General features: G+C 70.7%; 101 protein-coding genes, 3 tRNA genes, 1 other RNA gene and 2 pseudogenes (2 of these 107 only partly in view). 56 read left to right on the plus strand and 51 right to left on the minus strand.

The window, feature by feature from the left end; all coding sequences use genetic code 11:
• Window positions 1-124: the 5' portion of a TetR/AcrR family transcriptional regulator gene (locus LPA41_RS01125; protein ID WP_229067622.1), read on the minus strand. 434 nt of this gene lie to the left of the window's left edge; the window shows 124 of its 558 coding nt (coding positions 1-124); the start codon lies at window positions 122-124; its stop codon lies off the left edge, out of view.
• An 89-nt stretch (window positions 125-213) separates the two neighbouring features.
• Here LPA41_RS01125 and LPA41_RS01130 point away from each other — a divergent pair, with 89 nt between their 5' ends.
• Window positions 214-969: a dienelactone hydrolase family protein gene (locus LPA41_RS01130; protein ID WP_229067623.1), complete on the plus strand. Its 756-nt coding sequence runs from the start codon at window positions 214-216 to the stop codon at window positions 967-969.
• Here the strand turns inward: LPA41_RS01130 and LPA41_RS01135 are convergent.
• The 3 genes from LPA41_RS01135 to wecB all read right to left on the minus strand — a co-directional run bounded on the left by LPA41_RS01135 (window position 962) and on the right by wecB (window position 3,166).
• Entirely contained in the window at window positions 962-1,390 is a 429-nt protein-coding gene (locus LPA41_RS01135; RefSeq protein WP_229067625.1) for a VOC family protein, read from the minus strand. The two genes, LPA41_RS01130 and LPA41_RS01135, sit on opposite strands and share 8 nt — an antisense overlap.
• Window positions 1,391-1,428: 38 nt before the next feature.
• Window positions 1,429-1,788, minus strand: coding sequence for a hypothetical protein (locus tag LPA41_RS01140; protein WP_229067629.1), 360 nt, complete (start codon window positions 1,786-1,788; stop codon window positions 1,429-1,431).
• Between the two features lie 70 nt (window positions 1,789-1,858).
• A complete protein-coding gene (gene wecB, locus LPA41_RS01145) occupies window positions 1,859-3,166 on the minus strand; it encodes a non-hydrolyzing UDP-N-acetylglucosamine 2-epimerase (protein WP_229067637.1) in 1,308 nt (435 codons plus the stop codon).
• Window positions 3,167-3,732: 566 nt separating this feature from the next.
• Here wecB and LPA41_RS01150 point away from each other — a divergent pair.
• Window positions 3,733-4,431: a hypothetical protein gene (locus LPA41_RS01150; RefSeq protein WP_229067643.1), complete on the plus strand. Its 699-nt coding sequence runs from the start codon at window positions 3,733-3,735 to the stop codon at window positions 4,429-4,431.
• Between the two features lie 38 nt (window positions 4,432-4,469).
• Here LPA41_RS01150 and LPA41_RS01155 read toward each other — a convergent pair whose 3' ends face one another.
• From LPA41_RS01155 to LPA41_RS01190, 8 genes are all read right to left on the minus strand, one after another.
• Window positions 4,470-5,426 carry a hypothetical protein gene (locus tag LPA41_RS01155; protein ID WP_229067645.1) on the minus strand — a complete coding sequence of 319 codons (957 nt, stop codon included), beginning with the start codon at window positions 5,424-5,426 and terminating at the stop codon, window positions 4,470-4,472.
• 95 nt (window positions 5,427-5,521) lie between these two features.
• On the minus strand, window positions 5,522-6,058 hold the full coding sequence (locus LPA41_RS01160; RefSeq protein WP_374238102.1) for an ATP/GTP-binding protein: 537 nt from the start codon (window positions 6,056-6,058) through the stop codon (window positions 5,522-5,524).
• Window positions 6,059-6,128: 70 nt separating this feature from the next.
• Window positions 6,129-6,590, minus strand: coding sequence for a DUF742 domain-containing protein (locus tag LPA41_RS01165; RefSeq protein WP_229067649.1), 462 nt, complete (start codon window positions 6,588-6,590; stop codon window positions 6,129-6,131).
• On the minus strand, window positions 6,587-7,033 hold the full coding sequence (locus LPA41_RS01170; protein WP_189332222.1) for a roadblock/LC7 domain-containing protein: 447 nt from the start codon (window positions 7,031-7,033) through the stop codon (window positions 6,587-6,589). The genes LPA41_RS01165 and LPA41_RS01170 overlap by 4 nt, the downstream gene beginning before the upstream one ends.
• Complete coding sequence (locus LPA41_RS01175; RefSeq protein WP_229067651.1) at window positions 7,030-10,233, minus strand: nitrate- and nitrite sensing domain-containing protein; 3,204 nt, start codon at window positions 10,231-10,233, stop codon at window positions 7,030-7,032. The genes LPA41_RS01170 and LPA41_RS01175 overlap by 4 nt, the downstream gene beginning before the upstream one ends.
• Entirely contained in the window at window positions 10,220-11,308 is a 1,089-nt protein-coding gene (locus LPA41_RS01180; RefSeq protein ID WP_229067654.1) for a hypothetical protein, read from the minus strand. The genes LPA41_RS01175 and LPA41_RS01180 overlap by 14 nt, the downstream gene beginning before the upstream one ends.
• A gap of 497 nt (window positions 11,309-11,805) precedes the next feature.
• The gene (locus tag LPA41_RS01185) at window positions 11,806-13,476 is read right to left on the minus strand and encodes a DUF885 domain-containing protein (protein WP_229067655.1); all 1,671 of its coding nucleotides are present in this window, start codon (window positions 13,474-13,476) and stop codon (window positions 11,806-11,808) included.
• Window positions 13,477-13,486: 10 nt separating this feature from the next.
• Complete coding sequence (locus LPA41_RS01190) at window positions 13,487-14,554, minus strand: PHP domain-containing protein (RefSeq protein WP_229067657.1); 1,068 nt, start codon at window positions 14,552-14,554, stop codon at window positions 13,487-13,489.
• A gap of 122 nt (window positions 14,555-14,676) precedes the next feature.
• On the opposite strand from LPA41_RS01190, the gene mtnA reads away from it, so the two are divergent.
• Window positions 14,677-15,642: an S-methyl-5-thioribose-1-phosphate isomerase gene (mtnA, locus tag LPA41_RS01195; protein WP_229067660.1), complete on the plus strand. Its 966-nt coding sequence runs from the start codon at window positions 14,677-14,679 to the stop codon at window positions 15,640-15,642.
• Between the two features lie 36 nt (window positions 15,643-15,678).
• On the opposite strand, the gene LPA41_RS01200 is transcribed toward mtnA, so the two are convergent.
• Window positions 15,679-16,659: a prephenate dehydrogenase/arogenate dehydrogenase family protein gene (locus LPA41_RS01200; protein ID WP_229067662.1), complete on the minus strand. Its 981-nt coding sequence runs from the start codon at window positions 16,657-16,659 to the stop codon at window positions 15,679-15,681.
• Window positions 16,656-17,162 (minus strand): M23 family metallopeptidase, encoded by a 507-nt coding sequence (locus tag LPA41_RS01205; RefSeq protein WP_374238103.1) that lies wholly within the window; start codon window positions 17,160-17,162, stop codon window positions 16,656-16,658. The genes LPA41_RS01200 and LPA41_RS01205 overlap by 4 nt, the downstream gene beginning before the upstream one ends.
• 366 nt (window positions 17,163-17,528) lie before the next feature.
• On the opposite strand from LPA41_RS01205, the gene LPA41_RS01210 reads away from it, so the two are divergent.
• The 4 genes from LPA41_RS01210 to tadA all read left to right on the plus strand — a co-directional run bounded on the left by LPA41_RS01210 (window position 17,529) and on the right by tadA (window position 19,412).
• Window positions 17,529-17,912, plus strand: a complete 384-nt coding sequence (locus LPA41_RS01210) for a hypothetical protein (RefSeq protein ID WP_229067664.1) — start codon at window positions 17,529-17,531, stop codon at window positions 17,910-17,912.
• An 88-nt stretch (window positions 17,913-18,000) separates the two neighbouring features.
• Window positions 18,001-18,204 carry a hypothetical protein gene (locus tag LPA41_RS01215; protein ID WP_229067665.1) on the plus strand — a complete coding sequence of 68 codons (204 nt, stop codon included), beginning with the start codon at window positions 18,001-18,003 and terminating at the stop codon, window positions 18,202-18,204.
• A 222-nt stretch (window positions 18,205-18,426) separates the two neighbouring features.
• The gene (locus LPA41_RS01220; protein WP_229067666.1) at window positions 18,427-18,936 is read left to right on the plus strand and encodes a tRNA adenosine deaminase-associated protein; all 510 of its coding nucleotides are present in this window, start codon (window positions 18,427-18,429) and stop codon (window positions 18,934-18,936) included.
• Complete coding sequence (tadA, locus tag LPA41_RS01225; protein WP_308036505.1) at window positions 18,933-19,412, plus strand: tRNA adenosine(34) deaminase TadA; 480 nt, start codon at window positions 18,933-18,935, stop codon at window positions 19,410-19,412. Before LPA41_RS01220 ends, tadA begins: the two co-directional genes overlap by 4 nt.
• A 343-nt stretch (window positions 19,413-19,755) precedes the next feature.
• Here the strand turns inward: tadA and deoD are convergent, their stop codons facing one another.
• Window positions 19,756-20,472, minus strand: a complete 717-nt coding sequence (gene deoD / locus LPA41_RS01230) for a purine-nucleoside phosphorylase (protein WP_229067668.1) — start codon at window positions 20,470-20,472, stop codon at window positions 19,756-19,758.
• A gap of 115 nt (window positions 20,473-20,587) precedes the next feature.
• Between deoD and LPA41_RS01235 the strand changes: the two genes are divergently transcribed.
• From LPA41_RS01235 to LPA41_RS01245, 3 genes are all read left to right on the plus strand, one after another.
• A tRNA-Ser gene (locus tag LPA41_RS01235) sits at window positions 20,588-20,677 on the plus strand.
• Between the two features lie 344 nt (window positions 20,678-21,021).
• On the plus strand, window positions 21,022-21,231 hold the full coding sequence (locus tag LPA41_RS01240) for a hypothetical protein (RefSeq protein WP_229067669.1): 210 nt from the start codon (window positions 21,022-21,024) through the stop codon (window positions 21,229-21,231).
• A gap of 165 nt (window positions 21,232-21,396) precedes the next feature.
• Complete coding sequence (locus tag LPA41_RS01245; RefSeq protein WP_229067671.1) at window positions 21,397-21,738, plus strand: STAS domain-containing protein; 342 nt, start codon at window positions 21,397-21,399, stop codon at window positions 21,736-21,738.
• 95 nt (window positions 21,739-21,833) lie between these two features.
• Here the strand turns inward: LPA41_RS01245 and LPA41_RS01250 are convergent, their stop codons facing one another.
• Window positions 21,834-22,157 (minus strand): hypothetical protein, encoded by a 324-nt coding sequence (locus LPA41_RS01250; RefSeq protein ID WP_229067673.1) that lies wholly within the window; start codon window positions 22,155-22,157, stop codon window positions 21,834-21,836.
• A 154-nt stretch (window positions 22,158-22,311) separates the two neighbouring features.
• Between LPA41_RS01250 and LPA41_RS01255 the strand changes: the two genes are divergently transcribed.
• On the plus strand, window positions 22,312-25,911 hold the full coding sequence (locus tag LPA41_RS01255; RefSeq protein WP_229067675.1) for a hypothetical protein: 3,600 nt from the start codon (window positions 22,312-22,314) through the stop codon (window positions 25,909-25,911).
• A gap of 229 nt (window positions 25,912-26,140) precedes the next feature.
• Here LPA41_RS01255 and LPA41_RS01260 read toward each other — a convergent pair whose 3' ends face one another.
• The 3 genes from LPA41_RS01260 to LPA41_RS01270 all read right to left on the minus strand — a co-directional run bounded on the left by LPA41_RS01260 (window position 26,141) and on the right by LPA41_RS01270 (window position 27,003).
• A complete protein-coding gene (locus LPA41_RS01260) occupies window positions 26,141-26,494 on the minus strand; it encodes a type II toxin-antitoxin system PemK/MazF family toxin (protein WP_308036506.1) in 354 nt (117 codons plus the stop codon).
• Between the two features lie 14 nt (window positions 26,495-26,508).
• On the minus strand, window positions 26,509-26,715 hold the full coding sequence (locus LPA41_RS01265) for a hypothetical protein (protein ID WP_229067678.1): 207 nt from the start codon (window positions 26,713-26,715) through the stop codon (window positions 26,509-26,511).
• Between the two features lie 200 nt (window positions 26,716-26,915).
• Window positions 26,916-27,003, minus strand: a tRNA-Ser gene (locus LPA41_RS01270).
• 81 nt (window positions 27,004-27,084) lie between these two features.
• Here LPA41_RS01270 and ffs point away from each other — a divergent pair.
• From ffs to LPA41_RS01315, 9 genes and pseudogenes are all read left to right on the plus strand, one after another.
• Window positions 27,085-27,181: signal recognition particle sRNA small type (gene ffs, locus LPA41_RS01275), an RNA gene on the plus strand.
• A gap of 74 nt (window positions 27,182-27,255) precedes the next feature.
• A pseudogene (locus tag LPA41_RS43175) lies at window positions 27,256-28,812 on the plus strand (DNA polymerase III subunit gamma and tau); the annotation flags it as partial.
• A gap of 2,701 nt (window positions 28,813-31,513) precedes the next feature.
• Window positions 31,514-31,837: a YbaB/EbfC family nucleoid-associated protein gene (locus LPA41_RS01285; RefSeq protein ID WP_229067679.1), complete on the plus strand. Its 324-nt coding sequence runs from the start codon at window positions 31,514-31,516 to the stop codon at window positions 31,835-31,837.
• A gap of 4 nt (window positions 31,838-31,841) precedes the next feature.
• Complete coding sequence (recR, locus tag LPA41_RS01290) at window positions 31,842-32,435, plus strand: recombination mediator RecR (protein WP_229067681.1); 594 nt, start codon at window positions 31,842-31,844, stop codon at window positions 32,433-32,435.
• Between the two features lie 403 nt (window positions 32,436-32,838).
• The gene (locus LPA41_RS01295) at window positions 32,839-33,846 is read left to right on the plus strand and encodes an ABC transporter permease (protein ID WP_229067683.1); all 1,008 of its coding nucleotides are present in this window, start codon (window positions 32,839-32,841) and stop codon (window positions 33,844-33,846) included.
• A gap of 73 nt (window positions 33,847-33,919) precedes the next feature.
• Entirely contained in the window at window positions 33,920-35,704 is a 1,785-nt protein-coding gene (locus LPA41_RS01300) for an ABC transporter substrate-binding protein (RefSeq protein ID WP_229067685.1), read from the plus strand.
• Between the two features lie 76 nt (window positions 35,705-35,780).
• The gene (locus tag LPA41_RS01305) at window positions 35,781-36,782 is read left to right on the plus strand and encodes an ABC transporter permease (RefSeq protein WP_229067686.1); all 1,002 of its coding nucleotides are present in this window, start codon (window positions 35,781-35,783) and stop codon (window positions 36,780-36,782) included.
• Window positions 36,783-36,793: 11 nt separating this feature from the next.
• The gene (locus LPA41_RS01310) at window positions 36,794-37,834 is read left to right on the plus strand and encodes an ABC transporter ATP-binding protein (protein WP_229067687.1); all 1,041 of its coding nucleotides are present in this window, start codon (window positions 36,794-36,796) and stop codon (window positions 37,832-37,834) included.
• 18 nt (window positions 37,835-37,852) lie between these two features.
• A complete protein-coding gene (locus LPA41_RS01315; protein WP_229067689.1) occupies window positions 37,853-38,890 on the plus strand; it encodes an ABC transporter ATP-binding protein in 1,038 nt (345 codons plus the stop codon).
• A 198-nt stretch (window positions 38,891-39,088) separates the two neighbouring features.
• Here the strand turns inward: LPA41_RS01315 and LPA41_RS01320 are convergent, their stop codons facing one another.
• From LPA41_RS01320 to LPA41_RS01345, 7 genes and pseudogenes are all read right to left on the minus strand, one after another.
• On the minus strand, window positions 39,089-40,927 hold the full coding sequence (locus tag LPA41_RS01320; RefSeq protein WP_229067691.1) for a calcium-binding protein: 1,839 nt from the start codon (window positions 40,925-40,927) through the stop codon (window positions 39,089-39,091).
• A gap of 197 nt (window positions 40,928-41,124) precedes the next feature.
• A complete protein-coding gene (locus LPA41_RS01325) occupies window positions 41,125-42,930 on the minus strand; it encodes a family 20 glycosylhydrolase (RefSeq protein ID WP_229067693.1) in 1,806 nt (601 codons plus the stop codon).
• A gap of 3 nt (window positions 42,931-42,933) precedes the next feature.
• Window positions 42,934-43,074 (minus strand): annotated as a pseudogene (locus tag LPA41_RS43180) (hypothetical protein); the annotation flags it as partial.
• Window positions 43,058-43,318 (minus strand): hypothetical protein, encoded by a 261-nt coding sequence (locus LPA41_RS01330; protein WP_374238088.1) that lies wholly within the window; start codon window positions 43,316-43,318, stop codon window positions 43,058-43,060. The pseudogene LPA41_RS43180 and the gene LPA41_RS01330, both read right to left, overlap by 17 nt.
• Window positions 43,315-43,959, minus strand: a complete 645-nt coding sequence (locus tag LPA41_RS01335) for an HNH endonuclease family protein (protein ID WP_229067695.1) — start codon at window positions 43,957-43,959, stop codon at window positions 43,315-43,317. The genes LPA41_RS01330 and LPA41_RS01335 overlap by 4 nt, the downstream gene beginning before the upstream one ends.
• A gap of 59 nt (window positions 43,960-44,018) precedes the next feature.
• On the minus strand, window positions 44,019-45,782 hold the full coding sequence (gene leuA / locus LPA41_RS01340; protein ID WP_229067698.1) for a 2-isopropylmalate synthase: 1,764 nt from the start codon (window positions 45,780-45,782) through the stop codon (window positions 44,019-44,021).
• Between the two features lie 189 nt (window positions 45,783-45,971).
• Window positions 45,972-46,745, minus strand: coding sequence for a hypothetical protein (locus tag LPA41_RS01345; protein WP_229067700.1), 774 nt, complete (start codon window positions 46,743-46,745; stop codon window positions 45,972-45,974).
• Window positions 46,746-46,895: 150 nt separating this feature from the next.
• On the opposite strand from LPA41_RS01345, the gene LPA41_RS01350 reads away from it, so the two are divergent.
• The 3 genes from LPA41_RS01350 to cutA are packed head-to-tail and all read left to right on the plus strand — an operon-like array spanning window position 46,896 to window position 49,593.
• Complete coding sequence (locus tag LPA41_RS01350; RefSeq protein WP_229067701.1) at window positions 46,896-48,161, plus strand: aspartate kinase; 1,266 nt, start codon at window positions 46,896-46,898, stop codon at window positions 48,159-48,161.
• 8 nt (window positions 48,162-48,169) lie between these two features.
• On the plus strand, window positions 48,170-49,246 hold the full coding sequence (locus tag LPA41_RS01355; protein WP_229067704.1) for an aspartate-semialdehyde dehydrogenase: 1,077 nt from the start codon (window positions 48,170-48,172) through the stop codon (window positions 49,244-49,246).
• Window positions 49,243-49,593 (plus strand): divalent-cation tolerance protein CutA, encoded by a 351-nt coding sequence (gene cutA / locus LPA41_RS01360; RefSeq protein ID WP_229067705.1) that lies wholly within the window; start codon window positions 49,243-49,245, stop codon window positions 49,591-49,593. Before LPA41_RS01355 ends, cutA begins: the two co-directional genes overlap by 4 nt.
• 156 nt (window positions 49,594-49,749) lie before the next feature.
• Here the strand turns inward: cutA and pyrE are convergent, their stop codons facing one another.
• Window positions 49,750-50,277, minus strand: a complete 528-nt coding sequence (gene pyrE / locus LPA41_RS01365) for an orotate phosphoribosyltransferase (protein ID WP_229067710.1) — start codon at window positions 50,275-50,277, stop codon at window positions 49,750-49,752.
• Between the two features lie 150 nt (window positions 50,278-50,427).
• On the opposite strand from pyrE, the gene LPA41_RS01370 reads away from it, so the two are divergent.
• Window positions 50,428-50,703: a hypothetical protein gene (locus LPA41_RS01370; protein WP_229067712.1), complete on the plus strand. Its 276-nt coding sequence runs from the start codon at window positions 50,428-50,430 to the stop codon at window positions 50,701-50,703.
• A gap of 233 nt (window positions 50,704-50,936) precedes the next feature.
• Here LPA41_RS01370 and LPA41_RS01375 read toward each other — a convergent pair.
• Together LPA41_RS01375 and LPA41_RS01380 are read right to left on the minus strand one after the other, a co-directional pair.
• A tRNA-Pro gene (locus tag LPA41_RS01375) sits at window positions 50,937-51,013 on the minus strand.
• A gap of 74 nt (window positions 51,014-51,087) precedes the next feature.
• The gene (locus LPA41_RS01380; protein WP_229067713.1) at window positions 51,088-51,984 is read right to left on the minus strand and encodes a metallophosphoesterase; all 897 of its coding nucleotides are present in this window, start codon (window positions 51,982-51,984) and stop codon (window positions 51,088-51,090) included.
• Window positions 51,985-52,008: 24 nt separating this feature from the next.
• Between LPA41_RS01380 and LPA41_RS01385 the strand changes: the two genes are divergently transcribed.
• Window positions 52,009-52,461, plus strand: coding sequence for a GatB/YqeY domain-containing protein (locus LPA41_RS01385; protein WP_229067718.1), 453 nt, complete (start codon window positions 52,009-52,011; stop codon window positions 52,459-52,461).
• Between the two features lie 128 nt (window positions 52,462-52,589).
• Here LPA41_RS01385 and LPA41_RS01390 read toward each other — a convergent pair whose 3' ends face one another.
• A complete protein-coding gene (locus LPA41_RS01390; protein ID WP_229067723.1) occupies window positions 52,590-55,025 on the minus strand; it encodes a transglycosylase domain-containing protein in 2,436 nt (811 codons plus the stop codon).
• Window positions 55,026-55,335: 310 nt separating this feature from the next.
• Here LPA41_RS01390 and LPA41_RS01395 point away from each other — a divergent pair, with 310 nt between their 5' ends.
• Complete coding sequence (locus tag LPA41_RS01395; protein ID WP_014447932.1) at window positions 55,336-55,635, plus strand: WhiB family transcriptional regulator; 300 nt, start codon at window positions 55,336-55,338, stop codon at window positions 55,633-55,635.
• Window positions 55,636-55,658: 23 nt separating this feature from the next.
• Here LPA41_RS01395 and LPA41_RS01400 read toward each other — a convergent pair whose 3' ends face one another.
• The 3 genes from LPA41_RS01400 to LPA41_RS01410 form a co-directional block, all read right to left on the minus strand.
• Window positions 55,659-56,798, minus strand: coding sequence for an ArsA family ATPase (locus tag LPA41_RS01400; protein ID WP_229068085.1), 1,140 nt, complete (start codon window positions 56,796-56,798; stop codon window positions 55,659-55,661).
• A 91-nt stretch (window positions 56,799-56,889) separates the two neighbouring features.
• Complete coding sequence (locus LPA41_RS01405) at window positions 56,890-57,840, minus strand: ArsA-related P-loop ATPase (protein WP_229067724.1); 951 nt, start codon at window positions 57,838-57,840, stop codon at window positions 56,890-56,892.
• A 23-nt stretch (window positions 57,841-57,863) separates the two neighbouring features.
• Window positions 57,864-58,676: a hypothetical protein gene (locus LPA41_RS01410; RefSeq protein WP_229067725.1), complete on the minus strand. Its 813-nt coding sequence runs from the start codon at window positions 58,674-58,676 to the stop codon at window positions 57,864-57,866.
• A 119-nt stretch (window positions 58,677-58,795) separates the two neighbouring features.
• On the opposite strand from LPA41_RS01410, the gene LPA41_RS01415 reads away from it, so the two are divergent.
• The 5 genes from LPA41_RS01415 to LPA41_RS01435 all read left to right on the plus strand — a co-directional run bounded on the left by LPA41_RS01415 (window position 58,796) and on the right by LPA41_RS01435 (window position 65,006).
• Window positions 58,796-58,951 carry a DUF4177 domain-containing protein gene (locus LPA41_RS01415; RefSeq protein WP_093619400.1) on the plus strand — a complete coding sequence of 52 codons (156 nt, stop codon included), beginning with the start codon at window positions 58,796-58,798 and terminating at the stop codon, window positions 58,949-58,951.
• Window positions 58,948-59,439, plus strand: a complete 492-nt coding sequence (locus LPA41_RS01420) for a RidA family protein (protein ID WP_229067727.1) — start codon at window positions 58,948-58,950, stop codon at window positions 59,437-59,439. The genes LPA41_RS01415 and LPA41_RS01420 overlap by 4 nt, the downstream gene beginning before the upstream one ends.
• A 95-nt stretch (window positions 59,440-59,534) precedes the next feature.
• Window positions 59,535-60,353: an MBL fold metallo-hydrolase gene (locus LPA41_RS01425; protein ID WP_229067729.1), complete on the plus strand. Its 819-nt coding sequence runs from the start codon at window positions 59,535-59,537 to the stop codon at window positions 60,351-60,353.
• Window positions 60,350-63,988 (plus strand): adenylate/guanylate cyclase domain-containing protein, encoded by a 3,639-nt coding sequence (locus tag LPA41_RS01430; RefSeq protein ID WP_229067730.1) that lies wholly within the window; start codon window positions 60,350-60,352, stop codon window positions 63,986-63,988. The genes LPA41_RS01425 and LPA41_RS01430 overlap by 4 nt, the downstream gene beginning before the upstream one ends.
• A 31-nt stretch (window positions 63,989-64,019) precedes the next feature.
• Window positions 64,020-65,006 carry a serine/threonine-protein kinase gene (locus LPA41_RS01435; RefSeq protein WP_229067735.1) on the plus strand — a complete coding sequence of 329 codons (987 nt, stop codon included), beginning with the start codon at window positions 64,020-64,022 and terminating at the stop codon, window positions 65,004-65,006.
• Between the two features lie 117 nt (window positions 65,007-65,123).
• Here LPA41_RS01435 and LPA41_RS01440 read toward each other — a convergent pair whose 3' ends face one another.
• From LPA41_RS01440 to LPA41_RS01450, 3 genes are all read right to left on the minus strand, one after another.
• Window positions 65,124-67,130, minus strand: a complete 2,007-nt coding sequence (locus LPA41_RS01440) for a biotin carboxylase N-terminal domain-containing protein (RefSeq protein ID WP_229067737.1) — start codon at window positions 67,128-67,130, stop codon at window positions 65,124-65,126.
• 11 nt (window positions 67,131-67,141) lie between these two features.
• A complete protein-coding gene (locus LPA41_RS01445; RefSeq protein ID WP_229067739.1) occupies window positions 67,142-68,527 on the minus strand; it encodes a carboxyl transferase domain-containing protein in 1,386 nt (461 codons plus the stop codon).
• A gap of 171 nt (window positions 68,528-68,698) precedes the next feature.
• Complete coding sequence (locus tag LPA41_RS01450) at window positions 68,699-69,376, minus strand: Crp/Fnr family transcriptional regulator (protein WP_014447921.1); 678 nt, start codon at window positions 69,374-69,376, stop codon at window positions 68,699-68,701.
• 206 nt (window positions 69,377-69,582) lie between these two features.
• Between LPA41_RS01450 and LPA41_RS01455 the strand changes: the two genes are divergently transcribed.
• The 5 genes from LPA41_RS01455 to LPA41_RS01475 are packed head-to-tail and all read left to right on the plus strand — an operon-like array spanning window position 69,583 to window position 74,392.
• Window positions 69,583-70,791 (plus strand): CapA family protein, encoded by a 1,209-nt coding sequence (locus LPA41_RS01455; protein ID WP_374238089.1) that lies wholly within the window; start codon window positions 69,583-69,585, stop codon window positions 70,789-70,791.
• A 35-nt stretch (window positions 70,792-70,826) separates the two neighbouring features.
• Window positions 70,827-71,627 (plus strand): endonuclease III, encoded by an 801-nt coding sequence (gene nth, locus LPA41_RS01460; RefSeq protein ID WP_308036508.1) that lies wholly within the window; start codon window positions 70,827-70,829, stop codon window positions 71,625-71,627.
• Entirely contained in the window at window positions 71,624-72,460 is an 837-nt protein-coding gene (locus tag LPA41_RS42885; RefSeq protein ID WP_229067740.1) for a TlpA disulfide reductase family protein, read from the plus strand. Before nth ends, LPA41_RS42885 begins: the two co-directional genes overlap by 4 nt.
• Complete coding sequence (locus tag LPA41_RS01470; protein ID WP_229067742.1) at window positions 72,457-73,185, plus strand: CoA pyrophosphatase; 729 nt, start codon at window positions 72,457-72,459, stop codon at window positions 73,183-73,185. Before LPA41_RS42885 ends, LPA41_RS01470 begins: the two co-directional genes overlap by 4 nt.
• 28 nt (window positions 73,186-73,213) lie before the next feature.
• Window positions 73,214-74,392: a MarP family serine protease gene (locus LPA41_RS01475; RefSeq protein WP_229067744.1), complete on the plus strand. Its 1,179-nt coding sequence runs from the start codon at window positions 73,214-73,216 to the stop codon at window positions 74,390-74,392.
• A gap of 205 nt (window positions 74,393-74,597) precedes the next feature.
• Here the strand turns inward: LPA41_RS01475 and mycP are convergent, their stop codons facing one another.
• Together mycP and eccCa are read right to left on the minus strand one after the other, a co-directional pair.
• Complete coding sequence (gene mycP / locus LPA41_RS01480; protein ID WP_229067745.1) at window positions 74,598-75,863, minus strand: type VII secretion-associated serine protease mycosin; 1,266 nt, start codon at window positions 75,861-75,863, stop codon at window positions 74,598-74,600.
• A 173-nt stretch (window positions 75,864-76,036) separates the two neighbouring features.
• Window positions 76,037-79,858: a type VII secretion protein EccCa gene (gene eccCa, locus LPA41_RS01485; RefSeq protein WP_229067747.1), complete on the minus strand. Its 3,822-nt coding sequence runs from the start codon at window positions 79,856-79,858 to the stop codon at window positions 76,037-76,039.
• 152 nt (window positions 79,859-80,010) lie between these two features.
• On the opposite strand from eccCa, the gene eccD reads away from it, so the two are divergent.
• Complete coding sequence (eccD, locus tag LPA41_RS01490) at window positions 80,011-81,408, plus strand: type VII secretion integral membrane protein EccD (protein WP_229067749.1); 1,398 nt, start codon at window positions 80,011-80,013, stop codon at window positions 81,406-81,408.
• Window positions 81,409-81,500: 92 nt separating this feature from the next.
• On the opposite strand, the gene LPA41_RS01495 is transcribed toward eccD, so the two are convergent.
• Complete coding sequence (locus LPA41_RS01495) at window positions 81,501-82,004, minus strand: inorganic diphosphatase (protein WP_229067750.1); 504 nt, start codon at window positions 82,002-82,004, stop codon at window positions 81,501-81,503.
• A 2,005-nt stretch (window positions 82,005-84,009) separates the two neighbouring features.
• Between LPA41_RS01495 and dacB the strand changes: the two genes are divergently transcribed.
• The 6 genes from dacB to folE all read left to right on the plus strand — a co-directional run bounded on the left by dacB (window position 84,010) and on the right by folE (window position 91,212).
• Entirely contained in the window at window positions 84,010-85,419 is a 1,410-nt protein-coding gene (gene dacB / locus LPA41_RS01500; RefSeq protein ID WP_229068090.1) for a D-alanyl-D-alanine carboxypeptidase/D-alanyl-D-alanine-endopeptidase, read from the plus strand.
• A gap of 83 nt (window positions 85,420-85,502) precedes the next feature.
• Window positions 85,503-86,543 carry a zinc-dependent metalloprotease gene (locus LPA41_RS01505; protein ID WP_229067752.1) on the plus strand — a complete coding sequence of 347 codons (1,041 nt, stop codon included), beginning with the start codon at window positions 85,503-85,505 and terminating at the stop codon, window positions 86,541-86,543.
• 2 nt (window positions 86,544-86,545) lie between these two features.
• The gene (gene tilS, locus LPA41_RS01510) at window positions 86,546-87,613 is read left to right on the plus strand and encodes a tRNA lysidine(34) synthetase TilS (RefSeq protein WP_229067755.1); all 1,068 of its coding nucleotides are present in this window, start codon (window positions 86,546-86,548) and stop codon (window positions 87,611-87,613) included.
• A gap of 65 nt (window positions 87,614-87,678) precedes the next feature.
• Window positions 87,679-88,254, plus strand: a complete 576-nt coding sequence (gene hpt / locus LPA41_RS01515) for a hypoxanthine phosphoribosyltransferase (RefSeq protein WP_229067757.1) — start codon at window positions 87,679-87,681, stop codon at window positions 88,252-88,254.
• A 298-nt stretch (window positions 88,255-88,552) separates the two neighbouring features.
• A complete protein-coding gene (ftsH, locus tag LPA41_RS01520; protein WP_229067758.1) occupies window positions 88,553-90,568 on the plus strand; it encodes an ATP-dependent zinc metalloprotease FtsH in 2,016 nt (671 codons plus the stop codon).
• A gap of 5 nt (window positions 90,569-90,573) precedes the next feature.
• Window positions 90,574-91,212, plus strand: coding sequence for a GTP cyclohydrolase I FolE (gene folE / locus LPA41_RS01525; protein ID WP_229067759.1), 639 nt, complete (start codon window positions 90,574-90,576; stop codon window positions 91,210-91,212).
• A 98-nt stretch (window positions 91,213-91,310) separates the two neighbouring features.
• On the opposite strand, the gene LPA41_RS01530 is transcribed toward folE, so the two are convergent.
• The 3 genes from LPA41_RS01530 to LPA41_RS01540 are packed head-to-tail and all read right to left on the minus strand — an operon-like array spanning window position 91,311 to window position 94,876.
• Window positions 91,311-91,571 carry a hypothetical protein gene (locus LPA41_RS01530; protein WP_229067760.1) on the minus strand — a complete coding sequence of 87 codons (261 nt, stop codon included), beginning with the start codon at window positions 91,569-91,571 and terminating at the stop codon, window positions 91,311-91,313.
• A 19-nt stretch (window positions 91,572-91,590) separates the two neighbouring features.
• A complete protein-coding gene (locus LPA41_RS01535) occupies window positions 91,591-92,265 on the minus strand; it encodes a hypothetical protein (RefSeq protein WP_229067761.1) in 675 nt (224 codons plus the stop codon).
• A 13-nt stretch (window positions 92,266-92,278) separates the two neighbouring features.
• Window positions 92,279-94,876 (minus strand): FtsK/SpoIIIE domain-containing protein, encoded by a 2,598-nt coding sequence (locus LPA41_RS01540; RefSeq protein WP_229067762.1) that lies wholly within the window; start codon window positions 94,874-94,876, stop codon window positions 92,279-92,281.
• 162 nt (window positions 94,877-95,038) lie between these two features.
• Here LPA41_RS01540 and LPA41_RS01545 point away from each other — a divergent pair, with 162 nt between their 5' ends.
• The 5 genes from LPA41_RS01545 to LPA41_RS01565 all read left to right on the plus strand — a co-directional run bounded on the left by LPA41_RS01545 (window position 95,039) and on the right by LPA41_RS01565 (window position 97,726).
• Window positions 95,039-95,359: a YbaB/EbfC family nucleoid-associated protein gene (locus LPA41_RS01545; RefSeq protein WP_229067763.1), complete on the plus strand. Its 321-nt coding sequence runs from the start codon at window positions 95,039-95,041 to the stop codon at window positions 95,357-95,359.
• Window positions 95,356-95,781: a hypothetical protein gene (locus tag LPA41_RS01550; protein ID WP_229067764.1), complete on the plus strand. Its 426-nt coding sequence runs from the start codon at window positions 95,356-95,358 to the stop codon at window positions 95,779-95,781. Before LPA41_RS01545 ends, LPA41_RS01550 begins: the two co-directional genes overlap by 4 nt.
• Entirely contained in the window at window positions 95,778-96,776 is a 999-nt protein-coding gene (locus LPA41_RS01555) for a hypothetical protein (protein WP_229067765.1), read from the plus strand. The genes LPA41_RS01550 and LPA41_RS01555 overlap by 4 nt, the downstream gene beginning before the upstream one ends.
• Window positions 96,777-96,781: 5 nt before the next feature.
• Complete coding sequence (locus LPA41_RS01560) at window positions 96,782-97,066, plus strand: hypothetical protein (RefSeq protein ID WP_229067766.1); 285 nt, start codon at window positions 96,782-96,784, stop codon at window positions 97,064-97,066.
• Window positions 97,067-97,195: 129 nt separating this feature from the next.
• On the plus strand, window positions 97,196-97,726 hold the full coding sequence (locus tag LPA41_RS01565; protein WP_229067767.1) for a hypothetical protein: 531 nt from the start codon (window positions 97,196-97,198) through the stop codon (window positions 97,724-97,726).
• 1 nt (window position 97,727) lies between these two features.
• Here the strand turns inward: LPA41_RS01565 and LPA41_RS01570 are convergent, their stop codons facing one another.
• From LPA41_RS01570 to LPA41_RS01600, 7 genes are all read right to left on the minus strand, one after another.
• Window positions 97,728-98,333 carry a hypothetical protein gene (locus LPA41_RS01570; protein WP_229067768.1) on the minus strand — a complete coding sequence of 202 codons (606 nt, stop codon included), beginning with the start codon at window positions 98,331-98,333 and terminating at the stop codon, window positions 97,728-97,730.
• A complete protein-coding gene (locus tag LPA41_RS01575) occupies window positions 98,330-99,445 on the minus strand; it encodes a M23 family metallopeptidase (RefSeq protein WP_229067769.1) in 1,116 nt (371 codons plus the stop codon). Before LPA41_RS01575 ends, LPA41_RS01570 begins: the two co-directional genes overlap by 4 nt.
• Window positions 99,442-99,933, minus strand: a complete 492-nt coding sequence (locus LPA41_RS01580) for a hypothetical protein (RefSeq protein ID WP_229067770.1) — start codon at window positions 99,931-99,933, stop codon at window positions 99,442-99,444. The genes LPA41_RS01575 and LPA41_RS01580 overlap by 4 nt, the downstream gene beginning before the upstream one ends.
• Before the next feature lie 61 nt (window positions 99,934-99,994).
• The gene (locus tag LPA41_RS01585) at window positions 99,995-101,956 is read right to left on the minus strand and encodes an MFS transporter (RefSeq protein ID WP_229067771.1); all 1,962 of its coding nucleotides are present in this window, start codon (window positions 101,954-101,956) and stop codon (window positions 99,995-99,997) included.
• 1 nt (window position 101,957) lies between these two features.
• Entirely contained in the window at window positions 101,958-105,563 is a 3,606-nt protein-coding gene (locus LPA41_RS01590) for an ATP-binding protein (RefSeq protein WP_255689021.1), read from the minus strand.
• A 55-nt stretch (window positions 105,564-105,618) separates the two neighbouring features.
• Window positions 105,619-105,981: a hypothetical protein gene (locus tag LPA41_RS01595; RefSeq protein WP_229067773.1), complete on the minus strand. Its 363-nt coding sequence runs from the start codon at window positions 105,979-105,981 to the stop codon at window positions 105,619-105,621.
• A 1-nt stretch (window position 105,982) separates the two neighbouring features.
• A complete protein-coding gene (locus LPA41_RS01600) occupies window positions 105,983-106,243 on the minus strand; it encodes a hypothetical protein (RefSeq protein WP_229067774.1) in 261 nt (86 codons plus the stop codon).
• A 359-nt stretch (window positions 106,244-106,602) separates the two neighbouring features.
• On the opposite strand from LPA41_RS01600, the gene folP reads away from it, so the two are divergent.
• From folP to LPA41_RS01640, 8 genes are all read left to right on the plus strand, one after another.
• A complete protein-coding gene (gene folP, locus LPA41_RS01605; RefSeq protein ID WP_229068092.1) occupies window positions 106,603-107,415 on the plus strand; it encodes a dihydropteroate synthase in 813 nt (270 codons plus the stop codon).
• Between the two features lie 97 nt (window positions 107,416-107,512).
• Window positions 107,513-107,875, plus strand: coding sequence for a dihydroneopterin aldolase (gene folB / locus LPA41_RS01610; protein ID WP_229067775.1), 363 nt, complete (start codon window positions 107,513-107,515; stop codon window positions 107,873-107,875).
• The gene (gene folK / locus LPA41_RS01615) at window positions 107,872-108,399 is read left to right on the plus strand and encodes a 2-amino-4-hydroxy-6-hydroxymethyldihydropteridine diphosphokinase (RefSeq protein ID WP_229067776.1); all 528 of its coding nucleotides are present in this window, start codon (window positions 107,872-107,874) and stop codon (window positions 108,397-108,399) included. Before folB ends, folK begins: the two co-directional genes overlap by 4 nt.
• Complete coding sequence (locus LPA41_RS01620) at window positions 108,396-108,926, plus strand: DUF3180 domain-containing protein (protein WP_229067777.1); 531 nt, start codon at window positions 108,396-108,398, stop codon at window positions 108,924-108,926. Before folK ends, LPA41_RS01620 begins: the two co-directional genes overlap by 4 nt.
• 125 nt (window positions 108,927-109,051) lie before the next feature.
• Window positions 109,052-110,290 carry an ABC transporter permease gene (locus tag LPA41_RS01625; protein ID WP_229067778.1) on the plus strand — a complete coding sequence of 413 codons (1,239 nt, stop codon included), beginning with the start codon at window positions 109,052-109,054 and terminating at the stop codon, window positions 110,288-110,290.
• Between the two features lie 16 nt (window positions 110,291-110,306).
• Complete coding sequence (locus LPA41_RS01630; protein ID WP_229067779.1) at window positions 110,307-110,588, plus strand: hypothetical protein; 282 nt, start codon at window positions 110,307-110,309, stop codon at window positions 110,586-110,588.
• A 48-nt stretch (window positions 110,589-110,636) separates the two neighbouring features.
• A complete protein-coding gene (locus LPA41_RS01635) occupies window positions 110,637-111,128 on the plus strand; it encodes a hypothetical protein (RefSeq protein WP_229067780.1) in 492 nt (163 codons plus the stop codon).
• 250 nt (window positions 111,129-111,378) lie between these two features.
• Window positions 111,379-113,289 (plus strand): hypothetical protein, encoded by a 1,911-nt coding sequence (locus LPA41_RS01640; RefSeq protein ID WP_229068134.1) that lies wholly within the window; start codon window positions 111,379-111,381, stop codon window positions 113,287-113,289.
• 12 nt (window positions 113,290-113,301) lie between these two features.
• Here the strand turns inward: LPA41_RS01640 and LPA41_RS01645 are convergent, their stop codons facing one another.
• A complete protein-coding gene (locus LPA41_RS01645) occupies window positions 113,302-114,426 on the minus strand; it encodes an NADH-quinone oxidoreductase subunit D (protein WP_229068095.1) in 1,125 nt (374 codons plus the stop codon).
• Between the two features lie 47 nt (window positions 114,427-114,473).
• Window positions 114,474-115,343 carry the 3' portion of an SAM-dependent methyltransferase gene (locus LPA41_RS01650; RefSeq protein WP_229067781.1) on the minus strand. Its footprint extends 111 nt past the window's final position, so only the last 870 of its 981 coding nucleotides appear in the window; its start codon lies beyond the right edge, outside the window; the stop codon is at window positions 114,474-114,476.

Genomic DNA, 115,343 nt, shown 5'->3' on the forward strand with positions numbered 1-115,343 from the left:
CCCCGGCGCGCCGGGCGATCTCGTCCAGCGACGCGTCCAGGCCGTGCTCGGCGAAGACTTCCCGAGCGGCGGCGAGCAGAGCGGCGCGGTTCCGTCGGGCGTCCGCGCGCAGGCGGGTGGCCATGGGCATGAGGATACGACGTCCACCGGGAAAGACGGAGATCCAATGTTACGGTCCGGACGATCATTCGTGACGGTCGTGGAGGTACTCGCATGCGGCAGCTTCAGGTGGACGTCCCGGCGGCGGACGGGACTGCCGACGCCTACCTCGTCATGCCGGACGGCGGTGGCCCGTACCCCGGTGTGCTGCTCTTCATGGACGCGTTCGGCCTGCGTCCGCAGATCCTGGGGATGGCCGCCCGGATCGCCGCGCGGGGTTACGCCGTGCTGGCCCCGAACATTCTGTACCGCAGCGCGGCCAGCCCTCTCGTCGAACCGGAGGACCTGGTCGAGGAGGATCGCCGGGGCGCCGCGTTCCGCCGGTTGATGCCGATGATGGCCGCGCTTACCGCCGACCGTCTCGTCGCGGACACCCGGCACTACCTGGACTTCCTCGCCGCCGTACCGGGTGTGGGGGACGGACCGGCGGGCATCGTCGGGTACTGCATGGGCGGCCGGAACGCGCTCGTCGCGGTGAGCGCGCTGCCGGACCGGTTCGCCGCGCTCGCCAGTTTCCACGCGGGGCGGCTCGTCACCGACAGCCCGGACAGCCCGCACCTGGCCGTCGGCAAGATCAGCGGCGAGGTCTATTTCGGACACGCCGACAACGACGGTTCGATGACGCGCGAGAACATCGCGGCGCTGGAGGCGGCGCTGGCGGCGGCGGGCGTCACCTACACCTCGGAGCTCTACGAGGGCGCGCCGCACGGCTTCACCATGGCGGACACCGCGATGCACGACGAGGCCGCCGAACAGCGGCACTGGACGGCGCTCCTCGCGTTGCTCGACCGGGCGCTGCCGGTCAGGTGAGGCAGAACTCGTTGCCCTCCGGGTCGGTCATCACGAACCACGAGAACGGTCCCTGCTGACCGGCCCGGACGAAGGTGGCCCCGCGTCCGACGAGCTTGTCGCGCACGGCCTCCCGCGCCTCGTCGCCGACCCGGACGTCGAGGTGCAGGCGGTTCTTCACCGACTTCCCCTCCGGGACGGCCTGGAACAGGATCCGCCGCCGACCGCCGCCGTCCGGGTGCACGACCGCCCCGCCGATCCGCCACACCAGCGCGCCGTTGTGCCGTTTCGTGTCCTCCACGCGGGCGTGACCCTTGGCGACCATGTCCTCGATGAACGCCTCGTCCTGCGGCTCCACCTGCCAGTCGAGGGTCTCGGCCCACCAGTCGGCGAGGGTGTGCGGATCGGCGCTGTCCACCACGATCTGGATGTCGTAAGGCATGAGCCGCACGCTACCCACGAAACCGGACAGATTACGGCCTAATTGTCGTAGAGACCGGGGAAGAAGCGGTCTACGGCCGTCACGTCGTACACGTGCCTGATCTCGTTGATCGACCCGTCCGCCACCGCGAGAAACTCGACGAGCCGGGCCGTGCCGAACGGCGCGATGAGGTCGTAGACGAGCGCCGCGCCGTCGATCGCGTCGGTCCGCGCGATCACCTCGACCCGGTCCGCGAAGGCGGCGATCCGGTGCAGCACCTGCAACAGTTCCTCGTCGTCGACGGGGGCGTCGAGGTTCCACTCGGCCTCCACGTCCGCGGTGAGCAGGCGGCGTGCGGCCGGCAGGTCGTCGCTGGTCCAGGACCGGATCCAGAAATCCACCACGTCCATCGCGCTCATCCGTTCAGCTCGGCGCCGGCAGCGGCGGCCGCACCGGGAAGTTCGCAACGGGAGATCATCGGGGCGCGCATCAGCCGAGAACTCCGGAGAAGAGGGCGGCCTGAGCCACCGGCATGGCCTCAGGGGCGGGTGCGAGACCCAGGAGAGCGGCGGTGGCCTGCGCGGTGCGCCGGGCGGCGAGCCCGTCACCGTACGGGTTCCCGCCGGCGGTCATGGCGTCGCGGCGCACCCGGCTGTCCAGCAGGGCCGACGCCTCCTCGACGATCCGCGCGGTGTCCGAGCCGACCAGTTTCGCGCAGCCCTCCACGCGCTCGGTCGCCGCACGCAGCACCAGTGCCGGCACCCCGAACGACGGCGCCTCCTCCTGGATGCCACCCGAGTCGGTGAGCACCAGGTACGCCTCGGACAGCAACCGGGACAGGTCCGGGTAGGACAGCGGGCCGGTGGCGGTGACCCGCTCCACGCCGGTCAGCGCGGCGTCCACCTGCGCGTGGAACGACAGGTCCGGGTGGCACGGCAACACCACCTCGATGTCCGGGTAGCGGGCGATCAGCTGCTTGACCGCGTCCAGGATCCGGCTCAGTGGCTCGCCCCAGGATTCGCGGCGGTCGGCGGTGACCAGGACCAGCCGCTTGTCGCTGCTCGTCCCGCGCTTTGTGACGCGGCCTGTCTCGCGGTCCGTTTCGCGCTTTGTCCCGCGGTCCGTCTCGCGCTGTGTCTCGCGGTCCGTTTCGCGCTGTGCCGCGCGCGCCGCCAGCAGCGGGTTCTCGAACGGCATCCGGCGGCCGGCCATCGCGAGGGTCGCGTCCACCACGGTGTTGCCGGTGATCAGGACGTCGGTGTGGGCGATCCTCTCGTCCAGCAGGTTCATCGCGGCCGGCGGCGTCGGCGCCAGGTGCAGCGTGGCGACCTGGGCGAGCAGGCGGCGGTTCGCCTCCTCGGGGAACAGCGGGTCCAGGTCACCGGAGCGCAGACCGGCCTCCAGGTGGACGACCGGGATGCGGCGCCAGAACGCGGCCAGGGCACCGGCCAGGCTCGTCGTGGTGTCGCCCTGCACGATCACGGCGGCCGGGGTGCGTACCGACCAGATTTCGTCGAGCTCGCGGACCATCGCGGTGAGCGGTTCGGTCTGGCTGCCTTCGACGGTCAGCGTGATGTCCGGTTCGAGGCCGAAGGCGGTGAGCACCGCAGTGACCGTCGCCGGGTGCCGACCACCGGCGAGCAGGACCGGCCGCAGCAGGCCGGCCTCCCGCATGGCCAGAGCGACGGGGGCGAGCTTGACCGCCTCGGTACGGGTGCCGCCGATGAGGTGGACCTCGGGTCGCGTGCGCATCGTGCCGGTGGTCGTGGCCGGTTCGCCGGTGTTTTCGCGCTTCATGGGGAGCCGTTCTTTCGCGAGGGGGCGGGATCGGGGCCAGGCTGCGGAGGGCTGGCGGCGTTCAGCGCCTCGCTCCTGCGCCGGCGCGCCCCGGGAAGCTCGCGGCGCATCAGGTGCAGCCGCGGGTTCGCGACGATGTCGGCTGCGGACATCCTCACCCCCCACGTTCTCGTCACGGAAAGTGATTTCCGCCAATCTGGCGATCTGTTCTCTCAGACGTAATAGGACATTAAGTTGCTACGGAGCGTGACTCAAGCGCGGTGAGAGGGTCGACGGCGAATGCTGACCGAAAGGTCTAACACAGACGCCTCGGACCGCTCTCGCTGGCGAAAAGGGGACGCAGAATGTCGGAATTAGAAGCTTATGAAGGCGCTGCTGTGTGCGTCCCCGCAATTGCGGACGGTAACTGCGGAGTGAGGTGAGGGGAGATGCTAGCAGTCACTAAGAGTGATTCAACCGCTGCGGTCCAGAGTTATCGGTTTTCAACTCTTGCTCAATCAAGTCATGATGTTGAATAGCGATCCCTGGAGGACACCATGGTCGGTCCTGCTTCCTCGAACCTCCTGATGGCCCGTCGAGACCTCCTCAAGTACTCGTCCCTCGCCGTGGGCGCGGTCGCCCTCGGCGCCTCCACCACCGGCTGCTCCCTGCTGGGCGCGACCTTCAATCCGGCGATCAACGGTTGGTTGTCCCAGATCGGCATCTCGATCGGCGCCAACCTGAGCGCCGACGGCCTGGTCAACGGATTCCAAGGCGCCTGGAAGAAGTGGGGCGACGGTGTCAAGAAGCTGATCGAAGATGCGCCGAAGGAGTACCGCTACCGCGAGACCTGGTGCCACGACGGGCCGCCCGTAATCCTCGGCGGCACCTCGGACGACTTGGACCACGGCGACCCGATGAACGACAGCCTGGTGGCCTGCGTCGAAGACGGCACGAAAGCCGTCGTCCTGGAGGCGTGGGCATGGCAGGCCGTCGCCATGTACATCAACGACCTGACCGCGGACAAGGAAGACGACGACTTGGCGCAGGCGCGACGGTTCTGCGCGCTCAGCCTGATCCCGTGCGGCACCGATCCCCAGTCCGGCGAGGCGCCGGCCGGCACGTTCGGCTACATCTCCTATCCGGCGATCAACGGGCAGGTGGAGATCGCCTGGGCCAAGAACACCGACGGCACGCGGTACGCGCACATCACCGCGACCGGCATCCCGGACAAGGACGGCCAGGCAGTCGCCAAACGTTTCGACCTGCCCACGGCTGCCGCGTAAGCGCGGTTGCCGCTGACATCGACGGGATCGGCGCCGGGTCAGTCCCGGGGTGCGTCCAGCAGGGTGGGGTCGTTGCGCAGCAGGGCGGCCAGGCGGCGGGCTGCCTGCTCGGTCTCCTCGGGGCGCTCCACCTGGAGCGGGATGGGCTTCGGCAGCGGCGGCGGGAAGCCGGGCGCCGCAGCCTGCGGTCGGGCGAAGGCATCAGCCGCGGCCTGCGGCTGGGCGAAAGCGTCCACCGTGGCCTGTGGCTGGGTGAAGGCCCCCGGCGCGGCCTGGGGCGGGAACGGCGCTGCGGGCCGCGGTGCGGAAGCCGGCTGGGGTTCGGCGTGCGCGTGCATCGGCGGGTGTTCAGGCGCCTGCGACGCCGTCGGGAACGGCGGTGCCGAGAACGGGGCCTCCGAGAACGGCGGTGCGGAGAACGGGGCCTCGGGGAACGGTGGTGCGGAGAAGGGCGCCTCGGGGTGGGGCTGCGGGGGCGCGTACGCCTGGGGTGGCACCGGGGGTGGGGGTGTCGCCGCGAAGGGGTGCTGGACCGATTCGGGATGTGCCGCATACGGGTCCGGAGTGGACGACGGGGCGACGAACGGCCGTTCCGCGGTGGGCGGCTCGTGGTAGTCGAAGTCGGCAGGGCCGAACCGGTCCTGGTCGTCGTGACTGGCCCGGGGCTGCTCGGGAGCATAGGCCGGCGCGTCGTCCACATCGATCTCGAAGTCGGCGTGCACCGGTGCGGCTTCGGCGGCCCGGGTCGCGACCGTGTTGTCCGCGCTCACCTGCACGACGCCGTCCGCGAATCCGAAGTGGAGCAGCACCGGATCGCCGGCGCCCTCGACGCCGACCGTGACACCCAGCTGGGGGTGGCGGGCGATCACGGCCGCGATCGCCTCGACCAGCTCGGTCACCGCCGGCGGTGTGCCGCCGTTCTCCCCGGCGGCGCGGCGCCTCAGCTCGTCGCGCCGGGCGAGCTTGTCGAGCGCGTCGTCCAGTCCGCCTCGCACGTCACCGTCCTCATTCCTGAAGTGGTCGCCCGGAGCCCCAACTCTGCCCCCGTTCGGGCCGATTGGGAACCGTGTCCGGGCGACCCGCGCACACCCTACGGCGTCTTCATCCGGATGGCCTTGTCGAGGGCCTGGTCCAGAACGACGAGGAGGGCGTCCCGCACCGATGCCCGGAAACGCGCGTCGAACGACACGACGGGCACGTCCTCACGGACCGCCAGGGCCCAGCGGACCTCGTCGACGCTGTAGTTCATCTGCCCGTTGAAGGTGTTGATGCCGACCACGAACGGGAGCCCGGCCCGCTCGAAGTAGTCGACGGCCGGATAGCAGTCGTCGATCCGGTTCGTGTCGACCACCACCAGGGCGCCCAGGGCACCTTTGACCAGGTCGTCCCACATGAAGGCGAACCGGGTCTGACCCGGGGTGCCGAAGATGTAGAGCTTGAGCGTCTGGTCGATGGTCAGCACACCGAAGTCCATCGCGACCGTGGTGCCGGTCTTCATGGTCGCCTGACCGGGGTCGTCGATGCCCACGGACTCCGAGGTCATCTCGGCCTCCGTGGTGAGCGGCGAGATCTCGGAGATGGCGCCGACCGTCGTGGTCTTACCGACACCGAAGCCGCCGGCCACGATGATCTTTACCGGGACCGGCGCCTTCTTGGGCGCGGGAGCACCGGGTATGCGCGCGGTTCCGACAACGCGGTTAGCTGATTGATCGAAGTCCACGGATCACTCGCATGATGGTCTCGGGGTCAGGTGTGTCGTTGTCCAGCACATGGACGTCCAGTTGGCCGGTGGCCCGCAGGTCACCGACGAGGATTCGGGTGACGCCCAAGTGCAGGCGCAGCCGAGCGGAGATCTCAGCGACCGAGATCGGACTCTCCTCGCAGAGAGACACGATCGCCCTGGTTTCCGGAGATAGCCGCGACGGTGGTGCGCCGGGCACCACCGTCACCTGGGTTTCCATACCGATGTCGGGGTCGCCTCCATCGGTCCGCCCGGACGTGATGACGAACGGGCGCAGAGCGTTGGTCGAGGTCTCGACCGGCGGGTGTTCCCCGGTGGGGGTGTAGCCGCCGGTCGAGTGCTGCGGACCGGATTGCAGGAAGGGCCGGACTCCGGGCGTTGCCTGCGGAGCAGCGTCGTCGGGGTCCGGGTAGGTCATTGCTGAACGGCGTTCTTGAGCTCAGCGATAAGGCGGGGGCTCAGGGCGCCACCGGCGCGGGTGGCGAAGAGCGTCATCTCGTACGCCAGCGTGCCGAGGTTGGCCGAACGGTCCGCGATGACACCGAGCACGGAGCCGGCGCTGATCGCGGTGACCAGCAGGTAGCCATCGGCCATGTCGATGATGACCCGGTTCAGGGCTCCGAGCCGGTACCAGCTCGCGGCACCGCCGGAGAGACTGGTCAGACCGGAGACCACAGCCGCGAGGCGCTCGGCGTTGGGCCGGTCCTTGATCGCGGACATGGCCATCAGGAGGCCGTCCGAGGAGACGGCGATGGCCTCGATCACGCCCGCTGTACCGGAGGTGAAGGAGTCCAGCAGCCAGTTGAAGGTCTTGGCTTCAGCGCTGAGCTGACTTTGCGCGGTGGGGTAGGGGGAAGTCATCGCGGTTGTCCCTCGTGTTGTGGCTGGCTTTCGTTCAGCGCGAGTGCGACGCCGTACTCGAACTGATCCATCAGAGCCCGCGCGGCTTCCGGGTCCAGCTGGGCCGGGGCCGGGGGCGGGGTCGGACGGTGCGGCTCGTCACGCGGCAAGGTGGCGCCGGGTACTCGACGAGTCAGCGGGGTGCTGCCGGCCGTGGTCGGCGGGGCCGGCGGCACCGGTTCGGCCACCGGGGTGTTCCACGACGCGCTGCTGGCGGCAGCGGGAGCCGGGGCGTCCCACGGTGCGGTGCTGGGCGCCGGCACGTTCCACTCAGGCTGGCTGGCCTGCGGTGCCGGGGTGTTCCATTCGGCCTGCGGCGCGGGGGTGTTCCATTCGGCCTGCGGCGCAGGGGTGTTCCATTCGGCCTGCGGGGCCGGGCTGTTCCACTCGGCCTGCGGGGCCGGGCTGTTCCACTCCGTCCGGCTGGGCTGCGGCACCGGCATGGAGACGCTCGTGTCACCGGCGTCGGAGTGAGCCCGGCTGACGCCGGCTTCGAACGCCTCGAACGCGGCCCGGGCGGCGAACGCGTCGTCCGCCGAGGGCGCCTTGGCGTGCTGCTGCGGAGCGGACTCGGCGGGCAGCTGGCTGCCGGGGACCCGGCGGCGCAGCGGCGCCGCGTTGCCGTTGCCGTTCTGGGCCGGCGCGCTGGGGCCGGTGGCCGCCGCGTTGCCGAAGTTGTCCGCGGTGCGCTGCTGCGGCAGTCGCGGCGCCTCCGGGGGAACGGCTGACGCCATCGGGGCCTCCACGGCGGGGACGGGCGTGTCCCAGGCCGGTTGTGCGTCGTTCCAGCTCGGCTGGACCGGGGACTCGGTGCTCCAGGACGGGCTGGCGGGCAGCTCCGGCAGCGCGGCCGGGACCCGGCCGGCGACCGGCGTTCCCATGTCGTACGACGGCACCGGGTCCGCGTGGATCGGGGCGGAGGGCTCCTGGTACGCGATGCCCGGCGAGTAGATCGGCTCGGCGTCGTAGATCGGCGCGTTGTCGTCGACGGCCGGGGAGACCGGCTGCGGCGCGAACGCGTTCCACGAGTGGGTGCTCTCCAGCGTCTGCGTGGCCCGGTTCAGGACGTTCGGGTCGAACGGCTGGGCGCTGCCCGGCACCTGCCGGACACCGGCACTGGTGATCGCCACCTCGGTGGTGTTGCCGCGCAGCGCGCCGGAGTAGGCCGGCGCCGGCTCGGGCGCCGCGAACTGCGGTGCCTGGTACGGCGACTGGTACTGCGGCGCCTGGATCTCCGGTGCGGCAGGCGGAGCGGGGAACGCCGGGGCCGGCGCCGCGCTCAGGTTCTCCACCCGGGAGATCAGGTGCGACGGGTTGAGGTCGACCCAGGCGGTCAGACCGCCGTCCGGCGTGTCGGTCAGGGTGACCTCGATGCCGTGCCGGCGGGCCAGCCGGCCGACCACGAACAGACCGAGAACCTCCGTGGGCGCCAGGTCGAGGCGCTCACGGCGGGTCAGCCGGGCGTTCTCCTCGGCCAGCCGCTCGGGCGCGAGGCCCAGGCCGTGGTCGATGATCGCGAGACGGGCGCCGCCGCGCAGTTCCTCGGCGGAGACGGTCACGGTGGTGTGCGGCGGGGAGAACGCGGTCGAGTTCTCCAGCAGCTCGGCCAGGAGCAGCGTCAGGTCGGCCAGGACGGCCGGGACCACGACGATGTCCTCCGGCACGTCGACCTCGACGCGGGTGTAGTCCTCGATCTCACCGAGGGCGAGACGGACCACGTCCGAGAGGGGCAGCGGCGCCATGTGCTCGTTCGCACCGGCGCCACCGGAGAGTACGACGAGCGCGGACGCGTTCCGGCGCAGACGGCTGGACATGTGGTCCAGCCGGTAGAGCTCGCGCAGGCGGTCGCTGTCGGTCTCCTTGCGCTCCAGCCGGTCGATCAGGGAGAGCTGACGGCCGACCAGGTTCTGCGTACGCCGGCCGACGTGACCGAACATCTGGGCGACGTTACGGCGGCCGACCACCTGCCGCTCCACCAGCCGGGCGGCGGTGGTCTGCACGCGGTCGAACGCGCGGGCCAGGTCACCGATCTCGTCCCGGGCCTCCACGTCGACCGCGTCGAGCCGGATCGGGCGGACCTGGGCCTCGGCCTCGTCGTCGGCCACCCGCTCGAGCTCGGCCTCGGCGGCACGGGCGATGCGGTCGGCGGAGACGGTGAGGCGGCGCAGCGGCCGGGCGACCGCACGCGCCATGAAGATGCTCAGCGTGATGACCAGGATGAGCAGCAGGAACGAGCCACCACCGATGAGCAGTGCCTGCCGGATGGCGCTTTCCCGGTTGTTCTGCGTGGTGATGTCCACGTCCTTCGCCACGCGCTTCTCGACGAAGCTACCGAGGACGGTGACGGACTGGAGCGAGGGGAACAGGCGCCGGGCGTCGAGACCCTGCAGAGCCTTCGCCGGGTTCTGGGCGACAGTGGTCTGGAACTCGGTGCCCACGCGGGAGGCGAACGCGTCCTGCGTGTTGATGTAGAGCTTGTACTGCGCGTCGGTGAAGTACACCCGGGACGTCGAGATGATCGACTCGATCTGGCTGAACGTCGAGCTGAACGCGCCGAGCAGCAGGCTCGCCTGCTGCTGACCGCCCCGGCCGGCGACCACGGCGGCGGCCAGGTAGCAGGACGCCTGGCCGATCAGGTCGTCGGAGCGCATGGCGCGCTCCAGGGCGTAGATCTGGCGGCCGACGCCGGTGGTCAGGTCGGCCTTGGTCTCCAGACCCAGACCGTCGATCAGCGGGGTGACGACCTCGTTGTAGTCCTCGACCACCGCGTTCGGGTCGGTGACGGCCTTGTTCAGGATGTTCTGCCGGGTGACGTTGAGCTTCGCGGCGCCGGAGATGGTGCGGCGGAGCTGCTGCGGCATGTCCTCGATGTCGGCGAGCTGCGCCAGCGACTCGATGGCCTCACCGCTCTGCACCACGTACGTGGGCCGGTCGACCACACCGAGCAGATAGCCGACCGCGAGCAGCCGCTCCTCCTGCAACTCGATGAGCGTCGAGCTGACCTCGGTGGCGAGCCGGACGGTGTCGGAGGTCTCTTGGGCGACGCGGGCTGCCTCGACGCGCTCGTAGATGACCGGGATGCTCAGGCCGACGACGCCGAGCAGCGGTACGAGCACCAGCAGGGCGAGCTTGCCCAGGATGCGGAACTTACCGAAGAGCACCGGAACGCTCCCGCCGCGCGCTGTCGGCGCCGTAGTTGGGGATCTCGCCGTAGGCCGGCACCGGGTCGTAGGGGCTGCCGCCGTCGCTCTGGACCGAGACGTCGCGGGCCGGGCCGGAGTCGGGGCCCGAACCGGTCTGGACGGCGCGGGCGCGGGTCCAGACGGTGGCGACGGCGATCAGGGCGATCGCGACGGCCAGCAGGCCCCAGGCCTCGGCGCGACGGTAGTTGACGTCGTCGATCCGGTTCTCGAGCAGCGTGGACATCTCCTTGAGCACCACACCGGAGAGCGCGTTGAGCGCGGTCTGCAGGGTGCTCTGCGCGGTCACCATGGCGGAGACGTTCGGTGAGCCGCCGAAGTTGGCGCCACGGTTGGCGTCCTCGATGCCGCGCTTGAACGAGTTCAGGTTGCTGACCAGGTTGCCGGCGAGCGTGGGGCTCTCGGTGTCGTCGACCGCGTCCTGCAGGTTGTCGGTGAGGTCGTCACCGGCGGACTGGACGGCCAGCACCTCGTAGCCGAACCGGGTGTTGAGCGCGACCTTCTGCTTGGACTTCGCCGCGGCGACCATGTTGGCGGTGTCGCCCATCCGGCTCACCGCGGTCACGGCCTCCGGCATGTTGACGGCGGCGGCCTCCTGGAGGAACCAGATGTCGCTCTCCTCGTCGCGGTTCAGCGTGGAGTTCTGCCGGACCGTGTCGTAGAGCGCGAGGGTGAGGTCGGAGACCTCGACGTGTGCCTCGTAGATCGTGGCGGAGTCACCGGTGACGCCGGGGAGGCGGCCGATCTTCTCCTTCAGGTTGGCCCAGCGCTCCGAGGTGTCGAGCGCTTCACCGATCCGCTCGTCGACCTCCTGCACGCGGGCGACGCCGGCGGTCAGCGAGGCCGGCTCCTGGGCGACGCCCTGCAGTGCCGACGACTGGGACTCCGCGAGCGCGCTGACCAGCGGCGCGAGCGCCGTCAGGTATTCGACGCCCTGCTGTTGGAGCTGCAGCCGGTCCCGCTGGTCCGTATTGTCGTTCAAGACACGCAGGAACAGGGCTGCGGCCGGCAGCAGGACGAGGACCGTCAGCACCACCGCGAGGGCGGAGCGTAAACGGGCTCGCCGGCTGTTCACCGAGACTGACATTGCTTTAGTCCTCCGCCATGCACACGCGATGGGCCATTAAAGTGGCTACAGAGAGTAGCCATGCGGGCGCACCGATCTGGGTCAATCTATCCGAGAAAACCTCAGAAAACCCCTTTCCAAGGGTCAGAGTTGTCTCGGCTGATCGGGGGATACGCGACGCCGCCGACTCGGTTGTACGGACGTCCGAGTTCGGGCCGCTTCATTGAGATCGGCCCAGTCCACGGGGCCCGGTGGGTGAGTGACGAGCGCCGCGCCAGATCGTATCCACACCTCGGGCAGCGCGTGAATATGAGTTCTACTTCGGATTTGTTACGTCTTCCTCGACCATTGTTGACTGATAGTGATGGCTCCATTGCTCTGCGTTTGGATATAGCGGAGAGTGTTCGCCCGTACACAAAATGGTGGGTCCCTCCGTCCCGATTTCGGTACGGAGAGACCCGAATGACTCAAGTTCGGGCCAGGGCCTTCCGGAGCGGATCGAGTCCCAGCGAGCCGAGGTTCAGAGCGTCCCGATGGAACGTCTTGAGGTCGAAGTCACTGCCTTTGCGGAGCTTCGCCTCATCCCGGGCCTGCATCCAGATGCGCTCGCCCACCTTGTACGACGGCGCCTGCCCCGGCCACCCCAGGTAACGCTTCCACTCGAACCGGAGGACCTCCTCGTCCATCCGGGTGTGCGCCCGCAGGAACTCCCAGCCCAGCTCCGGCGTCCAGCGGCGGCCCGGCTCGAAGCCGAACGGGTTGTCCCGCGGGATCTCCAGCTCCAGGTGCATGCCGATGTCCACGATCACCCGCGCCGCCCGGAGCGCCTGCGCGTCGAGCATGCCGAGCCGGTCGCCGGGATCGGTCAGGTAACCCAGGTCCTCCATCAGGCGCTCGGCGTAGAGCGCCCAGCCCTCGCCGTGCCCGGAACACCAGCAGAGCAGCCGCTGCCAGCGGTTCAGCGAGCCGGCCCGGAGCAGCACCTGGCTCATCTGGAGGTGATGGCCAGGGACGCCCTCGTGGTAGACGGTGGTGACCTCCCGCCAGGTGGAGAACGTCTCCTGCCCCTCCGGCACGGCCCACCACATCCGCCCGGGACGGGAGAAGTCCTCGCTCGGGCTGGTGTAGTAGATGCCGCCGTCGCTTGTCGGCGTCAGGCAGCACTCCAGTTTCTGGGCCGGCGGCTCGATGTCGAAGTGGGTGCCGTTCAGCTCGCTTATCGCCCGGTCGGAGAGGGCCTGCATCCAGTCCCGGAACTCCTCCTTGCTGCCGATGTTGCGGGCCGGGTCGGCGTCCAGCCGGACGACCGCCTCGTCCACCGTCGCGCCCGGCCCGGCGATCTCGGCGGCCACGGCCCGCATCTCCCGCTCGATGCGGTCCAGCTCGGCGAAACCCCAGAGGTACGTCTCGTCCAGGTCCACCGCGGCGCCGAGGAAGTACTGCGAGGCCAGGGCGTACCGCTCCAGCCCGGCGGCCTCCTTCTCCCGGCCTCGCGGCGCGAGCTCGTCGCGCAGGAACGCACCGAAGCCGGCGGTCGCCTCGGTCGCGGCGGCCGCTCCCCGGCGCAGCTCGGTCTCCAGGGCGCCGGAGACCCGGAGCCGGCCGGCCAGCCCGTTGAAGAAGTCGTCGCGGTCCGGGGCGGTCCAGGCCTGACACTGCTCGGCCACCGCGAGCAGCTGGGCGCGGGCGCTGATCAGGCCCTTGTCGGCGCCCTCGAGCAGGGTCCGGCGGTACTGCCGGAGCGCCTCGGGCAGCGCGGCCAGCCGGGCGGCGATGTTCGACACCGCCTCCTCACCCTCGGCCGGCATCATGTCGAAGGCCATCCGCAGCCCGTGCAGGCCGCTGGTGATCACGCTCACCTCGGTCGCGGTGTGCCCGGCGTCCAGGCGGGCCAGCTCCAGGCCGAGACGTTCCAGCATGGCGTCCTTGGCGACCTGCTCGGACTCGTGCTCCGGCTCGGTCACGTCCAGTTCGTTGACGGTACGGCGGATCAGCTCGGCCTGTGCGGCGAAGCCCTCCGGGGAGAGGTCGTCGGTCCTGTCGTCATAACCGGAGATGCCGACCGCGGTCGCCCCCGTGGGGTTGAGAGCGGCCCACTCATCGACGTAACGGTCGGCGATTTCGTCAATTCGTCCCACCTCGCCGACCCTACGGGACAGCGGCGTGCCCACGGGTCCACTCGAGGAGGCGGTCGGCCGGCCAGGTGTTGACCACCCGGTCCGCCGGCACGTCGCAGAGCGCCGCCCGCTCGCAGCCGAACTCCAGCCAGTCCAGCTGGCCGGGCGCGTGCGCATCGGTGTCGATGCTGAACAGGCAGCCGGCCTCCACCGCGACGGTCAGCATCCGCTTCGGCGGGTCGAGCCGGTCCGGCCGTGAATTGATCTCGATGGCCTTGCCGTGCTCCACCGCCGCGGCCAGGACCTTCTCCAGGTCGAACGTGCTCGGCGGGCGGGTCCGTGCGGCCCGGTGGGCGGCGTCGCCCTCACCCTTCGCGGACACCTTGCGCCCGGTCATGTGCCCGAGGATGTCCAGATGCGGGTTGGCCAGGGCGGTCACCATCCGCCGGGTCATCCGGGCGGACTCGTCACGCAGCTTGCTGTGCACCGAGCCGACCACCACGTCGAGCCGGGCCAGCAACTCGTCCTCCTGGTCCAGCGAGCCGTCGTCCAGGATGTCCACCTCGATGCCGGTGAGTATCCGGAACCCCTCGGGCAGCGCCGCGTTGAGTTGCGCCACGTGGTCGAGCTGGCGGCGCAACCGGTCGGCGGTCAGGCCACGGGCCACGGTGAGGCGCGGCGAGTGGTCGGTGAGCACGAAGTACTCGTGGCCGAGCTCGGCGGCGGCCAGCGCCATCTCCTCGATCGGGGAGCCGCCGTCCGACCAGTCGGAGTGCACGTGGCAGTCGCCGCGCAGCGCCGAGCGCAGCTGGGCGACGGCCGCCGGCAGGTCGGCGCCCTCGGTGCTCACCAGCCGGCGCAGGTAGACCGGCTCCTCGCCGGCCAGCGACTCGGCGACGCAGCGGGCGGTCACCTCGCCGACGCCGGCCAGTTTCGCCAGGGTGCCGGCCTCGGCGCGGGCGGCCAGCTCGTCCGCCGGGGTCTTCGCGACGGCCGCGGCCGCCGACCGGAAGGCCTTCACCCGGTAGGTCGCCTCGTTCGCCCGTTCCAGCAGGAACGCGATGCGCCGCAGATCGGCGACCGGGTCACGGGATGCCATCCGGACAGATTAAGCCGTGTCCAGCCGATCTCGTGGGACACGGCCGCGGGCGCCGTCAGGCGGCGGCTGGGCCACGCCGGAGCCCCGCGAAGATCGGCAGGACACGGCCTAAGGTGGTCGGAATGCGGACGATCGATTGGGTGAACGGCGCTGTCGAGATCATCGATCAGACCGCCCTGCCGGGCGAGCTGCGGGTTCTGCGGCTGCACACGGTGGGCGAACTGATCGCGGCGATCCAGTCACTGGCGGTCCGGGGCGCACCGGCCCTCGGCGTGGCCGGCGCCTTCGGGGTAGCCCTGGCGGCCCGGGTGCATCAGGACGATCCGGCGGCGCTGGCGGTGGCCGTACAGAAGATCGAAAGCGCACGCCCGACGGCGGTGAACCTGGCCCGCGGCGCGCAACGTGCCGCCCGGCTGCTGCCTCTCGGCCCGGACGCGGTGCTCGCCGAGGCCTGCGCGGTCCGCGACGACGAGGTCGCGGCGTCGCACGCGATGGCGACCCGCGGCGCCGACCTGGTGACCGAACTCTGCGGTGACCGGCCCAGGCTGCTCACCCACTGCAACACCGGTGGGCTGGCCGCTGTCGTCCTCGGCACCGCGCTGGGCGTGGTCGGTGAGCTGCACCGGCGGGACCGGCTGGCCGGGGTGATCGCCAGCGAGACCCGGCCGCTGCTCCAGGGCGCCCGGCTGACCTCCTGGGAACTGACCCGGTGGGGGATCGAGCACCGGGTCGCGGTCGACTCGGCCGGCCCGTTCCTGATGGCCCGCGGTGAGGTCGACGCGGTGATCCTGGGCGCCGACCGGATCTGTGCCAACGGCGACGTGATCAACAAGATCGGGAGCTACGCGCACGCGCTCGGCGCCCGGCGGGCCGGCATCCCGTTCCTCGTGGTGGCGCCGGAGTCGACCGTCGACCTGGACACCGCCGCCGGCACCGAGGTGGAGATCGAGGACCGGGGCGCGGCCGAGGTCACCGCGCACGGCGACGCGGTGAACCCGGCCTTCGACATCACCCCGCACGACCTGGTCACGGCGATCGTCACCGACCGGCGGGTGATCCGCCTCGATCGGGGCGAGACCACGGCTTGAGCCAGGCGGTCTCCGGCCAGCCCTCGGCGGCGGCCATCAACGGGTACGCGGTCGCGCCGTCCACGCCCTCCCGGAGTCTTTGCGGTCACTTTCCGGCCGCATCGCGACGAGCTCGGTGTCCGACACCGACGTCACCCAGCCGCCGGCGCGTCCCAGCTCCAGCAGGGCCGCAGCGTCCGCCGCTTCCACCGGAAGTTTCTCGGGAGCGCCGGAGGTGGCCGGCCACGAACGCCTGGCCTGCTCACCGGGCCGCAGGAGGGTGACCAGCCGGTCCGATTCGAGGGCGCCGGACATCTCTGCCAACTCGTCGATGAGCCGGCGCAGCTGCTCCCGGACCGGCCCGGCGTTGCCGCCGCACATCGCCGCGGTCAGTTCGGCGCGGGTGGCGGCCACCCGGGTGCCGTCCCGGAACGAGCCCGCACCCAACGCGCCGGCCAGCGGATCCGTCGCGATCTGTGCGGCCAGCACGGCGGCGAAAAGGTGCGGCACATGGCTGATCTTGGCTACCGCCGCGTCGTGCTCGTCCGCCGTCGCCGGCACCACCCGGGCGCCCAGGCCGGTGCAGAACCGGGCCAGGGTCAGCCAGTCGCCGAGGTCGGTCGCCGGTTCCAGGCAGAGCACCCACGCGCAGCCGGTGAACAGATCAGGATCGGACGCGGCGAACCCCGAGGTCTCCCGGCCGGCCATCGGGTGCCCGCCCACGAAACGGGTCACCCGGTGCGCCGACATCAGCTCACGCACCGGAGCCTTCACCGACGTCACATCGGTGACCAGGCCGCCGGCTCCGGCGAGCTGGGCGATCACTTCCGGAAGGACCGGCAAGGGTACGGCCAGAGCCGTCACCTCCGCGCCCGCCGCGGCACCGGGCACCGAGTCGGCGACCCGGAACCCCGCCGCACGAGCCGCCTCCCGGGTGGCCGGGTCGGCGTCGAAGCCGGTGACCTCGTGCCCGGCGCCGGCGAGTGCCCGCAGCAGCGAACCGCCGATCAGCCCGAGGCCGACAACCGCCGTCCTCATGCCTTGCAGTCGTTCTTCTTCTCCCAGGTCGCGACGGCCGCCACCGGGCTCTTCGAACCACCCTTGCGCCACGACTTGAGATAGGCGGCCGGCCAGATCACGCCACGCCGGACCTTCCAGTCGCCGGTCTCCGCGCACGGCGGCGAGATGCCGTAGTGGAGGTGGCAGACGTTGTTGGCGTTGCCGGTCCGGCCGAGCTTGCCGAGCAGCTGCCCGGCCTCGACCCGGACACCCGCCTCGATGCCGGACTGCACCTTGCTCAGGTGCGAACCGTAGTAGCGCACCCCGTCGTCACCGAGCAGCGACACCGACAGGCCACCGTTGTCCGGGCCGTCGGGACGACCCTTCACATACCTGTCCTCGAGGCTCACCTCCAGGATGGTCCCGCTGGTCGTGGCGACGATCCGCTCACCGCAGTCGGCGAACAGGTCGGTCGCCGGGTACTTCGAGTGGGTGGTGTGGAAGTCGACGTTCGACGCGTCCACCGGGAAGACGTACTTCATGGCGCGCGCGCTCGCCGGCGCCTGCGAGGTGGCGGCGGCGGTAGGGGCCGTGGTGGTGGCGGCGGCCGGCGGGCTCGTCGGCTGCGCGGCCGCCTCCGAGGGGCCCTGCGGCGCGGCCGGCACCGGTTCCGCGCCCGACTGCGGGGTGGCCGACGGCTGGACGAACACCGGCGTCGCCGTGGGTGACCCGGCCCCGGCGACGCCGCCGCAACCGGCCAGGCAGGCGGCGGTGAGGGTCAAGCCCGAGAGGGTACGGAGGAGACGCACCGGGCCATCCTGACAGAAGGACGCGGCCGCCGCCGAACACAGCGCCCGGTGAGCCTGGCTACGCTGAGGACCAGGGATGCGCCGAAGGGAGAGACCGGGATGGTTGATCGGCAGGGCCTCTGGGCCGCGTCCGCGCCACCGCCGGGTTACCTGCCGCCGCCCGACCGGCCGCTGGTGTCCAGCCCGCCGCGACCGGTCTACCGCGAACCGCACCCGATCCGGGCCGGTGCGGTGCTCAGCGGCCTCGCCGCCGGTGCGGCCTGGCTCATGCTCTTCGGCAGCCTGGGCAGCGGCCTCGCGTCGTACACGTGGTGGACCGTCGGTGCCGCCGTCAGCGCCTGGGTCGCCGCCGTCGTGCTCGCCCTCGTCGGCGATCGCGGGGTGGCGGTCGGCGTCTCCGTGGCGGCCGGCCTCGGCCTGTCCATCGCGACGGTCTTCGTGGTGCTCCGCTGGGCCGGTACGTACGACTGGCCGCTGTGGTGAATGTCCCGGTTCGACCGGCACCCGCCACCACCTTTCGTGCCGTTCCCGTCGCGCTCGGAAGCGGTCCGGCCGAAGTGTCCATCGACCCTTGACGAACGTCGTACGGCTGGGCACTCTCGGCTGCATGGCCCCCTCGCCGGAACGGCTCGACCCCGAGCGCTGCCGCCGCCGCCAGGAGCTGCTGGCGGCTCTCGCCCAGGCGAAATCGGTCCGCGAGTCGGACCCGTCCCAACGGATGCGTGGCCTGCGTCTGCGCGAGCTGATCGCCACCCGGCGCCGGCCCGCGAGCTGATCGCCCCCCGTCCGGCCGTGTTCCCGGCCCGGCCCGGGCCATGGGCCCCGCCCGGGTCCTGGCCTGCGCGTGGCCGCGCTCCCGGTTCGGTTCCGGTGGTCGGCTGATCTCTGGAACGGGTGCTAATGATCTCTGGAACGGGTGCTAAGGCGTGGCGCGATGCGGCTGACGCAGTACCCGCTACCGTCAGGCGCTGAAGATAAGAGTCGCGTTGGGGGAATCGTGTCGATTTTCGCTGCCGCCGTCAGCCGGAGCAAGACCGGGTGGACGGCGTCGGAGCTGGACCTTTCGGGCCTGGCCGACATCGACGAGGTGGTGGATGCGCTTCGCGACGTCGAGCCCGATGCCGACCTGGCGCTGCTGTTCGTCGAGAGCGACGACGAGTACCTGGCGATCCTGCGGCTCGACGAAGGCGAGGACCTGCGGGTCTTCGCCTCCGACTCGGCGTTTGCCGAGGAGTCGCGGATCGGGTCGGTACTGCTCGGCGAGGTGGAGACGCCGGCGCTCGGGCTGGACGACCTGGCCGCCACCGAGGACGACGAGGACCGCCCGGCCGGCGAGCCGGACGCCGACCCGATCGGGGACGCGGAACTGCTCGGCGACCTGGGCGTGAACGCGCAGCGGTTGCTCACCCTCTGCGCCATGGAGGGAATGCTGCCGTCCGACGTCACCGCGGAGATCTGCCAGAAGATCGGCTGCGGTGACGAGATGGAGGAGCTGCGCGAAGCGTGAACCGCCGGGCTCAGCACGAGGAATGGATGCGGCGGGCGCTCGCCGTCGCATCCACCTCACCCACCGACGTACCGGTGGGTGCGGTGCTGCTCGGCCCGGACGGCACCGAACTCGCTGCCGCCGGCAACGAACGCGAACTCACCGGCGACCCCACCGCGCACGCCGAGGTGCTGGCACTACGGCGGGCCGCCGCTCGCCTGGGCTCCTGGCGCCTGGAGAACTGCACCCTGGTGGTGACGCTGGAACCGTGCACGATGTGTGCAGGCGCCCTGGTCCTGGCCCGCATAGCCACCCTCGTCTTCGGAGCCTGGGAACCCAAGACAGGAGCCGCCGGCTCCCTCTGGGACGTAATCCGAGACCGCCGCCTGAACCACCGCCCCAACGTCTACCCAGGCGTCCTGGAACAAGAATGCGCCCACCACCTGAAAACCTTCTTCACCCAGCCCCCCACCCCAGAGCCCAGCCCCCGCGAGTAAGACCGCGCGGCCACACAAGCAAGCCGGCGCAAAAATGCCAGGTGACCCCACCCAACGGGCGGGCGAAGTACCGCGGTCACGCCAGTAACCCCGTGTATTTCCCCGTAACTCCCATCCACTCCAGCCCAGCCGCAAAACGCCGCCGGTGAGGAGGCAGGTGATTTCCCGCCGCCCGCGGGGTGTGCGGGCGGCGGGAAATCGCATGCGTCCTCACCGGTTAAAAGGCGTTTTGCCGCGGAGCGAAGCGAAGCCAGCCAGCTCAGCAGCCGTACTCCCCAAGCCCAGCCCCGCTCCGCCCGCCCCGCCCACCAAGCCCAGCCCCGCAGCCCCCAACTAGCCCAGCTCAGCCCAACCCAGCTACAGCCGTATCCAGCCCGATCCGAACCATGTTGCTGAACCCCTGCTCCCGCTGCGCGGCCTCCATCGCTTCCCCACGCTTGATGTGATCGCTCACGGTCAAAATGGTCAAAGCCTTGGCCCCATACCGAGCAGCGATCGTATAAATCGCAGCAGACTCCATCTCCACTGCCAGAACCCCGTATTCAGCGAGCGCGTCATACAGATCAGGCCGGTCGGTGTAGAACGCGTCGGCGGCAAGGATCGGCCCGACCCGCATCGGAACACCCTGCCCCTCAGCGATCTCCACAGCGGTCCGCAGGAGACCGAAATCAGCGACCGGCGCGTAGTCGATGAGCCCGTCGAAGCGGGACCGGTTCATGTTGGAGTCGGTGGCCGATCCGATGGCGGCGACCACGTCACCGAGGTTGAGGTCCATGGCGAGGGCGCCGCAGGAGCCGATCCGGATCAGGGATTTCACGCCGTACTCGTTGATCAGCTCGTGGGTGTAGATCGAGGCCGACGGCATGCCCATGCCGGAGCCCTGCACCGAGACGCGGTGGCCTTTCCAGGTGCCCGTGAAGCCGAGCATGCCGCGGACCTGGGTGTAGCAGACCGCGTCCTCCAGGAACGTCTCGGCGATCCACTTCGCTCGCATGGGGTCGCCGGGCAGCAGCACCCGCTCGGCGATGTCGCCCGGCTTGCCGCCGATGTGCACGCTCATGAGGTTTCTCCGCTTCGCTTGTCCATGGCGCCGATCTTGCCAGGTCAGCGCGGTGCCGCAGGGTTATGGGTGACCCGGCGGCAGGCACCTCGGGGCGGCCGGTAAAGTACTTCCCGGTGGTGTGTCCGAGTGGCCTAAGGAGCACGCCTCGAAAGCGTGTGAGGGTTTACGCCCTCCGCGGGTTCAAATCCCGCCGCCACCGCCAACGGCGAGAGCCCGGTTCTCATGGACCGGGCTCTCTGCTTTTGGCGCGTGACCTGTTACGCTCCGTGGCCTTCGGCGGCATCGGCCGTCCAAGGGAGTGGTGGCTCGTCCGTTCGGTCGTTCTCCATGATCAGCGCCTGTTGTGTAACGGCGGTGTTTCGTCGCACGTCAGAGGGCCTGACTACGCAAAGTAGTGAATCTTGGACGGCCCAGCGATGTATGGGGTAGCGCAAGGCGTGCGAGCCAAATACACCGGATCAGACAATGCGGTTCCGACCGGGCGGTGAAGAACTTTCGGAGGATCGCCCCACCCAGGTTCGTCGATGCCTGTCCTAGATTTGACACGTGAGAGTTGAGCATCACTGGTGGAATGGCGACCTCCGTCTCCAGCGTCGTGACGTCTACGTTCGTACTGACGGTCAGAGCTGGGAGGTCGAAGCCCAACTGGGCGGCCCCGAGGGGAAGTCCAAGGTGCAGCAGTGTCCCGGCCGGGCATCAGCGATGATCCTGGCCGACGCGTGGCGCGGTCCACGCTGGCGGTGGCGCGAGCTGTAAGCCGCGCCAGGAGCCCAGGCTGTGCCGCTTTGCTTGACTGTTCCGGCCAGCCTTCGCAACGGGTCGGACCCTTATGGGGTCCGGCCCGTTTGTGTTGTTACTCGTGAGAATTGCGACGCACGTGGTGTCCGATGTGTCGGAAACCTGTGGATCTAGCGTGACCGTATGCGCACCATTGTCATTGAGCACCACTCCGACGTCGCGGTACTGCAGTTGTGCGGAGAGCTGGACGCCGACACGACCCGTCAGTTGCAGGCGACGCTCGTGGAGCTGCTCGAGCGACAGGTGCCGCGGATCGTCGTCGACCTCACCGGCCTGAAGTTCTGCGACTCGGTCGGGTTGAGTTCGTTCATCACCAGCAAGCAGGTGATCGCCGCGCGCGGCGGGTGGTTGAGTTTCGCCGGCGCGAACCCGTTCCTCGGCCAGTTGATGGAGACGGTCGGGCTGGGACGGTACTTCGCGATCTTCCCCGAGGTGGACGATGCGATAGCAGCCGCTCAGTTATGACGACGGTACGGTTTCGTACTCATCGTTGACCTGCGTCTTCCCGAATAGTGAAACACATATAGGTGAGCGTTCACCGCGATGCGATGATCTCCGCGCTATGTGGACTTCCACGCGCGGGGGGACGCCGTGAGGCGATGGCTCATATCTATAGGTGCGGCACTCGCGGTCGCGGTGCCGGGGATCGCATTGCCCGCTTCGGCGGCACCGGCACCCGCGGCGGCGGCCACGCCCAGCTCGCCGCCCTTGCCGAGCTCACCGGCCACCCCAAGCTGGCCGCCCACGCCGAGCTCACCGACTGCCACCGGCTCACCGACTGCCACCGGCTCACCGACCGGGCCGAGCTCACCGACCGCTTCGACCCCGCCCGCCGTGCCCAGCGCGCCGCCGGCTCCCAGCGCGCCGGCACGGCCCACCTCCACGCCGTCGACCTCCGTACCGCCCAGTCCTGCGGCGGAGGCTCCCGCCTCCGACCCGGCCGACCCGGACCCGGTGGCCGCCTGTGGTGGCGAGCTCGCCCTCGGGGCGCCCGTCACGTGCGGGGCCATCACCGGTAAGCAGCGGCACACCTACACCGTGCGCACCACGATCGACGGCGAGCGGCTGCTCACTCAGCTGCACGCCACAGGCGATTCCGTCCAGGCTCGGCTGGACCTGGCCGGCGGCGGGTCCTGCTTCCTCGGCCCGTACTCCGACACATGTGCGGCACCGCGGGCCGGCACCCACACGATCCACGTCTTCCTCTACTACGGCACGGGTTCGGCGTCGTACGGCATCGGTGTCGAGTCGCAGGACGCCCCCTCGAAGTGCGTCACCCTCGACCCGGCCGGCTTCGCGGTGAACGGCCCCAGCTCGTCCGGGTCGCTGGCGCGGGGGGCGGCCGGTGACTGCTACCGGTTCCACGGCACCGCCGGGATGCGGCTGACCGTCGAGACGACCGGCAAGAGCGCCGGCGACAGCGGCACGGCCGACGTCCGGGGCTGGATGGAGAACGCGGCAGGCGAACGGGTCTGCTCGATCCAGTCCGGTCACGGCACCTGTGAGCTGACCGGCAACGGCGTGCACACGGTCTTTCTGGCCGACATGTACGGCGACGCTGTCACGTACACGTTCCGCCTGGTCCGGATGGATGTGGTGACCGGCTGCGACAGCCTGGCGGAGGCCGCGTTCGGTTCGTTCGGCAGCGGGCAGCTGGTCAGCGGCGACGTGATCCCGTACGGCGGCTACGACTGCTACGCGGTCACCCTGCGGTCCGGCTTCAAGGAGGTACGGACCAGCGACGGCGGCCAGCTCGACTGGGAGCTGACCGGGCCGGCCGGGACGGTCTGCGCCGAGTACACGGACAACGGCCGCTGCGAGGTGGCCGCCGGCGACTACACGCTCTGGCTGCGCAACAACGGCTACTGGGACGTCGGCTACCAGGCGGCGATCATCAACCTGAGCACGACCCAGGGCTGCGCCGCGCCGGTCGGCACCGGATGGGACCAGCCGGCGATCACGATCCCGGCCGCGCCGATGGTGGCCTACTGCCAGCCGTTCACGGCGGCGCCCGGCGAACGGGTGGTCGTCTACGGCGGCGGCACGATCACCGACGGCTCCGGGGACCGGATCTGCGACCAGGGGTACGAGCAGGACGGTTGCCTGCTGCCCGGCACCGGACCGTACCGGGTGCTCGCGTCCGGCTCCACCACCGAGGCCGGTCAGCTGTCCCTGCAGATCCGGCGGCTCTCCACGCCGGCCGGCTGCCCCGTGGTGACGCCCGGCGCGTACGGTTCCGCCCCGGCCGGCGCCCACGCCGGCAACCGGTGCCGTTCGCTGAGCGTCCCCGCCGGCGGCCGGTACCTGGTCCGGGCCGTCGACGACGAGAACTACCAGCTGTCCGGGCAGATCTACGACGCCAAGGGCGAGCGGCTCTGCACCCCCGGCTACTTCTGCGAGTTCCCGGCCGCCGGCACGTACACACTGATCAGCGGCGACTCCGGCGTGACCGACTCGCCGTACGCGACGGTGTTCACCGCACCCGGCGGTACGGGCTGCGAGCGGATCGGCGATGAGGGGCTCGCCGGGAACGCGTACCGAGGCTCGTTCACGACGGCCGGCGAGACGGACTGCCTGGAACTCGACAGCCCGGCCGGCGCCAAGATCGGTGTGCTGCTGCCGGCCCGGGCGAGCGGCCTGGTGCACCCCGGTTGGAGGCTGATCAACGGGGCCGGCGAAGACCTCTGCCAGACGTCGTCGTGCGCGCTGACCGGCCCGGGGCCGTACCGCATCGTGCTCTCCGCCCCGGAGGACTCCGCGCCCGGCACCTACCTTCTCGTCGTGCACCGCACCGACCGGATCAGCGGGTGCGCGAACCTGCCGCTCGGCGAGATCGGTGGTACCACCGGCGTGACCACGGCGTTCTCGGCGGACCGGTTCGCCGCCTGCTGGACGATCCCGGCCGGCGCGCACGCCACCTCCGAGATCGTCTCCTACGCGGCGGTCGCCGGGACCGGTGCCGCCTCGATGACGGTCCGGGACGAGGCCGGCCGCCAGGTCTGCGGCAGCGCCTGGATCTCCGCCTCCCAGCTGCTGGACTGTGACTTCGCGGCCGGTAAGGCGTACACCGTGGTGCTCGTCGCCTCACCGGGGACCGTCCAGTACCGGGTGAGCCGGCGCGACTCCAGCCCGACCGGCGCGAACTGCCGGACACCCGCGTCCACCACGCTCGGCGCCCCCGGCTCGGCGGGCACGCTCACCGCACCGGACGACATCCACTGCTTCCGGGTCGCCGCGACCGCGGACACCATCCTCTGGCTGGGCCTGCGCAGCGACGGCAGCAACGCCGCCCGGTACTGGATCATGGATGCCGCGGGCAAGGACCTGTGCGCGGGATTCCTCCACCCGTGCCGGGTGTCCGGCTCCACCAGCTACCGGGTCTTCGTCCGGCCGGCCAAGGCGGGCGCAGTGCCGTACCACTTCGACGCCTGGAACCTCGGCACGCCCGGCAAACCGGCGGCACAGTGCCGGCGGGCCTACGGCGCACCCGGCTTCGGGCCGATCACCGGCACCCTCGACGACCGGCGGACCGCGGTCTGCGTCGCCGTCCCGGTCAGCCGGCGCAGCGAGTTCAGCGCGGTGCTGACCAACACGGCCGGGCGTGCCGACCTGCCGGAGCCGTACTACTTCCGGCTCGGCGGACCCACCGACTGGACCAGCCCCTGCGGCTACAGCACCGGCGGCCGCGGCTGCCAGGTGAGCATCCTCTCCGGGCAGACCACCGACACGGCGCTCTTCGTGCTGGCACCCAAGGCGATCGGTGCGAACCTGCCGTTCCAGGCCCGGACGACCTGCTACTACAGCCCCTGCAGCATCGCGTACGTGCTCGGCTCCGTCACGCCGAACAACGCCGCCAACAGCGGACCCGTCAACCTGTCACTGCAGGGCAACGGGCTCACCGCCACCGACGTCGTGACCCTCACCCGGTCCGGCTCGGCCGCCGTCAAGGCAGCCGTGCGGAGCTTCGCCGACGGCGTCCTCACGGTCACCGCCGACCTCACCGACGCGGCACCAGGGGCCTGGGACGTCACGGTCCGGCCGGCCAAGGGTGGCGCACAGGCCACGATCAAGGGCGCGGTCACGGTACGGGCCACCGGGCTGAAACTGACGAAGGCGCCGGCGATCAGCGGGACCGTGCGGGTCGGGTCGACGGTCCGGGTGGTGACGGGGACGTGGAGCCCGGCCGCTACCGGGTACGCGTACCAGTGGACCTCCGGCGGGGTGGCGATCAAGGGGGCGACCGGGTCGTCGTACGCCATCCCCGCCGGTCAGCGCGGCAAACGCCTCGGGGTGACCGTCACCGCCAAGCGCGCCAACCGGCTGAATTCCCCGGCGGCCTCCGCCGGCGTGAGCGTGGGCTGGGGCGTCGCACCGAAGGCGACAAGGCTGCCGACGATCACCGGCACCGCGAAGGCCGGCAAGACGCTCAAGGTCACGGTGGGCGCCTGGTCGCCCTCGGCGAGCTCCTACCGGTACGAATGGCGCCTCAACGGCAAGGTCGTCAAAGGTGCCACCGGCAGCACCGTGAAGATCCAGAAGTCCTGGAAGGGCAAGAAGGTGACAGTGGTCGTGACCGCCAAACGGTCCGGGCACCACGACGGCAAGGCCACGTCGAAGGCCGTGCAGATCAAGCGCTGACCTGGCCCCGCAGCAGCCTCGCACCGCCTCGCGCCGCCTGGCAGACGACGAGAGCCGGCTCCCGGAGGAGCCGGCTCTCGCCTGCACTGTTTTCGCTTCGAACAATACGAGACCGCGCGCCGACCACGCGCAGTGGGTCGGCCCGGCCGTCATCGGCCGGGCCTTCGTCGTTCTGCCCTGGAAACCAGGAAGGCCGGACCCCTCGGGTCCGGCCTCCGACACAGTCGATCTAGGTAGATCGACTGTGTCGCAGTCCTAGATGCAGCGCCAGAGCTTCGCGGAGTGGCTCTTGCAAGGTGGTGGGAAGCCGACCTAGGTGTCGGCTGACGCGTGCCACGTCGACGGCGCGAATCTGTTCGACCTGAATCTTGGCGTCGGCGGTGAGGCCTGTCTCGGTCTGATCGGACGCGATCAGAACTTGAAACGGATAGACCTTGGCGACGTTCGATGTGATCGGCGCGACCGTTATGACGCCGCGACCGAATCGTTCTGCGGCCCTGTTGGCGCCGTCATTGCTGACGATGACCGCGGACCTGACCTTGTTCGCCTCACTCCCGGTTGCCGGGTTCAGATCGACTCGCACGATGTCGCCCCACCTCACGAGGCGAGGCCGTCGGCAGTCGTGGTGTCCCACAGAGCCGCGTCGGGAGAGTCGTTCCACTCGCTGAACGCCTCTGCATACTGGTTGGCCAGTTGTCGCTCACGGAGGAGGGTGACAGCCTCGTGAAGAGTCGCGGAACGATTCGCGCCCTGCTCGTCGAGGAACCTGACATCCTCTTCGGGGAGGCTGACACTAATCTTCATACTCGGATCCTACCAGCGGTAGGATCGTGGGTGCTACCGCCGGTAGGACGGTGATCGGCCCTGGGCAGGAGCGAGCGAGCTGGAGCGTGCCTTGCCCGGTGCGCGCTGCGGAATTCCAGCGGCTGGCAACGCCATCGAGGCGGGCAACGCAACAAGGCCGGACCCCGGGGTCCGGCCTTGCATGTTCCTGCTGGTGAAGCTGGCGGAGGATACGAGATTCGAACTCGTGAGGGGTTTCCCCCAACACGCTTTCCAAGCGTGCGCCCTAGGCCACTAGGCGAATCCTCCGTGCGCCAGAATACATAGGCGACGTCGCCCACGACGGGGGGAGGGGTCGTACGGCCGTCGGGCGGGTTCGGTAGGCTTCAGGACAGCCCCTCGTGCGGCGTGTATCTCGTGAACCTCCCCAGGGCCGGAAGGCAGCAAGGATAAGCGGGCTCTGGCGGGTGCACGGGGGGTCCTTTCATTCCCTGGGGCACGTTGTTTTGTTCTTGTCAGACCCTCGACGGACAATGGCGCGGTCGTCAGGAGGTGGCAGGAGTGGCGCTCGCCCTCTATCGGAAATACCGTCCACGGACGTTCGCCGAGGTCATCGGCCAGGAGCACGTCACCGAGCCGCTGTCGCAGGCGCTCCGCAGCGGGCGGCTCAACCACGCGTACCTCTTCTCCGGCCCCCGTGGCTGCGGCAAGACCTCCAGCGCGCGCATCCTGGCTCGGTCGCTCAACTGTGAGCAGGGCCCCACCCCCGACCCGTGCGGGGTCTGCGGCTCCTGCAAGTCCCTGGCCAACGACGGCGCCGGTTCGATCGACGTCATCGAGATCGACGCGGCCAGCCACGGCGGTGTCGACGACGCCCGTGAGCTGCGAGAAAAGGCGTTCTTCGCGCCCGCCAACAGCCGCTTCAAGATCTACGTGATCGACGAGGCGCACATGGTCTCGTCGGCCGGCTTCAACGCGCTGCTCAAGCTCGTCGAGGAGCCGCCCGAGTTCGTCAAGTTCATCTTCGCGACCACCGAGCCGGAAAAAGTCCTCGGCACCATCCGCTCGCGGACCCACCACTACCCGTTCCGGCTGATCCCGCCCGCCGTGCTGCGCCCCTACCTGCAGCAGCTCTGCGACGCCGAGGGCATCCACGTCGACCCGGCAGTCTTCCCCCTGGTCGTGCGGGCCGGCGGCGGCAGCGCCCGGGACTCCCTGTCGATCCTCGACCAGCTGATCGCCGGAGCCGGCCCCGACGGCGTCGGCTACGCGCGGGCCGTCGCCCTGCTCGGCGTCACCGACGTCGCCCTGATCGACGAGATGTGCGACGCGATCGCCGCCGGCGACGGCGCCGCCGCCTACGCGACGATCGACCGGGTCGCCGAAGCCGGCCACGACCCCCGCCGCTTCGCCTCCGACCTGCTCGAACGCCTCCGCGACCTGATCGTCCTCCATCAGGTGCCGGACGCGGTGACCAAGGGCCTGATCGACGGCCCCGCCGACCAGCTCGAAGCCATGGCCTCCCAGGTCACCCGCCTCGGCCCGGCCACCCTCTCCCGCTGCGCCGACATCGTGCACAACGGCCTCGTCGAGATGCGCGGCACCACCGCACCCCGCCTCCTGCTCGAGCTGATCACCGCCCGGATGCTGTTGCCCGCCGCCGACGACTCGTCCGGCGCGCTGCTCCAGCGACTCGAGCGGCTCGAACGCGGCGGCCTCGCCCTCGGGTCGTCCGGTTTCGCTTCGGCTCCCGCCGCGGCCTCTGCCTCTGCCTCCGTCTCGACCTCGGCGGACTCGGGCGCGGCCCCGGCCATCCCCTCGGCGCCGGCTGTGGTCGCCGCGGGTGCCGGCGGCGGGGCTGCCGGTGGCGGCGGACCTGCAGGTGGTGGTGGCAAGGCGGCTGCGATGGCCGCGGCGGCGGCCGCTCGAAAAGCCGCCGCAGGGCCGGCCGGGCGGCCGGTTTCGCCTGCCCCTGAGGGCGCCGCCGGCGCGGTCATGCCTGTCTCGGCCGCGCCTGTGTCCGCTGCCCCGGTCACGGCTGCTCCCGTGGCGGTTCCTCCCGCGTCGGCTCCTGCTTCGGGGGCCGGGGCGTCCGCCGGCGCTGACTCTCCTGCTGCGGCCGGGTCTTCCGGGGGTGCGGGACCTTCGCGTGTCGCTGAGTCCTCCGGCGCCGCCGGGTCCGCCGACGGGGTTCGGCCCTCTGACGCGGCCGGGTCGCCCGGCGGGGTTCGGCCTTCTGACGCGGCCGGGTCTTCCGGCGGCGTTCGGCCCTCTGATGGGGCTGGTTCAGCCGACGGGGTTCGACCTTCCGGTGCGGCCGCGCCTGACTGGAACGCGGTTGCCGCTGGTGGGGAGCCGCCTGCTGACGCTCCCCACGATGAGGAACCGCCGCCGTGGGACGAGGAACCGGTCGAGCTGCCGACCTCCGCACGCCCCGCTCCGCCCGCTCCGCCGGCACCCGACCCTGCGGTGCTGGCGGCTGAGCGGCTGGGCATGGTGCGGACTGCCTGGCAAGAGTTGGGCCGCGCCAACGAGACCGTGGGCCGGATGCAGAGCAGCGGCATCGTCCTCCGGTCCGTCGACGGCGACACGGTCGTCTTCGGTGCGCCGAAGCCCAACTATGCCGACCGTTTCATGACCTACCGGGAGCTGATCACCGGAGCGTTCGGGCAGGCACTCGGCGGGCAGTGGCAGATCCGGTGCGACGTGGGCGACCCCCCTGCCGTACGGGACCAGCCAGCCGCCCGGCGCCCTCCGCAAGGCGCACCGGCACGGTCGCCGGGCTCCCCGGCCGCCGCTTCGCCGCCGGTTTCGCCGTCAGTCCCGCCGTCGGTCCCGCCGTCGGTTCATGCCGCGTCGGGCGGGTCCGCCGCGCCGGAGCGGAACACCGGCCGTACCGAATCGCGCCCGTCGCGTCCCCAGCGCGGCACGCCCGCTGACGCCGACGACGACTGGCCGGCGCCGGGCAGGCCCACCGCGGCCCCTGCTTCCGGCGAGCGGCCGGCAGCGGTCCGTGCCGACGATGGCAAAGAGCGGCCTGGAGTGGCACATCCGGCCGATTCTGATCAGTCCGGGCGCGGCTCCGATCAGTCTGGACGCGACTCTGGTCGGTCTGGGCGCGGCTCTGGTCAGCCTGGGCGCGGCTTGGGAGCGACTCGGTCCGGTGCTCCGGCCGAATCCGGCCGAGGTGCGGACCGGTCCGGAGCGGGTGATGGCTCGGGGCAGTCGGACGGTGACAGCGGGGATACCGACTGGCCGGAGCCGGTTCGGCCGGGGAGCGCGGCTTTGCGGGCCTCGGGTTCCGCGGCCGGCTCGGCATCGGGGCCGGGGTCGGAGTCGGCCGAAGAGGATTGGCCAGAGCCTGCCAAACCTGGTGGCGGGATTGTCGGCGGTTCGGCTGCGGCGGCCGGTGGGTCTTCGGATGGTGCGGGCCACAGCGGGCGGCAGTCGGCTGGTGAGTCTGTTTCGACGGGGTCCGCTACGGGTGGCGGGGCTTCGGTGCCGTCCGTTGCGGCTGGTGGTGGAGAGTCGGGACGTTCCGGCTCGGCCATGCCTTCGGCCGGTGCCGGGCCTGGCGTGGGTGTCGGCTCCGGGGCCGGCGGCGACTCCATGCCAGGTGCGGGCGGGTCGTCCGGCGGCGTTTCGGCAGGATCGGCGGCGACCGGCGGCGCAATCCGGTCGGGGGCTGGACTGGCCGGTGCGGCGTCGGCGCCAGCGGCTGGAACAGTGAGTTCTGGGCCGGTTGTGTCGGCTGGAGCGGTGCCGGGTGGCGCTGTTCCGGGTGGTGTTGTCCCCGGTGCGGCTGCCGGATCACCGGGTGGCAGATCGCCGGGTGGCGGCTCGCCGGCTGCCGGTTCACCGGGTGCCGGATCGCCGACTGCCGGTTCACCGGCTGCCGGATCGCCGGCTGCCGGATCGCCGGCTGCCGGATCGCCGGCTGCCGGATCGCCGGCTGCCGGATCGCCGGGTGGCGGTTCACCGGGTGCGGCGCCTGGGCGTCCGGCTGGGGCTCCTGCTCGGTCGGCTGCGATGGAGGCGGCTCGGGCTGCGGCGCGTGGTGGTGGCGGGGCGGTTGCCGGTGGGCTGGCGGCTGCGCGGGCTGCTGCCGGTGGGCGCAATGCTGCTCCGGCCGGACCTTCGGGTGGCCCGGGGGCGCGGCAGGTGGCCGGCGCGGGTGGTGCCGCCTGGTCGGACGGGACGCCTACCGAGGAGGCGCCCTACGACCCGGAGTATGACGGTCCGCCCAGCGGCAAGGCTTTGGAGGGCTTCGACCCCGGGGATGAGCCGCTCGACGACGTGCTCGACGAGAAGACGGCCCGGCAGAGCGGTGAAGAGCTGGCGATGCAGTTGCTCCGGGAAGCCTTCGGTGCGGAGAAGATCGCCGAGCTCTGAGTAGGCCTCCCGGCTCGTGCTTGTGCCGGCTTGCGCCTGGGCGACTGCCTAGTGGCGGTTTGCTCCAGGGCGGCTTCCGGGGTGTCCCGATGGGTTTCGTCAAGGCCGCACTGGGTCCACGCGGCGATGTTGATCTGCTAGCGGTGCGAAATCGCGGTTTTGGCCCCTTGATCGCAGCAATTTCGTAGCGCTAGCTGATCAACATCTCGCCGGGGCGGCGCGTCGGTGCCACTGGGGGCGGAACGGGGGCGCGGGTGTTGCGGGGGTGGTTCGGTGTGGAGGTGGCATCGGGGGCTAGGTGCGTGGGGTGTCCGCTGGCGTGTCGGTGGGCATGGAGTCAGTGGCGGCTACGCTGGCGGCGGTAACTTGTGGCCGCCTCGTGTCATTGATGGTGGTTCACGTAATCGAACAGTTGAGGAGCGGTGCCATGCGCCCCGGTGGACAGCCGAACATGCAGCAGATCATGAAGCAGGCGCAGAAGATGCAGGAGCAGGTGGCGCGGGCGCAGGCCGAGCTGGCCGAGGCCGAGCTGACCGGCACCGCCGGCGGTGGCCTGGTGACCGTGGTGATCACCGGTCTGGGTGAGTTCAAGTCGGTGAAGATCGACCCGAAGGCGGTGGACGCCGACGACGTCGAGACGCTGGAGGACCTGGTTCTCGCGGCGATCCACAACGCGGCTGAGGCGCAGCGTGAGCTGGCCGAGCAGAAGATGGGTCCGGCGACCGGCGGCTTCTCCCTGCCGGGGTTCTGATCCCGTGTACGAAGGTGCCATCCAGGACCTGATCGATGAGCTGGGCCGGCTGCCGGGCGTGGGCCCGAAGTCGGCCCAGCGCATCGCGTTCCACATCCTTTCCGCGGACCCGGCCGACGTGAACCGGCTGTCCGGCGCCCTGCGCAAGGTGAAGGAACTGGTTCGTTTCTGTACGACCTGTTTCAACGTGGCCGAGTCCGAGCAGTGCCGGGTCTGCCGCGACACCCGCCGTACCAATGAGGTGCTGTGTGTGGTGGAGGAGCCGAAGGATGTCGTGGCGATCGAGCGGACCGGTGAGTTCCGCGGCCGGTACCACGTGCTCGGCGGGGCGATCAACCCGTTGGAGGGCATCGGGCCGGACAACCTGAAGATCCGGGAGTTGTTGATCCGGCTCGGTACCGGTGAGGTCAAGGAGCTGATCCTGGCCACCGATCCGAACACGGAGGGTGAGGCCACCGCGACCTATTTGGGGCTGCTGGTGAAGCCGATGGGTATCGCGGTGACCCGGCTGGCGAGTGGTCTGCCGGTCGGTGGCGACCTCGAGTACGCCGATGAGATCACTCTGGGTCGGGCTTTCGAGGGCCGGCGAGCGATCTAGATCTACGTCTCGTAACGTGAATGTAACGCCAAGCGACCGGTTGCATCCGATTTGCTACTTAACTGCCGTCGACGCGGTAATTTCCGTTTGGTCGGCGTTCTAGGTCACGGTGACATCACGGGGGAGACACGGAAACATCCGCGTGGGGTCAGCGAACTTGACCCAGAGCACTCACTAGGTGAATGTTCCTCTCGATGGCGGCCACACCCGCCGTCGAGTGCCTTCGTGGCGTCGCTCTGATCTCGGTCGGCGCAGCGGAGGACGGCACTCGAGGCATGCGATAACCGATCGGTTGCCGTTCGCTACGTGGGCCATCGTCACTGCTCGGGGGATTTCCGTGTCTGCCCTGAACCGTGGCCGTGGACTCCCGTCGCCCGGCGACCGGGAGAGGACCGGCGAATAGATGTCGCTTGGCCCAGAGGCACCGATCGTCGACGAGACGACGGCGCCGACAGCCGACGCGGCTGAGGTGCGAGGCCCCGCTGAGAAGGCGATCGCGGGCCGGTCACTGAAGCAGATTGCTTGGCGCCGCCTGAAGAAGGACAAGGTCGCCATCGGCGGCGCTGTCGTCGTTCTTGTCCTTGTCGTCATCGCCATCCTGGCGCCGGTGCTGACCAAGCTCTGGGGCCACCCGATCGACGAGTGGCACCCGGATCAGGTGGATCCGACGTTCGCCACCCCGATCAACCCGTGGGGCGGCATCACCAAGGACTTCATCCTGGGTGTGGAGCCGACGACCGGGCGGGACATCTTCAGCCGGATCGTCTACGGCGCGCAGACGTCGCTGACGGTGGCGTTCCTGTCGGCGTTCCTCTCGACCATCCTGGGCGTCCTGTTCGGCGCGGCGGCCGGCTTCCTCGGCGGCTGGGTCGATTCGGTGATCAGCCGGGTGATGGACTTCCTGCTCGCCTTCCCGCAGCTGCTCTTCTCGATCGCGCTGGTCTCGGTCCTTCCGCAGGAGTTCCTCGGACTGGGCGGCCGCTGGTCGCGCGTGAGCGTGCTGATCCTGGTGATCGGCTTCTTCGGCTGGCCGTACATCGGCCGGATCGTCCGCGGCCAGACGCTCTCCCTGCGTGAGCGGGAGTTCGTCGAGGCTGCTCGCAGCATGGGCGCGCGGTCGCCACGGATCCTGTTCCGGGAGTTGTTGCCGAACCTGTCGGCGCCGATCCTCGTCTACGCGACGCTGATCATCCCGACGAACATCCTCACCGAGGCCGCTCTGAGCTTCCTCGGCGTCGGCATCCCGCCGCCCTGGCCGTCCTGGGGCGGCATGCTCTCGGACGCCGTGGCCTTCTACCAGATCGATCCCATGTTCATGATCATCCCGGGCGGAATGATCTTCATTACGGTGCTGGCCTTCAACCTCTTCGGTGACGGCCTGCGCGACGCGCTCGACCCGAAGGCCCGCTGACACAGGGGTTGGCGAAGAACATCGCATGTTTGGCGGGCCGCACGGCTCCGCTGTTCGAGGAGTAGGAGAAACGGTGTCTCGAAAGACAAGGGCGATAGCGGCAGCCGGTGTTGCTGTCGTGATGGGGCTGACCACCGCCGCGTGTGGTGGCTCGAGCAGCGACGACAACAGCAGCAACGGCAACTCCGGTGGCAAGGCCGCGTACAACGCCGCGATCACGGACGTCGTCAACCCGGCGACGACCAAGGGCGGCACGCTGAACCTGTGGAGCTCGCAGGATGCGGACTCGTGGGACCCGGCGCGTGGCTACTACGCGTTCGTCTGGAACCTGAACCGCCTTTACACGCGCAAGCTGGTCGAGTACGCCGCCGTCCCGGGCAAGGCGGGTCTGGAGCTCCAGGCAGACCTCGCCGAGGCGATGCCGACCATCAGCGCCGACAAGCTGACCTACACCTTCAAGCTGCGCAGCGGCGTGAAGTTCGACGACGGATCCCCGATCACGTCGAAGGACATCAAGTACGGCATCGAGCGGGTCTGGGCTGCGGACGTCATCAACGGCGGCCCGGTCTACCTGCCCGGCCACCTGGACCAGGGGCAGAACTACCCCGGCCCCTACAAGGACACCGACCCGAACAAGCTGGGCCTGAAGTCCGTCACCACTCCGGACGACTCGACCATCGAGTTCAAGCTGCAGAAGCCCTCCTCGGACTTCATCTACCTGCTGGCGATGCCCGGCTCCGGCCCGGTTCCGCAGAAGCGGGACACCGGCGCGCAGTACGGTTCGGCGCCGGCCGCGTCCGGCCCGTACATGTTCAAGGAAGGCGGCATCCAGCCGGGCAAGAGCGTGTCGTGGGTCCGTAACCCCAACTGGGACCAGGCCACCGACCCGATCCGCAAGGCCCTGCCGGACGCGATCAACCTGACCATCACCACCAACGCCGAGGACCTCGACGCCCGCCTGATGGCCGGCACCGCTGACCTCGACGTCGGCCAGACCGGTGTGCAGGCGGCGGCGCGGACCAAGATCCTCACCGACCCGAACATGAAGGCCAACGCGGACACCCCGACCACCGGCTTCCTCCGGTACGCGGGTCTCTCCACCTCGGTCGCCCCGTTCGACCAGATCGAGTGCCGCAAGGCGGTCATCTACGCCGCCGACCCGACCACGCTGCAGTCCGCGCGTGGTGGCCCGATCGCGGGTGGCGACATCGGCACCAGCATGCTGCCGCCGAACATCGCCGGCTCGGACGCCAAGTACGACCCGTTCAACCGGCTCCAGGGCAAGGCGCAGGTCGACAAGGCCAAGGAGGCTCTCGCCGCCTGTGGCAAGCCGAACGGTTTCGACACCATCATCGCGGTCCGCAACAACCGTGAGGCCGAGGTCAAGACCTCCGAGGCCCTCCAGGCCGCTCTGAAGGCCGTCGGCATCAACGCCAAGATCGAGCAGTACGACGGTGCCCAGCAGCCGTCCATCACCGGTGCGCCCGACAACGTGAAGCGCAAGGGCTACGGCATCATCATCGGTGGTTGGGGTGCTGACTACCCGACCGGTTCCGGTTACCTGCAGCCGCTCGCCGACAGCCGGTTCATCCCGGACAACGGCAACTACAACCTTGCTGAGATCAAGGACCCGGCGATCGACAAGCTGTTCGACGACGCCGCTGCGGAGACCGACCCGGCCAAGGCCGCGGCCATCTACAGCCAGGTCAACCAGAAGGTCATGGAAGGCGCGTACTACCTGCCGTTCGTGGTCGACAAGGCGCTCAACTACCGCAACCCGCGGCTGACGAACGTCTACGTCCACGACGCGTTCGGCATGTACGACTTCCAGGCCATCGGCGTCAGCGACGGCAAGTAAGAAGTCAGCAACGCCCTTAGCGGCAACGGGTATTTCGAAGGGTTGGTGAAGGCCGCCCGTCCTTCGGCCGAACGACGTGCTGGCTTACATCATCCGGCGGTTGGTCAACGCCGTCATTACGCTTCTCGTGGTCACGCTCGTGACCTTCGGTATCTTCTTCGGCGTACCGAAGATCACCGGTTCTGATCCCGCGCTGCTCTACATCGGCAAGACCGCCGATGCGGCGTCGATCGAGGGCATCCGCACCAAGATGGGTCTCGCGGACCCGATCCTGGTGCAGTACGGCAAGTTCCTGAAGGGCCTTGTGGTCGGCCGGGACTACGCCAACGGACCGGACGTCACGCACTGTCCCGCACCGTGCCTCGGATACTCGTTCAAGACCGACCGTGAGGTCACCCCGTTGCTGCTCAGCGAGATCCCGGTGACGCTGTCGCTGGCGATCGGCGCGGCGATCCTGTGGCTGATCATGGGTATCTCCACCGGCGTCATCTCGGCGCTGCGAAGAGGGACGTTCCTGGACCGGGCGGTGATGACGGGTGCCCTGGCCGGCGTCTCGCTGCCCATCTACTTCACCGGCCTGCTCGCCTCCGCCATCTTCATCTACTGGCTGGGGTGGCTACCACCGAGCAACTACACGCCGTTCCTGGAAAGTCCGGCCGACTGGTTCGTGTCGCTGCTGCTGCCATGGATCACGCTGGCCTTCCTGTTCTCGGCCACCTACGCCCGTCTCACCCGGGCGAACATGCTCGAGACCCTGGGCGAGGACTACATCCGGACGGCCCGGGCCAAGGGCCTGCGGGAGCGTACGGTCATCGGCAAGCACGGCCTGCGCTCCGGCCTCACCCCGATCGTCACGGTCTTCGGCCTCGACCTCGGCGCGCTGCTCGGCGGCGCGGTGCTCACCGAGGCCGTCTTCAACCTGCGTGGCCTCGGTTACCAGGCGCTCGACGCGATCCGGGCCAACGACCTCCCGGTCATCCTGGGCGTCACCATGATCGCCGCGTTCTTCATCGTCTTCGCCAACCTGGTCGTCGACCTGGTCTACGGCGTCATCGACCCGCGTGTGCGGCTGAGCTGAGGGGGAGGAACATGTCCGTCAACTCGGCGACCGCCCGCCCGTTCCTCGAGGTCAAGGACCTCACCGTCCGTTTCGAGACGGACGACGGCATCGTGCAGGCCGTCTCGGGCTCGAACTTCTCGCTCCGGGCCGGGCAGACGCTCGGCATCGTGGGCGAGTCCGGCTCCGGCAAGAGCGTCACCTCGCTCGCCCTGCTGGGCCTGCACCGCACCCGCAGCAACGCGAAGGTCACCGGCGAGATCTGGCTCGACGACAAGGAACTCGTCACCGCCACGGACGAAGAGGTCCGCAAGCTGCGCGGCGGCAAGATGTCGATGATCTTCCAGGACCCGCTGAGCGCGATGCACCCGTACTTCACGGTCGGGTCGCAGATCGTCGAGGCGTACCGGGTGCACCACCCCGACGTGAGCAAGAAGGCGGCGCGGGAGCGGGCCGTCGACATGCTCGCCCGGGTCGGCATCCCGCAGCCGGAGCGGCGTTTCCACGACTACGCCCACCAGTTCTCCGGTGGTATGCGGCAACGCGCGATGATCGCGATGGCGCTCGTCAACGACCCGAAGCTGCTGATCGCCGACGAGCCCACCACGGCACTCGACGTGACGGTGCAGGCGCAGATCCTGGACCTGATCCGGGACCTGCAAGAGGAGTTCGGCTCCGCGGTCATCATGATCACGCATGACCTGGGCGTGGTGGCCGAGCTCGCCGACGAGGTCCTGGTCATGTACGGCGGAAAGGTCATCGAGAACGGCCCGGCGATCGACCTGTTCCAGCGGCCGCAGCACCCGTACACCTGGGGTCTGCTCGGTTCCATGCCGCGTCTCGACCGTGAGGTGCGCGAGCGCCTCAACCCGGTCAAGGGTTCGCCGCCCAGCCTGATCAATCTGCCTTCCGGATGTGCTTTCCACCCACGCTGCCCCTATGCGGGGCGCAACGGGGACCGCTCGTTCAACGAGGTGCCCGTGCTGTCCGGCGGAGCCCATGGGGTCGCCTGCCACCTGCCGCCCGACCTGCGAACGAAGATCTTCCAGGAAGAAGTGGCTCCGAACCTCTGAGCGGGGAGTAATAGAACGATGAGCGAGAACCTGCTCGAGGCGACCGGGGTGCAGAAGCACTTCCCGATCACGAAGGGTCTGTTCAAGCGCCAGATCGGTGCCGTGCGCGCCGTGGACGGCATCGACCTGGAGGTCCGGGCCGGCGAGACGCTGGGCCTTGTCGGCGAGTCCGGTTGTGGCAAGTCGACGCTGGGCCGGCTCTTCACCCGGATCCTGGAGCCGACCGACGGCAAGATCGTCTTCGAGGGTGAGGACATCACCCACAAGTCGGTCACCCAGATGCGCCCGCTCCGGCGGGACGTGCAGATGATCTTCCAGGACCCGTACTCGTCGCTGAACCCGCGGCACACCATCGGGTCGATCATCGCGGCGCCGCTCCAGATCCAGAAGATCCCTACCCCGCAGGGCCTCAAGACGGCCGTGCAGGAGCTGCTGGAACTGGTCGGCCTCAACCCGGAGCACTACAACCGGTACCCGCACGAGTTCTCCGGCGGTCAGCGGCAGCGCATCGGCATCGCCCGGGCGCTCGCGCTGCGACCGAAACTGATCGTGGCGGACGAGCCGGTGTCGGCGCTTGACGTGTCGATCCAGGCGCAGGTCGTGAACCTGCTCGAGGACCTGCAGAACGAGTTCGACCTGACCTACGTGTTCATCGCGCACGACCTGTCCGTGGTGCGGCACATCTCCGACCGGGTCGCCGTGATGTACCTGGGCAAGGTCGTGGAGATCGCGGAACGGGACGAGCTGTACCGGAACCCGCGTCACCCGTACACCGTGGCCCTGATGTCGGCGGTCCCGGTGCCCGACCCGGTCCGGCGTGATCGCGCGCAGCGCGAACGCGTGCTGCTCACCGGCGACGTGCCGAGCCCGATCAACCCGCCGTCCGGCTGCCGGTTCCGCACCCGCTGCTGGAAGGCGCAGGACATCTGCGCGACCGAGGAGCCGCCGCTGGTCACGCGGGCGGACGACCCGGAGTCGCACCTGACGGCGTGCCACTTCCCGGTGGTCTCGGACGAGATCGTCGCGGGCCGCCGTCCGGCGACGACGCCTGTCTGACCTGCTCTCGCACGTCCGCCGCGGGTTCCCTACGACCAGGGGACCCGCGGCGAACTGTATTCGCGCACACCCGGCCCGGCCCGTCGTGGACCGTAGGCGCCGAGTCGTGGCGAGCCCGGCGATCAGCGGCAGTGCCAACACGACGGCCGCGGTCAGACGGGTGAGACGCACCGGCCCGACCGTAGCCGCCGTGATCAATCAGTAGATGTACTCGCAGTCCCGGATGTCGTCGACATCCCGGTTCGCCTCGCAGCTGTCGCCCGAGTCCGGGTCGTTCGCGCCACCGTCGATGATCTCCGGGAGCTCGCCGTTGCGGCCGTGCAGGGTGTCGTCGCCGTCCCCGCCGTACAGTTCGTCCCGGCCGCCGTCACCGGCGAGGTCGTCGCGGCCGCCGAGGCCGCGGATCACGTCGTTCCCGCCGTCGCCCCGGATCCAGTTGTCCTCGTCGTTGCCGGTGAGGGTGTCCGCGCCGCCGGAGCCGACGATCTTCTCCACGTCGGCGCCGACCGTGTCTCCCTCGCCCGCCCGGCCGTCGTCGCCGGCTGAGCCGTCCAGGTCGACGGTGACCGGGCCGTCGACGTACCGGTAGTCGACCTCGTCGGGGCCGTCGCCACCGATGAGGACGTCCGCGAACTCCGCCGACCGGTCGTTCCGGTACGTGGAGTCGCGGTCGTTCTCGGTGCCGTACAGCACGTCGGATTCGTCACCACCGTCGAGGCGGTCCGAGCCGTAGCCGCCGTAGAGGAAGTCGAGACCACTGTTTCCGGAGATGTGGTCGTCGCCGAGACCGCCGCTGAGGATGTCGTCGCCGAGACCGCCGTCGATCACGTCCTTCCCGCCCATGCCGAACAGTTCGTCGTCAGCCTTCCGGCCGGTCAGGCGGTCGTTGCCGGCCCCGCCGGAGATCCGGCCGATGTCGGCCGAGATGGTGTCGCGCTCACCGGACCGGCCGTCGTCACCGGACACGCCGTCCGCGTCGGCGGTGATCGCCTGCGTCCCGCCGTAGACGACGGCGTCGAACTGTTCGACGAGTACGCCGTCATTGGTCGGGGAGCCGCCGCCGACGTAGAGGTCGGCATCCGGAACCCGCGGGTCGAAGGACGTCTCCTCGACGAACACCTCGACTCCCGGGCCACCGTAGAGGCGGTCGTTGCCGGTGCCGCCGGCGAGCGACACGATGCTGATCCCGCCTCGGAGCACGTCGTTGCCGCGGCCGCCGTGCAGGTACGAGCCGTAGCCGCCACCGGCGAGCGTGTCGTTGCCGTCCTCGCCGCGGATCGTGTCCTTGGCCGGCCCGCCGGTGAGCCTGTCGTTGCCGGTGCCGCCGTACAGGAGGTTCTTGCCGCTCGCGCCGGTCACCGTGTCGTTGCCCGGCCCCGCCCAGACGGAGTCGTCGCCGGCCTCGCCGGCGATCGTGTCGGCACCGTCGCCGCCGGCGAGCCGGTCGTTGCCGACGCTGCCCGCGATCCGGTCGTTGCCGGCGTCACCGGTGAGCCGGTCGTTGCCGCTTTCCCCAGCGAGGGCGTCGTCACCTGCACCGCCGTAGGCGTTGTCGTCGCCCGGGCCACCGCGCAGGGTGTCGTTGCCGGCCCGCCCGGAGACAGTGTCGTTGCCGCTGTCGGCGTTGATGCGGTCCACACCGCTGCCGCCGGTGATCTTGTCGTTGCCGGCGCCGCCGTAGACCACGCTCGGGATGGCGGTCTTGTTGACCAGGACGTCGTTGCGGTCGCCGAGCGTGACGTGCACCTGTGCCGGGTTCTTGGCGGTGGTGCACCGGACCTTGGTCTTGTCCTTCTTGACCGGCTTGCAGCCCTTGCCGGCCTTGATCGTGACGCGGTCGTCGATCGTCACCATGCGGCCGGAGCGCGTCACGACGACGTTGTTGAGGCGACCCGCGCCCGCCTTGAGAACGACCTTGGAACCGGAGACCGACGCGACACCGGTGCCCGCCGCGAAGGCCGGCGTGGCGACCACACCGACCGCGACCGTGGTGAGAAGCGTGACGCCGGCACGTGTGAGCCATTGGGCTCGTGACATGGAATCCTCCCCCGTGAAGTATCCGAGGCATGATCGCGCTCCAAGATGGACAGCGGGTGAAGGCGACGCTGACCTCGTCGGTCATCACGCCCTCTGAACGAGCTCGCAGTCGTACTCCCCATACCGGTGATCTCCTCGGCGGAGATCGATGCCTTCACCGCCGTCGAGGATGAACGACAGCGGTGATCGTTGGGTTCTCATCTCCACGGGACCTGCGGCGAGCTGTAGAACCGCACCCCCTGCCGGGCCCAGCGCGGGCCGTAGGCGCCGAGCCGCTCCCGGAACCACCCCCAGTCCTGACGCGATCGCGGCGACCAGCCCAGCTCGGCGAGCGCCACCAGCCGCGGGAATGCCAGGAACTCGATGTCGCCCAGATCCCGCAAGGTCTCCGACCAGAGCGGCGCCTCAACCCCCAGGACCATCTCTTCGGGTACGGGTGGGAGCAGCGCCCCCGGGTCCCAGGAGTACGCGTCCCGCACCTCGGTGGTGCCCGCCCAGTGCAGCCCGCCCGGCGTGAGCAGGTCGTACTGCATGTCCAGGTAGGCCCGGTCCGCCGGCGACATGACCACCCGCCCGGTGTGCTCGCCGAGTTCCTTCTCGTGGTTCCAGTACTGGACGACCGCGTCCGGCCGGGCCGCCGCGATCTCCTGCCAGCCGATCGCGGTCTTCCCGTACTTCGCCGCCATCGGGATCACCCGCCGCACGAACGCCAGGTAGTCGGCGTGCGGCGTGGAATGCGCCTCGTCACCGCCGAGGTGCAGATAGGGGCCGGGTGTCATCGCGGCCAGCTCGCGGATCACGTCCTCCGCGAACCGGTAGGTGACCTCCTTGCCGGCGCAGAGCGAGCTGTAGCCGACCCGGATGTCGATGCGCGGCTTCGGCGCGACACCGTCGCAGGTCAACTCGGGGTAGGCGACCTGGGCCGCGTTGACGTGACCCGGCATGTCGATCTCCGGGACGATCGTGACGTGCCGTTCGGCGGCGTAGCCGACCAGGTCCCGGTAGTCGTCCTTGGTGAGGTGGCCGCCGCCGATCCCGCGGACGCCGGTGCCGGTCGCGCCGCCGACCGCGGTGAGCCGGGGCCAGCTGTCGATCTGGATGCGCCAGCCCTGGTCGTCGGTGAGATGCAGGTGCAAATAATTGATCTTGAAGCGGCTGATCTGGTCGATGTAGCGCTTCACCTCGTCCGGCGTGTGGAAGTGCCTGGCCAGGTCGAGCATCGCGCCCCGGTAGGCGAAACGGGGCCGGTCCTCGATCCGCCCACCCGGGATGATCCACTCCCGGTCCTGGACGGTCCGCGACTCGATCTCCGGCGGGAGGAGCTGGCGGAGCGTCTGCACGCCGTTGAACAGGCCGGCGGTGGTGCCGGCGCGCAGATCGACCCGGTCGCCGCGGACGTCCAGGGTGTAGCTCTCGCCCGTACCCTCGCCCTCGAGGATCAGATTGACGGCGTTCGCCGCCGGGCCGCGCGCGAGCGGCAGCGGGAAGCCGGTGGCCGGCCGCAGAGCCCCGGCGAGCCGCTCGGCCTCGGCACCCGCACCGGTGATCACCGTGGACGCGGTCAGGCGGAACGACTCGGCGCCGGGCGTCGCCGACGCGGGCGCGGGGAGCACGCTGATCAGGGAGATCTCCAGCGGCTCCGGGGCCGGACCGGCGTCGGCCGTGGCGACGGCGAGAGGAAGGGCCAGAAACACGGCGACGGCCGGGCGGGTGACACGCACCCGCCCGACCGTACCGAGGTGGATCAATGTCAGTCGTTGATGAGGTCCTTCACCGTCGATGACGTCGTTGCCGCCCTCGCCGTAGATCCAGTCCCCGTGACCGCAGCCGTAGAGGGTGTCGTTGCCCGCGCTGCCGCGCAGCTTGTCACCGCGAGCCCCGGTTCCGGCGAGGATCTCGGCGTCGGTGGGCAGGGTGTCACCCTCGGTGGAATGGTCGTCGTCGCCCTTGACCCCGTTGAGGCTGGCGGCGACGGAGTCCGTGTTCCGGTACGAGTAGTTCACGAAGTCGTTGCCGTCGCCGCCGTGGATCCGGTCGTTGCCGGCGTAGCCGAGGATGCGGTTGTTGCCGCGGTGACAATACGACGGAACGGCACCGTTCCGCCGTCCCGAACAGATCCCTAACTTCTGGTTAACCCTCTGGCCGATTCAGCAGCCCGACGGCAATCGCGTGCACAGCGTCCAAATCGGACGGATCGGCGAGGTTGGCACTGGCGCCGGTGACCCCGTACCACTCCTCCGCGTCCTTGTACTGAACGCTCAGCGCGACCTTGCCGTCGGCGAAGGTGCTGCGCAGCGTCAGCTCACCCGTGACCACGCCGACCTCGTCGGTCATCACGCCGCCCGGGCCGGGCACTATGTCGGTGGACTTGGTCTGCTCGGAATCGGTCATCCGCAGGTCTCCAGCATGTCGTTGAGCGCCGTCTTCTCGGCGTCCGTGACGGTCAGCTCCCAGTAGCTCTTCACGGTTACCCAGTCCACAGCGTAGGTGCACCAGCTGTCCCGGGCGGTCGGTTTCCAGGTCGACGGGTCCTGATCGCCCTTCGACCGGTTGGAGCTCGCCGAGACCGCGATCAGCTGCGGGCGGTCCAGGTCGTTGGCGAAGTCGCTGCGCTTGTCGTTGTCCCACTTCGCGGCGCCGGACCGCCACGCGTTCGCCAGCGGCACCATGTGGTCGATGTCCACCTTGGTCGGTGAGTTCAGCACCTGGTCGTCGTAGATGCTGCGCCAGCTGCCGGCGACCACGTTGCAGCCGGACCGCTTCACCTTGTCGCCGTCACGCTCCAGCACCGAGTCGCGGACGTCGCAGTTGTCCCCGGTGTCCCGCCAGTGCGGGAACTTCTCCCGGGAGTAACCGCGCATGCTGCCGGCCTTGGCCACGGTCAGCGCGTCCAGCTGGGCGCGGGCGTCGGCGGACTCGACGGGGGGCGTCTGCCCGGTGGACGAACCGGGGTCGTCGACGACCTCACAACCGGTCAGCGCGAGAGAGACGGCGAGAAGGAACGGGACCAAGCGGGGGGTTTTTCCTGGCACGGCGCCAGCCTAAGTGCGATCCCCGCGTGCCGCCCGGTGGCGGCACGCGGGGGTGAAACTCAACGCGCGCGGTTTACCGCGCTGGTCACCGCTTTGATGGAGGCGCTGACGATGTTGGAGTCGATGCCGACGCCCCAGAAGCTGGCGTCGCCCACCTGTACCTCGACGTAGGCGGCGGCCTGCGCGTCGCCACCCGAGGTCAGGGCGTGCTCCTGGTAGTCCAGCACCCGGGCGCTGATCCCGAGCGGCTCGACGGCCTGCACGAAGGCGGCGATCGGGCCGTTGCCGACACCGGCCAGCGGCCGGCGCACCCCGCGGTGGAACACCTCGACGTCGATCTCGACCTTGCCGTCCACAGTGGCGGTGCTGTAGTTCTCCACGGTGAACGCCGGGGTCGCCTGGTGCTCCACCAGGTATTCGCCGGCGAAGATGTCCCACATCTGCTGCGGTCCGACCTCGCCACCCGCCGAATCGGTGTGGTGCTGCACCACACCGGAGAACTCGATCTGCAGCCGGCGCGGCAGGTCGAGCTTGTGCTCCTCCTTCATGATGTACGCCACCCCGCCCTTGCCGGACTGCGAGTTGACCCGGATGACGGCCTCGTAGGTCCGCCCCACGTCCTTCGGGTCGATCGGCAGGTACGGCACGCCCCAGGTGAAGTCGTCGATCGGCGTGCCGGCGGAGTCCGCGTCGGCCTGCAGCGCGGTGAAGCCCTTCTTGATCGCGTCCTGGTGCGAACCGGAGAACGCGGTGTAGACCAGGTCACCCGCGTACGGGTGGCGTTCGTGCACCGGCAGCTGGTTGCAGTACTCGACGGTCCGCTTGATCTCGTCGATGTCGGAGAAGTCCACCTGCGGGTCGATGCCCTGCGAGAACAGGTTGAGGCCCAGCGTGACCAGGTCGACGTTGCCGGTGCGCTCACCGTTGCCGAACAGGCAGCCCTCGATCCGGTCGGCGCCGGCCAGCAGACCCAGCTCGGCGGCGGCCACCGCGGTGCCCCGGTCGTTGTGCGGGTGCAGGCTCAGCACCACGCTGTCGCGCCGCGGCAGATTGCGGTGCATCCACTCGATCGAGTCGGCGTAGACGTTCGGGGTGGCCATCTCGACGGTGGCCGGCAGGTTGATGATCAGCGGCCGGTCCGGCGTGGGGTCGATCACGTCGATCACGGCCGAGCAGATCTCCAGCGCGTAGTCGAGCTCGGTGCCGGTGTACGACTCCGGCGAGTACTCGTAGAAGATCTCGGTGTCCGGCGTGTGGATCTCGGCGTACTTCTGGCAGAGCCGGGCGCCGGTCGTCGCGATGTCGGTGATGCCATCTTTGTCCAGCCCGAACACCACGCGCCGCTGCAGCGTCGACGTCGAGTTGTAGAAGTGCACGATGGCGCGCTTGGCACCCCGGATCGACTCGAAGGTCCGGTCGATCAGGTGCTCCCGGCACTGCACCAGCACCTGGATGGTCACGTCGTCCGGGATCAGGTCCTGCTCGATCAGCTGGCGGACGAAGTCGTAATCGGTCTGGCTGGCAGCCGGGAACCCGACCTCGATCTCCTTGTAACCCATCTTCACCAGCAGCATGAACATCCGCCGCTTGCGTTCCGGGGACATCGGGTCGATCAGGGCCTGATTGCCGTCGCGCAGATCGACCGCACACCAGCGGGGGGCACTGCCGACCACGCGCGAGGGCCACTGACGGTCGGTCAGCGGGATCGGGAACTGCTTCTGGTACGGCTCGTAGCGCTGGAACGGCATGGCGCTCGGGCGCTGCGTGGCGATGTTCGGCGTGGCGGTCTCGACGGACGCGCCCGGCGTGGTGGTTTCGGACATGTGACTGCTCCAGTCAGGAAGAAGACGAGCAGGCGGCGCGAGTCACCTCCGCGACGAGGTGCCGGCCTGGGATGGGGCCTCGTCGCGGCAGAGAAGGAGAAGGTTCGCCTGCCACATGTCGTCACCGACGTTACGTGATCAGTTTCGACGTGGCTAATGGAACGACCGGATCGTGGGAAGTGTGATCGATCAACTCGGCCCGGCGGACGGCTGGAGCTGGGGGAGCGGGGGCGGCGCCTGGGTGACCGGCGGCGGTGCGTCCATGCCGAGCGGCAGGCCGGACACCACCGGCCCCGGCAGCTGCACCGTCGGCGGCGCGTCGATGTGCTTGACCAGCTTCAACACCCCGAAGTTCACCCGGGCCGCAGTGAGCAGCCCGTCCGGCGCGTAGCAGTAGATGCCCACGTCGACCGGCGCGTCCAGGCCGGCCGCGACCGAGTCGACCGAGTAACAGCTGCCCTGCGCGCCGTCCAGCGGCTGCACCGCGGAGACCGCGAGGGCCTCGTGCCGGTCGGTGAACGCCGGCAGCCACTGCCGGAACAGCCGCTGCACCCGCGGGTCGTACTTGCCGGGCACCTTGTCACCACGCTCGGCGACCAGGACGCAGGAGGGCGCCAGGCCGAGGGAGCACTGGTGCAGGCCGGCGGCGGTACGCACGACCGACACGTCGGCGGTGCCGGCCTGCGCCCCGCGCGGGATGTCGACCCGCCAGGTGCCGTCGGCCGCCACCGTCGCGATCACGTTGCGCGGCTGGCCGTCGCCGACCTCCCAGGTGTAGAGGGCGGCGTAGCGCCGGTCCAGGGCGAGCGCGGCCAGCCCGGCCAGGGCGTCGGAGCCGTCCGCCGACGGCACGGACACGGCGGAGGCAGCCGGCGAGCTGGGCGCCGCCTCCTGCGTGTCACCGGAGCAGGCCGCGGTCAGGCCCAGCGCCAGCAGCGTGATGACAAACGCGAAACGGCGCACCGGGTCATTCTGGCCGGGCCCCGCCACACCCGGCTCCAGCGGGCCCCGGCGTGTCGCGGCCCGGGTGGCCGGAATCTGGGATCGCCTGTCGAGCGGCGCCGCCAGCGCCGCTAGGGTGGTCAGGACTGCCCTGGAAGGAATGGTTTTGCCGTGGCTCTAGTGGTGCAGAAGTACGGTGGTTCATCGGTGGCGACCGCCGAGCGCATCAAGCGCGTGGCCGAGCGCATCGTGGCCGCCCGCAAGGCCGGTGACGACGTCGTGGTCGTCGTCTCGGCGATGGGCGACACCACCGACGAGCTGATGGACCTGGCCAATCAGGTCAGCCCTCTGCCGCCGGGCCGCGAGCTGGACATGCTGCTCACCTCCGGCGAGCGGATCTCGATGGCCCTGCTGGCCATGGCGATCCACAACCTGGGGTACGAAGCCCGCTCCTACACCGGTTCGCAGGCCGGCGTGCTCACCACCTCGGTGCACGGCAAGGCCCGGATCATCGACGTCACGCCCGGCCGGCTGCGCACCGCGCTGGACGAGGGCGCGATCGCGATCGTCGCCGGCTTCCAGGGTGTCTCGCAGGACACGAAGGACATCACCACGCTGGGCCGGGGCGGCTCGGACACCACCGCCGTGGCGCTGGCCGCGGCCCTGCACGCGGATGTCTGCGAGATCTACACCGACGTGGACGGCGTCTTCACCGCCGACCCGCGGATCGTGCCGAACGCCAAGCACATCAAGCAGATCACCTACGAGGAGATGCTGGAGCTGGCGGCCGGCGGTGCAAAGGTGCTGATGTTGCGATGCGTGGAGTACGCGCGCCGCTTCAAGGTGCCGATCCACGTACGCTCTTCGTACTCGCACAAAGAAGGCACGCTCGTCACCGGATCGATGGAGGACCCTGCTGTGGAGCAAGCACTGATCACCGGGGTCGCTCACGACCGCAGCGAAGCCAAGATCACGATCGTGGGTGTCCCGGACGAGCCGGGTTCGGCCGGCCGCATCTTCGAGACCGTCGCCCAGGCCGAGATCAACATCGACATGATCGTGCAGAACGTCTCCACCGAGGGCACCGGGCGCACCGACATCTCGTTCACCCTGCCCAAGGCGGACGGGCCGAGCGCGATGTCGGCGCTCGACAAGATCAAGGACCAGATCAAGTTCAAGAGCCTGCTCTTCGACGACCACGTGGGCAAGGTCTCGCTGATCGGCGCGGGCATGCGCTCGCACCCGGGCGTCGCGGCGGCCTTCTTCGCCTGCATCGGCGCGGCCGGCGTCAACATCGAGATGATCTCCACGTCGGAGATCCGGGTGTCGGTCGTCTGCCGGGACACCGATCTGGACACCGCCGTCCGTGCCGTTCACGATCAATTCGACCTCGGGGGCAACGAGGAGGCAGTCGTCTACGCGGGCACCGGCCGGTAACCCGGACGATGGCGCAGCCCGCGCTCGCCGTCGTCGGAGCCACGGGCTCCGTCGGTTCCGTCATGCTCGAGCTGCTCTCGTCCCGGCGCAACGTCTGGGGCGAGATCCGGCTCATCGCTTCCACCCGATCGGCCGGCAAGGTGCTCACCTGCCGCGGTGCGGAGCTGACCGTCCGGGAGTTGACCCCGGAAGCCTTCGACGGCGTCGACGTGGCGATGTTCGACGTGCCCGACGACGTCTCGGCTCAGTGGGCGCCGATCGCGGCCGCCCGCGGCGTCATCGTGGTCGACAACTCGGCCGCCTTCCGGATGGAACCGGACGTGCCGCTGATCGTCCCGGAGGCCAACCGGGAGGTCCTGGGCTACCGGCCGCGCGGCATCGTGTCCAGCGCCAACTGCACCACCGCCGCGATGATCATGGCGGTGGCGCCGCTGCACCACGAGTACGGGCTCCGGGAGCTGGTGCTCGCGTCCTACCAGTCCGCGTCCGGTGCCGGCCAGGTCGGCGTCGACACGCTGCACGACCAGCTCACCAAGGTGGCCGGTGACCGGTTGCTCGGTTCCCGCCCGGGCAACGTACGCCAGGCTGTCGGTGATGATCTCGGACCGTTCCCGGCGCCGATCGCGCTCAACGTGGTCCCCTGGTCGGGTGACCTGGCCCCGCTCGGCTGGTCCTCCGAGGAACTCAAGCTCCGCAACGAGTCCCGGAAGATCCTCGGGCTGCCCGCCCTCAAGGTCTCCGCCACCTGCGTCCGCGTCCCCGTCGTCACCGGTCACTCGATCGCCGTGCACGCCGTCTTCGCCGCCGAGGTGACCGCCGACGGCGCCCGCCAGGTGCTCCGCAACGCGCCCGGCGTGATCGTGGTCGACGACCCGGAGTCCGGCGAGTTCCCGATGCCCATCGACGCGGTCGGCACCGACCCGTCGTGGGTGGGCCGGATCCGCCGGGCGATGGACGACCCGCGCGCCCTGTCGTTCTTCGTCACCGGGGACAACATGCGCAAAGGTGCCGCCCTCAACACGGTTCAGATCGCCGAACTGCTGGCCGCGGAGATCAGCAAGAAGGCGGAGAGGGGCGACCGATGACCGCCGGTACCGGTGGCGCCGCTACCGACATCTGCGAGGTCGTCATCACGGCCGCCGACCCCGAGTGGCTCGCCGGCTTCACCCGGCGCCTGGTCGACGACCGCCTCGCCGCCTGCGGGCAGCAGATCGCGGCGATCCGGTCGATCTACCACTGGGACGGCGCGGTCCAGGACGAGCCCGAGGCGCGGGTCGCCCTGCACACCCGGCTCGACCTCGTCGGCCGGATCGTCGAGCGGGCGGACGCCGAGCATCCCTACGACGTCCCCTGTGTCCTGGCGCTGCCGATCCTGGCCGCGAACCCGGCCTACCTGGAGTGGGTGCGCCAGGAGACGATCGCGGCCGGCTGAGCGGCTCTCGGCGTGGCCGAGCGGCTCGCGGACTGGCCGGCGGCCCTCAGGCCTGGCCGACGGCTCGCGGACTGGCCGACGGCTCGCGGACTGGCCGGCGGCCCGCGGCTCTCGGCCTGGCCGGCGGCCGTCGCACGGCCGCCGGCGGTCGGTGCTCTACTCGGCGGCCGCGTCCAGGTCGGCGCGGGTCAGCAGGGCGCGCAGGGTGATGCCCTCGGCGGCGAGGGCCTGTGCGCCGCCCTCCTGCCGGTCGATCACGCAGACGGCGTGGTCGACGTGGGCGCCGAGGCGGCGCAGGTCGTTCGTGGAGAGCACCACCTGGCCGCCGGAGGTGACCACGTCCTCGACGATCAGGACGCGCCGGCCGGCCACTTCGGCGCCTTCGGCGAGGCGAGCGGTGCCGTACTTCTTCGCCTGCTTGCGCACGAACGCGGTGGGCAGACCGGCGTGCCGGGCCAGGGCGGTGACGACCGCGATGCCGCCCATCTCGAGGCCGGCGAGCACCTCGGTGCCCTCGGGGATCAGCACGGCCAGCTGTTCGGCCAGCTTGTCGAGGAGAACCGGGTCGGCCTCGAACTGGTACTTGTCGAAGTATTCGGTCGCGGTACGGCCGGAGCGCAGAGTGAATTCGCCGGTCAGCCGGCTCACAGTGCGAACCTGGCGGGCGAGGTCGGAGTCAGTCACAAGGACTCAGCTTGTCAGGCCGTCCCCGAGGGCCGTACGTCACCCCTTCCCGTCACCCGTAGAGGTACTTGCTCCATGCAATACCGCAAAGTATGTCCTTTTGGGGTACTTTTCGCCTAATTAGTGGCTTGCGCCCGGAAGGATAGTTCTGTGACACCCTTCGCGATGCTCTTCCTGCTCGCCCTCGCCGGCTCCTCGTGCTTCGCGCTCGGCCGGGCCCTCGGCCGAGGCGAACGCTACGAGCGTGGCTACCGGGAGGGCTTCCGCGACGGCGAGACCGGCTCCCTCGCCCGAGCCACCCGCCTCATGCAGCTCGGCGACCGGCCGTCCGTCGCGCCCGCCGTGGAGCAGATGATCGGCCCCTACACGGTCCCCGCGCAGATGGCCCCCCGAACCATGCCGCCCCGGCCGCAACTCGCCGTCTGAGAGATCTGAGCGGCTTTTCGGCCCTGCTCCGCCCGCACCCCGCCGCCCGGGTGCGGGCGGTTGCGTGTCCGGGACGGGACGCGCGGTGCGGGCGGTGGCGTGTCCGGGAGGGGACGCGCGGTGCGGGCGGTGGCGTGTCCGGGAGCGATCGGTCACCCGTACGCCAGAAGGCCCGGAAATGGCGGAAGGCCCGGTCTGCCTTGTCGGCGAACCGGGCCTTACCAGCAACCACGTGGTCGGGGTGGCGGGATTTGAACCCACGGCCTCTTCGTCCCGAACGAAGCGCGCTACCAAGCTGCGCCACACCCCGAGCTGCGAGAGAAATACTAGCCGACGTTGCGGCCGTCGCGAAAACGGGGGACCCCAAACCGGTAAAAGTGCAGGTCAGCGAGGAATCAGCGTGAGTAGCGAGGCCTCCGGGCGGCAGGCGAAACGGATCGGGGCGGTGGGGTGGGTGCCCAATCCGGCGGAGACGTGCAGCCACGAGTCGGAGCCCGGCCAGCGGTGCAGGCCCTTCGCCATGGACAGCGGCAGGTCGCAGTTGGTGGTGAGTGCGCCGTAGAACGGCACGCAGACCTGGCCGCCGTGCGTGTGTCCGGCCAGCAGCAGGCCGAAACCGTCGGCGGACATCGCGTCCAGGACCCGGGTGGCGGGGGTGTGCGTGACACCGATGTGCAGGTCGGCGCCGCTGCTGACCGGCCCGGCCACCGAGTCGTAGTCGTCCTGGTCGATGTGCGGATCGTCGACACCGACCAGTTCGATCGAGCGGCCGCCCGCCTTCAGCGTGGTACGCGCGTTGTTCAGGTCGGCCCAGCCGGCGTCCACCAGGGCGGCCCGCAGGTCCTCGGTGGGCAGGTCGTTGCCCTGCACGTACTCCCGGTCGCCGGGCAGCACGTACTTCAGCGGGTTCTTGAAGACCGGCCCCTTGTAGTCGTTGGAGCCGAAGACGAACGCGCCGGGCAGGCTGAGCAGCGGATCCAGGGCCCGCAGCACGCCCGGCACCGCGTACGGCGAGGAGAGGTTGTCGCCGGTCACCACGACCAGGTCCGGGTCGGTGCCGATCAGCGCGGCCACCCAGTCCTGCTTGCGCCGCTGCTCGAGCATCATGTGCAGGTCGGACAGGTGCAGGATGCGCAGCGGTTCCGCATCCGGCTCGAGCACCGGGATGTCGAAGCGGCGGAGCGTGAACAGGTTGCGCTCGATGAGGGAGGCATAGGCGAACGTCGCGCCACCCAGGGCGGTCAGCGCGGCGGCGGCGGAGATAAAGGAGCGCTTACGCATGACGGCAAGGGTAGTTTCTCCGCCATGGGAACGCTGAAAGACCGCCTGAACGATGACCTGCACACCGCCATGAAGGCCCGGGACGAACTGACCACCTCCACGCTGCGGATGGCGCTGTCCGCCGTGCGCAACGCCGAGGTGGCCGGTGACGCGGCCCGCGCGCTCACCGACGACGAGGTGCTGGCGGTGCTGACCAAGGAGGCGAAGAAGCGCCGCGAGGCGGCGACCGCCTTCTCCGGCGCGGGGCGCACCGAGCAGGCGGCCAAGGAGACGGCCGAGGGCGAGGTCTTGGACCGTTACCTGCCGAAGCAGCTGACCGACGCGGAGATCACCGAGTTGGTGTCGCAGGCGCTCGCGGCCGGCGGCTTCACCGGCAAGGCGCAGATGGGCCCGGCCATGAAGGCCGCTCAGGCGGCCGTCGCGGGCCGCGCGGAGGGCGGCCGGGTGGCTGCCGAGGTCCGGCGCCAGCTGGGCTAGAACGGCTCCGGCCGCGTTCGTGCGGCCCCGGCTGAGCCGGCACCGGCCCCGGCTGCGGCTGGGCCGGAACGGACAAACGAGAGCGGGCGGGAGACCCAAGATCTCCCGCCCGCTCTTCGTGTGGTGCGTCAGTCGTTCTCGTTCTCGTTCTCGTTCTCGTTGCCGGGGCCCGGCGGCGCGGACTGGCCGGGGGCGGGCTTGTCGGCCTTCCCCTTGCTCACCTCGATGACCACGGCGCCGTTCTTGATCGTCCGGCCGGACGGGCTGGTGCCCGCCGCGGTGCCGGCCGGGCAGTCCGACTCGACGGTGGCGCCGACCGAGGCCTCGAAGCCGGCCTCCTCGATCTGGTTCCGTGCGGAAGAGACCGAGTCGCACTTCACGTTCGGGATCGAGCGCTGGTCACCGGTGGCGATCTTGTCGCTGCCCGGCTTCTTGAACTGGACCTTAGGCTTGCCCTTCATGTATGCCGCGACCGTGTGCTGCACGGCCGGGTTGATGATCGGGTGCGACATGTGGTCCTTGTGGTCCGGGTAGTCCGGGTTGACCATGTAGCCGGCGACGACGATCGACGCGGTGCCGACGACCAGCGACGCGGTCTTGTCGGCGTCGGTGGTGCCGGACTTGCCGAACACCGGGTGGCCGACGATGCTCCGGGTGGGGCCGGCGGTCGCGCCGTTGCAGGCACCGAGCTGGGCCGAGTCGCCGACCGGGCAGCGAGCCGCGTCCAGCGCGGCCCGGGCCACGTCCTTCGGGGTGGCCTGGATGCAGTGCGGCTTGCCGACGTCGATCTTCTCGCCGTCCTTGGTGGTGATCTGCTCGACCGGGGTGGGCTCGCAGTACTTGCCGTCACCGGCCAGCGTGGCGTACGCGTTCGCGATGTCCATCGGCGTGGACGCGGTCACACCCAGCGAGAACGCACCCCACTGGTCGACGCCGCCCTCCTTGGTGGTCTTCTCCAGGTCGGCCGGCTCGCGGAACTGCACACCGAAGCGCTTGGCGACCGCCACCACCTTGCCGGTGCCGACGCGCTCCTGGAGCGGGATGAAGTACGTGTTGATCGACTTCGCGAACGCGGACCACATGGTGTAGACACCGGCGCCGCCACCACCCGAGTTCTTCGGGCAGTAGAAGTGCGTCCCCTTACAGGCGGCTGGGGAGCCGCGCTGCACGATGTAGCCGGACTTGTACTGCTTCTCCGCCTTGATCGGGAAGGCGAGTGGGTAGCCCGCCTCCAGCGCCGCGATGATCGGGAAGATCTTGAACACCGAGCCGGCCTGGTAGCCGGTGATGTCGCCGCCACCGGTCAGCAGCGGGTTGGTGGTGTTCGGGTACGTGCCCCGGATGCCCTTGGCCGCCTTCTTCGGGTCCGAAGAGATCTTGTTCTTCGGGTTCTCCGGGTCGTCGAGCTTGTACTTCCGGTTCGTGGCGAGGAGGCGGACCTTGCCGTTGCCCGGCTGCACGCCGGCCAGCAGCAGCGCGTTCTTGTTGTTGTCCGACTGCCGCTCGGCGATCTCCTTGCGCGCCGCCGCCTGGCCCTTGAGGTCCAGGGTGGTGACGACCCGGTAGCCACCGCTCTTGAGGCGACGCTCCCGGTCGTACTCGTTGGCGCCGAAGGCCTCCTGGCCCAGCCACCAGCGGTAGAAGTAGTCGCAGAAGAAGCCCCAGTTGTTCTTGGCGACCCAGGCGCAGCCGGTGCCGACCGACTTGACCTTGGTGGGGATCTTCTCCTTCTTCGCCTCGTCGGCCTGCTGCTGCGTGATCGCGCCCAGCGAGACCATGGCCGGGATGATGTAGTTGTCGCGGCGGTCGCTGATCTGCTGGTGACCCGTCGCGATGGTCGGGTTGAAGCTGCTCGGCGCCTTCACCATGCCGGCGAGCATCGCGGCCTGGCCGACGGTCAGGTCCTTCGGCTTCTTGTTGAAGTAGACCTGGCTCGCGGCGAAGACACCGTAGGCCTGGTTGCCGAAGGGCGCGATGTTCAGGTAGCGCTCGAGGATCTGGTCCTTGCTGAGCTGCTTCTCGACCTGAAGCGCGTACTTCATCTCAGTGACCTTGCGCTTCGGGCTGTCCTTCGTCGCGTTGATCACGTCCTGCGGGTTGGTGGCCGAGTAGGCCAGCGACATCCGCACGTACTGCATGGTGAGGGTCGAGGCGCCCTGCTGGGTCCCGCCTTGACTGTTGCCCACGAACGCCCGGGCGACACCCTTGAGGTCGACGCCGTTGTGCTCGTAGAACTTACGGTCCTCGGCGGCGAGGATCGCGTTCTGCATGTTCTTGGAGATGTCCTTCAGCGGGACGTCGCTGCGGAACTCGTCGTAGAACTGCGAGATCTGGGTGCGCCCGTCGGACGCGTAGATCCGGGTGATCTGCGGAGAACTGAAGTCCTTGAGCTCGCTGGGCAGGCTCGCGAACGTCTGCCCACCGGCCTTTGCCGCCAAACCGGACATCGCCGCGGCGGGGAAGGCGGCGGCGGCCACGACCACGCCGGCCAGCAGGCCGCATATCAACAGCGAGGTCGCGTTCGTGAAGATGTTGTGATCGCGTCTGCGAAGCCAGGAGGTCACCCGAGCAGGGTACGCGAACAGTGCACGCGACCGCCCGTCGAGAAGGTCGTCCTCGCCCGATTTGAGTGTGACCTGTCACCCCACTCGGCGGAGCGTTTTTCGGCTTCTGCACCAAAGATGCCCCCGATCGGCCACCCTGACCTGGCCGCTATGCCCGGAACTACCGGGCTATACGTATTTGAGGGACAACGTTGCGTAATCACCCAACTACAGAGCATGATGGTCCGGCGAGACATCGCATAGGGCGTCTGCTCTGCATGGGGGACATGGGCGGCAGACGTCGGGGGGAAACAAGGGGGGACGTTTACCGATGGGGATGATCAGCGACTGGCCCAGCATGGCGGCATGTCAGAGTGGCGACCCTGACGCGCTGTTCGTGCAGGGCGCCGAGCAGAACGTGGCGAAGAGGATCTGCCGCAGCTGCCCGGTCCGCTACGAATGCCTCGCCGACGCCCTGGACAATCGCATTGAGTTCGGCGTCTGGGGAGGCATGACGGAACGCGAGCGGCGAGCGCTTCTGCGCCGCCACCCGCATGTGGCGAGCTGGCGGAAGACGTTCGAGGCCGCGCTGCGGGAGAAGGGCGCGGACAAGGTGCTCGTCTCCAGCTGATCACACGAGTGCGTCTCGCGTGATCAAGCAGCCGGTGACGCGAGCAGCGCTCCGATCGTTCGCAGCCCGTCGACGTCGTGGACGTCGGCGGGCTGCGCCGCGACGGCGGTCGTCGGCACGTCCGGGAACGCGTCGGTGAACGTCCTGGCGACCCGCGACTCCCGTTCCGACTGACGCAGCAGACTCGCGTGGATGCGCAGCACGTCGACCGTGACCGCCGAATCGCCGGCCGCCTCCAGCTCCGCGGCCGCGGCCTCGCTCTGCTCGGCGGTCAGGCCGGCCGGTTCGGTCTGGTGCATCCGGTTGAGGACCAGCCCGCTCAGTGGCATCCGCTCCGCCACCAGGCGCTCCGCGAAGTACGCCGCCTCGCGCACCGCGTCCCGCTCCGGCGCCGCGACCAGCAGGAACGCGGTCTGCGGGTCCTGCAGGATCCGGTAGGTCTGGTCGGCGCGCTGCCGGAAGCCGCCGAACATCGAGTCGAGCGCCGCGACGAAGCCGGACAGGTCGGTCAGCAACTGGGCGCCGAGGATTTTCTGCACCACCCGGGAGAACATCCCGAACGACGCGGTGACCAGGCTGAACATGCTCCGGCCGCCGGTCCGGGCCGGAGCCAGCAGCATCCGCAGCATCCGCCCGTCGAGGAACCGGGACAGCCGGGCCGGCGCGTCCAGGAAGTCGAGGGCGGACCGGGACGGCGGAGTGTCGACCACGATCAGGTCCCACTCGTCGGCGGCCCGCAGCTGGCCCAGCTTCTCCATCGCCATGTACTCCTGGGTGCCGGCGAAGGTCGAGCTCATAGCTTGGTAGAAGGGGTTCGCGAAAATCTCCGCGGCGCGCTCCGGCCGGGTGTGCTGCTCCACCACCTCGTCGAAGGTGCGCTTCATGTCCAGCATCATGGCGTGCAGCTCACCGCCGCCCGCCGGGTCGATGCCCTTCACCTGGCGTGGCGTGTTGTCCAGCTCGGTGAGGCCCATCGACTGGGCCAGCCGGCGTGCCGGGTCGATGGTGAGCACCACCGTCCGGCGCCCGTGCACCTCGGCGGCGCGCAGGCCGAGCGCGGCGGCCGTGGTGGTCTTGCCGACCCCGCCGGCGCCGCAGCACACCACGATGCGGATGGCCGGATCGGCGAGGAGTCCGTCGACGTCGAGCGGTGCAGCGGTCAAGTCAGCCACCGTTCCAGCGTAGTGCGTCTTGATCCGAGGGCCCTGGTCTTGGCTCGTCCAGTGGCGGTGGGTGAGGCGGCCGGGTGGCTGATCAAGCGTGGAGAAGCCGCGCGGCGAGATCGTCGAGACCGTCCAGGTCGACGCCGCCGGGCAGCTGTGGCAGCTCGATCATCGGGCGGCCCAGCTCGGCCAGCTCCAGCCGCAGCGACTCCTCCAGCTCCCGCCGGGTCAGATGGGCCTGCGCCTCGGCGGTGAGTTGACTCACGGTCGCCGTGGCGGCGGGCAGCCCGGCCGCGGTCAGGCCCCGCTTGACCTCCGCCTTGGTCACCTTGCCGCCGGTGAGCAGCGCCGGCCGGGCGCCGTTCACGATGATCCGGCCGACCGGGATGTGCAGGTCGGTGAGCTCGGCGATCGCGTCCAGACTCTCCTGGACCGGCATCTCCTCCAGCAGCGTCACCACGTGCACCGCGGTCATCGGCGAGCGCAGCAGGGAGGAGACGCCCTCGCTCTGCGTCTTGATCGGACCCATCTTGGCGAGCCGTGCGGTCTCCGCCGTGACGTTGAGGAAGCGACCGATCCGGCCGGTCGGCGGTGCGTCGAGCACCACCGCGTCGTAGACCCGGCGGCCGTCCTGCGCCCTGGTGGTGGCCTCCTTGACCTTGCCGGTGAGCAGCACGTCACGCAGGCCGGGGGCGATCGTGGTGGCGAAGTCGATGGCGCCGACCTTGCGCAGCGCCCGGCCGGCGGCGCCGAGCTTGTAGAACATGTCCAGGTATTCGAGGAGGGCCTCCTCGGGGTCCACGGCCAGGGCGCGGACCTCGCCGCCGCCGGTGGTGCCGGCGATCCGCTTCTCCGCGTAGGGCAGCGGGTCGAGGCCGAACAGCTGCGCGATGCCCTGGCGGCCCTCCACCTCGACCAGCAGGGTGCGCCGGCCACCGGCGGCCAGCCCGAGCGCCAGGGCGGCGGCCACGCTGGTCTTGCCGGTGCCGCCCTTGCCGGTAACCACGTGCAGTCGCTCCGGCCAGTTACGTGCTTCGCCCATGAGTCAAAGGTACGGGCTCCGGCTCAACCGGAGACCTCGCAGACCAGCCAGCCGGCCTTGCGGACGACGGTGAACTCCAGATCCTGGGCGGCCGACCTCTCGTCGCGGGTCGACAGCACGACGCGGACCGCGACCGTGGCCTCCTCCTCGCTGGTGCTGGACACGGCAGGGTCGTCCCACCGGAAGACCGCGCCGTCGTAGCCGTCCGCGTACGCGCTGATCTGGTCGACCCGCCGGGCGAGTTTCTGGTCGTCGCGCGCCTTGCGGCACACCAGGCTCTCCGCCGCGCCGGGGTCCTGCTGCGTGTAGACGGCGGTCAGGAACCGGTTGACCGCGGTGGCCGGGTCGGGGGAGCCGGGGTTGTCGGCGTCCCGGAACAGCAGGTAGGCCGAGACCGCCCCGCCGCCGCAGAGCACCAGGGTGGCTGCGAACGCCAGGCAGAGGAAGACAGTCGAGCGCCGCCGCGGGTCGCCGGGCAGCAGACGGGAGTGCCCGGCCGGTGGACCGGCCCAGATCGGTTCCGGCGGCGCCGGCGCGGAGTGCTGGAAGCCGAGGTGCTCGGGCGGCGGGTGGTGCCACTCGCCGGGTTTCTCGTGCCGGGCGTGCCAGGGCTCGTCCGGGTCCGGCTGCCGCAACGGCGTATCCGAGATCACCTGGGTGGCGTCGGGCGCCAGTTGGAGCGGGTGCTCGGCGGTCGGCTCGGACACCCCCGAGGCCGGCTCGGGCGCCCCCGCGGCGTCCGGTTCGGCCCGGTGGGCGCCCACCGCCGGCGGCGGGCTGCCGGCCGGCGGCAACGCTGCCGGCGGCTCGGCCGATTCGCTGTCGTTCCCGGTCATGTCACCTTCCGTGGTGGCACCTTCGCTCTGCGTGTGATGCGCAGTCCAGGGTAGCCACCCGGGCTGATCTCCGGGCCCTAAGCTGTGCCGATATCCGTCTGATAGGGAGAGGCCAAGTCATGCAGAAGTGGGAGTACGTGACCGTGCCCCTGCTGGTACACGCGACCAAGCAGATCCTCGACAACTGGGGCGAGGACGGCTGGGAGCTGGTCCAGGTGGTGCCCGGTCCCAATCCTGAGCAGTTGGTCGCCTACCTGAAGCGGCCGAAGTCGTGACGAGCCCGGCTCCGGTCGCCGGCGAGGGCGCCGTCGACGCGTACGCGAAGCTCGCCGAACTCGGGCTGACCCTGCCGACCGTGGTGCCGCCGCTGGCGTCCTACGTCCCGGCCGTGCAGTCCGGCAACTACGTCTACGTCTCCGGCCAGCTGCCGCTGGTCGAGGGAAAGCTGCCCCACGCCGGCAAGGTCGGCGCCGAGGTCAGCCCGGAGCAGGGCACCGAGCTGGCCCGCATCTGCGGGCTCAACGCCCTCGCCGCGATCGAGTCGCTCGTCGGACTCGGCCGGGTCGTGAAGATCGTGAAGCTGACCGGGTTCGTGGCGTCCGCACCGGGTTTCACCGGGCAGCCCGCCGTGATCAACGGGGCCTCCAACCTCTTCGGCGACGTCTTCGGCGAACAGGGCCGGCACGCCCGCAGTGCTGTCGGGGTGGCTGAACTGCCGCTCAACGCCCCCGTAGAGGTCGAGGTCATCGCCGAAGTGGCGTGATCTTGGGGGGATTCGGCCCCTTTTGGTCACCCAAGGTGATCGGAACGGACATCGTGTCTCGGCCTCCGCCCGCACTCCGACGTACGATTCGGGGCATGGGGGGTGCTGAGCCCGAGTCGGCGGAGGTCGACCGGTTACCGGGTTGGGTGACGCTGTTGCGAGCGCCCAACCCGGGGCCGATGACACTGGACGGCACCAACACCTGGATCCTGCGTGCGCCCGGCGCCGAGTACGCCACGGTGATCGACCCGGGTCCGCTGGACGAGGGGCACCTGCGGCGGATCGCCGAGCACGGCCCCTTCCAGTTCATTCTCATCACGCACGGTCATCACGACCACGTCGAGGGTGCCGACCGGCTCTCCGACCTGCTCGGCGGCACCGCCGTGCTCGCCGCCGACCCGGCGCACTGCCGGCACGGCGAGCCGCTCGACCCACGCGAGCATCTCGGTGGGAACGGATTGGAAATACAGGTCCTGGACACTCCGGGGCACACGAGGGATTCGGTGTGCTTTCTCGTCGAGTGCGGGGATGATCGCGTGGTCTTCACCGGTGACACGATCCTGGGCCGCGGGACCACGGTGGTGGCCCGGCCCGACGGCGACCTGAGCTCCTACCTGTCGAGTCTGGAGCTGCTCAGCGCGTACCACGATGTGCTGATGCTGCCCGGCCACGGACCGGCCCGCGGCGACACCGCCGAGCGCGCCCGCTTCTACCTGGAGCATCGCCGCGAGCGGCTGGCGCAGGTCCGGGCCGCGATGGCGGCCGGCGCGCGGACACCGGAGGCCGTGGTCGATCTGGTCTATCCGGACATCGATCCGAACGTCCGGTTCGCCGCCGAGTGGTCGGCGGCCGCGCAGATCGACCACCTGCTCCGGGAATCCGGCACCGGCCCCGACCGGTTGGATCCGCCGTGACCTGCTCCGTGTGCGGGACCGTCGCGGTGCCCGGCGCCCGCTTCTGCCACCACTGCGGTGCGGCGCTGCCCGATGTCGCGCTGCCCGAGGCGTCGTCGTTGCCGGCCGCCGAGCGCCGGATCGTCACCGTGCTCTTCGGCGACCTCTCCGACTTCACCTCCTGGTCGGAGGATGTCGACCCGGAGCGGGTCGGCGCGGTGACCGACCGGGTGCTGGCCGCGCTGGCCGGCGCGGTGAAGACGTTCGGCGGGCACGTGGACAAGCTGACCGGCGACGGGATCATGGCGGTCTTCGGTGCGCCGGTCGCCCACGAGGACGACGCTGAGCGTGCCGTCCGCGCCGCCCTGAGCATGCAGCGCGCGGTCCGCCGGGTGCTCGACGACGAGCGCGGCGGCGGCGCGCCGCTCGGCCTGCGCATCGGCCTCAACACCGGCGAGGTCGTCGCCGGCATGCAGGCCCGCATCGAATACACGGTCATCGGCGACACGGTGAACACCGCCGCCCGGCTGGCCGACGCGGCAGCGGTCGGCGCGGTCTACGCCGGCGAACGGACCAGCGGCGGCACCCGGCACGTCGCCTCGTGGCGTCAGCTGCGGCCGCTGCGGCTCAAGGGCAAGCGGGAGCCGGTGCCGACCTACGAGCTGCTCGGTCTGCACGACGCGCCGGGCACCCGGTCCGGCCTCGGTGACGAGGCACCGTTCGTGGGCCGCGAGATCGAGCTGGGCCGAGTTTCCAGCCGGCTCGCCGAGGCGATCGACTCCGGCAGCCCGCGGATCATGGTGATGACCGCCGAGGCCGGCATCGGCAAGTCCCGGTTCGCCGGTGAGGTGAAACGGCTCGCCGCCGGTTACGAGGGGGGCACCGGGGCCTATTCCGGGCACGGCGCCCGAGTGTTGCGGGTGCGCTGCCGGGCGTTCGGTGAGCGCCGCCGGTTCGCGCCCCTGGCCGACCTGGTCCGCAAGGCCGGTGGTCTGCCCAAGGACGTCACCGCCACGGTCGGCCGGCAGGTCGTCGAGGAGCGCCTGCGTAAACTGGCCGGCCGGCTCGGCGCGCAGTTCGACACCGACCGGCTGCTGGCCCTGCTGGGATACGGCGAGGCGCCGGCGAACCCGGGCGGCCCGACCGCGCCCGCCGACTGGCCGCCGAGCGCGAAACGGGTCGACGCCGAGGCCATCTCGATCGCGGTCGCCGACGTGCTCAACGCGCTCGCCGCGGAGGCGCCGCTCGTGGTGATCATCGACGACCTGCACGACGCCACCGCCACCACCGTCGACGCGATCGGCGGCACGCTGTCCCAGCTCGACGGGCCGACGGTGGTGCTGCTGCTGGGCCGCCCGGAGCTGGTGCGCACCGCCGGGGTGATGACCCGGCTCGCCGACGCCGAGGTGCACACCCTGCCACCGCTGCGCGGCGCCGACGCGTCGCGACTGCTCACGTCGTACCTGAACGGCGGCAAACTGCCCCAGGCGGACACCGACCGGCTGCTCGCCACCGCGCAGGGCAACCCGTTCTACCTGGCCGAGATGGTCACCCTGCTGCTGGAGCGGGGTGTGCTCGCCCCGGCCGTCGGCGCCAACGCGGTCGGGCGCTGGCACCTCGCCGCCGGTTCGCTGGACAGTCAGCTGCTCTCCCGGGACCTGGCCGCGGTGCTCGCCGCCCGCATCGACGCGTTGTCGCCCGAGCCGCGGGCCGTGCTGCGGGACGCGTCGGTCGCCGGGACCACGGTGCCCAGCGGGGTGCTGGAGGCGCTGCAGGAACGACGGGCGGCCGAGTCGCGGCCCGGTGCGGTCGCCTCGGTCGAGCTCGAGCGGACCATCGACGAGCTGCTGCAACGCCGGATGCTGCACCGGTCGCGCGGCGGCGGATACCAGTTCACCACCCCGCTGATGCGTGAGGCCGCCTACGCCGGGATCGGCAAGGCCGACCTGGCCGAGCGGCACGCCTACCTGGCGAGCTGGGCGGCGCCGGAGACGGTCCGGCAGCCCGGCCACGACGGCGCGGTCCGGCTGAACCTGACCGACAACGAGCGGGACGCGTTCATCGCCACCCACGCCGAGTGCGCGGTCGAGCTGGCCGACCAGGTGCGGCTGCGGCCCGACGCGACAGCCCGCGAGGTGGCCCCGCTGGGTGTCGCCGCGCTCGGCCGGATGGCCCGCCGCGCGCTGGCGAACATCGAACCGGCCGCCGCCATCGAGTACGCGGAACGCGCGTCCGCCCTGGTCAAGGACGGCCTCGCGCTGGCCGACCAGCTGGTGCACGCCCGCGCGCTGCTGCGCCTGGGCCGGGCCGACGACGCCCTGGCCGCCGGCAAGAAGATCACCGAGGCGGCGGCTGACGAACCGCTCTGCCGTGCCGAAGGACTGATCCTGGTCGGCCGGGCACACGAGGCCCTCGGCGACACCGGCAGCGCCGTGGCGTCGTGGCAGGAGGCGCTCGAGGTGGCGACCGAGGCGCAGCTGCTGCCGGAACGAGCGAACGCGATGCGCCGGCTCGGCATGGCCGACTTCCTGGCCGGCAAGCTGAGCCAGGCCAGCAGCCGGTTCGCGGCCGCCTACCAGGTCACGCTCGCCGCCGGCGACCGGCACGGGCAGGCCTGGGCGTTGCAGAACCTGGCCTGGGTGACCACCACCCGAGGCGACTTCGCCGGCACCGACGCGGTGCTCGGCCGGGCGGCGCGACTCTTCGCCGAACTGGGTGACCAGGTCGGCCGGGCCTGGTTGCGCGGCACCACGGCGTTCGCCCGGCTGCTCGCCGGCCGGCTCCAGGAGGCCCGCCGGCTGGCCCGGATCTTCCTGCCTTTCGGTGACCGGGTCGGGGAGGGCTGGGCGGTCGGCACGCTGCGGGTCGTCGAGGCGTACGCGGCGGCCGAGCTCGGCGACCTCGGGGCGGCCGACGGGCAGGCGCGCCGGGCGTACCGGGAGTTCAACGAGGTGTCCGACGACTGGGGCCGCGGGCTGGCACTGGTGGTCCGGGGCGCGATCGCCCGCGGGCTCGGCGAGCTCGACCATGCCAGTGACCTGCTCAGCGACGCGCTGGCGTACGCGGACCGCACCGGGCACCCGCTGCTGCTCGGGATGGCCGGCACACTGCACGGGTTCGTCGCGCTGCAGCGGGGTGACCTGGCGACCGCCGAGGCCGACGCGCAGCGGGTGATGGTCGCGGTCGAGCCGCACAACCCGCTCGCCCCGGCCCAGGTCGGCCCCCGGGTGCTGCTGGCCGAGGCGCGGACCCGGGCCGGTGACGCGCGGACCGCCATCGGGCTGCTGGCGCCGATCGCGAGTGACACGTCGACGCCGTCGCTGCTCTTCTCGCGGCGGCACGCGCTTGCGGCGTACGCGTCGGCGCTCCTTGCCGAAGGCCGGGTCGAGTCCGCCCTGACGTGGATCGAGCGGGCTCGCGAGGTGCCCGCGGAGGACGTGCGCAGCGGAGTGCTGGCGGCCATGGTGCGTGCCCGGGTGCTCGCCGCGGCCGAACGCTTCGACGAGGCGCGCGCGTCGGCCGACGAGGCGGTGCGGCTCGCCTGGTCCACCGAGCAGTCGAGTGAGCGCTCGGCGGCCGAGGAACTGCGCGACACACTGGCCCTGGCAGGTCTCGAACCGGAAACTGTCGCCTACGCGTCTGACGTGCCTGGATGATCTTCCGGCGGCCTGGCGTATTTTCTATTCCGTGACGGAGACTCCGCCTGGCGCCCTGCCCGTACCCTATGTGCCGGGAATGTCCGGATTGTCGGTCATGGCCCGCGGGGGGTACGCCACCGTGTACCGGGCCACCCAGGACTCGGTGGGCCGCGAAGTCGCCATCAAGATGGAGAACCGCACCCTCGACAACGCCCGTGACCAGGCCCGCTTCCTTCGCGAGGCGCGCGCGGCCGGCCGCATGTCGTCGCACCCGCACGTCGTCGACCTGTTCGACGTCGGCGTCACCGTCGACCAGCACCCCTACTTGATCATGGAGCTCTGCGACGGGTCGTACCTCGACCGGATGCGTGTCTCCCCGCTCACCCCCGCCGAGGCCCGCGACGTCGGCATCAAGATCGCTGACGCGCTGGTGCACTCACACGCCAACGGTGTCCTGCACCGTGACGTGAAACCGGCCAACATCCTCTACTCCCAGTTCAACTCCGCGGTCCTCGCCGACTTCGGTCTCGCCGTCCTCGGCGAGATGCGCGACTCCTCGGTCACCCTCGAAGTGCTGACCCCGGCGTACGCCCCGCCCGAGATGTTCCGCCACGAGAACCCCTCCGGCGCCGCCGACGTCTACGCGCTCTGCGCCACCCTCTACGCCGTCATGAACGGCCGGCCACCCCGCTGGGCCACCGACCGCAGTCCGAGTCTGATCACCCTGATGGATCTCTTCAACCAGCCGCTGCCGGACATCCCCGGGGTGCCGCGGACGCTCACCGAGATCCTGCGGTACGGGATGGCGAACGATCCGGGGTCGCGGCCCTCCGCCGAGCACCTGCGGGACCTGCTGAACAACCTGCAGCTCGACCCGAACCTGCCGCAGCCGCCGCCGGCGGTCTACCGGTCCACGCAGAACTTCGTGCCGCCGCGGCCGCGGCCGATCGTGCCGAACACGCCCACGCGCGAGGACGAGACGCCGACGGTCCACCAGAGTGGCCGCAAGGGATTCTTCAGCCGCTGGTTCAGCTGAGGCCGCCGGTCAGCCGCTGGTTCAGCTGAGGCCGCCGGTCAGCCGCTGGTTCAGCTGAGGCCGCCGGTCAGCCGCTGGTTCAGCTGAGGCCGCCGGTCAGCTTCGGCGACCGGGCGGTCACTCCGGGTCCAGGACGGCCAGCAATTCGCCCGTGTCGACCTCGGTGCCGGGATGGACCGGCACCGACGAGACGACGCCGGCCGCAGGGGCGTGCACCGGGTGTTCCAGCTTCATCGCCTCCAGGGTCAGCAGCAGCTCGCCGGCGCGCACCCGCTGGCCGGGAACGACCAGCACGCGGCGGACGGCGCCGGGCAGTGGGGCGATCAGGGAGCTCTCCGCCGACTCCGGTGCGGGCAGCGGGAAACGGGAGATCTCACGGAGGGTCACCGAGCCCTCGGGGCTGTCCACATATGACACGTCACCGACGCGGTGCACGAGGACGGCGAGGCGGATGCCCTGCACGTTGAGCACCACCCGGCCGGCGTCGGCGTGGACCACGACGATTGGGGGGTGTTCGTCGGAGACCGGGGCCTGACCGAGACCCGCCAGGTCGAGCTCTTCCGGGTCGACGGCGCGGACCCACCAGCCGGCGAGTTCGCCCTGCCGGTTCATCCGGTACCCGACCTCGACCGGGCCGGTCGGGCCGTCGTAGACCGCGGTCTGCGAGCCGGAGGGCACGTTGCGCCAGCCGGACGGCAGCGAGTTCAGCACGGGGGCGGCGGCACGGCGGGCGGCCGCCCCGGCCAGGGCGGCGGCCAGGCAGGAGAGGCGGACCGCGTCGACCGAGGACAGCAGCGGGGCGAAGACCTCGGGGTGCCGGTCGAGGAACCCGGTGTCGACGGCGCCGGACCGGAACGAATGGTGGCGCAGCACCCGGACCAGCAGGTCACGGTTGGAGACCACGCCGTGCAGCTGAGCCCGGGCCAGCGCGGACGCCAGCATCCGGGCCGCCTCCTGCCGGCTCGGCGCCCAGGCGATCAACTTCGCCAGCATCGGGTCGTGGTGCATGCCGATCACCGAGCCGTCGGCGGCGCCGGCGTCCAGCCGGAGACCGGGCTGGGCCAGCGGGCGGAACGAACCGGCCACATCCGGTACGGCGAACCGGTGCAACGTGCCGGCGGCGGGCAACCAGGCGTAGGCCGGGTCCTCGGCGCAGATCCGCACCTCGATGGCGTGCCCGCGGATCGGCGGCGGGCCCGGCATCGGCAGGCTGCCGCCCTCGGCGACCAGCAGCTGGAGGCGGACCAGGTCGTATCCGGACACGCACTCGGTGACCGCGTGGTCGGCCTGCAGGGTCGGGGTGAGCTCGACGAACCAGAACTTTCCGTCCCCGTCGAGCAGGAACTCCACGGCACCGGCGCCCACGTAGCCGAGGGCACGCACCACGACGATCGCGGCCCGGCAGAGGTCTTCGCGCAGCGCCGCGTCGACGGCCGGTGACGGCGTCTCCTCGACGATCTTCTGGTAGCGGCGCTGCACCGAGCACTCACGCTCGCCGAACGGGACCACCGAGCCCTGCGCGTCGGCGAGGATCGGCACCTCGATGTGGCGGGCGTTGCTGACGTACGGCTCGCAGAAGACGTCCCCGCCGACCTCGCGACGGGTCGACGCGACGGCCTCGGCCAGTGCGGCCGCGTCCCGGACGACCCGCATCCCGGTGCCGCCGGTGCCGGTCGCGGGTTTGATGAGCACCGGGAAACCGGGCACCGCGTCCGGGTCGGTGAAGGTGGGCAGCACCGGGACCCGCGCCTCGGCGACCAGGTTCTTCATCTCGGGCTTCACGCTCAGGGCGCGCAGCGTCGCCGGCGCCGGGCCGACCCAGATCATCCCGGCCTCGACCACGGCGGTGGCGAAGTCCGGGTCCTCGGCGAGCACGCCGACCCCCGGGTGCACGGCGTTGGCGCCGGACCGCTGGGCGGCCGCGATAAGCGCCTCGGTACGCAGGTAGGTCGTGGCCGGGGTGTTCCCCGGCAGCTGAACGGCATAGTCCGCCTCGTCGACGTGCGGCGCCTCGGAGTCGATGTCGGAGTAGACGGCGACCGTCTCGATGCCGACCAGCCGGCAGGTGGCGAACACCCGGCGGGCGACCTCTCCACGGTCGGCCACCAGAAGTCGTCGAATCACTGCACTACCTCTCAAGGTCGGAAAACGCCGACGTGTCCGGCACCCTCGACGGCGGCGCTGTGCACCGCGGAGAGGCAGAGGCCGAGGACCGTACGGGTGTCGCGGGGGTCGATGATGCCGTCGCCGGCGCAGATGCGGCCCTTCGCGGGCCAGCTGAAGGTGAAACGGGGTTCGCCGACGCGGTCCGGGGCGTGTTCGGCGACCGTGCCGACGGTGAGGACCAGGTGCGGCACGGTGGACCGGGACGCGGCGTGGACAAGGGGGGCGTCGTGCCTGGTGTCGGGAGGTTCGCTGTCGTCGCGGCCCGGCGAGCCGGTGTGCCGCAGGAAGAGCAGCGGGGTGGCCGTCGCGTTGGCCAGGTGCAGGAAGTGCACGGCCTTCTGCGCCTCGGCGGCCGAGCAGGGGGTGCTCGGGGTGGCGACCACCCCGACCGGATATCCGTGCAGTTCCCCCCACCCGGCCAGCAGCGTGACGGCGTTCCCGGGCTTGAACTCGTCGAAGTCGCTGTCGTCGAGGATCCGGGCCAGCACCTCGCGCGGTTCGAAGCCGGCCGGTTCGGCGGCGGCCACGGTGAGCAGGTCCTCGGCGCTGTGGCGGGGCGGCAGGGGGTGCCGGGTACGCGGCGGCGGGCCCTGTTTGCGCCAGTTGAGCCGCCGCACGCACTGGCGGGCCAGCCGCAGCCCGTCGCGTTCGTCCTCGGCGAGCTGGTCGGCGGGGCCGGCGGGACCGGCCGGGACGACCGGGGTGGCGCGCACCTCGACACCGTTCGCCGAACTGCGTACCGGCTGCGGGTGGATGGTCAGCACCTTGGCATGCCCACGCACCATGATCGTGTAGTCCGACAGCGCCGGCAGGTACGCCGCGTCACCGGTGGTGAGCCCGAATGTCACACATACGGTCGGCACCCGTTCGGGGGTCAACCGGCTCAGTTCGCGGGCGATGCCGCCGTCCGGGGTGCCGGTCCCCGCCGACTCCACCAGGTTGACAAGCGGCAGGCGGTTGACCGAGGCGATCCGCGCGGCCCGGCGGATCTTTTTGGCGGTGTACGGGTTGACCGCACCACCGTCCACGGTCGGGTCGTTGGCGATCACCACGCATTCGACGCCCTCGATGACGCCGACGCCGGTGACGACGCTCGCGCCGACCGGGTACTCGGAGCCCCAGGCCGCCGACGGCGCCAGTTCCAGGAAAGGACTGTCCTGGTCGAGCAGCATCTCGATGCGCTCGCGGGGCAGCAGTTTGCCCCGCGCGTGGTGCCGGGTCACCCACTTCTCGCCGCCGCCGGCGCGCGCCTCGTCGAGGGCGTCCTCCAGATCGGCGAGCAACTGGAGGGTGACGCTGCGACCCTCCAGGTAGGCGGGATCGCGCGGGTCCAGCGTGGTATCGAGCACGGTCATGCGGACACCCCGATGCCCGCTCCGCCCCTACCTGCGTCCAAAGCCGCGCCCTTCCCTGTCACGCCGGTGCCTCTCGGCCACCTCCGTAACGAGTGGCCTGGCGGGTGCGACACGGTGAAGCGGACACGGTGAAGGGGCTGCCCGCCAGGACAGCCCCGATCGGGAGAGGCGTCAGACGCGGGCGCGCCGCGCGAGGCGCTCCGGGTCCAGGATGATCACGCTCTTGCCGTCGAGCCGGAGCCACGCACGGGAGGCGAAGTCGGCGAGCGCCTTGTTCACCGTCTCCCGGGAAGCGCCGACCAGCTGGGCCAGCTCCTCCTGGGTGAGGTCGTGGGTGACCCGCAGCACGCCGCCGTCCCGGGTGCCGAACCGGCCGGCCATCTGCAGCAGGTTCTTCGCGACCCGGCCGGGCACGTCCGTGAAGATCAGGTCGGCGAGCGCGTCGTTGGTCCGCCGCAGCCGCCGGGCGAGCACGCGGAGCAGCTGCTCGGCGATCTCGGGCCGGTTGTTCAGCCACGGGCGCAGCGACGACTTCTTCAGCCGGGCCAGCCGGCTGTCGGTCACCGCGGTCGCCGTGGCCGTCCGCGGACCGGGGTCGAAGAGCGAGAGCTCACCCAGCATGTCCGACGGTCCCATGATCGAGACGAGGTTCTGCCGTCCGTCCGCAGCCCGGCGTCCGAGCTTGATCTTCCCGGACAGAACGATATACAGGCTGTCGCCGGCCTCGCCCTCGTTGAAGACCACGTCGCCCTTACGGACTTCGATCGTGTCCATCTCCTTGGCGAGCGCCTCTGCGGCTTCCGGGTCAACGCCCTGGAAGATTCCGCTGCGAGCCAGTACCTCATCCATCGCCGCACCTCCGAAAACGCGCAACGTCTGCGCTCGATCAGTCTAGGCGCACGCGGGCGGGAAACGGGCGGCCACCCCTTGATCCAGATACCGGACGGTAACCAGATTCGCCGTGACCGCTGGTAATAAATCGTCGGTCCGGGCAGTTCAGGACAGGCCATTCGTCGGTCGATCCCGCTTGCCAGTCGACGGTATCGTCCCGGTCGATGAATTCGCAGCCCTCGTCTCACCGCCGGCCCCGTTTAGGGCATCCAGCCCTGACTGTCACGATTGCCCTGGCGGTGCTGACCGGTGCGGGCATCGGCGGGGTCGCCCTCGCGAAACGTGACGACCCGTCCGGACCGCAGTGGGAGGCGCCGGCCGCCACACCCGCCACCACCACGACGGCCGCCACGCCCACCACCACGACCAAGGCCGGCAAACCGGTCGAGGAATCGGCCGAGGTCGAGTCGATAAGCCTCTCCGCCACCGGCGACATCGTCATGGGCAGCGCGCCGAACCGGCTGCCCACCGACGGCGGTGACGGCTTCTTCGACTCGGTGCGGAAAGGCCTCGCCGCCGACCTGGTGATGGGCAACCTGGAACAGCCGCTCACCGGCGACACCGGCACCTCCAAGTGCGGGTCGCCGCCGCGGCCCAACTGCTTCGCCTTCCGCTCACCCCCGGAATACGCCGGCCACCTCAAAGAGGCCGGCTTCCAACTGCTCAACACGGCCAACAACCACTCCAAGGACTACGGTCCGGCCGGTTACCGGAACACGGTGGCGGCGCTGGAGGACGCCGGGCTCGAGCACACCGGCGCGGAGGACCAGATCACCGTCGTGGAGGTCAAGGGCGTCCGGGTCGCGGTGGTGGGCTTCTCGCCGTACGCGGGAGCCAACAACCTGAACGACCTGGACGCGGCGGCCGCACTGGTGACGAAGGCCAAGGGCGAGGCGGACCTGGTCGTCGTGCAGGTGCACATGGGTGCCGAGGGCTCCGACAAACAGCACGTGAAGCCGGGCACCGAGCTCTACTTCGGCGAGAACCGCGGCAACCCGATCAAGTTCAGTCACACCGTGATCGACGCGGGCGCCGACCTGGTCGTCGGGCACGGCCCGCATGTGCTGCGCGGGATGGAGTTCTACAAGGGCAAGCTGATCGCCTACAGCCTGGGCAACTTCGCCGGTGGCGGCAAGACGCTGAACAGCGCCGGCGTGCTCAAGTACGCGGGAATCCTGCACGTCTCGCTCACCAAGGAGGGCAGGTACGTGAAGGGCAGCTTCCTCTCCACCTACCTGAACTCGACGGGTGTGCCGACCCGGGACAGCGCGAAGGAACGCGGACGCGCCCTCGTGGCCCAGCTCTCCGAAGACGATTTCGGCGACACGGCTGCTTCGATCGGTGACGACGGGGCGATCAAGCCCTCGGCCTGACCGCTGATGTCGCACGGCCGACGTACTCTTTACCGGTGACTCCGCCCGCCTCCGCATCGCGCTACGCGGGTGAGACCCTGCTCGGCCGCAAAAGGCGGGCTCGCAAGATGGCCCGGGTGCTCGCCGAGACCCACCCGGACGCGCACTGCGAGCTCGACTTCACCAACCCGCTCGAGCTGGCGGTCGCGACGGTCCTGTCGGCGCAGACCACCGACGTGCGGGTCAACCAGGTGACGCCGACGCTCTTCAAGCTCTACCGGTCGGCCGCCGACTACGCCGCCGCCGACCGGACCGAGATGGAGACACTGCTGCGGCCCACCGGTTTCTTCCGGGCGAAGACCGACTCCCTGATCAAACTGGGTCAGGCGCTGCTCGACCGGCACGACGGCCAGTTGCCCGCCAAACTCGACGACCTGGTGAAGCTGCCCGGCATCGGCCGCAAGACGGCCAACGTGATCCTGGGCAACGCGTTCGGGGTGCCGGGCATCACCGTGGACACGCACTTCCGGCGGCTGACCAACCGGTTCGGCTGGGTGGCCGAGGAGGACCCGGTGAAAATCGAGTTCCAGGTCGCCGACCTGATCGAAAAACGCGACTGGACCATGCTGTCGCACCGGGTGATCTTCCACGGGCGGCGGGTCTGCCACGCGCGCAAGCCGGCCTGCGGTGCCTGCACCCTGGCGAGCATGTGCCCCTCCTACGGCACCGGCCCCACCGAGGCGGCCGCCGCGGCCAAACTGCTCAAGGGCCCGCGCGCCCGCGACCTGGCGGTCGCCGCCGGCGTCGACCCCGACCTGGTGCCGGTTGCGGCGGTGCTGGCCCCGGAGGAACCGTGATCCGCTTCCGCGGGCTGCCGGCCGCTGCCGCGGCGCTGGCCCTGCTTTCCGCCTGCACCGCCGCCGCCGAGCCGAGCGGAAACCAGCCGGAGACGCCGTCCCCGTTCGCCGCCTGCGACACCCTGACCGCGCCGCCCGCGCCCGCCACGTCCGCCACGTCCGCCGCCGCGCCCGCCACCTCCGCTGCGGCGCCCGCCGCCACGCCCGCTACCTCCGCTGCGGTGCCCGCCGCCGCCTTCTCCGCAGCCCCCTTGCCGGCCACGCCCGCTTCCGTGGTCTCTTCCGCTGCGGCCACGCGCGCTTCCGCCGCGACGCCTGCCTTCGCCGAAGCCATCGTCGCTTCCTCCGGTGCGACCACGCCCGTCTCCGATGCCGCCACCCCTTCCGCAGCGACCGGGCCCGGCGGTGCGGCAATTAACGATCTGCCGGATTTGTCGATTCCGTGCTTCACCGGTGGGCAGCCGGTGAGTCTCCACGACATCGCGCTCCCGGCCGTGCTCAACATCTGGGCGTCCTGGTGCGGGCCCTGCCGCGAGGAACTGCCTGTCATGCAGGGGCTCGCCGACCGGACCGCCGGGCGGCTCACCGTGGTCGGTGTGGACAGCAGTGACCGGCGCGAGGCGGCCGCCTCGTTCGGCACGGACAAGGGCGTCAGCATGCCGGTGCTCTACGACCGGGACGGCCGGCTGGCGATCGAGATCAAGCAGTCGGCGTTGCCGGCGACCGTCTTCGTCGACGCCGACGGTGGGGTCTACGTCCATCGCCGGCCGCTGACCGTCGACGAGTTGATCACAGAGGTCGAGGAGCACACCGGCGTGACGGTGACCCGATGAGCCGGGGGCAGGTGTTGCGGCGGCCGGACGGGCTGCCGTCCTGGTTCGAGCCGTTGCTCACCCGGGTCGACCAGTGCCGGACCGAGGATTTCACCCCGCTGCGCCAGCCCGCCGGCGGCGCCGGGCGGGCCAGCGCGGTCCTGGTGCTGCTCGGCGAGAGCGAACCGGCCGCCGACACGCCCGGCGGGCCGGACCTGCTCGTCCTGCAGCGTGCCGCGACGATGCGCAACCACGCCGGGCAACCGGCCTTCCCGGGCGGCGCCACCGACCCGGAGGACCGGGACGCGACCGACACCGCGTTGCGCGAGGCCGAGGAAGAGGTGGGCCTCGACCGGCGTAGTGCCGAGGTGCTCGCCCTGCTGCCGGACCTGTGGATCCCGGTCAGCCGCTTCGTCGTCACCCCGGTGCTGGGCTGGTGGCGGCACCCGCACCAGGTCCATCCGTTGCAGCCGGCCGAAGTAGCGCACGTCGCACGTCTGCCGATCAGTGAACTCGCCGACCCGGCGAACCGTATCCGGGTGCGTCATCCGAGTGGCTGGATCGGACCTGCCTTCCAGGTCCGTGGGCTGCTCGTCTGGGGTTTCACGGCAGGAGTGATCTCGGTGTTGCTCGACATGGCGGGGTGGGCTCAGCCGTGGGAACCGGGCCGTGTCGTCGAGCTGCCGGACGCCTCGGCGCCCGTTCCGGCGGCTCGCGGCGGCGCGCCCGATGAGGTGGTGCCGTGACCTGGCCTCGTACTTCTACGCTGAGTGAGTGCCCGTGGTCGATGTGATTCTGGTCGTGCTGATGCTGCTCTTCGCCATCAGCGGTTATCGGCAGGGATTCGTCATCGGCGCCCTCTCCCTGGGTGGGTTCTTCAGCGGTGTGCTGATCGGGCTTCAGCTGGGGCCCTTGATCGCCCGGCAGTTCGCGGACGGCACGGTGCGACTGGTCGTCTCGCTCGCCGTCATCCTCACGTTCGCCGTCCTCGGGCAGACCCTGGCCGGCTGGCTCGGTACCAACCTGCGCCGGGGCATCTTCAGCCGGCCGTTGCAGCACATGGACGACGCCGGCGGCGCGGTCGTCTCGGTTGTCGCGTTGCTGCTCGCCGCGTGGCTCGTGGCGGTGCCGCTGGGTTCGACGCCGTTCCCGGCGGTGAACCGGGAGTTCCGCAGCAGCGCCATCCTCTCCGGCATCAACGGGCTCATGCCGGAGCAGGCGCAGGCCCTCTCCTCGGCGCTCCGGGACACCCTCGACACCAGCGGTTTCCCGGACGTCTTCGGTGGTCTGGCGCGCACCCAGGCGAAAGAGGTCGCCGAGCCGGACCCGAAACTCAAGAACTCGAAGATCGTCCAGGAGTCGAAGCGGTCGGTGCTGAAGGTGCTGGGCGCCGCGCCGAGCTGTTCGCGCCGGATCGAGGGCACCGGGTTCGTCTACGCCGGCGAGCGGGTGATGACGAACGCGCACGTGGTGGCCGGCACCAAGGAGGTCGTGGTGGAGACCTCCCGCGGCCAGCTCGAGGGCACGGTCGTGGTCTACGACCCGAAACGTGACCTGGCGGTCCTGCACGTGCCCGGCCTGAAGGCACCGGTGATGAGGTTCGTCAGCAAGGAGGCGGCCAGCGGGGCCAGCGCGATCGTGCTGGGTTATCCGCAGGACGGGCCGTACAACGCACAGTCCGCCCGGGTGCGTGACGTCAGCCGGATCACCGGTCCGGACATCTACGACTCGGGTGACGTGACCCGGGAGATCTACACGATCAAGTCGCTGGTCCGCAGCGGCAACTCGGGCGGGCCGCTCATCGCTCCGGACGGCGGCGTCCTCGGTGTCATCTTCGCGGCGGCGGCGGACGACAAGGAGGTCGGGTTCGCGCTCACCGCGGACGAGGCCTCGTCGGTCGCGGAGACCGGCAAGAGCCGGACCAAGGGCGTGAAAACCGGCGAGTGCGCCTGACCGGCGTCGATCAGCCCCGCTGACCGGCGGCGGCAAGCCGGGCGATTCGAGGGCTCAGCAAGGACCGACCGCTCAGCTGAAGCTGACCGGCTCGGCCGGCGCTGGGTTGGCGGGTGCTGGGTTGGCGGGTTGGGTTGGCGCGTTGGGATGGCGCGCGCTGGGATGGCGGGCGCTGGGATGGCGCGCGCCGGAGAGCTCGGGTGGCTCAGCCCGCGGTCTGTGCGAAGCGGCGGACGGTGAACGCCGCGGCCAGGGCGGAGAGCACGAAGAGGGCGATGGCGAGCCAGCGGGCGCGGTGACTTTCGCCGACGGGTTCGGCGGGGGCGGCCCAGCCGCCCGCGTTCGACGCCGGGGTCTGTGTGACGGCGCCCGGGGCGCCGCTTGCCTGTGGTGCCGACTGTGCCTGGCCGGGGACGGGCGCGCTGCCGAAGCGGGCGACGCCCGGTGGGGGTGTGGTGTCGAGCGGGTTGTCGGTGACGTAGGCGACGTCGGACGTCAGCGCCGCGGTCGGGTTGACCAGGCCGAAGCCGAACTGGTTGTCGCGGCCCGGTGCGCCGCGGTCGTCGGCGGTCCGGATCAGCCGGTTGACCACTTCGCCGGCCGGCATGTCCGGCCAGCGGGACCGGATCAGGGCGGCGACCCCGGCGACCATGGGTGCCGCGAAGCTGGTGCCCTGGACCCGCCAGTAGTCGTCCGGCCCGCGGGCACCGACCAGGTGCGTGGCCGGTGCGGCCAGCACGGTCTCCCGGCCGGTGATCGAGCCGGACCAGAGGGTGGTGCCGTCCCGCTCCATGCCGGCGACGGCGACGACGCCGGGTTCGCGTGCCGGGTACCACACTCCGGCGTTGTCCGAACTGGACGAGGCGCTGGCGTTGCCGGTGCAGGCGATGACCACTACGTCCTTGGCGAAGGCGTAATCGATCGCGGCGGCCAGGGTGGCGCTGGACCCGCCGCCGCCGAGTGACAGGTTCACCACCCGGGCGCCGTGGTCGACCGCCCACCGCAGGCCTTTCGCCACGATCAGCGCGTCGTCGTAGCGGTTCTCCTCGTCGAGCACCCGGATCGGCAGGATCTTGGATTTCGGTGCGATCCCGACCACCCCGGCGGCGTCGTCGGAACGACCCGCGATGAGCGCCGCGACGGTGGTGCCGTGGCCCACCGGATCGCGCTCGCCGTCACCGTCCTCGACCAGGTCGAGCCCGGGCAGGACCTGGCCTTCGAGGTCGGGGTGGTGCGCGTCAACGCCGGAGTCGATGACCGCGACGGTCACGCCGGCGCCGTCCGCGTACGTCCAGGCGCCGTTGAGGTTGAGCGCCTGCAGGTGCCACTGGTCGGCGCGCACCGAGTCGTCGGTGACGACGACGGGTTCCGCCTGCGGCCCGGTCGGCGCGGCGGTGGCGGCGACCGGCGCCGCGACGGACATCAGCCCGGCGAGCGTGACGGCGCCCATCCGGCGCGACAGACTCAGCAAGGAGCACCGCCCGCGGACGGGGCACGGTGTGCTTCGCTCACTCTGGTCACGGGTCGGGCTCGCCATCCCTGGAAGGTTCGGTAGGTCAGTCGATGGAGGGAGATTACTCCCAACGGTCGGCGTGTCGCTGCGGTCCGTGTCGCCTAATCGCACTCCGAGTCTGCTGATTTCCGCTAATCACGGAAGGCCGGTAGATGCGCCAGCTGGATCAGGCGCGCTCCCTCACGCCGCGTGATCAGGCGGCCACGCCCCGGTGGTAACGGCTCCGGTCGTACCGTGCCGAGCAGTGCTCCTTCCTCCGGTGAACCGGACATGATCAGGCCCGGGGCGGACAGCTCCCGCAGTCGCTGGATGACCGGTTCGTAGAGCGCCCGGCCCGCGCCGCCGGCGCGCCGGGTGAGCACCAGGTGCAGGCCGATGTCGCGGGCCTGCGGCAGGTGTTCGAGCAACGGCGCGAGCGGGTTGACCGGACCGGCCACCACCAGGTCGTAGTCGTCGACCAGCACGAACAGCTCCGGACCGGTCCACCAGGAACGGTTGCGCAGTTGCGCCGCGGTGACATCCGGCCCGGGTAGCCGCCGTTCCATGTACCCGGCGACGGACAGCATCAGATCCTGGGTCAGTTGCGCCTGCACCCCGTACCCGATCCGATGTCCGGTCTCCGGCAGGTCCATCAGGCTGCGCCGGTAGTCGACCAGGATGATCCGTGCCTGCTCGGGCGTGAACCGGGCGGTCACCGACGTGGCGAGCGCGCGCAGGAACGATGATTTGCCACACTCCGCGTCGCCGAGGACGAGCAGATGGGGATCGGCCGCGAAATCGATCCCCACGGGCTGCAGGTCGGACTCCGCGATGCCGATCGGCAGGCGCAGGCCACTGCCGGGTTGCGGCACCGGCCTGGTGTACGGCACCACGGCCGGCAACAACCGCACCGGCGGCGCGACAGCACCCCGCCAAGCCCGCGCCACCGCCGCGACCAAACCCTCCGTCCCGCCCGATGTGGACACTTCCGGGAGTGCGGTGAGCAGGTGCAACCCGCGATCCCGGTCGGCCGGGTGCTCGGTCACGCCCCGGCCCGGCTGCCCCTCGGGCACCGCGACCGCGGCCCGCCGGTGCACCGCCGAGTCGGCCGGGTCGCCGAGCCGCAACTCGACCCGGGAACCGAAGAGGTCACGGATCGGCGCCCGGAAGTCGGTCCAGCGTGACGTGGCGGCGACCAGGTGGATCCCGTACGACAGGCCGCGGGTCGCCAGGTCGGTCAGCACCGTCTCGAGTTCCTCGAAATCCGTGCGCAGCGTGGCCCACCCGTCGACGACCAGGAAGACGTGCGGGTGCCGGCCCGCGCCCTGCCGCTCCCGGTCGGCGAGCAGCGCCACCATCTCGCCGGCGGTCCGGCGCACCCCTTCCGCGTCGAGCCGGCCGAACACGCCACCCACGTGCGGGAGGCCGCCCAGGACGCCGAGGGTGCCACCGCCGAAGTCGAGGCAGTAGACGCGTACCTCGTCGGGGGTGTGCGTGAGCGCAAGCCCGCAGATCAGCGTGCGCAGCACCGACGATTTGCCGCTGAGGGTGCCGCCGGCGACCGCGACGTGCCCGGCGGAACCGGCGAGTTGCAGCCAGAGCACGTCACGCAGCTGCTCGCGGGGCTTGTCGACGAGGGCGATGGGCACCTGCAGCGCGCCGTGCAGGGCCGGGTTGGCGACGGTCAGCCCGCGTGCCGTGCCGTTGGCGACCGGGCCGAGAAGCTCGTCCAGGGTGGCGGAGTGGTCAAGCGGCGGCAGCCAGACCCGGTGCGCCGGCGGACCCTGCCCGGCGAGGCGGCCGGTCAGCACGTCGACGAGTGTCCGATCGCTGCCGGCCTCGACCGGCGCGGCCGGGACCGGCACCTGCCGGGCGGTCCACGGGAGAACCTGCCGGCTGCGCACGACGGGCGTGCGGGACCGGCGCAGCGGCCCGGAGACGTAGGCCGCCCGGAACCGGCTCGGCGCCTCGGTCCCGGACCGCAGGAAGCCGTGTCCCGGTGAACGCGGCAGCTCGTAGGCGTCCGGCACGCCGAGCACCGCCCGCGACTCCAGCGCCGAGAAGGTGCGGAGCCCGATCCGGTACGACAGGTGGGTGTCCAGTCCGCGCAACCGGCCGTCCTCGAGGCGCTGGCTGGCGAGCAGCAGGTGCACGCCGAGCGACCGACCGAGCCGCCCGATCTGCAGGAACAGCTCCAGGAACTCGGGTTTGCGTTGCAGCATCTCGGAGAACTCGTCGCAGATCACCAGCAGCGACGGGAGCGGTGGCAGGGCCGCGCCGGCGGACCGGGCCCGTTCGTACTCGGGGAGCCCGGCGAAGTTCCCGGCCCGGCGCAGCAGCTCCTGGCGCCGGAGCAGTTCGCCGTCGAGCGCGTCGGCCATCCGGTCGACCAGGGGCAGGGCGTCCTGCAGGTTCGTGATCAGGGCGGCGGTGTGCGGCAGCCGGTCCATCGAGGCGAAGGTGGCGCCGCCCTTGAAGTCGACGAGCACGAAGTTGAGCGTCTCCGGCGAGTGGGTGGCGGCCAGTGCCAGGACCAGCGTGCGCAGCAGTTCCGACTTGCCGGAGCCGGTCGCACCGACGAGCAGCCCGTGCGGTCCCATCCCGTCCTGTGCCGACTCCTTGAGGTCGAGTTCCACCGGCACACCGGCCGGGTCGACGCCGATCGGCACGCGCAGCCGGTACCGCTCCGGCCGCCTCGCCCAGCCGCCCGGCACCCCATGACTTTCCGGGTCGGCGATGCCGAGCAGCTCGGCGAGCCCCGGATCGGCGGCGCCACCCGGGCCGGCGGGTTCGGCGCCGGTCGCCGGCCGCAGTGGCGCGAGCCGCCGGGCGGTCGCCTCCGCCTCCGCCACCCCGATGCCGTCGGCGCGGCCCACGGCACCCTGCTCCGCCACCGTGGACATGCGCAGGGTGCCGTCGTCACCGATCTCCAGGACCAGCGTTGCCGGCCCGGGCAGCCTCGGCGGTGCGGTGTCCAGGTCGAGCACCGTCACGCCATCCGCGGCGGGTTCCGGCATCCGGTCCACCCCGTCCCGGATCACCACCAGGTGCGCGACCTGCCGGCCGTGCCCGGCCGGCAGGTCGTCCAGGATGTCGGCGTCGCCGATGAGGCGCAGCGGGCCGATCGCGTCCGATCGGGTCGGGTGCCCGTTGTGCGGCAGCCACTTCACCCAGTCCCAGGCGACGCGGCTTTCCGGGCCGGCGACCACCGCGACGATCAGGTCGTCCGGTCCGTGGAAGACGGCGAGCTGCGCGACGACGGCTCGGGCCAGGGCCCGGGCGTCCGGCCCGGCGGGGGAGCCGGCCGGGGAGCCGGCGCAGCGGATCAGCACCCGGCCGAACCCGCGCAGCGACATCGCCACCGGCAGGTCCGGCACCACCGCGTGCGCGGCCAGGAACCGGCGCAGCGCACCGGCGGTCATCGGTTCCAGCTCGTCCGGTGGCCCGGTCTCCGGCGGCACCAGCGGCGTGGCGAGGGTCTGCGGCCCCAGCCCGACCCGGACCACGGCGAAATCCGGGTCGTCCGGCCGCCGCTCCCAGACCCGGTGACTGCCGGCCGTTGACCAGAGCCGCGCCGGGTCGGGATGGCGGTAGAGCAGCCCGGTCCGCTGCCGCCGCGCGGTCTCCCGGGCCCGCTGCCGCAGCCCGGCGAGATGCCGCAGGTAGTCCCGGCGGGCCGCGACCATCTCGGCCCGCCGGGGCGAGCCGGCAGTGCTGAACGACATGGTCAGCATCGCCAGCGAGGAAATCCCGAAGAGGCCACCCACCACGTACGAATAGGGCCCGGCCTGTCCCTGGCCCATCAGCAGCGCCATGGCGAGGGTGCCGGCCAGCATCGGCAACGCCATCAGCCACTGCTGCCAGCGACCGGCGGTCTGCTGCGGTATCGCCGGCGGCGCCTCGACGACCAGATCACCGGAAGGAATCGCGGGCTCCGGCCGGCGCGGGCCCCGCCGAACCAGGACCGTCCCCATCGGACCTCCTGATCATCGCTCTGCGTATCGCTGCAGTCACGATGCTAGGTAGAGTTCGTGTCGTCCCGCAGCATGCGTTTCATCGCTGTGGACAACACACGAATCTCCTGTGGACAACCGGCGATTCCGCTGTGGACGACGGGAGGCGCCTGGTGAGCACCGGTCTGGCCCGCGTGACGATCAGTGCGCCGCAGCGCCGGGTGGATGTCGCCCTGCCCGAGCGGGTGCCTCTTGCCGAGTTGCTCCCCGACCTGCTGCGGCACGCCGGCGAAGACCTCGCCGACCAGGGCGAGACCCAGGGCGGGTGGGTGCTGCGGCGCGGCGACGGCGTCGCTCTCGCGACCGGTCAGGATCTGTGGACCCAGGGCGTACGCGACGGCGAGGTCCTGCACCTCGTGGCGGCGCACGACGAGTGGCCGGAGATCGAGTACGACGACGTGGTGGAAGCCGTCGCCGAGGGTGCTCGCCGGCACGGCGGGGTGTGGACGCCGGCGGCCACCCGGGCGGCGACGCTCGCGGCGGCCGGGGTGCCGCTCGGGCTGGGCCTCTTCGCCCTGGTCGCGGCCGGACCGGGGCAGGGCGCCGCGGGGCTCGGCGCGGCGGCGGTGCTGCTGCTCGGCGGGGCTTTCGCTGACCGGCGGTACGGCGGCCCGCGCACCGGCACGGCCCTCGGCGGGTACGGGCTGCCCTACGCCTTCGCGGGCGGTGCGCTGCTGTCGGCAGCCGGACCGGATCTGCTGGCCGGGTCGGTCGCGCTGCTGGTGGCGTCCGTGGTCGCCGCGGCCGGCCTGCGAGCGGGGTCGCGGGTCTTCGCGGCGGGCGGGACGGCCGGTGTGCTGGGTGCCCTCGGCGCTGCGACCGGAGAGATCACGACACCGGCCGGCGCCGCGGCGGTGCTGCTCTCGGTGCTGGTCTGTGGTCTGGGCGCGCTGCCACTGCTCGCCGTGCGGTTCGGGCGCACCCCACTGCCGCCACCGGCCGCACCGTCCCGGCCGGGAGCGCCCGCGTCCGAACCGGCGCGCGACCGGGTCGACCGGGGTGAGGTGTTCGCGGCGGTGGAGCGTACCCAAGAGATCCTGCTCGGAATGCTCCTCGGGCACGCGCTTGTCGCCGCGGTGGCCTTCGCCGTGCTCGCCGCGGACCGCACGCTCTCCGCCCGGATCCTCATCGCGGCCGGCGCGATCGCCCTGCTCACCCGGGCCCGCCTGTTCGTGACCGGGCGGCTGCGCGCGCCACTTCTCGCCGCCGGCCTGATCGGACTCGCCGCCCTCGGCGTCGATCTGCTCACCGCTCCCGCCGGCGCCGACCTGCCGGTCCTGCCCGACGCGGACCTGCCGGCCTTCGCCGGCGGCGCCCTGCCCGGCCTGATCGCGGTGGTGCTGCTTGTCGCGCTGGTCACGGTCCTGGCGGGCGTGCGGTACGCGGACCGGCCGCCCTCGCCCTACCTGCGCCGCGCGGCCGACGTCCTGGAAGTCGTCGCCGTGATCTCGGTGATCCCGGTGACCTGCGCGGTCACCGGCCTCTACACCGCCGTCTCCGGCCTCTCCTGACCCTCCCGCCGCAACCGATGCCAGACGACCGCACCTGCGAGGCGCGATGCCCCGCAGGTGCGGTCGTCAGCGGTATCGGCGGGAGCGTCCGGTCAGTGCTCTTCGCCCTCGGCCTCGGCGGCCTCGGCGCGCTTGAACGACGCGCGGATCTCGTTCTCGGCCTCGATCCGGCCGACCCAGGTGGCGCCCTCGACGGACTTGCCCGGCTCCAGATCCTTGTAGACCGTGAAGAAGTGCTGGATCTCCATCCGGTCGAACTCGCCGAGGTGGTGAATGTCGCGCAGGTGCTCCTGACGCGGGTCCTCGAACGGCACGCAGAGGACCTTGTCGTCGCGGCCCTTCTCGTCGGTCATCCGGTACATGCCGATGGCGCGGGCACGGACCAGGCAGCCCGGGAACGTCGGCTCCTGAATCAGGACGAGAGCGTCCAGCGGGTCACCGTCCTGCCCCAGGGTGCCCTCGATGAAGCCGTAATCGGCGGGATACTGTGTCGCGGTGAAGAGGGTCCGGTCGAGCCGGATGCGGCCCGTCTTGTGGTCCACCTCGTACTTGTTGCGCTGCCCCTTGGGGATCTCAACCAAGACGTCGAAATCCATTATTCGCTCCCCTTTTGCTTGCCCGCTCGAATAGACCGGTCCGCCGGGCGGGCGCGGGGCATGGAAGCAGGGCCCGCAGGATCCGCGCGCAACGGTGTGCCGGATGTCGCTAGTCTCCCCTAAGTCTGACGCCACGGGCGAGGAGGGGCGTGTGACGAGGCAAGATTCACATGACGGCGAGGGCAACGACGGCGTGTCGAGTTCGCAATCCGCCCCGGAAGAGGGTAACAACGCGGCCGGTCGAGCCGGTGTGCCCGGCTCCGAACCACCCGCGCCGGGCCGTGCCAGCGTGCCGCCACCGGCCGCGGGCGTAGCCGGCGTGCCCTCCTCGGAGGAGCTGTATCGACAGGCCTTCCCCTGGCAGCAGGAGCCGCCGCCATCCAGCCGGCGGTATGCGTCGCCCGGCTGGACGCCACCCACGCAGCCGGAGAACGCGCCGGGCGGTGCGGACTTCGGCCCTGAGCGGGCGGCACCGGATCGACCGGAGAACTATCCCGGCCGTCCGCAGTCACCGGCCGGTCGCGCCGCCGTGCCAACTTCCGGTCCGGCCGCCGTGCCGTCCCCGCCCGCCGGTCCTTCCGGATCGGCTGCCGGTCCATCGGGTCCGACGGCCGGCTATTCCGGTTCGGCTGCCGGGCACTCCGCCGGGCCGTCCGGTTCGTCGCACCCGGGTGCGGGCACCGTGACGCCGCCCTCCGGTGCCGCAGCGCCGCGGCGCGTGGTGTTGCCGCCTTCGCCCGGCCAGCCGGCGCAGTCCGCGGCTTCCGAGCAGCCTGCGGGCTCAGCCGGGCACTCAGCGGCTTCGCCTGGGCGATCAGCGGGCTCTTCCGGGCCGGGGCAGTCGGCTGTGCCGCCGGTGGATTGGTCGCGGCCGCCGGTGGGTGGTCCGGCGGCGAGTCCGGCACCCGCTGCGACTGCGAATCCGTCCGCGCCGTCCTCGGATGGAAGTTCGCCCTCCTGGACCACGGGCCGGGATGCGTCCGCGCCGGGCACGAATCAGTCGTCGCCGGCCGGGGATGCGGACCGGCCCGCCTCCTCGTGGGGCGCCTCCGCGTCGAACGAGCAGCCGGGCTGGGGTGACACCGCGCCGGGTTCGGGAAACTATCCGCCGAGTGGTCCGGGACCGGTCGGCCCATGGAACGCGCCGCGCAACCCGTGGGCCGCCGGCCCGCCACGCAACCCAGATGTTTCGGGGGAAACGCCCGCCGACAGTCGCTCGTCCGATGCGACGGCGCAGTTCCCGGGCGTCCAGGCCGGGTCTCAGCACGGCGAGCCCCAGGTCGGAACTCAGCACGGCCGGCCTCAGCAGGGCGGATCTCAGCAGGGCGATGGCAACTCCGGCGGGCGATCGGCTGACGCGACCGCGCAATTCCCGGGTGTGCGGCCGGGCGGCGACGACGCGGCGCGTTTCCCGGGCGCGCAGCCGGGCAACGACGCGACAGCGCAGTTCACAGGCGGACAGCAGGGCAGCGGTGCCACGGCGCAGTTCGCGGGCGGGCAGCCGGGTGGCGACGCCACGGCGCAGTTCACGGGCGGGCAGCCGGGTGGCGACGCCACGGCGCAGTTCCCCGGGGTGCGTCCGAGCGGTGATGCAACGGCGCAGATGCCAGGTGTGCGGGCTGCTGGTCCGCAGGCCGAGGCGGGTGCGGCCGGTGCTGCGGCCGCCGGCGGGGGGATCATCGCTGGAGCTGGAGCTGGAGCTGGAGCTGGAGCTGGAGCTGGAGCTGGAGCTGGAGCTGGAGCTGGAGCTGGTCCGGAGGTGGCGCCGGCTGCGGGCGGAAGCTACGGCAGGGCGTCTGTGCCGCTCAACACCACCCGGCCGACGTCGCCGGCGCCGCAGCAGGCACCAGCGCCGCAGCAGGCACCGGCGCGCGCGGACGGCGACGCGCCTTCCGCCGGCGCGGCCGCAACGGCCGCGACCAGCGACGACGCTGGGCCAGTGAAAACGGGACGTAAGCGTAAACCCCGTACAATATTGGTTTCTATTGTCGCTCTCTTGGCGCTTGTGGCGGCAGTGGGTCTGGTGGTCCGGCCCGGACCGGTCGACGGGTGGCTCGGCGCCGAGCCGGCGGCCTCGCCCAGCGTGGCGCCGACCACGCCGGAGCCGACGCCTACGCCGGTGCTCGCGGCGGCCGACGCGGGCGGCACCACGCCGGACACCGCGGCGGTGGCGGCGGCGCTCGATCCGCTTGTCAGCGCGTCGGCGCTCGGGAACACCGTGCACGTCTCGGTGCTCGATCCGGCGTCCGGCACGGTGCTCTACGAGCGGAACGCGGACAAGCCGACCACGCCGGCGTCGACCACCAAGTTGCTCACCGCGGCTGCCGCGCTGTCCGCGCGGGGGCCGGCCTATCGGCTGGTCACGCGGGTGGTGGCGGGGGAGAGCCCGGGCGAGGTGGTGATCGTCGGCGCGGGTGACGCCACCATGTCGGTGGACGAGAATCAGCTGTTCCCCGGCGCGGCCCGGCTGGACCGGCTGGCAGAGCAGGTGAAGAAGTCGCTCGGTGACACGCCGGCCACCCGGGTGGTGGTGGACATGTCGCTCTACGAGGGGCCGGAGACGGCGACCGGCTGGGGGTCCAGTGACATCGCGGAGGGGCAGGTGGCCCGGATCCAGCCGTTCATGACCAACGGCGGCCGGATCGAGCCGGTGCACAACGACTTCGGTGGCGACCCGCGGTACACGAATCCGGCGAACGGTGCCGGCCGGCTCTTCGCCAAGGCCATCGGCGCGCCCGGCTCGGTGCGGGCCGGCACGGCGCCGGCGGCCGCCGGGAACGGTGCCGTGCCTGGTGCCTCGGCCGCTCCGGACGCGTCGGCGCCGGCTGGGAACGGCTGGACGCCCGGCAAGGAGCTGGGCCGGGTCGAGTCGCCGCCGCTGGTGCAGATCGTCGACTGGATGCTGCAGCAGAGCGACAACGTGCTGGCCGAGGCGGTCGCCCGGCAGGTGGCGCTCGCCGCCGGCAAGCCGGCGAGCTTCGAGGGCGCCGCGGAAGCGATGCTGACGGAGCTGGGCGAGCTGGGGCTTCCGGCGGAGGAGGCGGTGCTGTACGACGGCAGCGGGCTCTCCCGGAACAACGGGATCAGTCCGGCCCTGCTGGTGCAGACGCTCGCGCTCGCCGCCAAGGGGGAGAACGCCGCGCTCGGCGCGCTCTTCAACGGCCTGCCGGTGGCCGGCTGGTCCGGAACCCTGCGGACCCGGTTCGTGACACCCAGCCCGAACCAGACGGCGCAGGGCATCGTACGGGCCAAAACCGGGTCGCTGAGTGGGGTGAACACGCTGGCCGGCGTACTCGTCAACCGGGACGGCCGAGTGATGGCCTTCGCGATCATGGCGGTCGGCGGGGCGAGTTCGATCTCCGCACGGGCAGCGCTCGACAAGGTGGCCGCCCGGCTGGTGGAGTGCGGCTGCTGAAGCCCGCAAGGAGTGGCGGCCGGAAACCGACCCAGGGGTTTCACCGGAGTGCGACCTGGATCCACACGGGTACGGTGGGCTGCATGGCGCAGTTCGTTGACTGGGATCTGGCCGCCGCCACCGCGGGCGCGCTCTCCAAGACCGGGCCTGCGGTCTCTCTCGAGGAGGCCACGCAGGTGGTGTCCGAGTTACGGGCACTCACCGACGAGGCAGCGGGACACGTCGCGGCCTACACCGGGCTGACCTCGCAGGTCGAGGTCCCACCGGTGCGGGTCGTCGACCGGCGTGACTGGGCGAAGGTGAACATCGCGGGTCTCCAGCGGGTGATCGTCCCGCTGGTCAGCCGGCTCTCCGGGGACAACCCACCCGGCCCGCTCGCCGACGCGATCGGTTCCCGGGTTACCGGGGTGCAGGCCGGGACGATCCTGGCCTACCTCTCCGGCCGGGTCCTCGGGCAGTACGAGGTGTTCTCCGGCGAGCCCGGCCAGCTGCTGCTGAACGCGCCGAACATCGTCGAGGTCGAACGCAAGATCAATGCGGACTCCCGGGACTTCCGGCTCTGGGTCTGCTTGCACGAGGTGACACACCGCACCCAGTTCACCTCGGTGCCGTGGATGCGCGGCTACTTCCTGGGTGAGGTGCAGGCCTTCGTCGACGCGTCGCAGGGCGGCGAGCACCTGCTGGAGCGGGTGCGCCGGGGCGTCGCCACGCTCTCCGACGCGCTGCGCGACCCGGACAGCCGGGCGTCCGTGCTGGACATCGTGCAGACCCCGGCCCAGAGCGCCGTGCTAGACCGGCTGACCGCCCTGATGACCCTGCTCGAGGGGCACGCCGAGTTCGTGATGGACGGGGTCGGCCCCGAGGTCATCCCCTCGGTCGACTCGATCCGGGCCAAGTTCAACCGGCGCCGGGAGAGCGGCAATCCGCTGGAGAAGACGATCCGGCGGTTGCTCGGCATCGAGGTCAAGATGCGGCAGTACGCGGAGGGCCGCAAGTTCGTGCACGGCGTCGTGGAGCGGGTCGGCATGGCCGGTTTCAACAAGGCCTTCGAGTCGCCGCTGACCCTGCCGCGCCTGGAGGAGCTGGGCGACCCGGACGCCTACGTCGCCCGGGTGCACGGCTGACGATGGCGAGGATCCCGCCCCCGGTCGCGGCGATCCGCACGGCGGTGCGCCGTGGCCTGGCCGACCTGCCGGCCGACGCGCTGGTGCTGGTGGCCTGTTCGGGCGGTGCCGACTCGCTGGCCCTGGCCGCGGCGGCGCAGTTCCTGAGCCAGTCCGCCCTGGGCAGCCGGTCCGGTGCCGGCGGTCGACCCGATGCCGTCGGCCCGTCCGGCACGGGTGGCCGGTCCGGCGCGGGTCGCCGGGTGGGGCTGGTCACCGTCGATCATGGGTTGCAGGAGGGCTCCGACCGGCGGGCCCGGTCGGTCGCCGCGTGGGCGCGGGACGCCGGCTTCGACCCGGTGCGCATCGAGACCGTCTCGGTCGGTGGCCTGCCCGGTGGGCCGGAGGCGGCGGCCCGCACGGCGCGCTACGCGGCTCTGGACGCGGCCGCCGCCGAGCTGGGTGCGGCCGCGGTGCTGCTCGGGCACACCCGGGACGACCAGGCGGAGACCGTACTGCTGGCGCTCGCCCGCGGTGCCGGCCCGCGCGGGCTGTCCGGGATGCCGGCCCGGCGCGGGGTGTTCCGTCGCCCGCTGCTGGACGTGGCCCGGACGGACACCCGCAAGGCGTGCGCGGCGCTGGGCCTGGCGCCCTGGGAGGACCCGCACAACAGCGACCCGGCGTACGCGCGTTCCCGGGTCCGCGGCTCGGCCCTGCCGGCGCTGGTGGACGCGCTCGGCCCGGCCGTGCTGGGCAATCTCGCCCGGTCCGCGGTGCTGGTGGCGGCGGACAACGAGGCGCTCGACGCGATCGCGGAGACGGCACTGGAGTCGGCCCGGGCGGGTGCGGAGGCCGGCCTCTCGGTCCCGGTGCTGGCCGGGATGATGCCCGCGGTCCGCAGCCGGGTCCTGCACCGGTGGGCGCGGGAGCTGGGTGCGCCGGGTGGTGCCCTGGCGTACCGCCATGTGGTCGCCCTGGACGCGCTGGTGTCCGAGTGGCACGGCCAGGGTGCGGTGTTCCTGCCGGACCGGATCGTCGTCGGGCGGGTGTCGGATCGCCTCGTTCGGGTGGTTCCAGCCCATATCAAGTGACGCTTCGGGGACCGAATCCGGCCCCGTTCGACGAACCGTAACCCGCATGGGGCAGGCTTAGCGTCATGGCTGATGGCTCTTGGTACGACGCCGACATCGACCACGTGATCATCTCGGAGCAACAGATCCGGGACAAGATCGACGAACTGGCCAAGCAGGTCTCCGCGGACCACACCGATGCCGCTGACGGGATTCTGCTGGTCTGCGTGCTGAAGGGCGCGGTCATGTTCATGGCCGACTTCGCCCGGGCACTGGGCCGGCACGGCCCCTCCACCGAGATGGAGTTCATGGCCGTCTCGTCCTACGGGCAGGGGACGACCTCCTCGGGCGTGGTGCGCATCCTCAAGGACCTGGACCGCGACATCACCGACCGTCATGTGCTGGTGGTCGAGGACATCGTGGACTCCGGGCTGACCCTGTCCTGGCTGATGAAGTACCTCGAGTCGCGCTCGCCGGCGAGCGTCGAGGTGGTCGCGCTGTTCCGTAAGCCGGACGCGGTCAAGGTGCAGGTCCCGGTGAAGTACGTGGGCTTCGACATCCCCAGTGAGTTCGTGGTCGGTTACGGTCTGGACTTCGCGGAGCGTTACCGCGAGATGCCGTACGTCGGGGTGCTCAGGCCCGAGGTGTACGCCCGTAGCTGAAACCGCTTTCTCAGCGGGTTCACAGTAAGCGCCGTTATGGGCGGTTTTGCACCGAGACCGCCCGTACTCATCAGCGGGTAGAGGGTGTTGCCCCTACCGGCTCACGGGTTCGTGGGCGGCACCCACGGTGTACGGTCGAGTGACCGATGGCGTCGCGTCACGAACGCCGGAGGGGCCGAGGCCGATTCACCGCCACGCGGTGGGGTATCGGACATCGGCGGCCGCCGGTGGGCGGCGACGTTGAGGTGACCAGGACGGCCGATCAGGAGGGTCCGGGCGCTTGGCGCCCGACAACAGTATGGAACGTACGCGTTTCTTCCGCCGCCCGGTGGTCTGGATCATTCTGGTGATCATCGGCGTAGTCGCGCTGAGCTCTTTCTTCACCAGTGGTCCCAGCTACCAGCGGGTGGACACGTCGGTCGCCCTTGAGCGGCTGAACCAGGGCAATATCAAGAAGGTCGTCCAGAAGGACAAGGAGCAGACGCTCCAGATCGACCTCGCCCAGTCCGAACGGATCGACGGCAAGAACACCGACAAGATCGAGACTCAGTACCCGTACGAGGTCACGAGGGAGATCTGGGAGGACGTCCAGCAGGCGAAGGCCGCGGGACGCATCTCCGGGACGGTCAATGCCACGGTCTCCGGTGACAACATCCTGCTGAGCCTGTTGATCAACCTGCTCCCGATCGCGATCCTCGTGATCCTGCTGCTGCTCTTCATGTCGCAGATGCAGGGTGGCGGCTCGCGGGTGCTCAACTTCGGCAAGTCCAAAGCGAAGATGATCACCAAGGACACGCCGAAGACGACGTTCGCCGACGTGGCGGGCGCCGACGAGGCGGTCCAGGAGCTCCACGAGATCAAGGACTTCCTGCAGAACCCGGCGAAGTACCAGGCTCTCGGTGCCAAGATCCCGAAGGGCGTGCTGCTCTTCGGCTCCCCCGGTACCGGTAAGACGCTGCTGGCCCGCGCCGTGGCCGGTGAGGCCGGCGTGCCGTTCTACTCGATCTCCGGTTCGGACTTCGTCGAGATGTTCGTGGGTGTCGGTGCGAGCCGCGTCCGTGACCTCTTCGAGCAGGCCAAGTCGAACGCTCCGGCGATCGTCTTCGTCGACGAGATCGACGCGGTCGGCCGGCACCGTGGCGCCGGCATGGGCGGCGGCCACGACGAGCGGGAGCAGACGCTCAACCAGCTGCTCGTCGAGATGGACGGTTTCGACACCAAGGGCGGCGTCATCCTGATCGCGGCCACCAACCGGCCCGACATCCTCGACCCGGCGCTGCTGCGCCCGGGCCGCTTCGACCGGCAGATCCCGGTGGACAACCCGGACATGGAGGGTCGCAAGGCCATCCTGCGGGTGCACGCCAAGGGCAAGCCGTTCACGCCCGACGTCGACCTCGACTCGGTGGCCCGCCGCACGCCCGGTTTCTCCGGTGCCGACCTGGCCAATGTGATCAACGAGGCCGCGCTGCTGACCGCCCGGAACGAGAAGCGGGCGATCTCCAACGAGTACCTCGAAGAGGCGATCGACCGCGTCATCGCCGGCCCGGAGCGCCGGACCCGGGCGATGAGCGACAAGGAAAAGAAGATCACCGCGTACCACGAGGGCGGTCACGCGCTGGTGGCGTACGCGCTGCCGCACTCCGCCCCGGTGCACAAGGTGACGATCCTGCCGCGTGGCCGTTCGCTCGGGCACACGCTGGTCCTGCCGACCGAGGACAAGTACACGCAGACCCGGGCCGAGATGATCGACACCCTGGCGTACGCGCTGGGTGGCCGGGCCGCCGAGGAGCTCGTCTTCCACGAGCCCACCACCGGCGCCGGCAACGACATCGAGAAGGCGACCGGCCTGGCCAAGGCCATGGTCACGCAGTACGGCATGAGCTCCAAGCTGGGCGCCGTGAAGTACGGCAGCAGCGGTGACGAGCCGTTCATGGGTCGCAGCATGGGCCACGAGAAGGCCTACTCGGACGCGGTCGCCGCCGACATCGACGGCGAGGTGCGCGCGCTCATCGAGCTGGCGCACGACGAGGCGTGGGAAATCCTCGTCGAGTACCGCGACGTGCTGGACAACATGGTCCTCGAGCTGATGGAGAAGGAGACCATCACTCAGGACGACATGAACCGGATCTGCGCCCGGGTGCAGAAGCGCCCGCCGATGTCGCCCTTCAACGGGTTCGGCAAGCGGCTGCCCTCCGAGGCTCCGCCCGTGCTCACCCCCGCCGAGCGGGAGAAGCTGAAGGCGCAGGCCGAGGCGGACGGTCAGATCGCGGTCGGGCCGGGCCCCCACGCGAACGGTGCGGAAGGCAGCAACTGATCAAGTTGCACGACGAACTGGATTACCTCGCCGCCCGCCTGGTCGACGGCAAGCTCACCGGAACCCCGGTCGAGCAGGCCGTCGACCTCGGGCGGATCGAGAAAGCCATCCGGGAGATCCTCATCGCGATCGGTGAGGACCCGGACCGCGACGGGCTGGTGCGGACCCCGGCCCGCGTCGCGCGCGCCTACGCGGAGCTCTTCGCCGGTCTCCGGGTCGACCCGGCCACCGTGCTCACCACCACCTTCGAGGCGGACCACGAGGAACTCGTGCTGGTCCGCGACATCGAGGTGCAGAGCATGTGCGAGCACCACCTGCTGCCGTTCAAGGGCGTGGCACACATCGGCTACATCCCCGGCACCGACGGGCGGATCACCGGTCTGTCTAAACTGGCGCGGCTGGTCGAGGTCTTCGCCCGCCGCCCCCAGGTGCAGGAACGGCTCACCTCACAGATCGCCGACCTGCTGATGGAACGGCTCGGTGCGCGCGGCGCCATCGTGGTCCTCGAGTGCGAGCACCTCTGCATGGAGATGCGCGGCATCCGCAAGGTGGGCGCCCGCACGGTCACCTCGGCGGTGCGCGGCGCGTTCCAGACCGACGGCAAGGTCCGCGCCGAAGCGATGGCGCTGATAAACGCCAGGTAGGCGTCAGACAGATCAGGCTGGCGCTGAATCGCGCCGGCCTGAGATCAGGCCGCGTCAGGTCAAGCCGCGTCAGATCAGGCCGTCAGGATCAGGCCGCGTCAGATCAGGCTGCGGAACGTGTTCGCCGAGTCCATCGCGGCCATGGTCAGCGCGGTTGCCTCGTCGAGCCGGCTGCGGGCCTGCTCCAAGTTCGCGATCGCGGTGGCGGCGGCCGGGTGGAACGATCCCATCGCGGTCAGCCGCAGCAGTGCCAGCGCCTGATCGAGCTGACCCGACACCTGCTGGATGCCGGCGACGGCACGCTGGGCGCCGTCCACCGACGCGGCGACGCTGACCTTTACCTCTTCGACGCTCGCCATGACTTCCTCTCGCCGGGGTTCAGTTGAACAGGGCCTGCAAGCCCTGGCCCGCGCATGTCAGCAACACGGGGACGAGGCAGACGATGACGCCGAGCACCGGTGTGCGGTCCACCGGCGTGCCCTCGTCGCCGTAGACGAAGCCGAGCGTCGCCCAGCCCAGCCCGAACGCCAGCAGCGGCATGCTCAGCCCGCACACCAGGGCGTAGTCCGGCGGGGAGCCGACCAGCAGGAACAGGATCACCTGGACCAGCAGCACCACCGCCGCGAACGGGCCGTAGATCATCAGGTTGCGGGCCCACGGCCGGTGCGGGCCCAGCGGTGCCGGGCCGATGAAGGCGTGGTCCGCGGCGTCCGCGGTGGCGCGGGCCTCGCGCAGCGCGGCGAGCACCGCGGCCGGTCCGCCGGCCACCTTCGCCATCGCCACGGACTGGTCCTCGGGTTGCGGTGTCAGATCCAGTTCCGGTACGCCGTAATCGCGTCCCAGCCGGGCTCGCTGCGGTGCCAGCCGGGCCCGCACCGAGGACAGCTCCTGCCGGGCCAGCGTCACCGTCTCGGCATGCTCGCCGGCCATCGAACTCGCGGCCCGGCGCACCGCGTCCAGCTCCCGGGCGGCCGCCAGGTAGTCCGCCCACGGGTCCGGCGACGGCATGGCCTGTGCCGGCACCACACCGCGTTGCTCGGCCTGCTCGGTCACGGCTCTGCCCTCGTCACAGGACTTCACTCTCCTGATCGGCGAACGGGACCACTGTCACCGTGCGGTCGGTGTGCCGGTCGTGCAGCAACGCACGGTTGGTGCGCGGATGCCAGTCCACCGGGCGGCCCAGCATCAGCGTCACCTCGGTCTGCGGCACGTTCAGGAAGAGCAGGCCGGCCACGTCCTCCCGGCCCATGCTGCCACCGGTCTCCTCGCCGAACCGGCGCACACCGCGCCACCAGGAGAGCAGGTGCGCGCCGCGACTCGGACCCTCCCGCAGCAGCTGCCGCAGCCCGCTGAGCGTGCCCGGCGGCGCCGCGTCCATCCCGAACACCACCCGGTAACCGGGGACGTCGGCGCTCAGCTCGGTGGCGAGGCCGGCGGCGTCGACCACCACCACCTCCTGACGGAGGCTGATCTCGTCGGCCAGCGCGGCCGCGAGGGCGTCGCCCTCGGCCACCAGCGAGGCGATCACGAACCGGGCGGTACGCGTCGCGTGCGAAGCCGCCACACTGCGGGCCGCCGCGTCCAGGACCTCGGCGCCGCCGGTGTGCGAACCCAGGATCGCCAGATGCCGGCCGGGCGAGGAATCCAGCGGGAAGGCCGCCGTGGACAGGTTCACGTCGATGACCCGGCCGAGCAGCGCCGCCGGGCGGGCGGACCGGCCGGCCAGCGCCGCGCGGTACGTCGGGTCGTCGGCGAGGTGTTGATGCGCGTACCCGGCGAAGACCTTCGGAGGCTGCGCCTCGGAGTCTCGAGCGCCCCACAGCCGGTGCCGCAGGTCGCCCAGCAGCTCCTGATCGGCGTGCGGATCGGGGAACCGGACCACTCGCTCGTGGCCGCGGGTCGCGCCCCGCGGGCCGCCCAGCCCGCCGGCCGTGTTCACCACCGCGCTGCCCAGGGGCAGGCCCGCCGCCGAGTCGTTCGTCGGCTCGAGCACGTCACCGCCGCCCGGCAACGCGATCCGCACCGGGAACTGACCGAAGATCGAGTCCCGCTTGGCGTAGAGCGCTTCCACGCCGAGCACGGTCTGGCTGGCCAGGACCAGGTGAATCCCGTACGACCTGCCCTTGCGAGCCAGCGACTCCAGCAGCGACACCGCCTCGGCCGCCGTCGGGTCGTTGCCGGCCAGCAGCACCTGGAACTCGTCGATCACGCACAGCACCCGTGGCAGCGACCGGCCCCGGCCCTCCTCGGCCGCGACCGCGCGCAGGTCCGTGAAACGGGAGACACCGGCCCGCTTGTACGCCAGGGAGCGCCGGCTCATCTCGGCGTCCAGCTCGCGCAGAACCGCCAGACCGTACTCCCGGTCGGACTCGACACCCACCGCCCGCGCGTGCGGCAGCCAGGTGCGGTCCCGCTGCGTCGGCACGAACTCGGTGAAGGAGACGCCCTCCTTGAAGTCCAGCAGATAGAGCGCGAGCTCGTCGGGGCTGTAGCGGGCGCCCAGCCCGTACAGCACATTGATCAGGAAAGCCGTCTTGCCGGCGCCGGACCGCCCGCCAACCATCCAGTGCGGAGTCAGGTCGTTGAAGCGCAGCACCAGCGGCACGTCACCGTGATGACCCACCACGGTCTCCACACCTGCCGCGGCGTCAGCGCCCCACAGCTCCTCGGCGGGCTCCGGCAGCAGGTCGGCGAACGTCACCCGGGACGCCTCGGCGGAATCCGCGGCCAACTCCTGGCAGACCGCGTCGACCAGGCGCGGCGGCGGCTCCTCGTCCAGGAAGACCGGCGAGTTCAGCCACAGCGCCTCGGGGACCGAACCGAACGAGCCACCCGGCGGGTCGCCGATGATGGCGAACGGGTTGCGCACCGAGATCGGGGTGGTCCGCGGCAGCGGGGCCTGCGTGGACTCGGTGGTCAGCGGTGCCGGCGGCCAACCCGCCACAATCAGGTGCAGGCCCGAGTCCGGGCCCTGCTGCGCCAGCGCGGCGATCCGCCGCAACTCCTCGCCCTCGGTCATCTCGGGCAGGCCGGCGATCACCACGAGCAGCATCCGGTCCCGCCGGGACCGCCGCGTGCCGCTGCCCCGAACCGGGCGCAGCCATTTCTCCGCCTCGGACAGCACATCCCGCAGCCCCTGGCGGTCGGTGGCCGTCGGCGCCATCAGCCCGGCGTCGGCGAGCTCCTCGAACGGGGCGAAAACCGAACCGCCGCCCACACCGTCCACCGCGCGCACCAGCAGCGAACCCGCCGGCGCGGCGGCCAGCAGACGCACCAGCAGCGACCGCAGCAGGCCGAACACGCGCGGGTCGGTGGCGGTCCCGTCGACGGTCAGGTGGCCGGCGCCGAGCAGCGGCACCACGGCCGGGAAACGGACGTCGTCGAGCGGCTGAGCGATCCCGACCCGGACGAACTGCGGTGTCGTGCCGCCACCCAGCGGCGACATCGGAGTCATCGGGCCCAGCGTCGCGCCGAGCCAGCCCGGCACCAGCCGGTCCGCCACTGCACACAGCCGCCCGGCGATCCGGTGCTGCTCACGAGGGTCCGCGTCGGCAGGGGCGTACGCCTCCAGCGCGGCAGCGGCAGCGTCCACCGTCGCCACTGCCTGCCGGTGCAGAGCAGCGGCCTGCCGGACCCGCAGAGCTGAATCCGCCACTGCCACCACCTCCTGTCCGCGGATAAAACCTATCCCAGAGCCGTCCGGCTGCCGCGTTGCGTCCCCGGATGCGGTTTCGTGCCGGGTGCGGAACGTGTCCGGTTGAACTCGAAGCGTGTTCCAGCGGTATTCGCCTGCACAGGAAACTCCTCGTTCCCTACGGAGGCGGGCGTGGACGGCAACTACGTCGTGACGGGTGAGTCGGCCGGCGGCTGGATCCGGGTCGAGCTCGGCGGTGACGGCCGGCTGTGGGACCTGGTGCTCGACCCCCGGGTGACCTCGCTGCACACGGAACAACTGCGGGACGGGCTGGTCGCGGCCTTCCGCGACGCGCAGGACGGTCTCTCGTCGACCGGCGAGGAGTTCGCCCGGCAGGCGAGTGAGGACTTCGCCCAGGAGGTCGCGGACGCGTCGGCGACGGCCGAGCGGCGGTTCGCCGAACTGTCCACGGCGCTGTACGACATCACTCGGAAGGCGGGACGGCCGTGGTGAGCGTACGACTGCATCTCGATCCGGCGGCAATCGCCGCAGCCGGAAGCACCCTGGCCGGGGTCGCGCAGCGGATGGCCGCGGACGTCGCCGAACTCGAGTCCACGGTGGCCGGACCCGGGAACCCGTGGGGGGACGACGAGAGCGGGAGCGCGTTCGCCGTCGCCTACCAGGCCGTCCTCGGGCATGCACTCGGTGCGCTCGGGTCGTACGTCCAGCAGATGGGTGACGCGGCGCTGAGCCTGACCCTGCAGGCCCGCGCGGTGGAGTCCGCCGACGCGGAGGCCGCCGCGTCCCTGCGATCGGCGCCTGCCCTGCCGTTCGGTGCGGCGCCGGCCCCGCTTTCCGCCGAGTCTGCTGCGCCTTCTGCCGCGCCTGCCTCGCTTTCCGCCGCGCCTCCTGACGGGTTCGGGGCCGGGACATGACCATCAAGCTGCCCGTCGAGCTCACCGAGCCGCTCGGCTGGGTCGGCCTCACCTGGCCGCAGAGCGACGAGGACCAGCTCGAAGCCGCCGGGCGGGCCTGGATCGACCACGGCGCCCGGCTGCGCCTGCACCTCGCCGATGCCGACACGGCCGCCCGCCGGGTGTGGATGGAGAACGAGGGCGCCTCCGTCGAAGCCTTCGAACAATGGTGGAACGGCGCCGACGGGCCCGGCCGGCGCCTCACCGACGCGGCCACCGCGGTCGAGCTGATCGGCGCCGGTCTGATCGCCATGGCCGGCGTCACCGTCGCCCTGAAGACCGCCTGGATCGCCCAGCTCACGATCCTGTCGTTCCAGGTCGGACAAGCCGTGGCGACCGCGTTCGTGACCGCCGGAGCGACCCTCGCCGAGATCCCCGTCTTCGTCGCCGCCACCCGGCTCGCCTGCCGCGAGATCATCCACCGATCACTGCAGATGGTGGAGGGTGAGATCGCGCAGATGTTCACCCGTGCGGCGGACCTGCTGCAGAACGCCGGCACCGCCGCGCTCGCACACAACGCCGGCCAACTGGCCCGGCATTTCGGGCAGAACTCCGAATTCCATCGGCTGATGCGCGACGTCGAACGCGCCGACGTCCGCAGCCCCGTCAACGGCGCCAACTTCTACTCCGGGCGGGCCGGTGACGGGACGCCGATGCGGGTATACGCGGAGAAGTACACGGACGGCATCACGTCGGTGACACTGGAGAAGACACCGGGTGGGGCGGCCTTCGACGGGATGCGGCTCTTCGAGGACGGATCACCCGTACGGCAGACACACGCCCGGGACATCTGGAGCCGGCTCTCCGAACGGTACGCCGCCAGCGCCGCCGGAGAGGTGACGGCCTGGGCGCACAACCCGCGGGCCGACGGCATCTGGAACGCGGTCGAACGGCGGGCTCTGTTCGAGAACCCGGCGACGACCCGGCTCACGACGATCGACCCGACCGGGGGGTGAGATTGATGGCGGTACACGACATACGGAGCCAGGCGGCGCGCACCGACACCGGTGTGCTGCTGCGGACCGTCGACCGGGAGACCATGCGGGTCGAATACGAGGGACACGTCATGCACGTGCCGGTGGATCGGGGGCTGCACGCGTACGGGTTCTACCTGCCGCCGTCACCCACCTGGGACGACTCGTCGTCGATCTCGGCAGGTGACCTGACCGTGGTGAAGGCGGCCATTGTGGAGATCCAGCGGCACTGGGGGTTCGGGGTGGACTTCCACGTCCTGGAAGTCGATTAGTGTCGCGGGTGTTCGGTCGAGGTGCTGGTTCGGTCAAGGGTGTTGGTTCGATCGAGGATGCTGGTTCGATCGAGGGTGCTGGTTCGGTCGAGGGTTCTGGTTCGGTCGAGGGTTCTGGGAGGCGGGGTCGTGGTGGCGTCGGACGGGAGTCGGCCGGGATCGGGTGGGGTTGGCGGGCTCAGGAGCGGTCGCTTCCGGAGCCGGCGGGCGCGGCTGTTTCTGGCGCTCGCGGGGGGGATTATGGGGTTGTTGTGCTTGGGCGGGGCAGGCATCTTCTTCATCCTGTACGACGACGCCACCAAAGTTGAGAGGACTGAACCAGCAGCGGTTGTAGACAACTTCCTCGGTGCCTATTTCGTAGACCGGAACGACGAGGATGCGAATCTCTATGTCTGCTCTTCAGGAAGATCATTAGAAGCGATAGAAGAATTCAGGCGCGAACTTGTTGATAGGGAGTCTGCAACCGGCGGTTCTGTGGCCGTCGGGTGGAGAGACCTGGTGATCGATGACCCCGGCGATGGATCCAAGGCAGCACGAGTGACGCTAACCGTGGATGGAATGGTCAACAATCAACCGGTGAGCAACAGTGAGCACTATTGGGAGCTTCGGCTTGTTGACAGTGACGGCTGGAGAGTCTGCGGAGCAACCAAGGTCTCGTGACTTATTCGATCCAGAGAAGATGTGCCGGAACCTCTAAGGTCCTGGGGGTTCGTCCGTCCCAGCCCCATCGGTACCAGTCCAGCTCCTCAGCAACCCGAGCACAGACCTCGCCGTTCTCGCTGGTGTAGAGCTCGGTGACCGCCCGAAGATCGCGCTGTTCGCCACCGTCCTCAAGAAGGCGCGCGACGCGACGACCGGCGAGGAAGTCTGCCTCACTGGCGACGACCGGTGCCCGCCGGGGCGGTTCGTCGAGCGATACGAGTTGCGCCTCGGCGGGACGGCTGGACGGCGTCGTGCCGGCCACCCCCAGTTCCTCCACCCAGACCCGGTCGACCGGGACCAGGGCGGCGAAGACCTCGGTCTGCTCGGCCTCGGCCCGATACCACTCCGACTCGGTCATCACCGGGACGTAGGTGCGGCTGCCCTGCACCACCTTCTCGTCGGCGCGCAGGTCACCCCGCCAGCCGAGTCCCGGCGACCCGATGACCACCCGCCGGCCGCGCAGGGTGCCGCCCATGGTCGCGGGCGTGGGTATCACCGGGCGGGGCGCTTCCAGGGCCCATCCCGAGTTCATCGCGAAGGGGTCCGGGAACGTGCCGCCGCTCATCCCTCACCGCCCAGCGGTGCCCCCTGCTCGCGCATGAACCGCACCGGGTCGATGGCGCCGGCGCTCGACCGGTCGTTGTTGAGATGCACCTCGAAGTGGAGGTGCGGTCCGGAGGAGTTGCCGCTCGAACCCACCCGGCCGATGATGTCACCGGCCGCGACCTGCTGGTTCTCTCGCACGAAGGGCCGCTGCACCAGGTGACAGTAACGCGTCATGACGTTGCCCGCGTGCAGGATCTCGACCATCCAGCCACAGCCGCCCTTGCCGGGGTAGCCGTCCACATTGCAGCTCTTGCGGCCCCTGAAGTCCTCGTCGCACTTGACCATCGATACGATGCCGCTCGCCGCCGCGGCGATCGGCAGGTACTTGTCGACGCTGATGTCCACGCCGTAATGATTCGGGCGCTCAGGGGTACGGAATCCGGAGCCCACACCGGCACGCAACGGCACCGTCCAGCCGGAGGCGGCGATCTGGCCGTTGGCCGCGCACACCATGGTCACCGAGCTGCCGGCCGCGGCAGCCGCACCGTCGGCGAGCAGGTTCACAATCTGGGTGGCGAGCGGTTCGTGCTTGGCGTAGGCATCCGGGTAAGCACTGATCTGCACGGCCTGGGCCGCCCGGGTCAGCGACATGGTCTCCCAGCCTTCGACCGTCTTCAGCTTGTTGTAGAACTTGGTGCTGGAGTAGACCGGGTCGCGTACCTGCTGCGGCGTGCCCCAACCGGAGCTGGGCCGCTGCTGGAAGAGGCCTTGCGAGTCGTGGTCGTTGCGGGCGCCGAGGTGGCCGAGGTTGACGAGCCGCGACTCCTGCATCGCGGTGGCCACCGCGATGACCCAGGCCCGTGGTGGCATCTGCAGATCAGCGCCCACGTTGATGATGGTCGCCGCGTTGCGGATCTGGTTGGCACCGTACGGCCGGATCCGCGGCAACTTCGAGTCGGGATCCACGGGGCCGCCCCGTCCACAGCCGATGGCGGCGTTCAGGTTGCTCGGCTGGTCGTCGCCGCTCCCACCGAGCAGGAGAACAGTCACGCTTCCGCCGCAGCAGAGCAGGGTGAGCGTCACGACCAGGGAGATCAGCAGGACTATCTTGCGCGGTCGCGGAACTCTCACGCCGGCTCCCAGTCGATGCCGTCGACAAGCCAGTACCCCTCCGGTGCGACGAGCCGCAGGCTCAGCTTGCCGGAGTCCATGGTCACTGTCGCGTTCACCATCGTCTCGTTGACCGCTACCAGGCTGGGCCGGCCGATCACCCGCTCGGCCGGCACCCCGGCCGGATCCACGCCGCGAAGTTGATTCGAGAGATCCTTGGTGGAGTTCGGGAGGAGGCGGTCGCGCCACTTCTTGGCACCGACCGACTCGTGATCCACCCAGGCCGAGGCGAACGCGTAGGCCACCTGTTCCGGCTGTGCCCGCCCGGGACTGGTCCTCGGCGTCGGCGGCGGCTCGGTGGAGACCACGCTGTCGTCCTCGGCCGGGTCGGCGCTGATGGCGGGCGCGGGACTGCCGCCGCTCAGCGAAGCCGAGGGATTGTCCCCGTCGGAGAAGAGACGCCCGATGCCTACCACCGCGAGGACGACGGCGAGAAGCACAATTGCCACCCCCCATCGGGACCGGAAGATCCCGGTGAGGGAGCGTTCGATCAGGCCGGCCATACCGCTCTCACCGAGCCTCGGAACGTATCCGCGGCGTAGCCGGCTCCTGAGTCGTCGAACCCGTCTCCGGCCGGTAGATGGCGTACGACGTGGGCCGCTCCGCAACCTCCGGCTCGGTCCAGTCCGAGTTGCCGCGAGCGCGGGTAGGGGCGGGCGAGTTCTTCGGCGTCGACTTGTCCGCGACATTGTCGTCACGCACGCTCTCATTGCCATCGGGGCGCGTCGCAACGGCGGTGCTGGTCACGGTACTGCTGCCGACAGTCTCACTCCGAGTCGCGGCCGAGTGCGCCGGATCCTCAAGCCGAGCCTCCGGGCGCATGTTCCGCTGCTCGACATAGAGAAGCCGACCATCCTTACCCATAGTCGGCTCGCGAGTTCCGCCGCCTTCGGCGACCTCAAGCTTGGCTGCCTCCCGCACGTCGCGGAAGAAGCGACGGTGCCACGATCCAGCTGAAGCGATAGCGCCGGCGCTGTCCTTACCGCCAAGTTGAGTGATGCGCCGATAGGGCCTGAGTAAAAGCCATCCGACTACGCCGCACAGCCACACAAGTACCACCTGCAGCCAACCGGGAAGGCTCGCAGTGTTCATGATTAGGTCAACGGCGAACAAATAGATCGCTGCACCGGTTCCGAAGATGGCAATGTTGAAAACTGCTGCTACTACGGCATTCCCTAGTCGTCGGATTCCCGCACTAGCAGGCCGCAGCAATCCTACGGTGCCCAAGATGGGCGCAGCGATGACCGCCCACCGGAAAATCAAGAATCCCAGCAGCACGAGCAGGGACGCTGTTAGATCAAACATGGCGAACATCACGGAGGCTAGGACGGCGATGAAGCCTGCGCCGATTCGGTCCATGCCGTTGATTCCCTGCAGGTACTCATACGCCTCGGGATCTTCCGTCTTGATCTGCTCGGCGACACGCTCCCATTGCGCCTTCTTGCGGTTAAGGGTGCCTTCGCGAGTCTCTGGGCTCTGACGGATCCTCTCAACCTCGTCCCAGGTTAGGGATCGAGCGTCGTAAAGGGCGCGGCCGTATCGCTGAGCAGTTGTGCTGTCGGCCGAACCTAGAAGCCCTCGTAGCCAGTTCCGATAGAGCATCGTTTCGGTGGCGGTGTCACTTGCTCTAACCGCAGGCGGCCTATTGTCGTCGCAGGCGCCGGGCGTGGGGTCAGGGCACTGCTCAGCTGGAATATCGCTGGCCCGTGGGCCTACCGCGTTGTGGACAGCGCTTAGGCTTGTTACTAGAGTCTGGTCCGCGATATTGGCAGATTTTACTGGCCACGCGGCGATCGCTGTGACGCCAACCATCACAAGCAGTGCCCAGCCCACGGTAGTGGTCGCGGCGCCCATATCTGCTTGCTGTGACCGCCAGATGAGATAAATTCCAATGATGGCAAGTGTGATGACGCCGAATACTGTGAAGACCTTCTCGTAAACGGCGGTTGTGGCTTGCTCGACGAGATTATCGGCCCAGCCCCACAGAGTCTCAGGACTCCAAGCGCGCTCCCGTAGCGCGTTGGAGGCGCCGATGATGGCCGTGGCGATCATGAACTCGCCATTCGCAATAGTCGTTTCAACTTTGAATTCAGGGTCTATCAAAGTTGAAGCGCAGCCACTTTCCAAGTCGTAAGTTGTATAGTTGTAACCGGCATATCCGTATCGGCTGTAGATTCCCTGCGGTCCGGACTCGTTGGACGATTCAGGTCGTTCCGTAAACCAGCCTGCTACCCCAGAGTCCGGCGTGCTCGGTGTAGGAGGTAGGAGGCACTGTGCGCGATCGGAGGTTACTTCAGTCAAACGGTTCACACACGCTGAGAAGTTGTTCTGCCACTCCTCAGTGCTGCAGGCTCCGCCTGGCGCCTTTGCCGGCGCGGCCAACGCCCCCTGCGGCGCGGCCACGGCCCACGCTATTGATGCCACCGCGACGACAATCATGGCCGTTACCAGCGCCAAGCCCCGCCGCACCATCTCAAACCTCCAGGTCGGACGGGAGCGGAACCACAGGTGTCGGCGCCGAACCCGGTGTCGTATCCAGATGTTCAAGCAGGCCTTCGACGTAGGACACGTCGACTCGGACCTTTTGGACCCGCCCGTCCACGTCGCGCATCACGAATTCGCGGAAGCCGAGACGGTTCTGGGACGAGGTGTCCACCTGGGAGAGGGAGGCGAGCGTTGCCTCGTACCCGTCGTGGACCGGCACCCGCAGGAGGCGCAGTGCTTCGGAGGCGATCTCCTGGTCTTCGGCGATGCGGCCGACGAAGACGGTGGAGACGAGGTTCTGGACGTCGAGCCCGAGGATGTCGCGCGGGTTCTGGGAGGCGACGAGGGCGGCGAGGTTCCATTTGCGGGAGTCGCGGGCGAGCCGGACCAGGAAGGAGCGGCCGGAGCGCCAGCCTTCCATGAAGTGGGCCTCGTCGAGGCCGACCATTTTGCGTGACGACATCGAGCCGCCGTAGCAGCGGCGGACCGCGAGCCGGTGTGCGGTGTGCAGCATCGGCAGCGCGAGGGACTCCTCGGCGGACCAGTACTCCCGTTCGATCTTCAGGTCGGGGAGTCGCAGGCCGGCCATGGTGATCACGGTGAGGGCCGCGTCGGCGCCGAGCAGGTGGGGTGGCGGGTGGCCGAAGAAGAGCAGCGCGAGCGGCATCTCGGCGGTGTCGAGGAGCAGGTTCGCGAGTTCTTTGCCCTCGTCGTCGTCGAGGGCCTGCAAGGTGCGCACGACGTCGTCGAGGGTCGAGGTCTCCTCCGCCGGCACCTGCCGGACCGCGTGCCGCAGCAGGGTCGCGGTGGACGCCTCCTTGGCGACCTGGGGCGGCACCAGCATCGAGCAGATGTCCTGCACGAGCATCCGGCGTTCGGCCCGCGCGTTGGAGACCGCGATCTCGAACTCGCGGTCGCCGGAGGGGCCGGTCGGGAACTCGGACCGGATCGGGGTCGGGATCAGCGCGTACGGCGCCAGCGTCCCCTGCTCGGAACCGGTCAGGTTGAGCACCCGGCTGTAGGGCCGCAGTTCCGGCATCTGGCAGAGCCGGGCGAGCGGGCCGGACGGGTCGAGCAGGGTGACCTGGACACCGCGGCGGGCGTTCAGGTAGCCGAGCGCACCCATCAGGGTCGACTTGCCACCACCGGGTTCGGCCACGAAGACGCCGAGGCCGGAGCGTTCCCGGACCTCCATCGGGAAGTGCAGGTCGAGGAAGACGGGTCGCCGGCAGGTCCCCGCGGTTCGCCCGATCAGGTCGCCCCGGCGGTCACCGACCGTGGACGCGGCCTGCGGCAGGGCCGCCGCGAGCAGCTTGACCGGCATGCGCCGGACGTACCCGGTGTTGGCGATGGGTTCGCCCGGGATGAACTCGCGGGCCAACTGGTCCTGCCCCTTGGGGTGCTGCAGCGAGATCCGCAGTTCCCGGGAGTAGAGCTGGATCAGCCGCCGGGCCCGTTCCAGGCATTCCTCGCGGGTGGCGCCGCTCACCGCGAGCCGGTGCCAGCCGTGTGCCCGAGCCGACTCGACGGGCAGGCCGGTCGTCATCTCGTCACCGATGACCAGGGCCCGCTTGGCGAGCCGTTCCAGCTCGGGCGGTGCGTCGATGCCGTGCTCGGCGTAGTCCAGCTGCTGCGAGCGGATCATGCGGAGCCGGTGTTCGAGGTTCTTGAACGAGCTGTTCGACCCGAGGATGTCGATCCGGGAGGAGAGCTCCATCGGCCAGGGCAGCCGCTCGTGGAAGTGCATCCACGGCTCGTGCCGTTCCGGGATCTCCAGCGGTTCCATCCGGCCGACGGAGAGGACGGCGACGTGCCGTTCCTCGCCGGACATCCGGTTGACCAGCTTGACCGTCGAACCGTACGGCGTCCGGTAGCGCTCCACCTGCTCGGTGAGCGCGAGCAGGTCGCCGGTCTCCCAGTGGCCGTTGGTGACCGGGGAGAGCAACCCGGGCGGCGCCATGCCGAGCGCGACCGACCGGTAGAGCAGCCACTCCAGTTCCTGCGGCGTGACCCGGCGCCCGCGCATGCCGAACGCGTTGAGCACCTCGTCGAACTGCTCGACGGTCCGGCCGAGTTTGCGCCGTTCCCCGTCGGACGTGCCCTTGCCGAACATCCGCAGGATGCGCTCGGAGAAGGTGTCGCCCAGGGAGCGGCGGGCGAACGTGACCCCGAGGTACGTCTGTCCTTCGGCGTGGTTGACCGAGAGGAGGTGCCGTTGTGCCGCGACCAGGTGATCGGACCACGAGGTGGCGCCGTGCACGTCGGGCAGCGGTTTGGCGGTGAACGAGTCGACCGTGCGGGCCCACTCGTCGGCCGGGAAGGGCCGGGTGGTGCGGCGCAGGTGAAGCCGGAACCCGGCGAGGCCGGCGTACTGCTCGGAGATGGCGCTGAGCAGCGCCTCACGTTCCGCGTCGGGCCGGAACGCCCAGCGGACCTCGGGCAGGAAGTACCACGCCGTCACGGTGCTCTGTGTGAAGGTCAGGTGGCCGGCGATCTCGCTGATCGCGAGCTCCATGGCCGGGTCGCGGTCGCTGAACTTCAGCTTCTGCGGGCGCAGCGCGGCGGCCTTGGCCTCTTTCGGCTTCTTGACCGGTTTCGCCGGCCGGTCACGCTTCGCGGGCGCCTTCTCGGGGCGCCGGGCGGGGGCCTTCTCCGGCACGGGTACGGGCAGCGCGCTCGCCGCCGGCGCCGGAGCGGAGGCGCCGTTCTGCCACAGCGGCGCGGCCGGCAACGACGGCTCCGCGAGGGGCGGCCGGGCGGCGGCCGGTGACGGGCCGGTGGGCGCGGCGACCGGGGAAGAGGTGGCCGGGAAAGGGGTGGCCGGTGCGGCGGCGGCCGGGGTTGCTCCGGGCGTGGGCCAGTTGTCGAACTCGCTGAAGTCGAACTCGTCCGGCATCGGTTCGACGGGTGTCGCCTGCTCCGGCCGGAAGGGCTGCGCGACCGGCTCAGGCTCGGCGAAGTAGTCGGGCTCGGGTCCGACCGGTGCCCGGGTGAACGGCGCACCGCCCCACCCCGGCGACTCCTCGATCACCGGCGCGTCCACGATCGTTGGTTCCACGACCGGCGGCGCGGAGGCGGCAGCGGGCGTGGCGGCCGGCGGCGCGGAGGCAGGAAGCGGCGTGACAGCGGGCGGCGCGGAGGTGGGTGCGGCCGGCCCCGGCATGGGCACGGGCGGTGCGGAGGTGGGCGCCGGTGCCGAGCGGGCGGCCGGCGGGGTCACCGGTGCCGGCGGGGCAACCGGAGACGTACGCCGGTCGTTGAACCCGAAGCCACGGTCCGGACCGGTTTCCACCGGGTTCGCATGAACATCACTCGGACGGGTACTGCTGCCACGCGCCGGAGTGGCTGTCCCCCCGAACAGGTCGAGGAAAGGGGAGTCGATGTCCATGGTGGTGTCGGCGTTGTTGCCGCGTGGGCGGACCGGCTGCGGCGCCTGGAAGACACCCACCCCGCCGTGCCCCGGCGCGGTGACTAGTTCTTCCGAGTTTTCCAGCGAATCAGGCGAGGAGTAGCTGTCCGAACGCACACCGTTACTCTGCCTGTCCGCTGACGAGGCGTCCGCGCGGGGATGCCCGTGCGGAGGGGTTCCGGTCATGCGCGAACCCCGGCAGTGCGAGCGGTGGCCGGTAGATCACTGACAATCCAACTGGTCATACCAACTCCTCCCGGACGCGGATGCGAGTGGCGACAAGTCTGGGATCGCGTTGCTCCACGGCGGACTCGCGAGTGCGGCGCCAGTCGGTGAGCGCGGTGCGGATGACGACGCGGGCCGGTCGGTCCGGGTCGACATGCCGGAACACGTACGACGTGGTGACCATGGCCAGGGCGATCTCCCAGGCCGGGAACGGGTCGAAGTCGAGCGTGATCAGGTAGTGGAGGAACATGAAGAGCGGCACCAGCACGACGAACATGCCGTACTGCGCGTACGGCAGGTGCACGGGCAGCGTGTATCCGGGCGGGCCCAGATAGACCAGGCGGGCCCGGTAGATGTCGTCGTCGGTCCGGAGCCGCATCTCAGTTGAAGATCAGGTCGATGATCGACTCGCCGACGAAGAAGAGCGTGGCCGCACCGGCGATGAACGCCAGGCCCACGATCGCGATCGCCGAGCTGGTGAGGACCTTCGAGATCTCGCCGCGGCTGGCCCGGCCGATGAAGATCACGCCGAGCACCGCCAGCAGGATCGGTGCGATGTTGCTCGCGAAGAAAGTGACGATGCCTTCGGTGTTGATGCTGCCTGCTGGTGCCGCCAGGACGGCGAGTTCAGTGGCGATCATCGGTAAACCTCCCCGTGTCCGCTGGGGGTCGGACACGCTGCAGTGGTGAAGCCGTACGGCAACGCCCATATGGTGCTACCTCAGACCCACCACGTCGAGTGAGTCGTTCGGGCACTGCCATGCTCGTCTGCTCTCTTCGGTCACTTCATGATGCCCAGTTCCGAAGAGTACGGCTCGTACTTGCGAGCAACAAGCGCCCGTTTCGTTACCCAAGGTGAAGGAGCGCGTGAATTTCAGTCACGTGGCATCGTACACCTGTTCGAAACACTGCTGCCCCGTACCCTTTCCTCGTGCCGACTCCGCCACTGGACGCGCAGCTCACGGGCGTTGAACTGCTCCGCCGGGATCACCCGGTCGTGATGGGCGTCCTCAACGTCACGCCGGACTCCTTCTCTGACGGAGGGAGATACACGGACATCGACGCCGCGGTTCACCATGGCGTGTGCCTTTTTCACCAAGGCGCCCATGTCATCGACGTGGGCGGGGAGTCGACGAGGCCCGGCGCGGAGCGGGTGGAGGCGCGAACCGAGATCGCCCGGGTGGTTCCGGTGATCGAGCGCTTGTTCGCCCAGGGCGTACCCGTCAGCATCGACACCACGCGCGCCGCGGTCGCCGAGGCGGCCCTCCAGGCCGGCGCCGTGTTGATCAATGACGTCTCGGGCGGGCTCGCCGACCCGGGGATGGCCTCGGTCGCCGCCGCCGCCGGCTGTCCCTGGATCCTGATGCACTGGCGCGGTCACTCCCGCGACATGCAGAAGCTCGCGGTCTACCGCGACGTGGTGACCGAGGTCCGCGACGAGCTGCGGGCCCGCGCCGACGACGCGATCGCCGCCGGCGTCGACCCGAGCCGGATCATCCTCGACCCGGGTCTCGGTTTCGCCAAGCTCGCCGAGCACAACTGGGCCCTCAGCGCCCGTCTCGACGCCCTGACCGCCCTCGGCTTCCCGGTGCTCTTCGCGGCGAGCCGCAAGACCTACCTGGGCCGTCTCCTGGCCGCGCCGGACGGCACTCCGCGCCCGGTCGGCGAGCGCGAGGCGGCCACCCTCGCCACCTCTCTACTGGCGGTCGCCGCCGGCGCCTGGGGGGTCCGGGTCCACGAGGTGGGCGCGACCGCTGACGCACTCGCGGTCTGGCGCGCCACCGGCTCTCCGAGATTCAGGGGTACGCCTTGACGGCCGCCCCACGACCGCGACCACGCCGTCCCGCAGGCTCGCCGAGCGGCCGCATCCGCCGCGACATCACCCGGGCCGCACCGCACACGGAGGAACGATGACCGGACGGATCACGCTGACCGGCCTGCGCGCCCGGGGCAACCACGGCGTCTACGACTTCGAACGGGAACAGGGCCAGGACTTCGTCGTCGACGTCCACCTCGACCTGGACCTCGGCCCGGCCGCCCGCTCCGACGACGTGACCGACACCGTTCACTACGGCGAGCTGGCCGGCCGCCTCGTCGAGGTGATCGCGGGCGAACCGGTCAACCTGCTCGAACGCCTCGCCGACCGGCTGCTCGACGTCTGCCTGGCCGACCACCGCGTCACCGCCGCCGAGGTGACCGTGCACAAGCCGCAGGCCCCCATCCCGCACGAGTTCGCCGACGTCGCCGTCACCGTCCGCCGGAGCCGCTCGTGACCTCGGCCGTCCTCTCCCTCGGCAGCAACCTCGGTGACCGGCACGCCCACCTGCGAGCCGCCGTCGACCTGCTCGGCTCCGGCGTGGCCGCGATCTCCGGGGTCTACGAGACGCCGCCGTGGGGCGACACCGCGCAACCCCCGTACCTCAATGCCCTGGTTCTCGTGCACGACGCGACCGCGACCGCGCGCGACTGGCTGGATCGCGCCCGGGCCTGCGAATCGGCCGCCGGCCGGGTCCGTGACCCGGAGCGCCGCTTCGGACCGCGCACCCTCGACGTCGACGTGATCGCGGTCCGGTCCGCCGACGGCACGCCGGTGATCAGCGACGACCCCGAGCTGACCCTGCCGCATCCGCGCGCCCACCTGCGGGCCTTCGTGCTGCGCCCGTGGCTCGACGTGGATCCGGACGCCGTCCTGCCGGGGCACGGCCCGGTCGCCGCGCTGCTGCGGGCGCCGGGGCTCGCCGAGGACCTCGCCGCGATGAGCCCCCGCCCCGACCAGTCGCTAGAGTCGATGAAGTGAGCGCCAACCCCGAAGGCCGTTACCCCGACGGGCGCCGGCCCGACCCTTCCCTGCGGCCGACGAGCATCTCCGTGCTCGTGGTGGCCGGTCTCGCGGCCGCGGCCCTGGGCTGGCTGCTGCTCAGTTTCTCCTACTCCCGGCTGCCCGCTCTGCCGTGGACGCCGGCCCTGGTCCTGGCCGTGCTGGCGGTCGCCGAGGGGATGCTCGCGCAGAACACCAGCGCCCGCATCCAGCGCAAACCCGGCAGCCCGCCGGTCGAGCCGCTCGCGGTGGCCCGTTACGTCGCGCTGGCGAAAGCGTCCTCGCTCGTCGGTGCGATCTTCGCCGGGTTCTCGGCCGGCCTGCTCACCTGGTTGCTGCTGGAGCCGACCCGGGCCGCCCGGGGCGACATCCCGGCCACCGCGGGGGCGTTCGTCGCGGCGCTCGCCCTGATCGGCGCGGCACTGTGGCTGGAGCGGTCCTGCCGGGTGCCGGAGCAGCCCGACCGGGAGGACGACGGCACCGGCCGGCCCACCGAACTACGTTGACGGTCGTCGACGCGATCCGACCTCTGAACTGAGGCCATGTCGTATCCGTATGCTTTGCGGTAGGCGACCCTCAGCCGAGTAGCGTGCGCCACGAACCGCTCGTGGAGGCGTAAGGAGGCGCGGACATGTCGTACGACGAAGCCACGTTCCGCCGGAAGCCCGACCAGCCCACCGAGACGGACCCGGCGGCGTACCGGCGGCGCGTCCAGTACGACGACACCGCGGCCGGCACCCTCGATCAGTCGCTGCGCGCGCCGGTGCACACGACCGGCTCCATCCCGGTGGTGGTGGAGGACGACGGCCGTGACCGGCTCGGCGTCCACCTCGGCTGGGAGGTGCTGCTGCTGCTCGCGGCCGGTGCCATCGGTTTCCTGCTCTTCAGCTTCGACGCGGACGCGCTGCGCCGGCCCGACCTGGACGCGCTGCTCGTCTCCGGCGCCGCGATCGGCCTGCTCACCCTCGGCGCCGGGCTCAGTCTCCGGGCCGGCGTGCCGAACCTCGCGATCGGCCCGGTGGCGCTGGCCGCCGCCTTCCAGTACGCGGAGAACAGCGACCGCGGCCTGATCCCGGCGATCGCACCGGCCCTGGTGATCGCCGCGGCCGGCGGCCTGCTGGTGGCGATCTTCGTGCTCGCGCTGCACGTGCCCGGCTGGGCCACCACCCTGGCCGCCGGCCTCGGCGTGATCGTCTACTCCCAGCTGCGCGTCGCGCCGGTCGCGGTGCAGGGCGACTGGGCCCCGACCGACCAGGCGTTCCTGCTGTTCGGCGGGTTCGCGCTGCTGGCGCTGCTCGGTGGCGGGCTGGGCGCGATCGGCCCGGTGCGCCGCTGGGTGGGCGGTTTCCGGCCGGCCGGTGACCCGTCCCGCCGCCCCGGTCCCGCGGCCGCCGTCGCGGTCGTCCTCGCGCTGGTGCTCTCCTCGGTCTTCGCGGCCGGGGCCGGCATCCTGCTGGCCGCCAACGCGAGCGGCCCGGTCCAGCCCGGCACCGGACTGGAGTGGACCGGCATCGGCATCGGCCTGGCGCTGCTCGGCGGCACCAGCGCCTACGGCCGGCGTGGCGGCATCTTCGGCACCCTGTTCGCGGTGACCGCCATGGCGCTCTTCCTCGACTACGAGAACCGCCGCGAGCTGGACATCGCCATCTTCGCCGTCGCCGCGAGCGTCTTCGCGGCCGGCCTGATCGTGACCCGGCTCGTCGAGACCTACGGCCGCCCGCTGCCCGCCGGCACCGGCGAGGAGTGGAACGCGGCGGCCAGCAACGGCACCTGGTCGCCGGCCATGCCGGAGACGTGGAACTCGCCTGGCGCCGCACCGGCCGCCCGCGGCGAGCGCTGGGACGAAGGCCCGTGGAGCGCGAACCGCTGATGACTATGCTTTGGTCATGAGCACGCCGACCTTCGCCGAACTGGACGCCCTGCCCACCGAGGTGCTGCGGGAGCGCGCCTTCGCCCTGGCGCGGGAGCGTCACGACGTCAAGTTCTACTGGTCGGTGCTGCGGCACCTGCCGGACGCCGACGAGGCCGCCGCGCTCGACGGCGCGCCCAACTCGATCGGCCCGACCATCGACGAGGCGGTCGCCCTCTGGCGTGAGCTGGAGGGACGCGACCTCGGCGAGTCCGAGCCGCTGCTGCGCGCCGCCTTCATCGACTACCTGAGCAGGTAGTCACGGCCGTCGTTTGAGTGCCGAGCCCCGCTGGGAAATAGCGGGGCCATGGCTCTCGGAAATCGATACAAGTCCGCACCGGGTGCGGGTACGGTCGCCGCGCTGATACTCGTCCTCGTCTTCGGCAGCCCCTGGTACAGCGACTGGTCGGTGGACAACACCAACCCGGGTACGGCCGGCGGCTGGTGGCTCCAACTGCTGGCCTGGCCGCACTGGAGTTTCGACACCGACGACTCGTTGCGTGACGTGATCGTCGGCGACCTGAAGGCGATCCTCGTCGTCCTGCTGACGGCGCTCTTCCTCTACCTGCTGCCCGGTTCCCAGCTGGCCCGGGCCCGCGGCACGATCAGCCAGTTCTTCGCCGGCTGGGCCGCGTACATCTTCGCGGGCGGTTTCGCGGCGCTGCTCGCCACGCTGTTCCTCACCAACCCGTCGTTGCTGGGCGCGTTCCGGGCGGCCGGTTCGGGCGCCTCCTACGGCCTCTTCGTCGGCTGGATCGTCGGCTTCGCCTCGCTCGGCGGCCGGCGCGGCACCCGCTGACCCGTTCCGGCGCGGCACCCGCTGACCCGCCCCGGCGCGGCACCCGCTGACCCGCCCCGGCGCGGCACCCGCTGACCCGCCCCGGCGCGGCACTGGCTGACCCGCTCGGCGCGGCGTCCGCTTACCCCGATCCCGGCCGGCTCCGGCGTGTGCCCGAGCCGGCCGGATGCCGGGTGGAAAATTGTTCATTTGTGCCGTTCGGACGTTCGGCCGTTTCTTCAAGGGCGCACTCTCGGTAACATCTGCGCCCATGCCGGAACGCGACCCACAAGCGGGACCCAGCGCGAAGCTGCTCCGTGGCCTCCTCTGGGGCGGGATGGTGCTCGCCCCGCTCGCGGCCGCCGTCGTGCTGATCGGCGGAGGCTCCACATCGGTGCGTCTCGCGATCCTGCTGATCGCCGTCAGTGTGGTGCTGGTCGGCGCGTCAGTGCTGATCCGCGTCGATCCCGTACTGGCCAGGATGGACGTCGAGGACCGCGTCGCCGAGGAGGTCGGCAGGCTGCGCGAGCAGTTGCGCGCCGAGTTCGCCACCGCTGCGGCCGCACCCGCCGTCGCCGGCCCGGCACACCCGGCGCAGGCGGTGGGAGCGCCCGGCGGCGGGCCCGAAAACGGTTACTCTCCGCAGTCGGAATATGACGGGTTTGAAGCTCCGGCCTACGGCAACCCGCAGGTTTACGGCGCCTCCTATGACGACCCGCAGTCCTATGACGGCCACCCCTATGACGGGCAGGACTACGACGGCGGATACGAGCAGGGGCCGGGCTACGACGACGGGCCGGGCTACGAGGAGGGTTACGAGCAGGGGGAGTACGGCAACCGCCCGGCACCGCCCGGCCGTGCCTCCGCCGTGCCCGCCGGTGCGGCACCGGTCCCCGCCGGTTCGGCCTCGGTGGTCCGTTCCGCCGCGGTGCCCGCCGGTCCGCCCCCGATGGCCGACGCCGGGCCGGGCCCGATGAGCAACACCGCGCCGGGGCCGATGAGTGGCGGCCGGGGCGGTCACATGGGCGGCGCGGGTTCGGCGGGCCCGATGAGCGGTGCGGGCCCGAACGCCTCCGGCCCGATCACGTCCGGCCCGATCACGTCCGGCCCGATCACGTCCGGCCCGATCACGTCCGGTCCCATCACGTCCGGTCCCATCACGTCCGGAGCCGTACCCATCGGTGGGATGCCGCCCGGTGGGATGCCGCCCGGCCCGGTGCCACGTCCGCGCGCTGCTGCGGCAGTCCCGCCGCCCGGCCCCCGTGCCGCCGCCGCAGTGCCGTCCGGCCCGCCGTCGGGCCCGCCGCCTGGACGCCAGTCCGGCCCGGCTCCCGGACGCCAGTCCGGCCCGCCGGGGCATCAGGCCGGCGCCCAGCCCGGCCGACCACGCGCGGCAGCCTCGGTCCCGTCCGGTTCGGCCCCTCTTCCGGCCGGCTCGGCCTCTCTTCCGGTCGGCTCGGCCTCTCTCCCGTCCGGTTCGGCCTCGGTCCCGGCCGGCTCTGCCTCCGTCCCGCCGCCCGGCCCGGGCGGCCCACCCAGGGCGGCAGCCGCGGTCCGGCCGGGCGGGCAGTACGGCCGCCCGGAAACCTCGAACGACGATTTCGAAGCCAACGGCGGCTACCCCGGCGCCAACCAGTACGACGCGCCCAACGGGTACGACGGCGCCAACGGGTACGACGGTGCCGGCGAGTACGACCGTGCCGGCGGGTACGACGGTGCGAACGAGTACGACGGTGCCAACGGCCATGACCGTGCCACCGGGTACGACGCAGGCACCGGGTATGACGGATATGACGGTGGCACCGGGTACGACGACAGTGGATTCGTCGACGGCAACGGGTACGGCGGGACTGACGGGTACGGCGCGGCCGCGGGCTATGTGGAAGCCGGCGAATACGGTAATGGCCGCGAATATGCCGGTTCAGGGGAATACGGCACCGATCGTGAATACGCCCGATCGGGCGAATACGGCGGCGGCGAATACACCGGTGGGACCGAATACGGCGACTACGACAACCCGGGTTACGACGAACAGGGCCATGGCGAACAGGGCTACGGCGACGACGGATCCGAGCAGACCGGCCCCTACAAGGCCCGCCGCCACCGCCCCTCCGCGAACGACACGAACGTCGGTTCGCTCGACGACTTCGCCTCGTACGGCGGATATCGGGACGGCCGCTGAGGCCCGGGGCCGCTATTTGTCGATGTCGCCGACCACGAAGAACATCGAGCCCAGGATGGCGATCAGGTCGGGCACCAGGCAGCCGGGGATGAGCGTGGCGAGTGCCTGCACGTTCGCGTACGACGCGGTGCGCAGCTTGAGCCGCCACGGGGTCTTCTCGCCGCGGGAGACCAGGTAGTACCCGTTGACGCCGAGCGGGTTCTCGGTCCACGCGTACGTGTGCCCCTCCGGCGCCTTGACCACCTTGGGCAGTCGCACGTTGACCGGCCCGCCGATCCGCTCGACCCGGTCCAGGCACTGTTCGACCAGGTCGAGCGAGACGTAGACCTGTTCCAGCAGCACCTCGAAGCGGGAGTGGCAGTCACCGGCCTGCCGGGTCACCACGGGCACGTCGAGCTGGTCGTAGAAGAGGTACGGCTCGTCGCGGCGCAGGTCGAAGTCGAGGCCGCTGGCCCGTGCCACCGGCCCGGACGCACCGTAGGCGGCGGCGTCGGCGGCGGAGAGGACGCCGATCCCGACTGTGCGGGCCATGAAGATGTCGTTCCTGCGGATCAGGTTGTCCAGGTCCGGCATCCGGCGGCGGACGGCGGCGACCGCCTGCCGTACCCGGGTGGTCCAGCCCGCCGGAATCTCCTCCTTGAGGCCGCCGACCCGGTTGAACATGTAGTGGATGCGGCCGCCGGAAACCTCCTCCATGACCGCCTGGAGCGTCTCCCGTTCCCGGAAGGCGTAGAACATCGGCGTGATCGCGCCGATCTCCAGGGGGTAGGAGCCGAGGAACATCAGGTGGTTGAGCACCCGGTTCAGTTCGGCGAGCGCCATCCGCAGCCAGACCGCGCGTTCCGGCACCTCGATGCCCATCAGCCGTTCCACGGCGAGGACCACACCGAGTTCGTTGGAGAACGCGGAAAGCCAGTCGTGCCGGTTCGCCAGCATGATGATCTGGCGGTAGTCGCGCACCTCGAACAATTTCTCGGCGCCCCGGTGCATGTAGCCGACGATCGGTTCGCACTCGACGACCCGTTCGCCGTCCAGTTTGAGCTTGAGCCGCAACACACCGTGGGTGGACGGGTGTTGTGGCCCGATGTTCAGGACCATGTCGGCGGTGTCCAGGCCGGCGCCGGTCCCGACCGTCATCTCGCGGATCGCACGGCCGTCGGCGGGCGGGGTGGTCGGGTTGGCGGTCACGGCAGCATCGTCCCACGAACGTCCACGCCGATCTCGTGCCACAGCCACCAGTGCGCGCCGAGGCCGGTGGGGTCGATCAGTTCGGCGGCGGACCCGGCGGCGGAGAGCGCGCGGACGTAGCCCGCCGGGTCGGTGCGTGCCAGGGACAGCGGTGGCCGGGCGCCGTCGACTCCGAGCGCTTTCAGCGCCTCGCGCTGGCGGATCATGGTGTACGGGTGACCCGCCGCGACCGCCACCGCATCCATGGCGACGTGTGCCGTGACATCGCATCGGCCGTCCGGGACGGGTGGCACCTGCCGGCCCTCCCGGTAGCCGGTGAGGGTGCCGAGGACCGGCCGGTCGGCGCGGTGGTGCCCGTAGTCGACGCAGAGCGCCGCACCGCGCCGGACCGCGGCGACCGCGTCCGCCCAGGCGGTGTCCCGGGGCCAGCCGATCTCGATCCGGCCGGGGCCGGGCCACCAGCGGCTCAGCCAGAACACGTCGGCCGCGTCCGCCGGCCCGCCCAGCGTCTCGGCGCCGGTGCGCCGGTCGACCAGGACCTTGCGGTACCTGCCGTGCTCGTCGGTCTCGACGACGTCGAGCGGCACGTTGTCCAGCCATTCGGTGGCGATCAGGAGCCCGGTCACGGTGTCCGGGACGTCGCGGCGCCAGACGATCCGCGGGTCGAGGCCGGGTGGCCGGGGTGCCAGTTCGACGGCGGTGGGGCGTACCCGGCCGGTCAGCCCGGCGGGCAGCATCGCGAGCAGCGTGGTGAGCAGTTCGCCGCGCCCGGCACCGACGTCCACCAGGTCGAACGTGGCCGGTCGGCCCAGCGCGGCGTCGAGCCGCCCGACGATGCCGAGCAGGGCCCCGGCGAAGAGCGGTGA

Source organism: Actinoplanes sp. DH11 (genome assembly GCF_020873875.1).
Classification (GTDB): domain Bacteria; phylum Actinomycetota; class Actinomycetes; order Mycobacteriales; family Micromonosporaceae; genus Actinoplanes.

Coding starts and splice junctions, on each gene's coding strand:
- LPA41_RS01425 (WP_229067729.1), top strand. CDS start 59,535: ATGGGGGGTGCTGAGCCCGAGTCGGCGGAGGTCGACCGGTTACCGGGT.
- LPA41_RS01445 (WP_229067739.1), bottom strand. CDS start 68,527: ATGACCGTGCTCGATACCACGCTGGACCCGCGCGATCCCGCCTACCTG.
- LPA41_RS01455 (WP_374238089.1), top strand. CDS start 69,583: ATGAATTCGCAGCCCTCGTCTCACCGCCGGCCCCGTTTAGGGCATCCA.
- LPA41_RS01385 (WP_229067718.1), top strand. CDS start 52,009: ATGGGAACGCTGAAAGACCGCCTGAACGATGACCTGCACACCGCCATG.
- cutA (WP_229067705.1), top strand. CDS start 49,243: ATGACCGCCGGTACCGGTGGCGCCGCTACCGACATCTGCGAGGTCGTC.
- LPA41_RS01355 (WP_229067704.1), top strand. CDS start 48,170: ATGGCGCAGCCCGCGCTCGCCGTCGTCGGAGCCACGGGCTCCGTCGGT.
- LPA41_RS01140 (WP_229067629.1), bottom strand. CDS start 1,788: ATGAGCGCGATGGACGTGGTGGATTTCTGGATCCGGTCCTGGACCAGC.
- LPA41_RS01265 (WP_229067678.1), bottom strand. CDS start 26,715: ATGAAGATTAGTGTCAGCCTCCCCGAAGAGGATGTCAGGTTCCTCGAC.
- LPA41_RS01205 (WP_374238103.1), bottom strand. CDS start 17,162: ATGAAGTACGTCTTCCCGGTGGACGCGTCGAACGTCGACTTCCACACC.
- LPA41_RS01630 (WP_229067779.1), top strand. CDS start 110,307: ATGAGCACGCCGACCTTCGCCGAACTGGACGCCCTGCCCACCGAGGTG.
- tilS (WP_229067755.1), top strand. CDS start 86,546: ATGGCGAGGATCCCGCCCCCGGTCGCGGCGATCCGCACGGCGGTGCGC.
- LPA41_RS01165 (WP_229067649.1), bottom strand. CDS start 6,590: ATGACCTACCCGGACCCCGACGACGCTGCTCCGCAGGCAACGCCCGGA.
- LPA41_RS01310 (WP_229067687.1), top strand. CDS start 36,794: ATGTCCGTCAACTCGGCGACCGCCCGCCCGTTCCTCGAGGTCAAGGAC.
- LPA41_RS01170 (WP_189332222.1), bottom strand. CDS start 7,033: ATGACTTCCCCCTACCCCACCGCGCAAAGTCAGCTCAGCGCTGAAGCC.
- LPA41_RS01570 (WP_229067768.1), bottom strand. CDS start 98,333: ATGAGCGGCGGCACGTTCCCGGACCCCTTCGCGATGAACTCGGGATGG.
- LPA41_RS01530 (WP_229067760.1), bottom strand. CDS start 91,571: ATGGCGAGCGTCGAAGAGGTAAAGGTCAGCGTCGCCGCGTCGGTGGAC.
- LPA41_RS01330 (WP_374238088.1), bottom strand. CDS start 43,318: ATGACCGATTCCGAGCAGACCAAGTCCACCGACATAGTGCCCGGCCCG.
- LPA41_RS01410 (WP_229067725.1), bottom strand. CDS start 58,676: ATGACCGGGAACGACAGCGAATCGGCCGAGCCGCCGGCAGCGTTGCCG.
- LPA41_RS01625 (WP_229067778.1), top strand. CDS start 109,052: ATGTCGTACGACGAAGCCACGTTCCGCCGGAAGCCCGACCAGCCCACC.
- LPA41_RS01295 (WP_229067683.1), top strand. CDS start 32,839: ATGTCGCTTGGCCCAGAGGCACCGATCGTCGACGAGACGACGGCGCCG.
- LPA41_RS01495 (WP_229067750.1), bottom strand. CDS start 82,004: ATGGATTTCGACGTCTTGGTTGAGATCCCCAAGGGGCAGCGCAACAAG.
- hpt (WP_229067757.1), top strand. CDS start 87,679: ATGGCTGATGGCTCTTGGTACGACGCCGACATCGACCACGTGATCATC.
- eccCa (WP_229067747.1), bottom strand. CDS start 79,858: ATGGGGACGGTCCTGGTTCGGCGGGGCCCGCGCCGGCCGGAGCCCGCG.
- LPA41_RS01245 (WP_229067671.1), top strand. CDS start 21,397: ATGCGCACCATTGTCATTGAGCACCACTCCGACGTCGCGGTACTGCAG.
- LPA41_RS01415 (WP_093619400.1), top strand. CDS start 58,796: ATGCAGAAGTGGGAGTACGTGACCGTGCCCCTGCTGGTACACGCGACC.
- LPA41_RS01590 (WP_255689021.1), bottom strand. CDS start 105,563: ATGACCGGAACCCCTCCGCACGGGCATCCCCGCGCGGACGCCTCGTCA.
- LPA41_RS01600 (WP_229067774.1), bottom strand. CDS start 106,243: ATGATCGCCACTGAACTCGCCGTCCTGGCGGCACCAGCAGGCAGCATC.
- LPA41_RS01405 (WP_229067724.1), bottom strand. CDS start 57,840: ATGGGCGAAGCACGTAACTGGCCGGAGCGACTGCACGTGGTTACCGGC.
- LPA41_RS01450 (WP_014447921.1), bottom strand. CDS start 69,376: ATGGATGAGGTACTGGCTCGCAGCGGAATCTTCCAGGGCGTTGACCCG.
- LPA41_RS01150 (WP_229067643.1), top strand. CDS start 3,733: ATGGCCCGTCGAGACCTCCTCAAGTACTCGTCCCTCGCCGTGGGCGCG.
- folP (WP_229068092.1), top strand. CDS start 106,603: ATGGGCGTCCTCAACGTCACGCCGGACTCCTTCTCTGACGGAGGGAGA.
- LPA41_RS01210 (WP_229067664.1), top strand. CDS start 17,529: ATGGTTGATCGGCAGGGCCTCTGGGCCGCGTCCGCGCCACCGCCGGGT.
- ftsH (WP_229067758.1), top strand. CDS start 88,553: ATGGAACGTACGCGTTTCTTCCGCCGCCCGGTGGTCTGGATCATTCTG.
- LPA41_RS01635 (WP_229067780.1), top strand. CDS start 110,637: ATGGCTCTCGGAAATCGATACAAGTCCGCACCGGGTGCGGGTACGGTC.
- LPA41_RS01135 (WP_229067625.1), bottom strand. CDS start 1,390: ATGCCTTACGACATCCAGATCGTGGTGGACAGCGCCGATCCGCACACC.
- LPA41_RS01595 (WP_229067773.1), bottom strand. CDS start 105,981: ATGCGGCTCCGGACCGACGACGACATCTACCGGGCCCGCCTGGTCTAT.
- LPA41_RS01200 (WP_229067662.1), bottom strand. CDS start 16,659: ATGAGGACGGCGGTTGTCGGCCTCGGGCTGATCGGCGGTTCGCTGCTG.
- LPA41_RS01505 (WP_229067752.1), top strand. CDS start 85,503: ATGGCGCAGTTCGTTGACTGGGATCTGGCCGCCGCCACCGCGGGCGCG.
- LPA41_RS01315 (WP_229067689.1), top strand. CDS start 37,853: ATGAGCGAGAACCTGCTCGAGGCGACCGGGGTGCAGAAGCACTTCCCG.
- leuA (WP_229067698.1), bottom strand. CDS start 45,782: ATGTCCGAAACCACCACGCCGGGCGCGTCCGTCGAGACCGCCACGCCG.
- wecB (WP_229067637.1), bottom strand. CDS start 3,166: ATGAAGCGCGAAAACACCGGCGAACCGGCCACGACCACCGGCACGATG.
- LPA41_RS01190 (WP_229067657.1), bottom strand. CDS start 14,554: ATGGCATCCCGTGACCCGGTCGCCGATCTGCGGCGCATCGCGTTCCTG.
- LPA41_RS01555 (WP_229067765.1), top strand. CDS start 95,778: ATGACCATCAAGCTGCCCGTCGAGCTCACCGAGCCGCTCGGCTGGGTC.
- LPA41_RS01645 (WP_229068095.1), bottom strand. CDS start 114,426: ATGACGGTCGGGACCGGCGCCGGCCTGGACACCGCCGACATGGTCCTG.
- LPA41_RS01380 (WP_229067713.1), bottom strand. CDS start 51,984: ATGCGTAAGCGCTCCTTTATCTCCGCCGCCGCCGCGCTGACCGCCCTG.
- LPA41_RS01130 (WP_229067623.1), top strand. CDS start 214: ATGCGGCAGCTTCAGGTGGACGTCCCGGCGGCGGACGGGACTGCCGAC.
- LPA41_RS01470 (WP_229067742.1), top strand. CDS start 72,457: ATGAGCCGGGGGCAGGTGTTGCGGCGGCCGGACGGGCTGCCGTCCTGG.
- LPA41_RS01560 (WP_229067766.1), top strand. CDS start 96,782: ATGGCGGTACACGACATACGGAGCCAGGCGGCGCGCACCGACACCGGT.
- LPA41_RS01640 (WP_229068134.1), top strand. CDS start 111,379: ATGCCGGAACGCGACCCACAAGCGGGACCCAGCGCGAAGCTGCTCCGT.
- LPA41_RS01395 (WP_014447932.1), top strand. CDS start 55,336: ATGGGGATGATCAGCGACTGGCCCAGCATGGCGGCATGTCAGAGTGGC.
- folB (WP_229067775.1), top strand. CDS start 107,513: ATGACCGGACGGATCACGCTGACCGGCCTGCGCGCCCGGGGCAACCAC.
- deoD (WP_229067668.1), bottom strand. CDS start 20,472: ATGAGCGTGCACATCGGCGGCAAGCCGGGCGACATCGCCGAGCGGGTG.
- mtnA (WP_229067660.1), top strand. CDS start 14,677: ATGCGGACGATCGATTGGGTGAACGGCGCTGTCGAGATCATCGATCAG.
- LPA41_RS01285 (WP_229067679.1), top strand. CDS start 31,514: ATGCGCCCCGGTGGACAGCCGAACATGCAGCAGATCATGAAGCAGGCG.
- LPA41_RS01320 (WP_229067691.1), bottom strand. CDS start 40,927: ATGTCACGAGCCCAATGGCTCACACGTGCCGGCGTCACGCTTCTCACC.
- LPA41_RS01585 (WP_229067771.1), bottom strand. CDS start 101,956: ATGGTGCGGCGGGGCTTGGCGCTGGTAACGGCCATGATTGTCGTCGCG.